The 115343-nt window shown below is 73.9% G+C and carries 100 protein-coding genes, 1 tRNA gene, 3 rRNA genes and 4 pseudogenes (2 of these 108 running past the window's edge); 70 read left to right on the top strand and 38 right to left on the bottom strand.

The features are described from left to right. From KPL60_RS08930 to KPL60_RS08905, 6 genes are all read left to right on the top strand, one after another. Positions 1–145, top strand: the 3' portion of a protein-coding gene (locus KPL60_RS08930) for an APC family permease (RefSeq protein WP_226365515.1). 1937 nt of this gene lie to the left of the window's left edge; the window shows 145 of its 2082 coding nt (coding positions 1938–2082); the start codon falls outside the window, past its left edge; its stop codon occupies positions 143–145. Positions 146–177: 32 nt separating this feature from the next. Then, positions 178–1338, top strand: a complete 1161-nt coding sequence (locus tag KPL60_RS08925) for a class I SAM-dependent RNA methyltransferase (RefSeq protein ID WP_226366057.1) — start codon at positions 178–180, stop codon at positions 1336–1338. After that, positions 1335–2045, top strand: coding sequence for a metallophosphoesterase (locus KPL60_RS08920; protein WP_226365514.1), 711 nt, complete (start codon positions 1335–1337; stop codon positions 2043–2045). Before KPL60_RS08925 ends, KPL60_RS08920 begins: the two co-directional genes overlap by 4 nt. A 73-nt stretch (positions 2046–2118) precedes the next feature. Continuing rightward, positions 2119–2195, top strand: a tRNA-Leu gene (locus KPL60_RS08915). Between the two features lie 93 nt (positions 2196–2288). Further along, positions 2289–2576 (top strand): hypothetical protein, encoded by a 288-nt coding sequence (locus KPL60_RS08910; protein WP_226365513.1) that lies wholly within the window; start codon positions 2289–2291, stop codon positions 2574–2576. Between the two features lie 192 nt (positions 2577–2768). Further along, on the top strand, positions 2769–3401 hold the full coding sequence (locus KPL60_RS08905) for an ANTAR domain-containing response regulator (protein WP_062402721.1): 633 nt from the start codon (positions 2769–2771) through the stop codon (positions 3399–3401). 72 nt (positions 3402–3473) lie between these two features. On the opposite strand, the pseudogene KPL60_RS08900 reads toward KPL60_RS08905, so the two are convergent. The 8 genes and pseudogenes from KPL60_RS08900 to KPL60_RS08865 form a co-directional block, all read right to left on the bottom strand. Next, positions 3474–3830 (bottom strand): annotated as a pseudogene (locus KPL60_RS08900) (ABC transporter ATP-binding protein); the annotation flags it as partial. A 212-nt stretch (positions 3831–4042) separates the two neighbouring features. Next, on the bottom strand, positions 4043–5197 hold the full coding sequence (locus KPL60_RS08895) for an IS701 family transposase (protein WP_374228582.1): 1155 nt from the start codon (positions 5195–5197) through the stop codon (positions 4043–4045). A 95-nt stretch (positions 5198–5292) separates the two neighbouring features. Further along, positions 5293–5604 (bottom strand): annotated as a pseudogene (locus KPL60_RS08890) (ATP-binding cassette domain-containing protein); the annotation flags it as partial. Beyond that, the gene (locus tag KPL60_RS08885; protein ID WP_226365512.1) at positions 5591–6505 is read right to left on the bottom strand and encodes an ABC transporter ATP-binding protein; all 915 of its coding nucleotides are present in this window, start codon (positions 6503–6505) and stop codon (positions 5591–5593) included. The gene KPL60_RS08885 and the pseudogene KPL60_RS08890, both read right to left, overlap by 14 nt. Beyond that, positions 6502–7656, bottom strand: coding sequence for a branched-chain amino acid ABC transporter permease (locus KPL60_RS08880; protein ID WP_226365511.1), 1155 nt, complete (start codon positions 7654–7656; stop codon positions 6502–6504). Before KPL60_RS08880 ends, KPL60_RS08885 begins: the two co-directional genes overlap by 4 nt. Beyond that, a complete protein-coding gene (locus KPL60_RS08875; RefSeq protein ID WP_178375070.1) occupies positions 7653–8663 on the bottom strand; it encodes a branched-chain amino acid ABC transporter permease in 1011 nt (336 codons plus the stop codon). Before KPL60_RS08875 ends, KPL60_RS08880 begins: the two co-directional genes overlap by 4 nt. Positions 8664–8788: 125 nt before the next feature. Further along, positions 8789–10015: a branched-chain amino acid ABC transporter substrate-binding protein gene (locus KPL60_RS08870; protein WP_374203873.1), complete on the bottom strand. Its 1227-nt coding sequence runs from the start codon at positions 10013–10015 to the stop codon at positions 8789–8791. Between the two features lie 239 nt (positions 10016–10254). Further along, positions 10255–10704 (bottom strand): PaaI family thioesterase, encoded by a 450-nt coding sequence (locus tag KPL60_RS08865; protein ID WP_226356468.1) that lies wholly within the window; start codon positions 10702–10704, stop codon positions 10255–10257. 144 nt (positions 10705–10848) lie between these two features. On the opposite strand from KPL60_RS08865, the gene KPL60_RS08860 reads away from it, so the two are divergent. Further along, positions 10849–11586: a carbonic anhydrase gene (locus tag KPL60_RS08860; protein ID WP_226356469.1), complete on the top strand. Its 738-nt coding sequence runs from the start codon at positions 10849–10851 to the stop codon at positions 11584–11586. 113 nt (positions 11587–11699) lie between these two features. Continuing rightward, a complete protein-coding gene (locus KPL60_RS08855) occupies positions 11700–12293 on the top strand; it encodes a carbonic anhydrase (protein ID WP_226356470.1) in 594 nt (197 codons plus the stop codon). A gap of 4 nt (positions 12294–12297) precedes the next feature. Here the strand turns inward: KPL60_RS08855 and KPL60_RS08850 are convergent, their stop codons facing one another. Beyond that, positions 12298–13146: a class I SAM-dependent methyltransferase gene (locus KPL60_RS08850; RefSeq protein WP_226365510.1), complete on the bottom strand. Its 849-nt coding sequence runs from the start codon at positions 13144–13146 to the stop codon at positions 12298–12300. Positions 13147–13446: 300 nt separating this feature from the next. On the opposite strand from KPL60_RS08850, the gene rpsA reads away from it, so the two are divergent. From rpsA to KPL60_RS08825, 5 genes are all read left to right on the top strand, one after another. Continuing rightward, positions 13447–14937: a 30S ribosomal protein S1 gene (rpsA, locus tag KPL60_RS08845; RefSeq protein ID WP_208826920.1), complete on the top strand. Its 1491-nt coding sequence runs from the start codon at positions 13447–13449 to the stop codon at positions 14935–14937. A 237-nt stretch (positions 14938–15174) separates the two neighbouring features. Next, positions 15175–15978 (top strand): hypothetical protein, encoded by an 804-nt coding sequence (locus KPL60_RS08840; RefSeq protein ID WP_226365509.1) that lies wholly within the window; start codon positions 15175–15177, stop codon positions 15976–15978. A 42-nt stretch (positions 15979–16020) separates the two neighbouring features. Beyond that, a complete protein-coding gene (coaE, locus tag KPL60_RS08835) occupies positions 16021–17148 on the top strand; it encodes a dephospho-CoA kinase (protein ID WP_226365508.1) in 1128 nt (375 codons plus the stop codon). Between the two features lie 223 nt (positions 17149–17371). Further along, positions 17372–18157 carry an RNA polymerase sigma factor gene (locus KPL60_RS08830; RefSeq protein ID WP_226366056.1) on the top strand — a complete coding sequence of 262 codons (786 nt, stop codon included), beginning with the start codon at positions 17372–17374 and terminating at the stop codon, positions 18155–18157. Beyond that, the gene (locus KPL60_RS08825; protein WP_226365507.1) at positions 18154–18945 is read left to right on the top strand and encodes a hypothetical protein; all 792 of its coding nucleotides are present in this window, start codon (positions 18154–18156) and stop codon (positions 18943–18945) included. The genes KPL60_RS08830 and KPL60_RS08825 overlap by 4 nt, the downstream gene beginning before the upstream one ends. Positions 18946–19060: 115 nt before the next feature. On the opposite strand, the gene KPL60_RS08820 is transcribed toward KPL60_RS08825, so the two are convergent. After that, the gene (locus tag KPL60_RS08820; protein WP_226356475.1) at positions 19061–19585 is read right to left on the bottom strand and encodes a DUF402 domain-containing protein; all 525 of its coding nucleotides are present in this window, start codon (positions 19583–19585) and stop codon (positions 19061–19063) included. Positions 19586–19666: 81 nt separating this feature from the next. On the opposite strand from KPL60_RS08820, the gene uvrB reads away from it, so the two are divergent. From uvrB to KPL60_RS08800, 4 genes are all read left to right on the top strand, one after another. Continuing rightward, complete coding sequence (gene uvrB / locus KPL60_RS08815) at positions 19667–21907, top strand: excinuclease ABC subunit UvrB (RefSeq protein WP_226365506.1); 2241 nt, start codon at positions 19667–19669, stop codon at positions 21905–21907. 130 nt (positions 21908–22037) lie between these two features. After that, on the top strand, positions 22038–23327 hold the full coding sequence (locus KPL60_RS08810; RefSeq protein WP_226365505.1) for a glycosyltransferase 87 family protein: 1290 nt from the start codon (positions 22038–22040) through the stop codon (positions 23325–23327). Between the two features lie 169 nt (positions 23328–23496). Then, positions 23497–24702, top strand: coding sequence for a GAF domain-containing protein (locus KPL60_RS08805; protein ID WP_255655657.1), 1206 nt, complete (start codon positions 23497–23499; stop codon positions 24700–24702). Between the two features lie 136 nt (positions 24703–24838). Next, positions 24839–25606, top strand: coding sequence for an acetoin reductase (locus tag KPL60_RS08800; protein WP_062402766.1), 768 nt, complete (start codon positions 24839–24841; stop codon positions 25604–25606). Between the two features lie 45 nt (positions 25607–25651). On the opposite strand, the gene KPL60_RS08795 is transcribed toward KPL60_RS08800, so the two are convergent. Further along, complete coding sequence (locus KPL60_RS08795; protein WP_226365503.1) at positions 25652–26548, bottom strand: ABC transporter permease; 897 nt, start codon at positions 26546–26548, stop codon at positions 25652–25654. Continuing rightward, positions 26545–29517 (bottom strand): ATP-binding cassette domain-containing protein, encoded by a 2973-nt coding sequence (locus KPL60_RS08790; protein WP_226365502.1) that lies wholly within the window; start codon positions 29515–29517, stop codon positions 26545–26547. The genes KPL60_RS08795 and KPL60_RS08790 overlap by 4 nt, the downstream gene beginning before the upstream one ends. Before the next feature lie 414 nt (positions 29518–29931). On the opposite strand from KPL60_RS08790, the gene KPL60_RS08785 reads away from it, so the two are divergent. From KPL60_RS08785 to KPL60_RS08770, 4 genes are all read left to right on the top strand, one after another. Next, on the top strand, positions 29932–31626 hold the full coding sequence (locus tag KPL60_RS08785; protein WP_226365501.1) for a metallophosphoesterase: 1695 nt from the start codon (positions 29932–29934) through the stop codon (positions 31624–31626). Between the two features lie 260 nt (positions 31627–31886). Further along, positions 31887–32981: a TerC family protein gene (locus KPL60_RS08780; RefSeq protein WP_226365500.1), complete on the top strand. Its 1095-nt coding sequence runs from the start codon at positions 31887–31889 to the stop codon at positions 32979–32981. Between the two features lie 179 nt (positions 32982–33160). Then, positions 33161–34258 carry a sodium:calcium antiporter gene (locus KPL60_RS08775; RefSeq protein ID WP_226365499.1) on the top strand — a complete coding sequence of 366 codons (1098 nt, stop codon included), beginning with the start codon at positions 33161–33163 and terminating at the stop codon, positions 34256–34258. Between the two features lie 19 nt (positions 34259–34277). Continuing rightward, on the top strand, positions 34278–34517 hold the full coding sequence (locus KPL60_RS08770) for a hypothetical protein (RefSeq protein ID WP_226365498.1): 240 nt from the start codon (positions 34278–34280) through the stop codon (positions 34515–34517). Positions 34518–34523: 6 nt separating this feature from the next. Here KPL60_RS08770 and KPL60_RS08765 read toward each other — a convergent pair whose 3' ends face one another. Together KPL60_RS08765 and KPL60_RS08760 are read right to left on the bottom strand one after the other, a co-directional pair. Then, on the bottom strand, positions 34524–35027 hold the full coding sequence (locus tag KPL60_RS08765) for a metallophosphoesterase (RefSeq protein WP_226356720.1): 504 nt from the start codon (positions 35025–35027) through the stop codon (positions 34524–34526). Then, positions 35024–35401 (bottom strand): FKBP-type peptidyl-prolyl cis-trans isomerase, encoded by a 378-nt coding sequence (locus tag KPL60_RS08760; protein ID WP_226356486.1) that lies wholly within the window; start codon positions 35399–35401, stop codon positions 35024–35026. Before KPL60_RS08760 ends, KPL60_RS08765 begins: the two co-directional genes overlap by 4 nt. Before the next feature lie 119 nt (positions 35402–35520). Here KPL60_RS08760 and KPL60_RS08755 point away from each other — a divergent pair, with 119 nt between their 5' ends. Further along, positions 35521–36177, top strand: coding sequence for an SMI1/KNR4 family protein (locus KPL60_RS08755; protein WP_226365497.1), 657 nt, complete (start codon positions 35521–35523; stop codon positions 36175–36177). Between the two features lie 28 nt (positions 36178–36205). Here KPL60_RS08755 and pqqE read toward each other — a convergent pair whose 3' ends face one another. From pqqE to KPL60_RS08695, 12 genes are all read right to left on the bottom strand, one after another. Beyond that, a complete protein-coding gene (gene pqqE / locus KPL60_RS08750) occupies positions 36206–37288 on the bottom strand; it encodes a pyrroloquinoline quinone biosynthesis protein PqqE (protein ID WP_226365496.1) in 1083 nt (360 codons plus the stop codon). Beyond that, positions 37285–37647, bottom strand: coding sequence for a pyrroloquinoline quinone biosynthesis peptide chaperone PqqD (gene pqqD / locus KPL60_RS08745; RefSeq protein ID WP_226365495.1), 363 nt, complete (start codon positions 37645–37647; stop codon positions 37285–37287). The genes pqqE and pqqD overlap by 4 nt, the downstream gene beginning before the upstream one ends. Continuing rightward, a complete protein-coding gene (pqqC, locus tag KPL60_RS08740; RefSeq protein ID WP_226356490.1) occupies positions 37634–38341 on the bottom strand; it encodes a pyrroloquinoline-quinone synthase PqqC in 708 nt (235 codons plus the stop codon). The genes pqqD and pqqC overlap by 14 nt, the downstream gene beginning before the upstream one ends. A gap of 1 nt (position 38342) precedes the next feature. Further along, on the bottom strand, positions 38343–39236 hold the full coding sequence (gene pqqB, locus KPL60_RS08735; RefSeq protein WP_226365494.1) for a pyrroloquinoline quinone biosynthesis protein PqqB: 894 nt from the start codon (positions 39234–39236) through the stop codon (positions 38343–38345). Positions 39237–39303: 67 nt separating this feature from the next. Continuing rightward, complete coding sequence (gene pqqA, locus KPL60_RS08730; RefSeq protein ID WP_060712366.1) at positions 39304–39396, bottom strand: pyrroloquinoline quinone precursor peptide PqqA; 93 nt, start codon at positions 39394–39396, stop codon at positions 39304–39306. Positions 39397–39445: 49 nt separating this feature from the next. Next, positions 39446–41134, bottom strand: coding sequence for a PQQ-dependent dehydrogenase, methanol/ethanol family (locus KPL60_RS08725; RefSeq protein ID WP_226365493.1), 1689 nt, complete (start codon positions 41132–41134; stop codon positions 39446–39448). A gap of 13 nt (positions 41135–41147) precedes the next feature. After that, positions 41148–41612 carry an MSMEG_3727 family PQQ-associated protein gene (locus tag KPL60_RS08720; protein WP_226356493.1) on the bottom strand — a complete coding sequence of 155 codons (465 nt, stop codon included), beginning with the start codon at positions 41610–41612 and terminating at the stop codon, positions 41148–41150. A 552-nt stretch (positions 41613–42164) separates the two neighbouring features. Further along, the gene (locus KPL60_RS08715) at positions 42165–42926 is read right to left on the bottom strand and encodes a ribonucleotide reductase (RefSeq protein WP_226365492.1); all 762 of its coding nucleotides are present in this window, start codon (positions 42924–42926) and stop codon (positions 42165–42167) included. Positions 42927–42945: 19 nt separating this feature from the next. Continuing rightward, positions 42946–43152: a rubredoxin gene (gene rd / locus KPL60_RS08710; protein ID WP_337829806.1), complete on the bottom strand. Its 207-nt coding sequence runs from the start codon at positions 43150–43152 to the stop codon at positions 42946–42948. Between the two features lie 258 nt (positions 43153–43410). Continuing rightward, positions 43411–45507: a prolyl oligopeptidase family serine peptidase gene (locus KPL60_RS08705; RefSeq protein ID WP_226365491.1), complete on the bottom strand. Its 2097-nt coding sequence runs from the start codon at positions 45505–45507 to the stop codon at positions 43411–43413. A gap of 24 nt (positions 45508–45531) precedes the next feature. Then, positions 45532–46023: a ribonuclease HI gene (gene rnhA / locus KPL60_RS08700; RefSeq protein WP_226356496.1), complete on the bottom strand. Its 492-nt coding sequence runs from the start codon at positions 46021–46023 to the stop codon at positions 45532–45534. A gap of 23 nt (positions 46024–46046) precedes the next feature. Further along, the gene (locus KPL60_RS08695) at positions 46047–47135 is read right to left on the bottom strand and encodes a hypothetical protein (RefSeq protein WP_226365490.1); all 1089 of its coding nucleotides are present in this window, start codon (positions 47133–47135) and stop codon (positions 46047–46049) included. A gap of 490 nt (positions 47136–47625) precedes the next feature. Between KPL60_RS08695 and KPL60_RS08690 the strand changes: the two are divergent. Both KPL60_RS08690 and KPL60_RS08685 read left to right on the top strand, forming a co-directional pair. Next, positions 47626–48999: pseudogene (locus KPL60_RS08690) on the top strand (MFS transporter). 17 nt (positions 49000–49016) lie between these two features. Then, the gene (locus tag KPL60_RS08685; protein ID WP_226356499.1) at positions 49017–49316 is read left to right on the top strand and encodes a hypothetical protein; all 300 of its coding nucleotides are present in this window, start codon (positions 49017–49019) and stop codon (positions 49314–49316) included. On the opposite strand, the gene KPL60_RS08680 is transcribed toward KPL60_RS08685, so the two are convergent. After that, positions 49291–49734, bottom strand: coding sequence for a DUF2000 domain-containing protein (locus tag KPL60_RS08680; RefSeq protein ID WP_226356500.1), 444 nt, complete (start codon positions 49732–49734; stop codon positions 49291–49293). The two genes, KPL60_RS08685 and KPL60_RS08680, sit on opposite strands and share 26 nt — an antisense overlap. A 49-nt stretch (positions 49735–49783) precedes the next feature. Here KPL60_RS08680 and KPL60_RS08675 point away from each other — a divergent pair, with 49 nt between their 5' ends. Continuing rightward, positions 49784–50626, top strand: coding sequence for an AraC family transcriptional regulator (locus KPL60_RS08675; protein WP_226356501.1), 843 nt, complete (start codon positions 49784–49786; stop codon positions 50624–50626). Positions 50627–50629: 3 nt separating this feature from the next. Here the strand turns inward: KPL60_RS08675 and KPL60_RS08670 are convergent, their stop codons facing one another. Continuing rightward, positions 50630–51304 carry an MBL fold metallo-hydrolase gene (locus KPL60_RS08670; RefSeq protein WP_226365489.1) on the bottom strand — a complete coding sequence of 225 codons (675 nt, stop codon included), beginning with the start codon at positions 51302–51304 and terminating at the stop codon, positions 50630–50632. A 369-nt stretch (positions 51305–51673) separates the two neighbouring features. Between KPL60_RS08670 and uvrA the strand changes: the two genes are divergently transcribed. From uvrA to pheT, 7 genes are all read left to right on the top strand, one after another. Further along, positions 51674–54682, top strand: coding sequence for an excinuclease ABC subunit UvrA (gene uvrA, locus KPL60_RS08665; RefSeq protein ID WP_226366055.1), 3009 nt, complete (start codon positions 51674–51676; stop codon positions 54680–54682). A 229-nt stretch (positions 54683–54911) separates the two neighbouring features. Then, entirely contained in the window at positions 54912–55550 is a 639-nt protein-coding gene (infC, locus tag KPL60_RS08660; protein WP_062402817.1) for a translation initiation factor IF-3, read from the top strand. Between the two features lie 98 nt (positions 55551–55648). Beyond that, entirely contained in the window at positions 55649–55843 is a 195-nt protein-coding gene (rpmI, locus tag KPL60_RS08655; RefSeq protein ID WP_020623393.1) for a 50S ribosomal protein L35, read from the top strand. A gap of 77 nt (positions 55844–55920) precedes the next feature. Beyond that, complete coding sequence (rplT, locus tag KPL60_RS08650) at positions 55921–56304, top strand: 50S ribosomal protein L20 (protein ID WP_020623392.1); 384 nt, start codon at positions 55921–55923, stop codon at positions 56302–56304. Between the two features lie 16 nt (positions 56305–56320). Then, the gene (locus tag KPL60_RS08645; RefSeq protein ID WP_179762788.1) at positions 56321–57187 is read left to right on the top strand and encodes an RNA methyltransferase; all 867 of its coding nucleotides are present in this window, start codon (positions 56321–56323) and stop codon (positions 57185–57187) included. A 37-nt stretch (positions 57188–57224) separates the two neighbouring features. Continuing rightward, complete coding sequence (pheS, locus tag KPL60_RS08640; RefSeq protein ID WP_226356502.1) at positions 57225–58280, top strand: phenylalanine--tRNA ligase subunit alpha; 1056 nt, start codon at positions 57225–57227, stop codon at positions 58278–58280. 38 nt (positions 58281–58318) lie between these two features. Further along, positions 58319–60826 carry a phenylalanine--tRNA ligase subunit beta gene (gene pheT, locus KPL60_RS08635; RefSeq protein ID WP_226365487.1) on the top strand — a complete coding sequence of 836 codons (2508 nt, stop codon included), beginning with the start codon at positions 58319–58321 and terminating at the stop codon, positions 60824–60826. 39 nt (positions 60827–60865) lie between these two features. Here the strand turns inward: pheT and KPL60_RS08630 are convergent, their stop codons facing one another. Continuing rightward, positions 60866–61702, bottom strand: coding sequence for a hypothetical protein (locus KPL60_RS08630; RefSeq protein WP_226365486.1), 837 nt, complete (start codon positions 61700–61702; stop codon positions 60866–60868). A 167-nt stretch (positions 61703–61869) separates the two neighbouring features. On the opposite strand from KPL60_RS08630, the gene argC reads away from it, so the two are divergent. The 13 genes from argC (at position 61870) to rrf (ending at position 77982) form a co-directional block, all read left to right on the top strand. Continuing rightward, positions 61870–62904: an N-acetyl-gamma-glutamyl-phosphate reductase gene (gene argC / locus KPL60_RS08625; protein ID WP_226356723.1), complete on the top strand. Its 1035-nt coding sequence runs from the start codon at positions 61870–61872 to the stop codon at positions 62902–62904. After that, positions 62901–64073: a bifunctional glutamate N-acetyltransferase/amino-acid acetyltransferase ArgJ gene (gene argJ / locus KPL60_RS08620; RefSeq protein WP_226365485.1), complete on the top strand. Its 1173-nt coding sequence runs from the start codon at positions 62901–62903 to the stop codon at positions 64071–64073. Before argC ends, argJ begins: the two co-directional genes overlap by 4 nt. A 34-nt stretch (positions 64074–64107) precedes the next feature. Further along, complete coding sequence (argB, locus tag KPL60_RS08615; RefSeq protein WP_224387912.1) at positions 64108–65028, top strand: acetylglutamate kinase; 921 nt, start codon at positions 64108–64110, stop codon at positions 65026–65028. Continuing rightward, positions 65025–66218, top strand: coding sequence for an acetylornithine transaminase (locus KPL60_RS08610; RefSeq protein ID WP_226365484.1), 1194 nt, complete (start codon positions 65025–65027; stop codon positions 66216–66218). Before argB ends, KPL60_RS08610 begins: the two co-directional genes overlap by 4 nt. Then, positions 66218–67141: an ornithine carbamoyltransferase gene (gene argF, locus KPL60_RS08605; RefSeq protein WP_226365483.1), complete on the top strand. Its 924-nt coding sequence runs from the start codon at positions 66218–66220 to the stop codon at positions 67139–67141. Before KPL60_RS08610 ends, argF begins: the two co-directional genes overlap by 1 nt. Then, positions 67134–67691: an arginine repressor gene (locus KPL60_RS08600; RefSeq protein WP_226365482.1), complete on the top strand. Its 558-nt coding sequence runs from the start codon at positions 67134–67136 to the stop codon at positions 67689–67691. Before argF ends, KPL60_RS08600 begins: the two co-directional genes overlap by 8 nt. Then, on the top strand, positions 67688–69133 hold the full coding sequence (gene argH / locus KPL60_RS08595) for an argininosuccinate lyase (RefSeq protein WP_226365481.1): 1446 nt from the start codon (positions 67688–67690) through the stop codon (positions 69131–69133). Before KPL60_RS08600 ends, argH begins: the two co-directional genes overlap by 4 nt. Next, positions 69130–70353, top strand: a complete 1224-nt coding sequence (locus KPL60_RS08590) for an aminotransferase class I/II-fold pyridoxal phosphate-dependent enzyme (RefSeq protein WP_226365480.1) — start codon at positions 69130–69132, stop codon at positions 70351–70353. The genes argH and KPL60_RS08590 overlap by 4 nt, the downstream gene beginning before the upstream one ends. Before the next feature lie 2 nt (positions 70354–70355). Next, positions 70356–71021, top strand: a complete 666-nt coding sequence (locus KPL60_RS08585) for a DNA-3-methyladenine glycosylase (protein WP_374203849.1) — start codon at positions 70356–70358, stop codon at positions 71019–71021. Between the two features lie 46 nt (positions 71022–71067). Beyond that, positions 71068–72342 (top strand): tyrosine--tRNA ligase, encoded by a 1275-nt coding sequence (tyrS, locus tag KPL60_RS08580; protein WP_226356511.1) that lies wholly within the window; start codon positions 71068–71070, stop codon positions 72340–72342. A gap of 433 nt (positions 72343–72775) precedes the next feature. Next, positions 72776–74295: ribosomal RNA gene (locus KPL60_RS08575) — 16S ribosomal RNA — on the top strand. 328 nt (positions 74296–74623) lie between these two features. Further along, positions 74624–77724: ribosomal RNA gene (locus KPL60_RS08570) — 23S ribosomal RNA — on the top strand. A gap of 141 nt (positions 77725–77865) precedes the next feature. After that, positions 77866–77982, top strand: a 5S ribosomal RNA gene (gene rrf / locus KPL60_RS08565). The 16S, 23S and 5S rRNA genes sit together here, the layout of an rRNA operon. Before the next feature lies 1 nt (position 77983). Here the strand turns inward: rrf and KPL60_RS08560 are convergent. Next, the gene (locus KPL60_RS08560) at positions 77984–79492 is read right to left on the bottom strand and encodes a hypothetical protein (protein WP_226365479.1); all 1509 of its coding nucleotides are present in this window, start codon (positions 79490–79492) and stop codon (positions 77984–77986) included. A 93-nt stretch (positions 79493–79585) separates the two neighbouring features. Between KPL60_RS08560 and KPL60_RS08555 the strand changes: the two genes are divergently transcribed. The 10 genes from KPL60_RS08555 (at position 79586) to KPL60_RS08510 (ending at position 91235) form a co-directional block, all read left to right on the top strand. Continuing rightward, positions 79586–81247 carry a hypothetical protein gene (locus KPL60_RS08555; protein ID WP_226365478.1) on the top strand — a complete coding sequence of 554 codons (1662 nt, stop codon included), beginning with the start codon at positions 79586–79588 and terminating at the stop codon, positions 81245–81247. Then, positions 81244–82251 carry an HAD-IIA family hydrolase gene (locus KPL60_RS08550; protein WP_226356513.1) on the top strand — a complete coding sequence of 336 codons (1008 nt, stop codon included), beginning with the start codon at positions 81244–81246 and terminating at the stop codon, positions 82249–82251. The genes KPL60_RS08555 and KPL60_RS08550 overlap by 4 nt, the downstream gene beginning before the upstream one ends. A gap of 70 nt (positions 82252–82321) precedes the next feature. Then, a complete protein-coding gene (locus KPL60_RS08545) occupies positions 82322–82528 on the top strand; it encodes a hypothetical protein (protein WP_062402852.1) in 207 nt (68 codons plus the stop codon). A gap of 2 nt (positions 82529–82530) precedes the next feature. Further along, positions 82531–83364: a TlyA family RNA methyltransferase gene (locus tag KPL60_RS08540; RefSeq protein ID WP_226365477.1), complete on the top strand. Its 834-nt coding sequence runs from the start codon at positions 82531–82533 to the stop codon at positions 83362–83364. Next, the gene (locus tag KPL60_RS08535; RefSeq protein ID WP_226356515.1) at positions 83361–84287 is read left to right on the top strand and encodes an NAD kinase; all 927 of its coding nucleotides are present in this window, start codon (positions 83361–83363) and stop codon (positions 84285–84287) included. Before KPL60_RS08540 ends, KPL60_RS08535 begins: the two co-directional genes overlap by 4 nt. A 90-nt stretch (positions 84288–84377) precedes the next feature. Continuing rightward, positions 84378–86351, top strand: a complete 1974-nt coding sequence (gene recN / locus KPL60_RS08530; protein WP_226365476.1) for a DNA repair protein RecN — start codon at positions 84378–84380, stop codon at positions 86349–86351. 173 nt (positions 86352–86524) lie between these two features. Continuing rightward, positions 86525–87712, top strand: a complete 1188-nt coding sequence (steA, locus tag KPL60_RS08525; protein WP_226356517.1) for a putative cytokinetic ring protein SteA — start codon at positions 86525–86527, stop codon at positions 87710–87712. Next, a complete protein-coding gene (locus KPL60_RS08520) occupies positions 87709–88632 on the top strand; it encodes a copper transporter (RefSeq protein ID WP_226365475.1) in 924 nt (307 codons plus the stop codon). The genes steA and KPL60_RS08520 overlap by 4 nt, the downstream gene beginning before the upstream one ends. Before the next feature lie 22 nt (positions 88633–88654). Beyond that, the gene (locus KPL60_RS08515; protein ID WP_226356519.1) at positions 88655–90433 is read left to right on the top strand and encodes a CTP synthase; all 1779 of its coding nucleotides are present in this window, start codon (positions 88655–88657) and stop codon (positions 90431–90433) included. A 169-nt stretch (positions 90434–90602) separates the two neighbouring features. Continuing rightward, positions 90603–91235, top strand: coding sequence for an NUDIX domain-containing protein (locus tag KPL60_RS08510; RefSeq protein WP_073575225.1), 633 nt, complete (start codon positions 90603–90605; stop codon positions 91233–91235). A gap of 130 nt (positions 91236–91365) precedes the next feature. Here the strand turns inward: KPL60_RS08510 and KPL60_RS08505 are convergent, their stop codons facing one another. From KPL60_RS08505 to KPL60_RS08470, 8 genes are all read right to left on the bottom strand, one after another. After that, positions 91366–92385: a DUF1707 domain-containing protein gene (locus tag KPL60_RS08505; protein ID WP_226365474.1), complete on the bottom strand. Its 1020-nt coding sequence runs from the start codon at positions 92383–92385 to the stop codon at positions 91366–91368. Positions 92386–92404: 19 nt separating this feature from the next. Continuing rightward, positions 92405–93652, bottom strand: a complete 1248-nt coding sequence (locus tag KPL60_RS08500; protein ID WP_226365473.1) for a CdaR family transcriptional regulator — start codon at positions 93650–93652, stop codon at positions 92405–92407. Next, complete coding sequence (locus KPL60_RS08495; protein WP_226365472.1) at positions 93547–93852, bottom strand: hypothetical protein; 306 nt, start codon at positions 93850–93852, stop codon at positions 93547–93549. The genes KPL60_RS08500 and KPL60_RS08495 overlap by 106 nt, the downstream gene beginning before the upstream one ends. Then, on the bottom strand, positions 93849–94961 hold the full coding sequence (locus tag KPL60_RS08490) for a DUF917 domain-containing protein (protein ID WP_226365471.1): 1113 nt from the start codon (positions 94959–94961) through the stop codon (positions 93849–93851). The genes KPL60_RS08495 and KPL60_RS08490 overlap by 4 nt, the downstream gene beginning before the upstream one ends. Before the next feature lie 18 nt (positions 94962–94979). Continuing rightward, a complete protein-coding gene (locus KPL60_RS08485) occupies positions 94980–96113 on the bottom strand; it encodes a DUF917 domain-containing protein (RefSeq protein WP_226365470.1) in 1134 nt (377 codons plus the stop codon). Beyond that, positions 96110–97177 (bottom strand): DUF917 domain-containing protein, encoded by a 1068-nt coding sequence (locus KPL60_RS08480; protein WP_226356725.1) that lies wholly within the window; start codon positions 97175–97177, stop codon positions 96110–96112. Before KPL60_RS08480 ends, KPL60_RS08485 begins: the two co-directional genes overlap by 4 nt. A 5-nt stretch (positions 97178–97182) precedes the next feature. After that, the gene (locus tag KPL60_RS08475; protein WP_226365469.1) at positions 97183–98775 is read right to left on the bottom strand and encodes a hydantoinase/oxoprolinase family protein; all 1593 of its coding nucleotides are present in this window, start codon (positions 98773–98775) and stop codon (positions 97183–97185) included. Positions 98776–98843: 68 nt separating this feature from the next. Further along, positions 98844–100181, bottom strand: a complete 1338-nt coding sequence (locus KPL60_RS08470) for a cytosine permease (protein ID WP_226365468.1) — start codon at positions 100179–100181, stop codon at positions 98844–98846. A 141-nt stretch (positions 100182–100322) separates the two neighbouring features. On the opposite strand from KPL60_RS08470, the gene KPL60_RS08465 reads away from it, so the two are divergent. The 15 genes and pseudogenes from KPL60_RS08465 to KPL60_RS08395 form a co-directional block, all read left to right on the top strand. Then, complete coding sequence (locus tag KPL60_RS08465; protein ID WP_226365467.1) at positions 100323–101315, top strand: LLM class F420-dependent oxidoreductase; 993 nt, start codon at positions 100323–100325, stop codon at positions 101313–101315. A 3-nt stretch (positions 101316–101318) separates the two neighbouring features. After that, a complete protein-coding gene (locus tag KPL60_RS08460) occupies positions 101319–102242 on the top strand; it encodes a site-specific tyrosine recombinase XerD (protein ID WP_226365466.1) in 924 nt (307 codons plus the stop codon). A gap of 130 nt (positions 102243–102372) precedes the next feature. Then, positions 102373–103242: a type IV toxin-antitoxin system AbiEi family antitoxin domain-containing protein gene (locus KPL60_RS08455; protein WP_226365465.1), complete on the top strand. Its 870-nt coding sequence runs from the start codon at positions 102373–102375 to the stop codon at positions 103240–103242. Positions 103243–103369: 127 nt separating this feature from the next. Further along, positions 103370–104041 carry a DUF4097 family beta strand repeat-containing protein gene (locus KPL60_RS08450; RefSeq protein WP_226365464.1) on the top strand — a complete coding sequence of 224 codons (672 nt, stop codon included), beginning with the start codon at positions 103370–103372 and terminating at the stop codon, positions 104039–104041. A 190-nt stretch (positions 104042–104231) separates the two neighbouring features. After that, positions 104232–105125, top strand: coding sequence for a ParA family protein (locus KPL60_RS08445; RefSeq protein ID WP_178375001.1), 894 nt, complete (start codon positions 104232–104234; stop codon positions 105123–105125). 2 nt (positions 105126–105127) lie between these two features. Continuing rightward, positions 105128–105991 (top strand): annotated as a pseudogene (locus tag KPL60_RS08440) (ScpA family protein); the annotation flags it as partial. A gap of 349 nt (positions 105992–106340) precedes the next feature. Next, positions 106341–107918, top strand: coding sequence for an SMC-Scp complex subunit ScpB (gene scpB, locus KPL60_RS35075; protein ID WP_374228614.1), 1578 nt, complete (start codon positions 106341–106343; stop codon positions 107916–107918). A 5-nt stretch (positions 107919–107923) separates the two neighbouring features. Continuing rightward, positions 107924–108685: a pseudouridine synthase gene (locus tag KPL60_RS08430; protein ID WP_226356530.1), complete on the top strand. Its 762-nt coding sequence runs from the start codon at positions 107924–107926 to the stop codon at positions 108683–108685. Continuing rightward, entirely contained in the window at positions 108685–109047 is a 363-nt protein-coding gene (gene aroH, locus KPL60_RS08425) for a chorismate mutase (RefSeq protein WP_020622138.1), read from the top strand. Before KPL60_RS08430 ends, aroH begins: the two co-directional genes overlap by 1 nt. A gap of 102 nt (positions 109048–109149) precedes the next feature. Continuing rightward, the gene (gene cmk / locus KPL60_RS08420) at positions 109150–109824 is read left to right on the top strand and encodes a (d)CMP kinase (RefSeq protein WP_226366053.1); all 675 of its coding nucleotides are present in this window, start codon (positions 109150–109152) and stop codon (positions 109822–109824) included. After that, positions 109821–110504: a 1-acyl-sn-glycerol-3-phosphate acyltransferase gene (locus KPL60_RS08415; protein WP_226356532.1), complete on the top strand. Its 684-nt coding sequence runs from the start codon at positions 109821–109823 to the stop codon at positions 110502–110504. Before cmk ends, KPL60_RS08415 begins: the two co-directional genes overlap by 4 nt. Before the next feature lie 50 nt (positions 110505–110554). After that, on the top strand, positions 110555–111967 hold the full coding sequence (der, locus tag KPL60_RS08410) for a ribosome biogenesis GTPase Der (protein ID WP_226356727.1): 1413 nt from the start codon (positions 110555–110557) through the stop codon (positions 111965–111967). After that, on the top strand, positions 111967–112941 hold the full coding sequence (locus tag KPL60_RS08405) for a zinc-binding dehydrogenase (protein ID WP_226365463.1): 975 nt from the start codon (positions 111967–111969) through the stop codon (positions 112939–112941). The genes der and KPL60_RS08405 overlap by 1 nt, the downstream gene beginning before the upstream one ends. A gap of 59 nt (positions 112942–113000) precedes the next feature. Further along, positions 113001–113234, top strand: a complete 234-nt coding sequence (locus tag KPL60_RS08400) for a hypothetical protein (RefSeq protein ID WP_226356534.1) — start codon at positions 113001–113003, stop codon at positions 113232–113234. A gap of 26 nt (positions 113235–113260) precedes the next feature. Further along, positions 113261–115343, top strand: partial view of a LuxR family transcriptional regulator gene (locus KPL60_RS08395; protein WP_226365462.1) — the 5' portion only. 827 nt of this gene lie beyond the right edge of the window; the window shows 2083 of its 2910 coding nt (coding positions 1–2083); its start codon is at positions 113261–113263; its stop codon lies beyond the right edge, outside the window.

Genomic DNA, 115343 nt, shown 5'->3' with positions numbered 1-115343 from the left:
GTCGCCGCTGCAGGCGCCGGGGGCGTCCCGCCGCGGCTACCCGGGCATGGAGCAGCTGCCCGGCGAACGCCGCGACGGCGCGGGCGTCGGGACGGGTGGCGGCACCCCGTCCGCACCCCGGGTGACGAAGAAGGAGAACCGGTGAACGCCGACACGGCGACCGACTGGACCGACCGCATGCTGGAGCTGCGGGTCGGCCCCGTCGCGCACGGCGGCCACTGCGTGGCCCGCGACGGGGACGGTGGCCGGGTCGTGTTCGTCCGGCACGCACTGCCCGGTGAGCTGGTCCGCGCGGTGGTCACCGACGACCCGGGCGGGGCGTTCTGCCGCGCCGACGCCGTCGCCGTGCTGGAGGCGTCCCCGGACCGGGTCGAGCCCGCCTGCCCGTGGGCCGGGCCCGGTGGCTGCGGCGGCTGTGACTTCCAACACACCGACCACGCCACCCAGCGCGCCCTGAAGACGACCGTCCTGCGCGAGCAGCTGGAGCGGCTCGGCGCCGGCGCCGCGGTCGTCGCCACCGCCGACCTCGCCGCCGTCGAGGTCGAGGAGCTCCCCGGTGGTCCGTTCGGCTGGCGCACCCGGGTGCGGCTGGCCGTCGACGACGACGGCGTCCCCGGCCTGCGCGCCCACCGCAGCCACGACGTGTGCGAGATCGGCGACTGCCCGCTCGTCCCGGCCGGCGCGCTGCCGCCGGTGCTGGAGCGCCGCTTCCGGCCCGACTCCGAGCTCGACGTCACCGTCGTCGGCGACGGCGCCGCCCGGGTCGGCTCCGGCGCGACCGTGCACGCCGCGGACCGCACCTGGGAGCTGTCGGCCGGCACGTTCTGGCAGGTCCACCCGGCGCTGCCGGACACCCTCGCGTCCGTCGTGCGCGACTGGGCCGACGCCCCGACCGGTGGTGTCGCCTGGGACCTCTACGGCGGCGTCGGGCTGCTCGGCTCGGTCCTCGCCGACCAGGTGGGGGAGTCGGGGACGGTGCTGGTCGTCGAGTCCGCCGCGTCCGCGGTCGCCGACGGCGCCTCCGCGCTCGCCGACCTGCCGCAGGTCCAGTTCGTCCGCGGCCGCGCCGAGCGCGAGATCAGCCGGCTCGGCCCCGACCCCGACGTCGTGGTCACCGACCCGCCGCGGGCCGGGCTCGGGAAGGCCGCGGTGCGTGACCTCGCCGCCCGCGCCCCGCAGCGGATCGTGCACATCGCCTGCGACCCGGCCGCGCTGGCCCGCGACCTGTCCCTGTTCGCCGCCGCCGGGTACCGCACCGCCGCGCTGCGGGCGTTCGACGCGTTCCCGATGACCCACCACATGGAGGCGGCCGCCCTGCTGGAGCGGATCCCGGGGTGACCACCGTCGTCCAGCTCTCGGACCTGCACCTCGGCCGCCCGGACACCGACGGCCGGGCCGCCCGCGCCGTCGCGGGGGTCCGGGCGCTGGACCCGGCGCCGGACGTCGTGCTCGTCACCGGCGACCTCGCCGACGACGGCGCCCCCGAGGCCTACGCCTCCGCCGCACGGCTGCTCGACGGCCTCGGCGCGCTGCACGTGCCCGGCAACCACGACGACCGCGCCGCGATGGCCGACGCCGTCGGCCCGGTGGGCGACCGGCTGCACCGCACCGGCGGGACCACCGTCGCGCTGCTCGACACCCTGGTCCCCGGGGCACCGCACGGTGCGCTGTCCGACGCCGCGGTCGCCCTGCTCGCCGAGGCCGTCCGGGACCCCGCGCCGCTGCTGGTCGCCCTGCACCACCCGCCGGTCGCGGTCGGGCACCCGGTCCTCGACGGGATACGGCTGCTCGAGGCCGGTGTGTTCGAGGCCCTGCTCGCCGCGCGCAGCGACCCGACGCTGGTGGTGTGCGGGCACGTCCACACCCCGCTGGCGACGACGGTCGCCGGGCACCCGCTCGTCGTCGCGCCGTCGGTGGCGCCCGCCCTGCGCTGGCCGGACGTGCCCGGGAGCGGGGGGAGCGACCCCGTCCCGGCACCGGGCGGGGTGCTGCACGTGCTCGGGGACGGGCCGCCGCGCAGCCGGTTCCTGAGCTGGCCGGTGTGAGGCGGGTCGGCTGCCGGGAGCGGCCCGGAACCCGCTAGGATCGGTTCACAACAGAATGCACTGAATTGCTTTCGCCCTCGTATTCCAACTGGCAGAGAAAGCGGTCTCAAACACCGTACAGTGTGGGTTCGAATCCCACCGGGGGCACCATTCTCCGGTCCGACCGACGTGTCGGCCCACGGCTCCGGGCGCCGCGTCCCGGGGTGCATCCACCTCCTGGCCTGCAGGTCTCCTCCGGGGACCGTGGTCGGGCACGCGCACCGGATCCGGCTCGGGCACTGGCAGCGCGACATCGTCGACGCCCACCCCGACCGCTTCCCGCGCGGCCTGTTCCCTTCCGACGGCCGTCACACCACGAACCGTGTCCGGTCCCGCCGGTCCGACGGTTCCGTGCGCGGGTACGCCGATCCGCGCCGGTTCCTCGGCGCCACCCCCGATGACATCGTGCGGCTCGCCGAGGCGGCCCCGGACCGGACGGGGATCGCGCACCGGCGGGCGCCGCGCGACCTCGCCGTCGGTCGCGCGAGGTGACGCCGTCGCCGCGCTGGACGCCGCGATCGGCCTGACGGCGTGAGCGCCGCCGCCCCTGTCCGATCGGACGGGTAATGCGGTCGACGGAGCGTGTTTCCGCACACGAAAGGCCGAAGTGGTTCGGCTGTGCACCCGTACCGCCGGTAGCCTGGGCGCTCCGGACACCCCACTGACCGATGAAGGAGTTCTCCGGTGACCGACAACGTTCCCGCAGAGACGCCGGCCGAGGACGGCCCGCAGCCCGGGTGGCGGGTGCTGGTCGTCGAGGACGAGGCGCTGATCCGCATGGACCTGGCCGAGATGCTCTCCGAGGAGGGCTACCGCATCGCCGGTGAGGCCGGCGACGGCGAGGCCGCCATCACCCAGGCCCGCGAGCTGAAGCCCGACCTGGTGATCATGGACGTCAAGATGCCCAAGAAGGACGGCATCGAGGCGGCGTCGACCATCGTCGAGGAGAAGATCGCGCCGGTCGTCATGCTGACCGCGTTCAGCCAGCGCGAGCTGATCGAGCGCGCCCGCGACGCCGGCGCCATGGCCTACCTGGTCAAGCCGTTCGCCCGGCACGAGCTGGTCCCGGCCATCGAGCTCGCCGTCTCCCGGTTCGCCGAGAAGAAGGCGCTCGAGGACGAGGTCGCCTCGCTCAACGAGCGGTTCGAGACCCGCAAGGTCGTCGACCGGGCCAAGGGCCTGCTCATGACCGCGCAGAAGATGTCCGAGCCGGAGGCGTTCCGCTGGATCCAGCGGACCGCGATGGACCGCCGCACCACGATGAAGGCGGTGGCCGAGGCCGTCGTCGAGGGGCTCGCCCCGGCGAAGTCGTCCTGACCGACGACCACCCGCGACCACGACGAGGGGCCCCGCCGGTACCGGCGGGGCCCCTCGTCGTCACGGCAGCGGTCAGGCGACGCCGAGGTAGGCGTCCTTGATCGCGGGGTCGGCCAGCAGGTCGGCCCCGGTGCCCGACCGGACGATCCGCCCGGACTCCAGCACGTAGGCCCGGTGGGCGCGGGACAGCGCCTGCTGGGCGTTCTGCTCGACCAGCAGCACGGTCACGCCCTGCCGGTTGATCTCGGAGACGATCCGGAAGATCTGCGCGATGAACTGCGGGGCCAGGCCCATCGAGGGCTCGTCGAGCAGCAGCAGCCGCGGCTTGGCCATCAGCGCCCGGCCGATCGCGAGCATCTGCTGCTCGCCACCGGACAGGGTCCCGCCGACCTGGGAGCGGCGCTCGGCGAGCCGCGGGAAGAGCTCGAAGATCCGGTCGAGCTCGGCGGGCAACTCCTTGCGGTCCCTGCGCGTGTAGTACTACAGTCGCGTTTATGGGTTGTGGCTGCGGTGTTGGTAGTGGTGCTGTTGGGCGGTGTGTTGGTGTCTTCGTCGCCAGCGTGAGCGGCGCAGCACGTGGCCGGGGTCGGCGATCGTGTCCAGTGCGAGGGTGGCGATGAGGTGGCGGATCTCGGGCAGGCTCAGCGCGATGAGCTCGCCGCTGTCGGCGTGGAGAGCCCCCTTTTTGACCGTGTCACGGTGAGGAAGGCGTGCGCGAGCATGGAGAGAGTGATGTGCCGGTACCAGCCGGTGTATTGCCGGACTTGGTAATGATCGAGGCCGGTCTGGCCTTTCGCGGTCTGGAAGGTCTCCTCGATCGCCCACCGCGCGCCGGCGACCCGGGCCAGCTCGCTGAGCGCGACTCGCTTGGGCGTGTGGCAGAGGTAGTACGCCAGCTCTGAGGGGGCAGTCAGGCTGCGGCGGGCCAGCAGCCAGTACTCGGCGTCGGGATCGCGTTCCCCGTTGATCCGCGCCCGCGCCCACGCGTAGCGACGGTCGCCCTTCGATCCGGCGCCGGCTGACCTGCTGCGCCACGCGGTGGCCGGCAGTCCTGCGATGAGCGCGTCGGCCCGGTACTCGCTCCCGATGATCGACGAGGTGGTCTTGGCGATCACGCGCTGGTTGGAGGGGATCGCGAGCACGTAGCTCATCTGACGGTCTTCGAGGCTCTTGCGGAGCCGGTAGTGCTGTCCGTAGACGGCATCGCCGGTCACCCACGACGCCGGAACCCCGCCGTCGATCGCGCGGGCGATCATCTCGACCGCCAGCTCGGGCTTGGTGCGGAACTCACGATCAGCAGGGATCCCCGCACGGTCACATCGGGGGCGATCCTCGGTCCACGCCTTCGGCAGATACAGCTCCCCGTCCAGGAACGTCCGCCCATGCGGCGTCGCATAGGTCAGGAACACACCGACCTGCGCGTTCTCAATCCGACCCGCCGTGCCGGTGTATTGCCGCGCGACACCCGCCGACCGGTCTCCCTTCTTCAGGAACCCGGTCTCGTCGACGACGAGGATCCCAGCCCGGTCGCCCAGGTGCGCAACGACATACGTGCGCAGATCGTCCCGCACTGCATCGGGATCCCAGTCCGTCGTCGACAGCAGCCGCTGCATCGGATCCGGCACCGGCTGACCGGCCTGCTCGGAGATCGTCCACGAGTTCTTCCGCTCCCGCTCCGAGAGCAGCCCCCGCACATACGCGACCGCGTTCGCCCGCGGCTCCGAACGCGCGAACCGCGACCCAATCAACCGCGCGATCTCGTCCAGACCCGCCGCCCACTCCCGCACATCCGCCACACCAATATCGTCACCCACCGCCAAGGGTTAACACAGTCACGAACACCAGAACCGGAAACACACCGATCACCCTCAACATAAACGCGACTGTAGTAGTAGGCGCCCATGTCCAGGTTCTCCAGGACCGTCATGCCCGGGAAGATCCCGCGGCCCTCGGGTGCCTGGCTGATCCCGCGGACCACCCGCAGGTCGGCGCGCAGGGTGCTGATGTCGTCGCCGTCGAAGGTGATCGAGCCCGACGAGAGCGGGCGCAGCCCGGACACGACGCGCATGGTGGTGGTCTTCCCGGCGCCGTTCGCGCCGATCAGGGTCACCACCTCGCCCTCGTTCACGGTCAGCGAGATCTCGTGCAGGGCCTGGATGCGCCCGTAGTGCGCACCCACCCCGGTCATCTCAAGCAGAGCCATCGTCGGGAACCCCCAGGTAGGCGGCGATCACGGCCGGGTTCTCCCGGATCTCGGCGGGCAGCCCCTCGGCGATCTTGCGGCCGAACTCGAGCACCACGATGCGGTCGGTCACGCCCATGACCAGCCGCATGTCGTGCTCGATGAGCAGGACGGTGTACCCGTCGTCGCGGATGGTGCGGATGAGCCCCATCAGGTCGTCCTTCTCCGCCGGGTTGAAGCCGGCGGCCGGCTCGTCCAGACAGAGCAGCTTCGGCTCGGTGGCGAGCGCGCGGGCGATCTCCAGGCGTCGCTGGTAGCCGTAGGGCAGGTTGCGGGCCTTCTCCGCGGCGCGGTCGGCGATGCCGACGAACTCCAGCAGGGCCATCGCCTTCTCGATCGCCTCCCGCTCCTCGCGCAGGTGGCGCGGGGAGCGGACGAGCGCGCCCAGCACGCTGGTCCGGTGCCGGGCGTCGGTGCCGACGACGACGTTCTCCAGCGCCGTCATCTCGCCGAAGAGACGGATGTTCTGGAAGGTGCGGGCGATGCCGAGGCGGGTGATCTGGAACCGCTGGCGACGCCCGAGCGGGGCGCCCTCCAGCAGCACCCGGCCCGAGGTGGGCCGGTAGACCCCGGTGAGCGCGTTGAAGCAGGTGGTCTTGCCCGCGTCGTTCGGGCCGATCAGCCCGAGGATCTCGCCGCGCCGGATGTCGAAGGAGACGCCGTCGAGGGCGACGAGGCCGCCGAAGCGCATCCCCACGTCCTCCATCGACAGCAGCGTGTCCCCGACGTCGACGGCGATGTCCCGGTCCGGGGCGACGACCTCGGCGACCGCCGCCTCGTGCTCGGCCCGCTCCTCGGGCGTCATCCGGGCGACCTCGGCGACGATGCCGCCCTCGACCGGTTCCTGGTCGGGGGCGCTCACCGGACGGGCCCCGAGCTCGCGGTGCCCGCGGTCATGGGGTCGTCGGCGGCGACCTGGTCGGGCCGTCCGACGAGGCGCCGGTAGGCCTCGCGGCCGTAGGTGAGCAGCCGCTGCCGGGCACCGAGCAGGCCCTGCGGCCGGAACGCCATGAGCACGATGAGCGCCACTCCGAAGATCAGGTACTTGTAGCCCGCCAGCTCGACGAACCGGTTCGGGATGTAGGACACGATGAACGCGCCGACCACGGCGCCGACCTTGTTGCCGGACCCGCCGAGCACCACCGCGGCGAGGAACAGCACCGAGGTGGGGACGTCGAACTTCTGGTTGTTCACGAAGCCGACCTGGCCCGCGAACAGCGCCCCGGACAGACCGCCGATGGCCGCGCCGATGACGAAGGCCCACAGCTTGAACTGCACGGTGGGGACGCCCATGATCTGCGCGGCGTCCTCGTCCTCGCGGATCGCGATCCACGCGCGGCCGACCCGGCTGCGCTCCAGGTTCCCGACCAGCACCAGGATCACGATGGTGATCGTGACGACCAGCCAGTACCAGCTGGTGCCGTTGGAGTTCGAGAACAGCGGCTGGCCCGCGGAGTCGGTCCCCGGCGGGCGCCCGACGCCCTGGAAGCCGACCTGGCCCTTGAGCGGGCCGACGATCGTCGCCAGCAGCCGGATGATCTCCCCGAACCCGAGGGTGACGATCGCGAGGTAGTCCCCGCGCAGCCGGAGCGTCGGTCCGCCGAGCAGCAGGCCCGCGAGCATCGTGACGATCATGGCCAGCGGCAGCGTCCACAGGTACGGGATGTGCCAGACAACCGAGTCGGGGCTGGTGAACAGCGCGGCGACGTAGGCGCCGACGGCGAAGAAGCCGACGTAGCCCAGGTCGAGCAGGCCCGCCTGGCCGACGACGACGTTCAGCCCGATCGCCAGCAGCGCGAAGCGGGCGGCGTCGAACAGCGCGATGGGGAAGTTGGTGCCCGGCTCGGTGGTGATCAGCGGCGGGTTGAGCACCGGCAGGGCGTAGATCAGCGCGACGACCGGGAGCAGCCACAGCCACTGCTGCCAGCGGGGCAGGTCGTTCCAGCGGTCGCGCAGCCCGCGCAGGCCGGACGTGCGTGCCGGGGCGGCCGCGGGAGTGGTCGAGGTCGTCATACCCGGGCCCTCCCCAGCGACTCGCCGAGGATGCCGGTCGGCCGGATCATGAGGATCCCGACCAGGACGACGAACGCGACGACGTCGGTCCACTGCGCGTTGCCGAGCAGGGTCTGGCCGTAGTTGCCGATCACCCCGAGCAGCAGCCCGCCGAGCAGCGCGCCGCGGATGTTGCCGATCCCGCCGAGCACCGCGGCGGCGAAGGCCTTGATGCCGAGGATGAAGCCGCCGTTGTACTGGACGCCCGCGGGCACCTTCATGACGTAGAACAGCGCGGCCGCGCCGGCCAGGATGCCGCCGATGAGGAAGGTCAGGACGATGACGCGCTCGCGGTTGACCCCCATCAGCGTCGCGGTGTCCGGGTCCTGGGCGACGGCGCGCAGGCCGCGTCCGAGCCGGGTCCGGTTCACGAACTGGTCCACGATGATCATCAGCGCGATCGCGGCGACGAAGATGGTGATCTGCTGGCTGTCCACCGGTGCGCCGAAGATCGTGAAGACGACCTCGGGCCGGAACATGATCAGTGCGGGCTCCGGGTTGGGCCCGCGCCAGGCGAAGATCAGGTACTGCAGCGCGAAGGACGCGCCGATGGCGGTGATGAGGAACGCGAGCCGGGGCGCGTTCCGCCGTCGTAGCGGCCGGTAGGCGATGCGTTCGAGCAGCACCGCCACGATCCCGGCGGCGACCATCGCGACCAGCATCGCGAGTATCAGGTCCGCGACCAGGGCGACCGGTGAGAGGTCGGGGGAGGACGGGCCGAAGCCGAGCGCGGCGAGGGTGAAGAACAGGGCGTAGGCCCCGACGATGAACACCTCGGAGTGCGCGAAGTTGATCAGTTGCAGGACGCCGTAGACCATCGTGTAGCCCATGGCGATGAGCGCGTAGATCGCGCCGTAGGCCAGACCGTCGACGGTGTTGGCCCAGAACTGGTCGGCGAGGGCGCCGACGTCGAAGCTGATCCAGTCCGGGCCCTGGGCGAGCACCGGTCCGATGGAGGTCAGGAGCACGGGGGTTCCTCACGTGCGTGGGCGTGCCCGCCCGCCCCGGTCGTCGCGGTGGCGACGACGGCGGGGCGGGCGGGCACGGTCGGAACTGCGTGTCCGGCCGAGGCCCGCGGCCGGTCGGGGCCGGCTCAGTTGCCGATCTCTCCCACGTAGACGATCTTGCCGTTCTCCACCTTGTAGCCGTAGACGGCCGTGGTGGCGAGCTCGCCGGTGGAGTCCCACTTGAACTGCTTGGACAGGCCGGCGCCGTCGTAGTTCTTGACGTAGTTCTTCACCGCGGCACGGTCGGTCGCCCCGGAGTCGATCGCCTTGAGCAGGATCGTGGCCGAGTCGTAGCCCTCCAGCGAGTAGGTGCCGGGCGCGGCGCCGTTGCTGACGGTCTTGTAGGCGTCGGCGAACTCCGGGATCAGCTCACCCGGGGTGCAGGGGCAGGTGAAGAACGCGTTGTTGGACGCGTCGCCCGCGAGCTGGATGAACTGGTCGTCCTTGACGCCGTCCGGGCCGAGGAACACGCCGGTGAAGCCGCGGTTGGACAGCTGCTGGTCCAGCGGGGCGCCCTCGGCGTAGTAGCCGGAGTAGAACACCGCCTGCGGCTGCGCCGAGACGATCTTCGAGACGACGGCCGCGAAGTCCTTCTGGCCGGTGGTGACCTTGTCCTGGCAGCTGGCGTCGATGCCGGTGGCCTGCAGGGCCTGGTTGGTCGCCGCGGCCAGGCCGACGCCGTAGTCGGAGTCGTCCTGGATGACGCAGACCTTCTTGGCGCCCAGCTTGCCGGCCATGAACTTCGCCGCGGCCGGTCCCTGCACGTTGTCGTTGGCCAGCGCCCGGAAGAACGTGGTCCAGCCGTTCTTGGTCAGCGCCGGGTTGGTCGCCGACGGCGTGAGGTGGACCAGGCCGGCCTGCTCGAAGATGCCGCCGGTCGCCTTGGACTCACCGGAGAACGGCAGGCCGATGACGCCGACGATCGGCTGCTCGCTCGCGACCTGGGTGACGATGCCCGGCGCCTTGTCCGGGGTGCCCTCGGTGTCGAACCGCTTGAGCTGCACCTGGCAGTTCGGGTTCGCCTTGTTGTGCTGGTCGATCGCCAGCTGCACGCCGTTGACGATGTTGACGCCCAGCTGCGCGTTGCTGCCGGTCAGCGCACCGGCGTAGGCGAGGGTGGTGGTCGCGGCGCACTGCGCCTGGCCGTTGCCCGCCGGGTTCGCGGCGTTCGCCGGAACCGGGAGCGTGCTCACGGCGGGAATGTCCGGGCGGTTGCCCTGCTGCTCGCCACCACCGCCCTGCTGGCCGCCACCCTGCCCGGCGGCGCAGCCCGACAGCGTGAGTGCGAGTGCGACGCCGCCTGCGACGGCGATGGTGCGCCCTCGCCTGCCGGCTCCCTTGAGTCGTGATCCGAACACGTCGACCCTCCTGCTCGACCGCTCCCCCCGAAAAGAGCCGGTCTCCGTACGCCTGCGCCCGTCGGGCGAGGTCGGTCGGAAAGCTAGCCCTCGGGTTGCGTGCCGGAAAAGCGGTTCCGTCACGCTCTTAACCGAAGCGTGACAATGGAAGGCGGAGCTCAGAAGGAATTGATTCGACCGCGCGGCCGGAATCGTTACCGCGGCCGGGGTGTCGCCCCGTCGACGGGCGGACGCGTGTCGCGGTGCAGGCAGGTCAGCTTCGCGGTGCAGACGCGGCGGCCGTCGTCGTCGACGAGGACGATCTCGGTGGTCGAGGTGGACCGCCCGACGTGGATCGGCCGCGCGGTCCCGGTGACCCAGCCCGACGTGGCCGAACGGTGGTGGGTGCAGGCCAGCTCCAGCCCGACCGGGAACCGCTCGGGGAGCGCGTGCATCGCGGACAGGGTCGACCCGAGGGTCTCGGCGAGGACGCCGCTGGCGCCGCCGTGCAGCAGCCCGTAGGGCTGGCGGTTGCCCGCGACCGGCATCCGGCCGACGACCTCGTCGAGGTCGGCCTTGAGGATCTCGATGCCCATCCGGTCGGTGAGCTGCTCGTCGGCGTGCTCGGAGCTCAGCTCCGGCAGCTGGTCGGGGGTGATCGGCACCCGACGACCCTACGACGCGCCGTGGCCCGGGACGACGTCGTGCCACGTGGTCCACATCGCTCTTGCCCGCCCGTTCGACCGGATCTAACGTTTCGTACCGGAATGGTGAGCGTTGGCAACGAACGGGCGATCCGAGGTGGCCGGGTGGGGACGACGGGGCGGCGCGCGGTGCTGCGGGGCGCGGTCGGTGCCGGGGTGGCGCTGTTCGGCGCCGGGGCCTGTACGCGGGGGACGACGGAGGCCGCCACTGCTGCCACCACGGCCGCCACGGCGGCCCCGCGGGCGGATCCGGGCCCGCCGGACGCGGCGGGGGCACTGGTCCGGCTGCGCGAGGGCAACCGGCGCTGGCAGGAGGTCCACCCCGCCCACCCGCACGAGGGCGCCGAGGTCCGGACCTCGCTGGTGGGCGGGCAGCACCCGTTCGCGACCGTGCTGAGCTGCGTCGACTCCCGGGTCCCGCCCGAGCTGGTGTTCGACCAGGGGCTGGGCGACCTGCTGACCGTGCGCACGGCGGGCGAGGTGCTCGACGACGCCGTCCGCGGCAGCATCGAGTTCGGCCGCGGCGAGCTGGGGGTGCCGCTCGTCGTCGTGCTGGGGCACTCCTCGTGCGGTGCGGTGGCGGCCGCCGTCGACGCGGTGGACAGCGGCGAGCGGGCGCCGGGGCACCTGGCGCAGCTGGTGGCGGCGCTGCGGCCGTCGCTGACCGCCACCGGGACCCGGGCCGAGCGGATCGCCGCCGGGGTCGACACGCACGTGCGGCGCACGGTCGCCGCCCTGCGCCGCGACCCCGACCTGGCCGCGGCGGGCCCGGGCGCCCCGGCCGTCGCCGGTGCCCGCTACGACCTGGCCACCGGCCGGGTGGAGTGGCTCGAGACGCTCTGAGCCGCCGGCCGTGCGGGTCTCGTCACACGGGAGGGGTGCGGCGGCGTGCATGCTTGCCCGCGCGGACCCGTTCGCCGATCTTGGTCGGTGAGAAGCCGACCGAGGGAGACCCTATGGCGAACGACAGCAGGCCGACCGCGGCCCAGGCGTGGCAGATGATGGTGGAGGGCAACGGCCGCTGGCAGCGCGACGAGCGCGAGGACCCGCGCCGGTCCGCCGAGGAGCGCGCCGCCGCCGTGGCGGGGCAGACCCCGGCCGCGATGATCCTGTCCTGCTCGGACTCCCGGGTGCCCGCCGAGCTCGTGTTCGACCTGGGCCTGGGGGACCTGTTCGTCGTCCGGACCGCGGGCCAGGTCGTCGACGACGCCGTGCTGGGCACGCTGGCCTTCGGCGCCGGGGCGCTGGGCATCCCGCTGCTGGTGGTGCTCGGCCACTCCCAGTGCGGCGCGGTGAAGGCGGCCGTGTCGGTCGCCGCCGGGCAGCCCGCGCCGGCGCCGGCGACGCTGGGCGCGCTGGTCGGCGACATCGTCCCGGTGTGCGAGGGGGAGGGCGAGGGCGCCGTGGCCGGCGCGGTCGACGCCAACGTCCGCCGGGTCGTCGCGCAGCTGACGTCCGACCCGTCGCTGTCGGGGGCGGTCTGCAACAACCACCTCACGATCATCGGTGCCCGCTACGACCTGGAGACCGGCGCGGTCCTCGAGGTCTGACGGCTCAGCCCGGCCGGTGGGTCACGAGGATCGCGGTGCCGGGGAACAGCGCGCCGCGCAGCGGCGACCACTGCCCCCACACCCGCTCGTGGCCCTCCGGCCACTCCGGCTCGACCAGGTCGTCGAGCACCAGGCCGGCGGCGACGACGTCGCGCACCCGGTCGCCGAGCGTGCGGTGGTGCTCGACGTAGGTGGCCCGGCCGTCGCCGTCGACCTCCAGGTACGGGGTCCGGTCGAAGTAGGACTGGACGACGGTGAGCCCCTGCTCGCCGGGGTCGTCGGGGAAGACCCAGCGCATCGGGTGGTTCACCGCGAACACCCAGCGCCCGCCGGGCCGCAGCACCCGGTGCACCTCGCGCATGACCCGACCCGGGTCGGCGACGAAGGGGATCGCCCCGAACGCCGAGCAGGCGTGGTCGAACGTGGCGTCGGCGAACGGCAGGTGCTCGGCGCCGGCCTGCACGAGCGGCACCGGCAGCCCGAGCGCGTCGTTCAGCCGGGCCGCGTGGCGCAGCATCCCGCCGGAGACGTCGAGCGCGACCGGGTGCGCCCCGCGGCGGGCCAGCCACCGGCTGCACGGGGCGGAGCCGGCACCCACCTCCAGCACCCGCTTCCCGGCCAGGTCCGCGGGCGGGCCGAGCAGGCCCGCCTCGTCCTCGTGCAGGTTCTCCGGGCACCAGACGAACGCCTCGTCGCCGATGTCGGAGCCGTGCTCGGCCAGGTAGTCGTCGGCGTCGGCGTCCCACCAGCGGCGCCCGGCCGCCTCGGACTCGGCGCTGCCGACGCGGCGCCGGGCGACACCCGTGGTGCCCACGGCGTCCTCGGCGGAGAAGTACTGGTCGCGGCTGCTCATGACCACCCGATCGTCGCAAGCGCATGCGCTCCCGCGGATGGCGGACCCGCATTGCCGGGGGGTTTGCGGGCCGCGTAGCATTCTTCCCGCACCGTGGTCAACGTGTCGGCCGACCGCGCGGCGCCACTCCAGCGCCGGTCTCGCGGATGTCCGTGCACCGATGTTCCCGACCACGGGAATCGACGCCAGAGGGTGACTGTTACAACGTCACAGCTACACGTACCAGAACCGGGGCGCGCTGCTGCAGCAGAGCCGACCGGGCCGACCATGCCAGAGAAATCCATCGGAGCACCTCACTACATGTCCACCGACACCACCGCCGCCCCGACCACGCCGCAGGTCGCTATCAACGATATCGGGTCGGAGGAGGACTTCCTCGCCGCCATCGACCAGACGATCAAGTACTTCAACGATGGCGACATCGTCGAGGGCACCATCGTCAAGGTCGACCGTGACGAGGTCCTGCTCGACATCGGCTACAAGACCGAGGGCGTCATCCCCTCGCGCGAGCTGTCGATCAAGCACGACGTCGACCCCGCCGAGGTCGTCGAGGTCGGCGAGTTCGTCGAGGCCCTCGTCCTCCAGAAGGAGGACAAGGAGGGTCGGCTGATCCTGTCCAAGAAGCGCGCGCAGTACGAGCGCGCCTGGGGCACGATCGAGGCGCTCAAGGAGGCCGACGAGCCGGTCGAGGGCACCGTCATCGAGGTCGTCAAGGGCGGCCTGATCCTGGACATCGGGCTCCGCGGCTTCCTCCCGGCCTCGCTGGTCGAGATGCGCCGCGTGCGCGACCTGCAGCCGTACGTCGGCCGCAAGATCGAGGCCAAGATCATCGAGCTGGACAAGAACCGCAACAACGTGGTCCTGTCCCGCCGCGCCTGGCTCGAGCAGACCCAGTCCGAGGTCCGCAGCGAGTTCCTCAACCAGCTGCAGCGCGGTCAGGTCCGCAAGGGCGTCGTCTCCTCGGTGGTCAACTTCGGTGCGTTCGTCGACCTGGGCGGGGTCGACGGCCTGGTGCACGTCTCCGAGCTGTCCTGGAAGCACATCGACCACCCGAGCGAGGTCGTCGAGGTCGGCCAGGAGGTCACCGTCGAGGTCCTCGACGTCGACCTGGACCGCGAGCGCGTCTCCCTGTCGCTGAAGGCGACCCAGGAGGACCCGTGGCGCCTGTACGCCCGGACCCACGCGATCGGCCAGATCGTGCCGGGCAAGGTCACCAAGCTCGTCCCGTTCGGCGCGTTCGTCCGCGTCGAGGAGGGCATCGAGGGCCTGGTCCACATCTCCGAGCTGGCCGAGCGCCACGTCGAGATCCCGGAGCAGGTCGTCCAGGTCGGCGACGACGCGATGGTCAAGGTCATCGACATCGACCTCGACCGCCGTCGCATCTCGCTGTCGCTGAAGCAGGCCAACGAGGGCATGACGGTCGACACCGAGTTCGACCCGACCCGCTACGGCATGGCCGCCGAGTACGACGACCAGGGGAACTACATCTACCCCGAGGGCTTCGACGTCGACTCCGGCGACTGGAAGGAAGGCTTCGACGAGGCCCGCGCGGCCTGGGAGAAGCAGTACGCCGAGGCGCAGGCCCGCTACGACCAGCACATGGCGCAGATCCGCAAGGCCGCCGAGGCCGAGGCGGAGGGCGGCGACGACATCGCGCCGGCGAACTACTCCTCCGGCGGTGACGACGACCGTTCGACCGGCGGTGGCGGTGGCCAGGCCGAGTCGGGTGGCTCGCTCGCCAGCGACGAGCAGCTCGCCGCACTGCGCGAGAAGCTCTCCGGCGGGGCCTGACAGCCCCCGGCCGGTCCCAGGCGGACCGGCGACAGCACTACACCGGGCCCCGGTGACCGTCACGGTCACCGGGGCCCGGCCCGTTTCCGGGGGCCCTACGGGGCCCGGCCGACGCCCGTTCACGTCGCTCGGCGTGTCTGAGCGGACACGCCAGGTGCAGATCACGGTTCGGCTGCGGTTGGTCACGGCGCGCGCACCGGTCCGGAGTCGATCTTCGGGTCGGCCTAGATTGGGTGCATGGCTGGCCGTACCGTCCGCCGGACGCGTTCCGGCGAGTCCCTGTCCCACGACCGCACGTTCCTGCGCCGCGGGCGGTCCGCACTCGCGGGCGTCCTGCTCACCGCGGTCCTCGCCGGATGCGGCACGGCGTCCGGGGACACCGGGATCGCGGTCCCGACGTTCCCGGCCGAGCAGTCCGGCGCCGCCCAGGCCGGGCGGGGACCGATCCCGATCGCGCTGCCCACCGACTGCGTGCAGCTGATGGACCCCGAGCAGGCCGGAGCGCTGTTCGGGCAGGTCCTGGGGTCGGTGTCGGTCCAGTCGGTCCGCGGCGTCCCCGAGGCGTCGGTCAACCGCACCGAGCGCACCGCCTGCACCTACCGCGCGGGCGGCCAGGCCCAGGCCTTCGGCGGGGCGCGCAACTCCGGCCCGGTGCTGTTCCAGCTCAACATCGGCCGCTACGGCGACACCGCGTCCGCGACCCGGCAGTGGCAGCTCAACACCAACGCCGAGCGCGGCTCGGCCACCGCCTCGCGCGACATCACCGTGGGCTCGGTCCCCGGCGTCCTCGTCGAGCGGCCGGACGAGACCACCCTGGCCCTGGTCTACGGCGTCGACACGCTGACGTTCATCCTGCCGGTGGCCGCCCCCGGGCAGACCCGGTCCGCGGCCGAGACCCTGCCCGACCTGGCCCAGCGCATCATCCCGGCGCTGACGCCGACGCAGCCGCCGTCCGCGCGGCCGACGCCCGCCGCACCGCCGGCGGCGCCCGCCCCGCAGGCCGGCACCGGGGCCGCGGGCAACGCACGCGGCACCACCTGAGCGCGGCCGGGGCGACCCGGCACGGCCCGCTACGGTGATCACGTGCTGCGGACAGGGCTGACCGGCGGGATCGGTGCGGGCAAGTCGACGGTCGCGACGCGACTGGTCGAACGCGGGGCGGTGCTGGTCGACTCCGACGTGATCGCCCGCGAGGTCGTCGAACCGGGCACCGCGGGGCTGGCGGCGATCGTCGAGGCCTTCGGCCGGGACGTCCTCGACGCCGACGGCCGGCTCGACCGGCCCGCCCTCGCCGCCGTGGTCTTCTCCGACGCCGGGGCACGGCGCACGCTCGACGGCATCGTGCACCCGCTGGTGCGGGCCCGGTCCGACGAGCTCATCGCCGCCGCCCCGGCGGACGCGATCGTCGTGCAGGACATCCCGCTGCTCGTCGAGGGCGGCATGGCCCCGGCGTTCCCGCTGGTCGTCGTGGTCGGGGTGGACGCCGAGGAGCGGGTCCGGCGGCTGGTGTCCGCGCGCGGGATGAGCGAGCAGGACGCCCAGGCCCGGATCGCCGCCCAGGCCACCGACGAGCAGCGCCGCGCCGTCGCCGACGTCTGGCTGGACAACTCGGGGGACCCGGACGACACCCGTCGCCGGGTGGACGCGCTGTGGGACGGGCGGCTCGCCGGGTTCGAGGAGAACCTGCGCACGGGCCGCCCGGCCGCGGACGGGCCGCCCCGGCTCGTCGAACACGACCCGGACTGGGCGGCGCAGGCCCACCGGCTCGCCGAGCGCGTCGCGGTCGCCGCGGGCGGTCCCGGCCGCGGGGTGGACCACGTCGGGTCGACGGCCGTCCCGGGGCTCCCGGCCCGCGACGTGCTCGACCTGCAGCTCGCGGTGGAGTCGCCCGCCGACGCCGGCACGGTCACCGATGCCCTGGTCGCGGCCGGGTTCCCGGTCGACGCCGCCGCCCCGGAGGAGACCACGGGCACGGTGCGGGTGCACCGCTCGGCCGACCCGGGGCGGGCCGCGGTGGTGGCCGTGCGGGTGCACGGCTCGCCCGCCTGGCGGCACGCGGTCGAGCTGCGGGACCGGCTGCGCGCCGACGCGACCGCCCGTGCCGGCTACGCCGCGCACAAGCGTGCAGCGGCGGAACGGCACGCCGACGACCCGGACCCGCGTCACTACCGTGCGTACGCGGCCGAGTGGCGATCCGACCCGAACGGCTGAGCATGTCGGGACGCAGATCACGCGGAACGTGACGATCGGGTCGCGCCGGACCCGTTTCTGTAACGCCGCACGCTCGTTGGTCGATCAGGCGGGGCAGAGGGTGCTCCTGCCCGGATCGGCCGCGGTACCTGCGGGTACCCGTCGATCGGGCCGGTCACCGGGGTGATCGGCACCGGACCGGAGGGTCCGGTGACGGCGACGAGAGGACACGGGGTTGAGCACAGTGGCCCAGCGTTTCGGGGCGGACGGCGAGTTCGCCGAGCCCGAGCGCGCGCCCGCGTTCCCCCACACGGACGAGTACGGCGGTGCGCCGGAGCCGGCCGGGCCGGGCGCGATCGACCACGACGCGTGGACCGGCGCCGAGTACGAGGCCCCGCCGATCAGCGGCGCCGTCGTCCAGCAGCACCGCACGCTCCCGCACGGTGAGCTCCGTGCGGACTTCGGCGCACACCTCGAGACGCACTACCCGCGCCTGGTCGCGCAGCTCTACGCGATCACGCTCAACCCGCACGACGCGCACGACGCGGTGCAGGACGCCTACTCGCGTGCCTGGCGGCGCTGGGCCGCGCTGCGCGCCGAGCCCGCGGGCCCGGACCACGAGGACGCGGCCGTCGGCTGGGTCCGGCGGGTCGCGATCCGCACGTCGATGCGGGGGCGGATCCTGCGCCGCCGTCGCAGGCCGTCGCCGGAGGAGACCGACCCGCGCACCGGGGCGCTCCTGGAGGCACTTGGGCGGCTCGCACCCGTCGACCGCCGGGCCGTGGTGCTGCACCACATGGCCGGCCTGTCGACCGGCGCCGTCGCCGAACTCGAGCGGGTCACCGAGCACGAGGTGCGGCGCCGGCTCGTCCGCGGTCGCGAGGTCGTGACCGAGGGCATGGCCGAGGTGCTCGAGGAGATCATCGGACCGGCGGGTGGCGCGGTCGGGGGACCGCCGCCGGGTCACGGGGCGCCGCAGTACGACCTGCGTGGCGGGTACCCACCCGCCACCGAGGGGGGACGGGAATGAACGGGTTCGCCGACATCGACCGGGAGTTCCACCGGCTCGACGACGTCCTGGCCGCGGCGGTGCCGCTGCCGGCCGTCGACGACGTGATCTCCCGCGCCGCCGGTGCGCGCCGGGCCACCTCGGCCGCGGCCGCGGCGGTGCTCACCGTCGGGTCGCTGGGCGGGATCACCGCCGTCGCGACCGCGGCCGCGCCCGACGGGAGCTTCGTCGGGCCGCCCTTCGCCATCGCCGCGCCGCAGGAGAGCGGCCCCACCCCCGAGCCGGTCGAGGCCGGTGACGCGGGCGGTGCGGCCACCGGTGACGGCAGCCTCCCGCCGGCGTTCGACCCGACCGTCGCGGCGACCCACGGTGGCGCGCTGCCCGGTGATGGCGGCTCGCACGCCGCGCCCGCGCCCGGTCCGGCCCCCGCGCCCGGCACCCCCGGCGCGCCCGTGCTCCCGCCGCCGCCCACCGGTGGCGGTCAGCCGACCCCGCCGCCGCACACGACGCAGCCGCAGCCGACCGACGAGGGCTCGCCCGAGCCGACGACGCCTCCGCCGCCGACCACGACGAAGCCGCCGGTGACGACCACGCCTCCGCCGGTCACGACGACTCCGCCGACCTCGACGCCCAAGCCGACCGACGAGGGCACCCCGGAGCCGACGACGACCTCCCCGGTCCCGACGACGACGAACTCGGCCGCGCCGACCACCACCTCGCCCGACCCGACGACCACCACCGGGACCACGACGCCGGAGACCTCGACCAGCGCCGTCGGCCTCGGCCCGGCGCAGTCCTCCGCGCTCTGACCCACCCGGGCCGGCCCCGCAACGGCCGGCCGGTGCCCCGACCCACCCGCCACGGCCGGTCGGTGCCCCGGACGCGCCGCGCGGACCGGCCGCCGTCGCGGGTCGGTGGCGCCGGTCAGTCCGGAGCGTCCTCCGGCCGGTCCCGCGGCCCCAGGTCGATCCCCAGGGACGCCAGCCAGGCCACGTGGTCGTGGTCGTGGCGGACCAGCCCGTCGAGCACGGCGTGCGACCGCTCCAGGGCGTACTCGGCCAGGTCGGTCCCGACCAGCCCCTGTGCCACGGCGGCGACGAACTCGTCGACGTCGATGACGTCGGTCCCGCGGCCGCGGCGGACCACGAGGTCCAGGTAGAGGTCGGTCATGTGCAGCCGCCTGCCCTCGCGGGTGATCGCGGCGACGTCGACGTACACGTCCTGGTCGCGTTCGTGCCCCGGCCGCCACCGCCAGTCCGACAGGCACACGCCCAGCTCCGGGAGCACCCAGGTCTCGATCCACCAGGCGTTCGGCCGGGCGACGACGGGCCGGGACAGGTACAGCCCCCAGGTCTCCTCGCGCAGCGTGGCGATCTCGCGGTGGGTCCCCTTGGTGTCGACCTGGACGCCCCGCTCGGGGTCGAAGGTCTGCGTCTTGGGCGGGTGCACGGTCGCCCATCCTGCCGGTCCGGCCGTCCCGGCGGGGGCGCACGGCGGGAAAGTGTCGGGGGTCGCTCGTACCCTGGTGTCATGGCATTCGCGACCGAGGTCCCGGGCAGCGCGGCGGACTCCCGTGCCCGGGAGGACGCTGCACACCCGGACGCGGGCACCACCCCGACGGACACCCCGCGCGCGCACTCCGAGCACCGCCCGGTGGGTGCGGTCGAGCGCAGCACGGCCCCGTTCCGCGTGGTCAGCGAGCACGTCCCGGCCGGTGACCAGCCGACCGCGATCGCCGAGCTGGACCGGCGGCTGCGTGCCGGCGAGGAGGACGTCGTCCTGCTGGGCGCCACCGGTACCGGCAAGTCGGCCACCACCGCGTGGCTGATCGAGCAGCAGCAGCGTCCGACGCTGGTGATGGCACCGAACAAGACCCTGGCCGCGCAGCTGGCGAACGAGCTGCGGGAGATGCTCCCGAACAACGCGGTCGAGTACTTCGTCTCGTACTACGACTACTACCAGCCCGAGGCCTACATCGCGCAGACCGACACCTACATCGAGAAGGACAGCTCGATCAACGACGACGTCGAGCGGCTGCGGCACTCGGCGACGATGAACCTGCTGTCCCGGCGCGACGTCGTCGTGGTCGCCTCGGTGTCGTGCATCTACGGCCTCGGTACCCCGCAGTCCTACCTCGACCGGTCCGTCTCGCTGCGGGTCGGCGAGGAGGTCGAACGGGACCGGCTGCTGCGGCTGCTGGTCGACGTGCAGTACACCCGCAACGACATGTCCTTCACCCGCGGCACGTTCCGGGTCCGCGGTGACACCGTCGAGATCATCCCCGCCTACCAGGAGCTGGCGCTGCGGATCGAGTTCTTCGGCGACGAGATCGAGGCGCTCTACTACCTCAACCCGCTGACGGGGGAGGAGGTCGAGCAGGTCGACGAGATCAAGGTCTTCCCGGCGACGCACTACGTCGCGGGCCCGGAGGCGATGGAGCGCGCCGTGCGCGCCATCGAGGCCGAGCTGGAGGAGCGCCTCGCGCAGCTGGAGAACCAGGGCAAGCTGCTGGAGGCCCAGCGGCTGCGGATGCGGACCCAGTACGACATCGAGATGATCCGCCAGGTCGGGTTCTGCTCGGGCATCGAGAACTACTCGCGCCACATCGACGGCCGCGGCGCCGGCACGGCACCGGCCACCCTGATCGACTACTTCCCGGACGACTTCCTGCTGGTCATCGACGAGTCGCACGTGACCGTGCCGCAGATCGGCGGCATGTACGAGGGCGACATGTCCCGCAAGCGCAACCTCGTCGAGTACGGCTTCCGCCTCCCCTCCGCGGTCGACAACCGGCCGCTGACCTGGGAGGAGTTCGCGGACCGGATCGGCCAGACCGTCTACCTGTCCGCGACCCCGGGTCCCTACGAGCTCAACCGCACCGGCGGCGAGTTCGTCGAGCAGGTCATCCGCCCCACCGGCCTGGTCGACCCCGAGGTCGTCGTGAAGCCGACCAAGGGCCAGATCGACGACCTGGTCGCCGAGATCCGGGAGCGGACCGACAAGGACGAGCGGGTCCTGGTCACCACGCTGACCAAGAAGATGGCCGAGGACCTCACCGACTACCTGCTCGAGCTCGGGATCAAGGTCCGGTACCTGCACTCCGAGGTCGACACCCTGCGCCGGGTGGAGCTGCTGCGCCAGCTGCGGTCCGGCAAGTACGACGTGCTGGTCGGCATCAACCTGCTCCGTGAGGGCCTCGACCTGCCCGAGGTGTCGCTGGTGGCGATCCTCGACGCGGACAAGGAGGGCTTCCTCCGGTCCGGCACCTCGCTGATCCAGACCATCGGCCGCGCGGCGCGCAACGTCTCCGGCCAGGTGCACATGTACGCCGACCGGATCACCGACTCGATGCAGTACGCGATCGACGAGACCGACCGCCGCCGCGCCAAGCAGGTCGCCTACAACACCGAGCGCGGCATCGACCCGCAGCCGCTGCGCAAGCGGATCGCCGACATCCTCGACCAGGTCTACCGCGAGGCCGAGGACACCGAGGCCGTCCCGGTCGGCGGGTCGGGCCGCAACGCCTCGCGCGGCAAGCGGGCCGCGGGGGAGAAGGGGCGCGCCCCCGCCCCGGCCGGCAGCTCCGGGGTGGCGGCGAAGGACACGGCGGGCATGCCGCGTGCCGAGCTGGCCGACCTCATCCAGCAGATGAACGACCAGATGCTCACCGCCGCACGGGACCTCCAGTTCGAGCTGGCGGCCCGGCTCCGCGACGAGATCGCCGACCTCAAGAAGGAGCTGCGGGGGATGGACGCGGCCGGGGTGTCGTAGGCGGGTCCCGCGGCGGGGCGCGGGGTCGCGCCCCGCTACCGTGGTCCACCGTCGTCCCCAAGCGGCCGCCGGGCTCCGCCCGTCGCGCGGCCCGTACCCGTCCGGCCCGGCCGCACACGGAGGAGCCCGCGTGACCGTCACCCGCACCCCGCACGACCCCGACGTGCCCGCCGCTCGCGGCGGGGCCGCCGCGGTCCTCGTCGGACGGCTGCGGACGGCGGCGCTCAGCCCCTGGACGCTCGTGGTCACCGTGCCGCTGCTGGCCGCGGCGCTGTACTGGTCCTGGGTCCGGCTGCGCGACTACGCGCTCGACCTCGACGTCTACCGGATCGGCGTGCAGGTCTGGCTGGACGGCGGGGACATGTACGGGCGGCTCCCGCTGCCCCTGCACGGGCCCGAGCTGCCCTTCATCTACCCGACCTTCGCCGCCATCACGATGGTGCCGCTGACCGTGGTGCCCTACGCCGTCGCGTTCACCGCCCAGTTCGTCGCGTCGGTGCTGTCGCTGGCGGTCTGCATCGCGCTGACCATCCGGGTCGCGTGGCCCGCGGGCGGGCTGCGGGCCCCGTTCGTGCTGGGCGTGCCGGTGCTGGCCGCGGTGCTGCTCATGGAGCCGGTCGCGCAGACCTTCGCCTTCGGCCAGATCAACCTCGTGCTGATGCTGCTCGTGCTGGTCGACCTGCTCGCCCCGCGGACCTGGTGGCCGCGCGGGCTGCTGCTCGGCCTGGCCGCGGCGATCAAGCTGACCCCGGGCGGGTTCGTCCTGTACTTCCTGGTGCGGCGGGACTGGAAGGCGGCGGGCGTCGCCGTCGCCACCGGCATCCTCGCGACCGGTCTCGGGTTCGTGGTCGACCTCGACTCCTCGGTGCGGTACTGGTTCGTCGGGGGACCGGCGGCCGGGGTGAGCGGCTCGACGTTCTTCTCGAACGAGACCGTGCAGGCCGTGCTCGCCCGCCAGGAGGTCCCCGACCCCTGGTTCCACATCCTGTGGCTGGGCATCGTCGCCGTCCTGCTGGCGCTGGCCGTGCCGGTCATCCGCCGCTCCGAGCCGGTGATCGCGATGTCGGCGACGGCCGCCGTCGTGCTGATGGCGACCCCGACCGCCTGGTCGCACCACTGGGTGTGGGTCGTGCCCGCGCTGATCGGGATCGGTGCGCACGCCCTGCGGTACCGCAGCGCCGGGTGGGCCGCGGTCGGCGCGGTGATCGCCGCGATCTTCTACATCGCGCCGTTCCGCTGGATGCCCAACGTGTGGGGCGTCGAGATGAAGTGGAGCCTCTGGGAGCAGTTCCTCGGGGCCAGCTACGTCATCCCCGCCGCGCTGACCCTCGGACTGGGCTGCTGGTACGTCACCCGGGGCCCGGGCCGTCCCGGCGGTCCGCGGGCCCCGCACCCCGAACGGCACCGCGTCGGCTCCTGACCCTCCGGCGGGGCCCGCCCGGGCACGACCGCCCGCGACTATGGCGCGCGTCACGGACACCCGCCTACTGTGGGAGCCGGAGGTGCCGGTGGAGCCAGTCGACGACGACCGGAGCCGGGCAGGCGTGTGCGCCGTCCGCCCGGGGACCGACCTCGGTCGGCACGCCCGGATGCTGTCCCGGCTGCACGACGCGGTGCTGTCCGGCGACGCCCGCCCCGACGACACGGCGCGCGGACGCCGGCTGGTCACCCGCTCCTGGGACCGGGTCCGGGCCCAGGGCGTGGACCCCGACGCCGGTGAGCCGCCCGGCCCGCTGGACGCCGCCGTCGTCGAGCAGCGCCGCGCGACGTCACCGCTGGTCCCGGTGCTGCCCGCGCTGCGGGCCGCGCTGACCTCGGTCGCCGAGGACGCCCGGCACGTGATGGTCGTCTGCGACGCCGACGGGGTCCTGCTGTGGCGGGAGGGCTCGACCGCCGTCCGCCGCCGCGCCGACGCGCTCGGGTTCACCGAGGGCGCGGAGTGGTCCGAGCAGTCGGTCGGCACCAACGCGATCGGGACCGCGCTCGCCGAGGGCGGACCGGTGCAGATCTTCTCCGCCGAGCACTTCGTGCGCAGCCACCACGGCTGGACCTGCACCGCGGCCCCCGTGCACGACCCGCGCAGCGGTGAGCTGCTCGGCGTCGTCGACCTGTCCGGGCCCGCCGAGACCATCCACCCGACGACCGTCGCGCTCGTCGACACCGCGGTGCGGCTCGCCGAGGCCGGGCTGTGGCAGCGCCACGAGGCCCGCCTCGACGCGCTGCGCACCATCGGCGCCCCGATGCTCGCCGGCGACACCGGGCCGGGCCTGGTCGTCGACGACCACGGCTGGGTCGCCGCCGCGTCCGGGCTGCCCGGCGTCGAACGGGTCGCCGCACCGGTGCCGGAGCGCCTGATCGCCGTGCACGGGCTGGGGCCGTGCCTGCCCGAGCCGGTGCCCGGCGGCTGGCTGCTGCGCCCGGCGTCCGGCGGGAGCAGGCGGATGCGGCTGCGCCTGGACCTGGACGGCCGTCCGCCGCAGGCCGTCATCGAGGGCACGACCCGCTGGGTGCACCCGTTGTCGACCCGGCACGCCGAGGTCCTGGTGCTGCTCGCCCGGGCCGGGGCGAGCGGGCTGGACGCGGCCACGCTGTCCCAGGGGCTCTACGGCGACCGGGCGCACCTGGTCACCGTCCGCGCCGAGATGTCGCGGCTGCGCCGGAACCTGGGCGGGATCCTGCTGGCCCGCCCCTACCGGATCGCCCCCGAGGTCGAGCTGGACCTGACGGGGCTGGCGGGCAGCCGGGTCGTGCGCGAGTCGACCGCGCCGGGCGTGGCCGCCCTGCGCCGCGACTGAGCGCCCCCGCCGCTGCAACCCGCCTGCAACGCTGTCCGTGACCCGCGTCACCGGCTGGACTGGGGTCCGCGGGAACGTCCCGCCGCGGCAGGGACGCCGCCCCCGGCGGCCCGCGCGAGCGAACTGGGAGGCCGACATGGGTGTCGCCGTGGTCACCGGAGCCGGACGCGGGATCGGGCGGGGCATCGCCCTGCGCCTGTCACGCGACGGGCACGCCGTCGCCGTCAACGACCGGGACGCCCACGGCGCCACCGCCGTCGCCGAGGAGATCCGCGCGGCCGGCGGGACCGCGGTGGCCTACCCGGCCGACGTCACCGACCCCGACGCGGTCACCGCGATGGTCGGCCAGGTCGCCGAGGAGCTCGGCGGTCTGGACGTGATGGTCGCGAACGCCGGTATCGCGCAGGTCAAGCCGCTGCTCGAGGTGACCCCCGACGACCTGCGCACCATCTTCGACGTCAACGTGTTCGGCGTCGTCTACTGCCTGCAGGCCGCCGCCCGCGTGATGATCGACCGGGGGACCGGCGGCAAGATCGTCAGTGCCGCGTCGATCGCCGGGCACCAGGGCTTCGACCTCCTCGGGCACTACTCGGCGACCAAGTTCGCCGTCCGCGCCCTCACCCAGGCCGCGGCCAAGGAGCTGGCGCCGCACCGGATCACCGTGAACGCGTACTGCCCGGGGATCGTCGGCACCGACATGTGGGACCTGATCGACGAGCAGATGGGCGCCCGCAGCGGCGCGGGGAAGGGCGAGACGCTGAAGCAGTACGCGGCCGGGATCCCGCTGGGCCGGGTGCAGACCGCCGACGACGTCGCCGCCTTCGTCTCCTACCTCGCCGGCCCGGACTCCGACTACATGACCGGCCAGGCCGTCATGATCGACGGCGGGGTGGTCATGGTCTGAGGGCCCACCGGGGTGCCGGGCCGCGCGGGTGGCCCGGCACCGCGGTCAGCTGGTGATGTCCTTGGTGCGGAACCGCCACGCCGCGAGCCCCAGGAACGCGGTGGCGTAGCAGACCGCGGAGAACGTCCCGTAGGTCATGTCCGACCAGTCGACGTCGGTCGCCAGCAGCGCCGACCAGGCGTCGCCGTAGTGGGTCGGGAGGAAGTCCCGGATGATCCCCAGGTCCTCGATCTGGTCGATGATCTGGGAGACGATCGAGGCCATCACCGCGCCGCCGACCGCGCCCAGCGGGGCGTCGGTGCTCACCGACAGCAGCAGCGCCAGCCCGGCCACCCAGCTCAGCTGCACGGTCACGTACAGCGCGCCGAGCATCACCCGCCCGGCCGCGCTCCAGAACGGCAGCGACTCCCCGATCGGCGAGACCAGGTCCCCGGTGCCGTAGGCGATCGCCCCCACCACCAGCGACGCGACCGGGAGCAGCAGCAGCGCCGCCACCGACAGCACCCCCGCGACGACGGCCTTCTGCCGCAGCAGCCGCGCCCGCGGCACCGGGACGGCCAGCAGGTAGCGCAGCGACGACCACGACGCCTCCGAGGCCACCGTGTCCCCGAAGAACAGCGCGACCAGCACCACCAGCAGGAAGCTCGCCGAGGCGAACAGCGTGAACACCGCGAAGTTCGCGGCGCTGCCCGACGCCAGGTCGACCAGGCTCGGGCCACGGGCGCCGGGCTCGTCGTCGCCGAGGGAGAACGCCGCCCACAGGATGATCGGCATCGCCACCACCAGCGCGAAGGCGACCTGGGTGCGACGGCGCTGGAGCTGGCGGACCAGCTCGGTGCGCAGCGGCATGGTCCGTCCCGGGACGGCGGGCGGCGCGGCCCGGCCGGTCACGAGGTCGCCGACGTGCCCGCGGCGGGTCGAGAGCTGACGGTCGTCACTCACGAGGTACCTCCGACGTCGCGCCCCTCGGGGCCCACCAGTTCCAGGAACGCGTCCTCCAGCCGCCCGCGCGGCCCGGCCGCGCTGACCGCGACCCCGCCGGACACCAGCGCGGCGACGGCGTCGGCGCGGGCGGTGCCGTCGAGATGGGCGTGCACGACGCCCGGCTGGTCCCCGGTGACGACGTCGGTGACGCCGTCGAGGGCGGCCAGCACGGCCCGGGCCCGGCCGGTGTCGTCCACGGTGAACGACGAGCCGCCTCCGGCCGCCATCAGCTCGGCGACCGTCCCCGCGGCGACGACCGTGCCGCGGTGCATGACCACGACCTCCGAGCAGGTCTGCTCCACCTCCGACAGCAGGTGGCTGGACACGAGCACGGTCCGGCCGCCCGCGGCGTAGCGGCGCAGCAGCTCGCGCATCGCGTGGATCTGGGGCGGGTCGAGCCCGTTGGTGGGCTCGTCGAGGATGAGCAGCTCGGGCAGGCCCAGCATCGCCTGCGCGATGGCTAGGCGCTGCCGCATGCCCTGGGAGTAGGTGCCGACGCGGCGGTGCACCGAGTCGCCGAGCCCGGCGATCTCCAGCGTCTCCTCCATCCGCGCCTGCTCCGGCGGGCGCCCGGTGGCCTCCCAGTAGAGCCGCAGGTTCTCCGCGCCCGACAGGTGTGGCAGGAACCCGGGTCCCTCGACGAACGCGCCGATCCGGGACAGCACCGCCGCGCCCGGACGGATGGGACGGCCGAACGCCGTCATCGTCCCGGCGGTGGGCGCGATCAGGCCCATGAGCATGCGCAGGACGGTCGTCTTGCCGGCGCCGTTCGGGCCGAGCAGGCCGAGCACCGCGCCGCGCGGCACGGTGAACGACACGTCCGACACCGCGGCGAACCCGTTGCGGTAGGTCTTCGCCAGCCCGCCGACGACCAGCGGCGGAGCGTCGCCGGGCACGTCGTCGTCGGAGGGCTCGGTCCGGCGCGACCGCAGCCGCGCCACCAGCCACACCAGGAGTGCCGCGGCCAGCACCGCGGCGATCCCGAGCACCGGCCACAACGGGACGGTCCCCGCCGACTCGGTGCGGCCGGGCACCTGGGGCACCGACAGCGCGGTGTCCCCGGCGAGCCCGACCCGCCACACGGCCGGGTCGGCGCCGGAGTCGTAGCCCTGGTCGGTCGTCGACAGCTGCACCAGCAGGCGGCTGCCCGCCTGCACCGGCGCGACGACGCCGGGCAGCGTCACCGTCGCCTCGGCGGGGGAGCCGTCGGCGGGGACAGCGATCCGCAGCGGCGCGACGGCGTTGCCCAGCAGCGTGCTGCGCCCGTCGGGGGTGAGCGTGGTGAGCGACGCGAACAGCACCGCGGTGTCCGGGGCGGGCTGTCCGGCGACCCGCGCGACGCGCACCGTCACCCGCGGCGCCCCGGAGGGCTGCATCGCGTCGGCGACGGGTGCGGTGAGGAACCGGGCGGACTGGCCCGGCGTCGTCAGGCCGGACAGGCCGCCGAGCGAGCCCAGCGACCCGAGCGCCGAGCCGAGGCCGGGCAGCGACGTGAGCGCCGACGGGTTCCCGCCCGGCGGGTGGACGACGGTCTGCTCGCCGCCGTCCAGGGGCAGCGCGGTCGTCGGGGCGGGTCCGGAGCCCGCGGTCAGGCCGGGGTAGGCCCCGGCGAGGACGGTCCGGCCGGTGGGGGTGTCGCCGCGGGTGCGGACGGTGCTGCGGACCTGGTAGGCGAAGGGGGCCTCGGCGAGACCACCGGTGGTGCCCTGCGCCGCGGGCAGGCCCCGCAGGTGCTGGTCGAACCAGTCGGCGATGCGGGCGCGGACCTCGGAGTCGGGACCGCCGCCGTCGTGGCCGCCCGCGAACCACAGCACCGACACCGGGGTGCCGTTCGCGGCGATCTGGCGGGCGTTCGCGTCGGCCTGGTCGAGACCGAACAGGGTGTCCTGCTCGCCCTGGACCAGCAGCGTCGGTGCGGTGATCCGGTCGGTGACGGTCGCGGGGGAGGAGCGGCGGAGCAGCTCGGCCAGCTCCGGGGAGACGCGGCCGGTGCGGGCGGCCTCGCCGTAGGCGGCGCAGACGTCGCGGGCGAAGCGTCCGCAGATCGGGTCCGACGCCGGCCGCGACGCGTCCTGCGTCCGGCCGGTGGCCGCGCCGGGCGCGGTGGCGCCTCCCGGACCGGCCGCGGTGCCCGGTCCCGCGGTGCCGCCGGCGCCGTCCGGCCCGGACGCGCCCGCGGTGCCGGTTCCGGTTCCGGTGCCGGTGCCGTCGGAGGAGGAGGAGGAGGAGGACGAGCCGCCCGAGGACGAGCCGAACCCGCCCCCGCCGCCGGAACCGGAGCTGCCGAGGCCCCCGGAGGAGCCGGCGGCGGCCCCCGCCGGGGAGTCCCCGCCCGCGGGCACCCGGCCACCGGAGCCGAAGAACACCCCGGCCCAGCCGCTCTTGAACACCCCGTCGCCGGCGCCCGCACCGGCCGCGGGCGTGCCCGGCGGCGTCGCACCGGCCGGGACGGCGTTGTTCGGGAACAGCGCCTGGCCCAGGTCGTTCCAGGTGATCACCGGCGCGATCGCGTCGATCCGCCGGTCGTACCCGGCCAGCAGCAGGGCGAGGCCACCGCCGTAGGACCCGCCGGTCACCCCGACGCGGGGGTCGCCGTCGGCATCGCGCTGCACGTCGGCGCGTGCGGCGAGGCGGTCCACCAGCCGTGACGCGTCGGCGACCTCGCGGTCGGGGTCGTCCAGCCCGATCGAGCCGCCGGAGGCGTCGAAACCGCGCGCGGTCCAGGTCTGCACCACGTAGCCGCGGGCGGCGAGCTCGCGGGCGTCGGAGTCGACCGAGGCCTTGCTGCCGCCGAAGCCGTGCGCCACCAGCACCGCGGGCGCGGGGGAGGCCGCGGTCGCCGAGGCGGGGACGTAGAGCGAGGTGTCCAGGTCGATCGTGCCCGGCTGCCCGGGGCCGGCCGGGACGGCGACCTTCTCCTCGGTCACGGCGACCGCGCCGCCGTCGTCGGCCGCCGCCGTCGTCGGCCGCCGCCGCGGCGGGCGCCGGCGCGGCGACCGGGACGCCGGGTGCGGCCGACGCGGCCGGGGCGAACGCCAGCACCAGGGCGGCGACCGTCGCCGCCACGATCGGGGTACGGACCCACCGGGTCCGGGGGAGCACGTGCACGTCATCGAAACTACGCAGATCGCCGCGACCGCGTCGCCGGGCGGCGGGTGCGTCCCGCCACGCCCGCGGCCCGGCACCGTTCCGGCGCGGGAACCGGCACCGGCCCCGGGAACCGGGCACCCGGGATGAATGCCGCACCAACGGCGCGCGACGCCCGGGTGACGCCGGGCGTTCACCCGACGTTCCGCTGTGCAACGCCGACCGGAAGCCGCGGCCCGGCACCGTCACCGGGTGTGAGCGTGAACCCCACCGGAGAGACCCCCGGCGTCGGTGTCCCGCGGGCACTCGCCGTCGACATGACGATCGCCGACCAGCAGGACTGGCTCGCCGCGTTCCTGCGACGCCACCCCGTCAGCCGGCGCACCGCGCTGCGCGGCGGCGCCGGCGTCCTGGCGACGCTCGCGGCGTCCGGGTCGCCCTGGGCGCGCGGGGTGGCCGCGGCCGCCGCACCCGCGCCGGTCACCGTCGTCGGACGGCACCTGGCCTACGGGCCCGACCCGGCCCGCTCGATGTCGTTCTCCGGGGAGCTGACCGCGGCCCCGCCGCCCGGCCGGATGGTCGTCGACGTCGGCACCGACTCCGGGTTCGGGCTCACCCTCCCGGTGCAGGTCCGCCCGCTGGAGAGCCTGGTCCCGCAGGCCGACGGCGGCATCCGCGGCACCCGCCAGTGGTTCGCCCACGCCCGCGCCGACGGCCTCGCCCCCGGCAGCCGCTACGTCTACCGGTTCCGCATCGAGGGCCCCGGCGGCACCACGACGACCACCGCCACCAGCACCTTCCGCACGGCCGCGCCCCGCGGCACCCGGCACCGGTTCACCTTCACCGCCTTCGCCGACCAGGGCGTCAGCACCGGCGGGGAGCCGAACCACTACAAGCCCGACGACACCCACCGCAGCCCGGCGCCCGCGGAGGCGCTGACCGCGCTCGTCGCCGCGGAGGCGCCCGCGTTCCACCTGCTCGCCGGCGACATCTGCTACGCCGACCCCTCCGGCGCCGGCAGGCCCGTCCGCAACGGCGCCCCACAGGACGACGAGGCCCACGACAGCTTCGACCCCACCGTCTGGAGCACCTACTTCGCCGCGATCGAACGCTCGGCCGCGTCGACCCCGTGGATGTTCGCCACCGGCAACCACGACATGGAGGCGCTCTACGACCTGAACCGGGCCGACGGCCCCGCGCACGGCTACGCCGGTCACGCCGCCCGGCTCGCGCTGCCCGGGACCGGCCCCCGCGGCTGCCCCTCGGTGTACGCGTTCACCCACGGCACCGTCGGGGTCGTCAGCGTGGACGCCAACGACCTCTCCACCGAGATCCCGACCAACGCCGGCTACTCCGGCGGGACCCAGCTGACCTGGCTGGAGCGGACCCTGGCCGGCTGGCGCGCCGACCCGGACATCGAGTGGATCGTGCTGTTCTTCCACCACTGCGCCTTCGCCACCTCGGGCTCGCACGCCTCCGACGCCGGGGTGCGACGGGCGCTGGCGCCGCTGTGCGACCGCTACCGGGTCGACCTGTGCGTGCAGGGCCACAACCACCAGTACGAGCGCACCGACCCCATCCGCGACGGCCGCCCCACCCGCCCGGCGCCGGACCGCTCCACCGTCCACCCGGAGACCGACGGCACCACCTACGTCTGCGTCGGCTCCGGCGGACGGCCCCGCTACCGCTGGCAGCCCGGCGAGACCGACAGCTTCCGCGGCCACGAGACCGGGCAGGCGCCGGTCACGAGCTTCCTGGCCGGTCCCGACGACCAGAAGCAGGCCGAGACCGTCACCTGGTCGCGGACCCGCTACCTCGGCTACGCCTACCTGCGCTGCTCGGTGGTCCCCGGTTCCGGCGGCACCGACTCCCGTCTCGTCGTGCATGCGATCACCGACCTCGGCGAGGAGATCGACATGGTCCGGCTCAGCCGTCGCGCGCACCGCTGAACCGGACACAACGGACGACTTCCGGCCCCGACCGGGTGCCCTGGGTCACCCCGACTCGCCATGCAACGGACCAGGGAGGACACTTCACCTACCGCAGGGGAGTATCCCTACCGCGGTGGTGTCGTCAGCACGGTGTCGTCGCGAGCGTGGTTCGCGAGCGGACCCGGCACCACCGGCCACGCTCGGCAGCCGCAGGAACGGGCTGCCGTGGCGGGAGAGACCTCGGGCTGTCTCTTGCTGCCCTGGTCTGGAGGAACTCCGTGAACGTACCCCTGTGGGTCTGGTTGGTCACCATCGTCGGATTCGTGCTGGTGATCGGCGCGGACCTGTGGCTCAACGACCACAAGCCGCACGCCGTGACCCTGGGCGAGGTCACCCGCTGGGTCGTCTTCTACGTGGCGCTGGCCGTCGCGTTCGGCTGCGGGGTCTGGTTCTTCTCCGGGGGCACCTACGCCGGCGAGTTCTTCGCCGGCTACCTGACCGAGTACTCGTTGTCGGTCGACAACCTGTTCGTCTTCCTCATCATCATGTCCGCGTTCAAGGTGCCGGTCCTCCACCAGCACCGGGTGCTGCTGGTCGGCATCGTGATCGCGCTGATCATGCGGAGCATCTTCATCGCCGCGGGCGCGGCGGTCATCGACCGCTTCAGCTGGGTGTTCTTCCTCTTCGCCGCGTTCCTCATCTACACCGCCGTCTCGCTGGTCAAGCAGGCCGCCGGCGGCGACGACGAGGAGTGGAAGGAGGGCCGGGTCCTGCAGTGGATCCGCAAGGCCTTCCCGGTCACCGACGACTACCACGGCGCCAAGACCACCGTGAAGATCGACGGCAAGCGCTGGCTGACCCCGATGCTGATCGTGATGATCGCCATCGGCGTCACCGACATCATGTTCGCCCTGGACTCGATCCCGGCGATCTTCGGCCTCACCCAGGAGCCCTACCTCGTCTTCACCGCGAACGCGTTCGCGCTGATGGGGCTGCGCCAGCTCTACTTCCTGCTCGGCGGGCTGCTCAACAAGCTGGTCTTCCTCTCCTACGGCCTCGCGGTACTGCTCGCCTTCATCGGCGTCAAGCTCGCCCTGCACGCCCTGCACGAGAACGAGCTGCCCTTCATCAACGGCGGGCAGCCGGTCCCGGTCCCCGAGGTCGGGATCGGACTCTCGCTCGGCGTCATCGTCGGCGTCCTCGCGCTCACCACGATCGTCAGCCTCATCGCGGTCCGGATGAAGCCGGAGCTGGCCGAGCAGGGCAGCGGGATCACCGCGCCGCCGCTGGCCCGCACCAAGGAGGAGGCCGCGCAGATCGAGGCCCAGGACGAGCAGGCCGACCACCGGGTGAGCGCGCCCCCGCGCGACTGAGCCCCGGCTCCTCGGATCCGCATCGGACACCGGGGCGGGGCCGTGTCGGCCCCGCCCCGCCCGGCGCGCCGCGCCTGTGACCAGGTGAAACGTCCGGACCGGTGATTGTCAAGTGTTGCTTCGTCACGTGGTCCAGTTCACTATCGGGTGATCCTGGCGTCGTAGCGAGGGGCTGACGCATGATCCCGGTGATCGAGTTCGTCCTGGGCGTCGCCGTGCTGGTCTACAGCGCGGAGAAGCTCATCGGCTACCTGGTCGGGGTGGCGAGTCGCTGGGCGATCTCGCTGTTCCTGATCGCCGTCGTCTTCACCGGGATCGAGTTCGACGACCTCGCGTTCGGGGTCGTGCTGAACATGGAGGACCTCAGCGACGTCGCGCTCGGCACCGTCATCGGCACCACGATCGCGCTGACCGGCATCGTGCTCGCGCTCGCCGCGATCATCGCGCCGACCCGGGTCGAGGTCCCGCGCGACTACCTCGCGCTCTACGTCGCCGCCCCGGTCGTGATGTTCATGCTCGCGCTCGGCGGGCTGCTCACCGCCGGGACCGGCGTCGTGCTGATCCTGCTGTTCGTCGCCTTCGTCGGCTGGATCGCCTACCGCGAGTACTCCGCCCGGCGGCCCGTCTGGCGCAACGCCGAGGTCTACGAGCAGCTGGAGAAGGCCGGGGTCGCCGCGGGCGGGAGCACGACGGCGACGGTCGCGCCGAGCGGCCCGCCCCGGACCGACGCGGCGGCCGGCAGCCCCGGGTTCCGGCTGCCCGAGGACCTGCGCGTCGACGACGGCTTCCTCAAGGCCCGCGCCCAGCCGCCCGGGCGGACCATCCTGTTCGCCGTCATCGCGCTGATCGGGCTGGTCGTCGGCGCGCTCATCGCCGGGCAGGGCACCGAGGGCATCCTCGAGACCTGGGCGATCAGCGGGACGGTCTTCGGGGTCACCATCGCGACGCTCGCGTTGTCCCTCGAGGACATCCTGATCACCGTCGAGCCGGCCCGGCGCGGCGCGCCCGAGATCGCCGTCGCGAACGTGCTCGGCAGCGTCGTGTTCTCGGTGACCGGCAAGCTCGGCGTGATCCTGCTGGTCGGCGGGGCGATCGTGGTCGACCCGACGGCCCTGGTCTGGCACCTGCCGGTGCTGCTCGGGCTCACCGTGCTCTCCGCGGTGTTCCTGGGCACCGGGCGGATCCGCCGCTGGCACGGCGTGGTGCTGCTCGCGCTCTACGTCGCCTACTTCGTCATCAGCCTGACCGTCTTCGGCGGCGTCCCCGTCGACGACTGAGCACCCGCAGGGAGACCCGATGCTCACGAAGGACCGGATGGCCGCGGCGCTCGTCGTCGTGGCCGCGCTGGTCGGCCTGGTGCTCGTGTTCGGCACGGGCGAGGGCGCCCGCGACGACAACGACGCCCCGGCGGGCGGCCCGCCGTCGGCCACCCGGGTGGACGACGACGACCGGCAGGCCCCGGCCGCCCCGGCCCCGCAGGACCAGGCGCCGGGCCAGCAGCAACAGCAGCCCGACGACGATGACGACGACGGCTGACCGGCGTCAGAGGTGGTGCAGCACGACGTCGTCGATCCGGCCGTCGTGCAGGGTCAGCGTCATCCAGGTGTGGGTCGGCATCCGGCGCCGGTCGGTCGGCGACCCCGGGTTGAGCAGACGCAGCCCGTCCGCCGCGGAGTCCCACGGGATGTGCGAGTGCCCGAACACCAGCAGGTCGGTGCCGGGGTGCGCGGCGAGCGCCCGGCGTTCGCGGCCCTGCTTCGGGCCGGTCTCGTGGGTCACCGCGACCCGGACCCCGTCGAGGGTCGCCCGGGCCGTCTCCGGCAGCCGGGCGCGCAGCTCGTCGCCGTCGTTGTTGCCCCAGCAGGCGAGCAGCCGGGCCGCGCGGCCCTCGACCCGGTCGAGCAGCTCGACCGAGCACCAGTCACCGGCGTGCACGACGACGTCGGCGGCGTCGACGGCCTCCCACACCGGCCCGGGGAGCCCACCGGAGTGGGCGGCCCCGCGGCTCGGGTGGTGGGTGTCGGAGATCAGCAGGAGCGCGGTCAGCGCACGCCCACCAGGTCGCAGACGAAGATCAGGGTCTCGTTCGGGGCGATGACGCCGCCCGCGCCGCGGGCGCCGTAGCCCAGGTGCGGCGGGATCACGAGCCGGCGGCGGCCGCCGACCTTCATCCCGGCGACGCCGTTGTCCCAGCCGGAGATGACCTGGCCGGCGCCGAGGCCGAACTGCAGCGGCTGGCCGCGGTCGTAGGAGTTGTCGAACTCGCGGCCGGTGGACTGCGAGACCCCGACGTAGTGCACGGCGACGGTGTCACCGGGCTTGGCCTCCGGGCCGTCGCCGACGGTCAGGTCCTCGGTCACGAGGTCGGTGGGCAGCGGGCCGTCGACGATCTCGACGGCGGGCTTCTGCGGTGCGGACACGGACGTGCTCCTCACGGACGGGGACGGCCCGCGGGGGCGGGCCGGGGGTGCGCGACGACCCTGCCAGAACCCACCGGCGGGTGCGTCCCGGGCCCGCCCGTCGTGGCAGGCTGCACACCGTGACCGGTGACCGTGACCTCTCCGGCGGCGCTCCCGACGACGGCGTCGCGACCGACTGGCCCCGCTGGCTCGACGTGCTGGAACGGGCCGGGATCCCGGCCTCGTCCAACCTCCGCGCGCCCGCGGAGCCCGGCGCGGTGGCCGACGCCGAGGCGGTGTTCGGCCGGGAGTTCCCGGCCGCGCTGCGGGCGCTCTACGCGCTCGCCGACGGCCAGCTGGCCGACCACCCGCGCGCCCCCGGCCCGCACCCGGAGGTCGCGACGAGCCTGTTCCCCGCGACCTACCGCTTCGTGCCCCTGGCCGAGGCGACGCGGGAGTACCGCGGCTGGCTCGACGTCGTCGCCGACATGGGGCACGACCACGTGACCGTGCGCGCCGGTGACCCGGTGCTGGCCCACTACTGGGACGCGGGCTGGTGGCCGCTGGCCGTCGACGGCGGCGGGAACGCCCTGGTCGTCGACACCGTCCCGGAGCCCGGTGGCGCCGTCGGGCAGATCGTCGTCGCCGGTCCGGACGAGGACGAGCGCCGCGTGGTCGGGACCGGCGTGGGGGACTACCTGCGCCGGCTGATCGCCGCCGGACCGGAGGTCGACGACGCGGTCGTCGACCCCTCGGACCGGCCCTACCGCTTCTGGGACGCCACGCACCTGCGCTGACCCGGCGCGGCCCGCTGCCGCTCCGGCCTCAGCGGTGCGGCCGGGGCGCCAGCTCCAGGTCCACCCGCGCCGGCCGGTTCGCCTCGGACACCACGTCCTCGACGAGCCCGTGCTCGGGCGACAGGTGGCACACCGGGTCGGTGGCCGCGGCGTCGCCGGTGAGCTGGAACGCCTGGCAGCGGCACCCGCCCAGGTCGACCTCGCGACGGTCGCAGGTCCGGCACGGCTCCTGCATCCAGTCCTCGCCGCGGTAGGCGGTGAACAGCGGCGCCGAGGTCCAGATCTCGTCCAGGCCGGTGTCGCGGACCGAGGCCCGCGGCAGCGGCAGGGTCTGGGCGGCGGGGCAGGGCAGCGCGTCGCCGTTCGGGGCGACGGTGAGCTGGCGCTGCGCCCAGCCCCCCATGCACGGCTTGGGGTAGCGGGAGTAGTAGTCGGGCAGCACGTGCACGACCTCCATCGACCCGGCGAGGCGCGCCCGGGCGGCGGTGACGACCTCCTCGGCCCGGTCGAGCTGCTCGCGGGTCGGGAGCAGCGACGACCGGTTGCGCCAGGCCCAGCCGTAGTACTGGGTGTTGGCGAGCTCCACCCGGTCGGCGCCGAGGCGCTCCACGAGGTCGACGATCGCGCCGATCCGCTCGATGTTCTGCCGGTGCAGCACCACGTTGACCGTCAGCGGCCAGCCCAGCTCCCGGACGAGCCGGCACGCCTCCAGCTTCTTGTCGAACGAGCGGATCCCGGCGATCCGGTCGGAGGTGGCGGGCTCGTCGGCCTGCACGCTGACCTGCACGTGGTCCAGCCCGGCCGCGCGCAGCGCCTCGGCCCGCGGCCGGGACAGCCCGATCGCGCTGGTCACGAGGTTGGTGTACATGCCCAGGTCGCAGGCGGTGCGGACCAGCTCGGGCAGGTCCCGGCGCAGCAGCGGCTCCCCGCCGGACAGGTGGCACTGGAGCACGCCCATGGCGGCGGCCTCGCCGAACACGCGCTCCCAGTCGGCGGTGGACAGCTCGTCGTCGTAGCGGGCCAGCTCGATCGGGTTCGAGCAGTAGGCGCATGCCAGCGGGCAGCGGTAGGTGAGCTCGGCGAGCAGCCCGAACGGGCGCGGGGCGCTCATCCGAGCGCCACCAGGTTCCGGGCGACGAGCCGGGCCAGGTAGTCGCGCACCTGGTCGCCGACGACCAGCGCGTCGGCCTCGTCGAAGTCCGCGACCAGCGCGGCGACGATGTCGTCGACGGTGCGCTCGCCGTCGCACAGGCGCAGCACCGCGTGCCCGGTCCGGTTCAGCACGACGACGGTCTCCGGCCCGAGCAGCACCCAGCCGCCGGTCGGGCGGTCCGGTCGCATCCGCACGTGCCGGCCCAGCCGGGGCCGGGAGTCCCCGGTGACCGCGGGTGTGCGGGCGGCCCGCTCACCGCGTCGCGGCGCCGGGACCCGCGCGGCGCCGGCGGCGGTCGACCCGTCACGCGTAGGCATGGTCGATCGCATCCATGATCGCCCAGAGCACGTCGCACTTGAACGACAGCGCGGCCTCGGCGGCGTCCTGCTCGGCGGGGGTGCGGCAGTGCGCGACGACGACCTCCAGTGCGTGCTCGGAGTCCCGCGGGGCCTGGAACAGCCGGTTGCGGAAGTACTGGAGCCCGTCCGGGTCGATCCAGGTGTAGTACTTCTCGAACGCCGCCAGCCGCTCGGCCATCAGGTCCGGGGCGAACAGCTCGGTCAGCGACGACGCGACCGCCTCGACCCACGGCCTCGTGCGGGCGAAGCCGACGTAGGCGTCGACGGCGAACCGCACCCCGGGCTGGACGTGCCGGTGGTCGGTGATCTCCGACCGGCTCAGCCCGCACGCCTCGCCGAGCCGCAGCCACGCCTCGATGCCCCCCTGTCCGGAGTTTCCGCTGCCCGGTTCCTGCCCGTCGTGGACCCCGTCATGATCAAGGATCCGGCGGATCCACCGCCGGCGGACCCCGACGTCGGGGCAGTTCGACAGGATGGCCGCGTCCTTGACCGGGATGGCCTCCTGGTAGGCGAACCGGTTCGCGACCCAGCCGCGGATCTGGTCCGGGGTGAGGGTGCCGTCGTTCATGCGGACGTGGAACGGGTGCGCCGAGTGGTACTGCGCGGCGTGCGCCCGCAGCCGTCGCACCAGCGCGGTGTCCGGAGCGGTCATGTCAGACCTCCAGTTCCAGTCCGTCGAACCCGACGACGACCCCGGCGGCCTCGACCGCGGCGCGTTCGGCGGAGTCCTCCAGCAGGACGGGGTTGGTGTTGTTGACGTGCACGTAGACGATCCGGGGCACACCGAGGGCGGTGAGCACCTCCAGGCTGCCACCGCGGCCGCCGACGTGCAGGTGTCCCATGTCGTGCGCGGTCTTGCGGGCCAGCCCGAGCCGCACCAGCTCGTCGTCGTGCCAGGTCGTGCCGTCGACGAGCAGCAGGTCGGCGCCGTCGATCTCGTCCTGCACGGCGGGGGTCAGCTCCTGCACGCCGGGCAGGTACACCGCGTACCGGCCGGACGCGGTGTCGGTGAACCGGTACCCGACGACGCGGCCGGGCAGGCCCTCGGCGGTGCCGAACCGGTCGTGCTTGCCGGTGGGCGCGTCGAACGCGCGGTAGGTGAGCCCGCCGAGGTCGTGGGCGGTGCCGGGGACGACCTCGGTCCAGGTCACCGGGCAGAACCGCTCCAGGGTGGGCAGCAGCCCGGACCCCTCGCGCAGGGTCCGCTCGGTCGCCGCGGTCGCGTGCAGCGACACCCCGCGGCCCTCGCGCAGCAGCACCAGCCCCAGGGTGTGGTCGATCTCGGCGTCGGTGAGCAGCACACCCTGCAGCGGGGTCGTCCGGTCGCCGGTCGGGTGCAGCGCGGGTGCGTCGGCGAGCTGGGTGCGGACGTCGGGGGAGGCGTTGACCAGCCACCACCGCCGCCCGTCGGGGGAGACGGCGATCGAGGACTGGGTGCGCGGTGTCGCCGGCCGCGACCCGTCGCGCACCGCCCGGCAGCCCGGACAGCCGCAGTTCCACTGCGGGAAGCCGCCGCCCGCCGCCGATCCGAGGACCCGGATCCTCATGGCACCCCCTCGTTGCACGGCGACGGCCGGGGGCGCGCTGCTCGCGCGCCCCCGGCCGTCGGTCACCTCACGCCTCGGTCCGGGCGATGTACATCGTCACCTCGGGCGCGCAGCCGATCTCCTCGAACTCCGGCGCCTCCCACTCGGTGGTCGACTCCATGCGATCACCTCCCTTCTCACAGCGTTCGGGTCCCCGGGGTCGGCCGGATCTACTGCTCGGGCAACGCGAAGCAGAACAACGCGTCGCCCGCGGCCGCACCGAGCAGGCCCGGCAGGAACCCCTCGACCCAGCCGCCCCACCCGGTCGGCACGGCGATGAACTGCCTGCCGTCGACCTCGAAGGTGGTCGGGCTGGAGTGGTGCCCGCTGCCGCACTGGAACGACCAGAGCTTCTCCCCGGTCGAGGCGTCGAGCGCGACGAACTCACCGGTCGGGGTGCCCTGGAAGACCAGGCCGCCCGCGGTGGTCAGCGTCGAGGCGCACATCGGGTACTCGTTGTTCCAGCGCCACTTCTCCTCGCCGGTGAGCGGGTCGATCGCGGCGACGAACCCGTAGAAGTCCTCGATGTCGACGGCGACGCCGGCGCCCCAGTAGGGGATGGACTCCTTGAACTCACGGCGACGCCGGGTGGCGGTCGCCCCGACCTCCTGGACGGGCACGTACATCAACCCGGTCTGCGGGTTGTAGGACATGTGCGTCCATTCCTTGCCACCCGCCGGGCCCGGCCAGAAGTGCACCGGGACGCCCTCCTCGTCGGGGTAGATCTTCGGCGTCACCTTGCCCTCGGGCGTGATCTCGCCCCAGGTGATCCGGTCGACGAACGGGAACACCCGCACGAGCTCGCCGTTGGTCCGGTCGAGCACGAAGAAGTAGCCGTTCTTGTCCGCGTGGGCGAGCAGCTTGCGCCCGTCCGGCGCGTCGAACAGGACGTTCTCCATCGTGGAGTCGTAGTCCCACAGGTCGTGCGGGGTGAACTGGTAGTGCCACTTGATCTCGCCGGTGTTGACGTCCACCGCGATCGTCGAGTCGGTGTAGAGGTTGTCGCCGGGGCGGATGTCGCCGTCGAAGTCCGGCGCCGGGTTGCCGGTGCCCTGGAACAGCAGCTCCAGCTCCGGGTCGTAGGTGGGCGTCACCCAGCAGTTCGCGCCGCCGCGCTGCCAGGCCTCGCCGTCGTCGGGCCAGGTCTCCGAGCCGGGCTCGCCCGGCTTCGGGACGGTGTAGCAGCGCCAGCGCCGCTCACCGGTCTCCGCGTCGAACGCGTCGAGGTGGCCGCGGACGCCGAACTCCCCGCCGGCGCTGCCGACGATCACCAGGTCCTTGACGATCAGCGGCGCGACGGAGCCGCTCTCCCCGGCGCGGACGTCACCGTTGACGGTGTCCCACACCATCTTCCCGGTCGTCGCGTCGAGCGCGACGATGTGCGCGTTGAGGGTGTACATGTACACCTTGCCGTGCCCGACGGCGAGGCCGCGGTTGACGTTGCCGCAGCACAGCGACACGTCGTAGGGCGAGGCGTGCTTGTACCGCCACAGTTCCTCGCCGGTCTTCGCGTCGATCGCCCAGGCGCGGCCGTCGGGACCGGAGACGTACATGACGCCCTCGATGACGATCGGTGACGCCTCGAACGAGTAGGTGGACGCACCGGACTGCATGCCGACGGCCCCGGCCTGGAAGACCCAGGCGGGGGACAACCGGCGGATCGAGTCCTTGTTGATCTGGTCGAGCTCGCTGTAGCGCTGCCCGTCGTAGGTGCCGTAGTAGGTCAGCCAGTTCTGCGGCTCGGAGCGTGCGCCGCGGATGCGGTCGTAGTCCACGGTGGACGTGGCCGGGGCCTCGCCCCGGACGTTGGTCAGCTGCACGTGCGGGATCGCTTCACCCGCGTCGACGTAGTCGGTCATCTCGGGATCCTTCCTACGGTCGCGGCTGCGGGGGACGGTCGAGCTTGGCGTGGTCGGGTACCTCGCCCCCGATGACGATCGACCCGGTGAGACCGCGGCCCTCGTCGTTGCCGCTCGCGGAGCCGTAGTAGTACGTTCCCGGCCCGTCGAGGTTGATCTTGGCGGTGCCCTTGGAGTGGTTCACCAGCCAGATGAACTTCGGGTCGCCGTTGCTGGGCAGCACCGCGCAGTGGGTGTTCTTGTCGTCGTTGATGAGCGTCAGCTCGATGTCGCCGCCGTGCGGGAGGATGAGGACCCCGGGCTCGTAGCAGATCTCGTCCTCGGGGATCCGGATCGTCGCGCGGAGTACGCCGTCGGGTCCCTCCTCGGCGTAGCCGATGGTCCCGCTGCCGAGCAGCCGGCCGAGTGCGAGCCGGTTCTGCCCGCCGAGACCTGCGGCTTCCAGCTGTTCGGCGCGTTCGTTGTCGGTGGTCGTCATTGACACTTTCCTCCCGAGCGCAATTCGTCGGTGGGTACGTGATCACCTTCACATCGCACGGTGGTAAGCGTCAACCCCGCGCGTCCATCCGATTCTGCGCCGACGATCATGAACGCGCGAGTTCGAATGCGGAATGATCTCCGACGAGCGTCACGGGCTCGGCTCGGACGATCTTCCCGCAGGTCAGGACCGGCTACGCGGTGTCGGCCTCGCGGCCCGGAATCGATTGCCCGGAAACATTGGGAACAATTCTGCGGACCGCCCCGTGGGGCGTCGGGAAAATGCTGGGAAAATGCGGGCGGGCGCCCCGGAAATCGTGGCCACCGGAGATCGGTGACGTCGGTGCGGCGACAAGCACCGTCGCGGGGGCCGGGGCGGCCGTCCCCGCCGTGACGTGCGGCGCCGCACCCGGGACGGCGCCGCGGGCTCCGGTGTGGACACCCGCGGTCCTCGCCCGCGGAACCGTCCGCGCCCATTCCGTGCAGGTCACGCGGCCGGCCCGGAGGAATGAAACACATGTTTCCCGAAAGGGCGACGACCGGCGTGGGGGTGTCACCAGAACTTGATGCCCGCCGCCTTCAGCCGACGGCGGTGCTGCTTCACCGCGAGCGCGATGGCCTCGGGGGTGATGAGCCCGCCCCAGACCTTCGACGCGGTCTCGCCCTGTTCGAGCAGCGCGTCGGCCTCCTCGCCGCCCAGCTCGGCGCTCTGCACGACCCGCGAGCCGAAGCCGATGTGCCAGCGCTCGTCGCGCAGGACCAGCTCGGTCCCGCGGTGCACGCCCGGCAGCGGGACGGACAGCCGGTCCAGGGTCTGGAGCATCGCGTGCTGCCCGGCCAGCAGCACCACACCCTCGATGACCATGTGGTAGAGCCCGACCGCCCCGGTCAGTCCGGTGTGGCCCTCGGCGAGCCCGCGGGCGGTCGCCGGCAGCCGGTGCTCGAACAGGTCGACGAGCTCGGAGCTCACCTCGCGTCGCAGCACGTCCAGCCGGTCGGCCGGGGTGTCGCCGGGGACGCCCAGCACCTGCGCGGCGACCAGGTCGAAGAACCGGGCGTGCCGCGCCTCGTCGCGGGCCTGGGCGCGGAACGCGGCCTGCATGGTGTCGTCGAGCGCCGCCGCCTGGTACGAGCCGAGCTGCCCGGCGACCGAGGCCTCGGCGATGCAGAAGCCGGCGACCAGCCCGCGCACGGTCGCCGCCTCGTCCGGCGCGAGCCGGGTCCACGCGTCGCGGTCCGGGCCCAGGTCGAGGTCGGTCTCGTCCCACTGCAGCGACTCGGCCAGCTGGACGAAATGGTCGTATCCGGCGATCATGACCATGGTCTCGGTGTCCTCACCCCGGGAACTGTTCTCCCGGCTCCAACGGGCGGAAGTCCGACTTGGCGGCGCCGCAGATCGGGCACATCCAGTCGTCGGGGATGTCCTCGAAGGGGGTGCCCGGCTCGATGCCGCCGTCCGGGTCGCCCTCCTCCGGGTCGTAGACGAAGCCGCACGGCTCGCAGATCCACAGGGACCGCGTGGCCTGGTCGGACATCGTCATGCTGCTCCCCACGGCGTCGTCGCCCACGCCCGCCGGCGGCCCGTGACCGGGTCCGGCGGAGGTGTCCCTCCGGCCCAGGGAGCCACAGTGTGAGCGGGGTCGCAAGCGGGCCCGGAGCCCCGCCACGGGCACCGATGACCTCCGTGCGTCCGGTCACGCACGGACGCGCGGCGCCCTCACCTGCGACGACGCGGTGCCCGGAGATCAGGTCCGGCCGGCGCCGGTGATCGTCGGAATCGGTGAAACACGTGTTCGCGCTCAGGCGCCGAGCGCGTCCCGGAGGAACCCCACCTGCAGGAGCAGCAGGTTCTCGGCGACGACCTCCTGCGGCGTCATGTGGGTGACGCCGGACAGCGGCAGCACCTGGTGGGCACGCCCGGCCGCGAGCAGCGCCGAGGACAGCCGCAGGGTGTGCGCGGCGACGACGTTGTCGTCGGCGAGACCGTGCACGACCATCAGCGGGCGGTGCGGCCGGTCCGCGGTCGGCGGGGTCGCGGCGTCGGCGATGATCGACGAGCGGGTGTAGGGCTCGCCGCCCGGCATCCCGAGGTAGCGCTCGGTGTAGTGGGTGTCGTAGAGCGTCCAGTCGGTGACCGGCGCGCCGGCGATGCCCGCGCGGAAGACGTCGGGCCGGCGCAGCACCGCCAGCGCGGACAGGTACCCGCCGAACGACCAGCCGCGGATCCCGACCCGCCCCAGGTCCAGGTCGGGGTAGGCCTCCGCGGCCGCGTGCAGGGCCGCGACCTGGTCCTCCAGCACCGGGCCCGCCAGGTCGCCGTGGATCGCGCGGTCGAACTCCGGGCCGCGGCCGGGGGAGCCACGACCGTCGGTGACCAGCACGGCGAAACCCTGCTCGGCGAACCAGCGGCTGGTCAGGTGCGCGTTGCGGGCCTGCAGCACCCGCTGGGAGTGCGGGCCGCCGTAGGGGTCGAGCAGCACCGGCAGCGGGGTCCCGGGCACGTGGCCGGACGGCAGGAACACCGCGGTGCGCAGCTCCCGCTCACCGAAGGAGTGCAGCACCGGGGCCGGGTCGAATCCGGGGTCGACGGCGTGCCCGGCGACCGGGTGCTCGGCCCCGGCGGCGGTGACGAGCACGGCGTGCGGCGCCGTCGCGAGGTCCTGGGACACGCGCACGGTGGTGCCCCCCGCCGCGGCGACGGCGTGCACCCCGGTCGTCGGCGTCACCGCGACCGGCTCGGACCCCGGGGTCACCGACCAGACGGCCACCGAGGTCGGCTCCGTCGAGGCGCGGAACAGGACGGTCTCGCCGTCGATGCCGACGACCCCGCGCACCTGCAGCTCCGGGCCGGTCAGGTAGGTGTCGCCGACGACGAGCCGGCGCGCCCCGCCGGAGTCCTCGGCGCGCACCAGGGCCCCGGACGCGGTGCGCGCCGGGACGCCCGGCACGTTCTCCACCCACACCGGGTCGGTCTGGGAGTGCAGCGTGGTGGTCTCCCCGGTCGCGGGGTCGACGGCCAGGGTGCGAACCTCGCGCTGGTCGCGCGGCTGGACCGACAGCAGCGGGCCGTGTGCGTCCCAGCCCGCGGTGGCGAGGTACTCGTAGGTCTCGTCGTCCCAGGTCACGGGGGTGCGGCTGCCGTCGAGCGCGACGACGACCAGCCCCACCCGGGCGTTCGGGGTGCCGGCGGCGGGGTAGCGGACCGTGGCCGGGACGCGGTCGGGGTGCGCCGGGTCGGCGATGTGCCAGCGCGCGACCGGCGACTCGTCGACCCGGGCGACGAGCAGCGCGCCGCCGTCGGGGGACCACCAGAACCCGCGGTGGCGGTCCATCTCCTCGGCCGCGGCGAAGTCGGGAAGGCCCCAGGAGACGTCGTCGCCGTCGGGGGTGAGCACGGCCGTCGTCGTGCCGGTCGTGAGGTCGTGCAGGTGCAGCGCGCCCTCGGCGACGAAGGCCACCCGGGCCCCGTTCGGGTCGATCCGCGGGTCCACCACGGCCTCGATCCCGCCGACGTCGAGCGGGCGCACATCCGGCTCCCCGGTCAGCGCGACGGTGAACGGCCGCCCGGACAGCGCGAACACGGCGCGGGTGACCGCGGCGTCGGTGGTGTACCCGACGACGCCGCCAGCCTGCTCCCGGACCCGCTCGCGCCGGGCCCGCTCCGCGGCGGGCAGGTCCTCCTCGCCGGGCAGCCCGGGCACCGACGCCGGGTCCACGAGCAGCCGCTCGGCACCGGTCGCGGCGTCGACCGACCACAGGCAGGTGACCGGGTCGGTGCCGGACCGGCTGCGCAGGAACACCGCCCGCGACCCGTCCGGGGCGACGGTGAACCCGCGGGGGACCCCGAGGGTGAAGCGGCGGGTGCGGGCGTGCAGGCGGGGGAACGAGTCGGCCACGCGGCCGACGCTATCTCCCCGGCGTCACCGCGTGCGGGACGGCCGCTTCCCGGACGCGCGTCCGCCCGCCTCCTCGCAGCCGCGGGCGGCGAGCCGGTCGGCGCGCTCGTTCTCCGGGTGCCCGGCGTGCCCCTTCACCCAGAACCAGGTGACGTCGTGGCGGCGGACGGCGGCGTCGAGCTCGCGCCACAGGTCGTCGTTCTTGACCGGCTCCCCGGCGGCGGTCCGCCAGCCGCGGGCCTGCCAGCGCGGCAGCCACTGGGTGATGCCGTTGCGCACGTAGGTGCTGTCGGTGTGCAGGTGGACGACGCTGCGCCGGGTCAGCGCGTCCAGCGCGCGGATCGGGGCGGTCAGCTCCATCCGGTTGTTCGTCGTGCGCTCCGGCTCGCCGCCGTGCAGCTCGCGCTCGTGGCTGCCGTACCGCAGCACCGCACCCCACCCGCCCGGTCCCGGGTTCGGGACGCAGGCACCGTCGGTGAAGATCTCGACGACAACGGACGGGTCGGCGGTGCTCACGGCCGGTGACGCTAGCGGGCGGCTCAGTAGAGCCGGAACGCCGCCCGGGCCGCGGTGAACCCGGCGCCGGTACGGGCGTCGCGGCACTCGACGCCGGTCCGGGAGCTCACGCAGGTGACGTCGCCCTCGGTGAGGTGGGTGCCGTAGTCGAGCACCGCCGCACCGGAGCCGACGGGCGCGCCGCCGCACTCGGTGCGGGCACCCGCCGGCCCGCCGGTGACCAGCGCCGCGTCCGGGCAGTCACCCGCCGACCAGGTGCGGGCGGTGACGTCGCAGCGGACGGCGCCGTCCCCGGCGCCGCCGGTGATGCGGCAGGAGATGTTGCCGGTCGGGGAGGTGAACGACGCGGGTGACCCGAACGCGGCCGGGTCGGCCGCGGTGGTGCCCGCGACCAGGTCCGCCGGGGCCGCCACCGGTGCGGCCCCGGTGCCGGACCCCTGCGGTGTACCGGGGTCGCCGGTGCTCTCGGACCCCACGTAGGCGGCCACGACCACCCCCGCGGCCAGCACGAGCGTCGCGGCCACGGCGATCGCCGCGGCCCGGTGCGGGACGGCGCCACGCAGCCCGCCGTCGGGGAGCCGGGCCGCGGACAGCCGGTCGCGCAGGGCGTCCCAGCGGCCGGCGGGGGTCCCGGACGCGGCGTGGCCGGGCGGGTACACGACCGGCACGGGCGCGGCGGCGCGCGGGCCGCCCTGGACCGGAACGCCCGGCACCGGGCCGCCCCGCAGCGGACCGCCCTGCACCGGACCGCGCTGGACCGGGCCGCCCTGCACCGGTGCCGCCCAGGGCGCGGTGGGGGCGTGGCCGGGCATCGCGCCCGGGTGCGCGGTCCATGGTGCGTGCGGGCCCGCGGGCGGCGCGGTCCGGGGGCGCGCGGTGGGCCACCCGCCCGGTGCCACCCGGGAGGCGGCACCCCCTGCCTGCGGTGCCGCCCCTGGCACCGCGGCCGGGCCGGCCGGGTCGGGGGCCCGGTCGTGGCCCGGTCGGTCGTCGTCCGCCGGGGACGGTGCGGCTCCGCCGGACCGGTCGCTCCCGGCCCCGCCGGGGCCGGTCCGCTGTGCGGGGACCCCGCCCATCGGCCGCTCCTCGGCGGGCACGGCGGGCCAGGGCATCGGCGGGGTCCGCGGGCCCGGCCGGTTCCGGACGTCCACCGGTCCGGTCAGCTCGGTGGGCTCCGGTGCGGGCTCCGGCGGGGTCGGCGGTCCCGTCCCCGGCGCGCGGGGCGGGGACCGGGCCGGGCGTGCCGGGCGCGGGTGCGGCGGTGCCGGGGGCCGGGTCGCCGTCGGTGGGCGCGGCGCCCGTCAGCAGCGTCGTCGGATGCCCGTTGCGGCGGCCCTCCGGGCGCGCGGGGGTGCGGTCGTCGGCGTGGGGAGCGCTCATCGGTCCGGGACGCTAAGCGGGCCGACGGCCCCCGAACAGCGGCCGTTCGGAGCAGTAACGGCGGCCGGTCGCCTCGTAACGGTGACCGTCCGTGCACGACGACCGTCCGTCGCGCCCCTCCCGGCGGTCCTGCCGGACGCCGCCCGTCCCGTACCGGTCACCGCACGACATCGTTGCGATATGCAATGGTGAGCAACGCCAACGACGGCGAGGGAGGCGGCGATGACCGAGGCACGGCCCACGACGGCCACGAGCGGACCCGCGGCGGTGCTGGAGTCGCTGCCGCTGTCGGGATGGCACCGGCGACTCGTCGTCCTCGTGGGGATCGGGTCGTTCTTCGACCTGTACGAGGTGTTCCTCGGCGGCGTGCTCGCCCCGATCCTGGCCCGCCAGTGGGCGCTCGGCTCGATCGGCAAGGCGGCGGTGGTGTCGTCGGGCTTCCTCGGGATGTTCGTCGGCGCGGTCCTGCTGTCGATCGCCGCCGACCGGTTCGGCAGGCGCACCGTGTTCCTGCTGAACCTGCTGACCTACTCGCTGTTCTCGGTGGCGGCGGCGTTCTCCCCGAACCTGGAGACGTTCCTCGTCCTGCGCTTCCTCGCCGGCCTCGGGCTGGGCGCCGAGCTGGTGCTCGTCGACACCTACCTGGCGGAGTTCCTGCCCCGGCGGGTGCGCGGCCGCTGGACGGCGTGGGCGTACACCGTCGGCTTCCTCGGGGTGCCGGTGGCCGCGCTGCTCGGCGGCCGGCTCGTCGCGGCGCAGTCGATCGCGGGCGTCGACGGCTGGCGCTGACTCCTCGTCGCCGGGAGCCTGGGCGCGTTCTTCGTGCTGGTGCTGCGCCGCGTGCTGCCCGAGTCCCCGCGCTGGCTGGTCACCCACGGGCGGCGCGAGGAGGCCGCCGCCGTCGCGGCGGACGTGGCCCGGCGGGCCGGCGCCCCGGTCGACGGGGAGGTGTCGACGGCCGACTCCGGGGAGCCGCGTGCCGGCTCGACCCTCGCGGTGCTGCGGACCGCGTTCAGCGGGGTCTACCGCACCCGCACGGTGATGCTCCTGATCTTCCAGGTGCTCCAGACCGTCGCCTACTACGGTTTCGGCACGCTCGCGCCGCTGGTCCTGGTGGCCAAGGGCTTCGACATCACCGAGTCGCTCGGCTACGCCGCGCTCAGCTTCGCCGGGTACCCGCTGGGCTCGCTCGCCTCGGTCCCGCTGGTCGAACGGTTCGAGCGGAAGTGGCTGATCATCGCCTCGGCGCTCGCGATCGGCGTGCTCGGCATCGTGTTCGCGGCCGGGTCGACACCGCTGGTGATCGTCGGCTCCGGGTTCCTGCTGACCGCGGTGAGCAACGTGTTCTCCAACGCGTTCCACATCTACCAGGCCGAGATCTTCCCGACGACGATCCGCTCCACCGCCGGCGGGATCGCCTACTCGCTGTCCCGGGCGACGTCGGCGTTCCTCCCGTTCATCGCCGTCCCGCTGCTGGCCACGGCCGGACCGGTCGCGGTGTTCGGCGGCGCGGCGGGGCTCATCGTGCTGCTGTGCCTCGACGTCGGCCTGCTCGGCCCGCGCTCCACCGGACTCGCGCTGGAGGAGCTGGGCTGAGGGGGCATCCTGACCGCGTGAGCCAGGCCCTCTACGAGATCACCGTCAACGCACTGCTCGACCGCGACCGCCCGCTCACCCGGGCCGACTGGGACGCCGCCGTCGCCCGGGTCGGCGGGCACCGCCTGCCGCAGCTGCTCGCCGAACTCACCGACGCCGGGCTGGTCGGCGCGGACCTGCTGCCCGGCGCCGTCGCCGAGGCGTGGGCGTCCGCGGACCGCCCGCTGGACCGGCTCCCGGCGGCGCGCTGGCGGGAGCTGTTCGACGACGCCGGGCTGGCCCCGCCGGCCGTCACGGATGGGTCGTCGTCCCCTTGAGGATCTTGTCGACGGCGTTGCGCGGCCCGTGCAGCGCCACCCCGACCAGGTCGAGCTCCTCGGCCCGGGCCGCGGCGACCACCGCACGGTTGTCGTGGTCGTTGCCGGTGGAGAACATCGCCGCGGTGAACACCGCCACCGGCAGCCCGCGGCCGACCGCCCGGGCCCGGCAGGCCGCGAGCGTCGTCGCGTCCCCGGCGCGCACGAGCACCGGCAGGCCGAGCGTCGGCAGGTAGGCGGTGCCGTCGGCGTCGGCGTAGGGCTCGCCGATCAGCTCGGGGACACCGGCCGCGACCCCGGCGGCGAGGAACGCGGTCACGTTCGCGACCTGCCAGCCGAGCAGGTCGTCACGCAGCACGACGGCGATCTTGGTGGCGGGGCGTGCGGGGGAGGAGGGGAGCGGGGCGGAGATGGTCACGTCGTCGATCCTCGACGGCCGGGCCCCCGCACTCTTGTACGTTCCTCACATGAACGGGGCCGGGCCGCGGGCGCCGGGCGAGGCCGTCACCGCCTGGCGGCCGCAGCGCGTGCCGGGCATCGCCGAGGTGCTGCACGCCCGCTTCGTCCGGCACCGGTACCCGCTGCACGCGCACTCCACGTGGACCGTCCTGATCGTCGACGACGGCGCCGTCCGCTACGACCTGGACCGCCGTCCGCACGGGACCGAGGAGGCCCCGGTGACGCTGTTGCCGCCCGGGGTCGCGCACGACGGACGCGCGGCGGGCGGCTCCGGCTTCCGCAAGCGGGTCCTCTACCTCGACCCCGCCGCGCTCGACCCGGGGGCGTCCGGGACGGGCGGTCTGGTCGGCCCCGCGGTCGACCGGCCGGGCGTGGCCGACCCCGTCCTGCGCCGCAGGCTCGACGAGCTGCACCGCGCGCTGGTGGTGCCGGGGGAGGAGTTGCACGCCGAGAGCAGGCTCGCGCTCGTCGCCGAACGCCTCGCCCTTCACCTGGACCCGGCCGCCGGGCCCGGCCCGGCACCGGCGGACGACCTGGCCGGCCGGCTGCGGGACCTGCTCGACGCCCGGCTGGTCGACGGGGTGACCCTCGCCGAGGCCGGGCGGCTGCTGCACGCCCACCCCGGCCACCTGGTCCGCACCTTCTCGCGGCGCTTCGGGCTGCCGCCGCACCGCTACCTCGACGCCCGCCGCGTCGAACGGGCGCGGTCGCTGTTGCTGGACGGGACCCCGCCGGCCGCGACGGCCGCGGCGGTGGGGTTCCACGACCAGGCGCACCTGCACCGCCGGTTCGTGCGGCTGGTCGGGGTCACGCCGGGCCGCTACGCCCGCAGCGGCCCGGCGGTGCGCTGAGGGTCACCAGCCCCGCGAGCGCCACTCCGGGATGCTCGGCCGCTCCGCCCCGAGCGTCGAGTCGTCCCCGTGGCCCGGGTAGAACCAGGTGTCGTCGTCGAGCCGGTCGAACACCCGCTCCTCGAGGTCGCCGATGAGCTGTGCGTTGTCCTCCGCCGACCAGGTCTTCCCCGGCCCGCCCGGGAACAGGCTGTCCCCGGTGAACAGGTGCGGCCGGTCCTCCCCGCGGTAGAGCAGCGCCAGCGAGCCCGGCGTGTGCCCGCGCAGGTGGATGACCTCCAGCTCGATCTCGCCGAAGGCGATCGTGTCGCCGTGCTCGACGAACTCGTCCATCGGGGCCGGCAGCTCCGGGGCGTCCTGCGGGTGGGCGATCAGCCGCGGCTCGAACATGCCCGCGATCGCGCCGAGGGCCTGCCAGTGGTCGGCGTGGCGGTGGGTGGTGACCAGGTGGCGCAGGTCCGGGCGCTCGTCGGCGGCGCCGACGAGGTCGGCGATGCGGGTCGGCTCGGCCGCCGCGTCGATCAGCAGCGCCTCGTTGCTCTGCTTGCACACGAGCAGGTACGCGTTGTTGTCCATCTCGCCGACCGAGACCTTGCTGATGCTCAGCCGCTCGAGGTCGCGGCGGATGGCCGCGCCGCCCGGGTCGGTGTGACCGGTGTAGTTCTCCAGGACGTCCACGAGCGGGAGGGTAGCGGCCCGCACCGACATCCCGCGGTGGGGAGAACCCGCCGGTCGCACCCACGGGGCCGCTGACGGATCGAACGGACGTGCGAGTACCGTGCGCTGCGGACCGACCGGCGCGTCCCGGTGTACATCCACCGCGCCGGACCGTCTGCGGGGCCCGCTCGACGGGCTCGCTGTCGGTGGGTCGACCTAGCATCGACGGCGGACGTGGGGACGAACCTCACCGGCCACAGGTGCCCGGTCGCGGAATGTCCCCCAGCCCTGCGGGCGCTACGACGGGGTATCACCCGGACGGCACCGCCACCCCAGGAGGCGCGAAACGTGAGCGACCACAGCACCGACCGCCGCGACGCCGGCACCGCCCTGTCCCCGGGCGCGTCGCCGGTCCCGGAAGGGCCGAAGCTGGTCGTGCGTGGCGCGCGCGAACACAACCTGCAGGGCATCGACATCGACCTGCCCCGCGACAGCATGATCGTCTTCACCGGGCTGTCCGGCTCCGGCAAGTCCAGCCTCGCGTTCGACACGATCTTCGCCGAGGGCCAGCGGCGCTACGTCGAGTCCCTCTCGGCGTACGCGCGACAGTTCCTCGGGCAGATGGACAAGCCCGACGTCGACTTCATCGAGGGCCTGTCCCCGGCGGTCTCGATCGACCAGAAGTCGACCAACCGCAACCCGCGGTCGACGGTCGGCACGATCACCGAGATCCACGACTACCTGCGGCTGCTCTACGCCCGCGCCGGCATCCCGCACTGCCCGACCTGCGGCGAGCGGATCGAGAAGCAGACCCCGCAGCAGATCGTCGACCAGGTCCTGGAGATGGAGCAGGGCAGCCGCTTCCAGGTGCTCGCGCCGGTCGTGCGCACCCGCAAGGGCGAGTTCGTCGACCTGTTCGGGAACCTGCAGGCCCAGGGCTACTCCCGTGTCCTCGTCGACGGCACGGTCCACCAGCTCTCGGACCCCCCGAAGCTGAAGAAGCAGGAGAAGCACGACATCTCCGTCGTCGTCGACCGGCTCTCGGTGAAGGCGACCGCCAAGCAGCGCCTCACCGACTCGGTGGAGACCGCGCTGCGGCTGGCCGACGGCCTGGTCGTGCTGGACTTCGTGGACCTGCCCGACGACGACGCGCAGCGCGAGCGCCGCTTCTCCGAGAGGATGGCCTGCCCGAACGGGCACACCCTCGCCGTCGACGACCTCGAGCCCCGCACGTTCTCCTTCAACTCGCCCTACGGCGCCTGCCCGGCCTGCTCCGGCATCGGCATCAAGAAGGAGGTCGACCCGGAGCTGGTCGTCCCCGACCCGGACCTGTCCCTCGGCGACGGCGCGATCGCGCCCTGGTCGTCCGGGCACAACGCGGAGTACTTCGGCCGGCTGCTGTCCGGTCTGGCCACCGCGGTCGGGTTCCGGATGGACACCCCCTGGCGCAAGCTGCCCGCCGCCGCCCAGAAGGCGGTCCTCCACGGCAGCGACGACCAGGTCCACGTGCGCTACCGCAACCGCTACGGCCGCGAGCGCTCGTACTACGCGAACTTCGAGGGCGTCATGCCGTTCCTCGAGCGCCGCCTGGAGCAGACCGAGTCCGAGTCGCAGCGGGAGCGCTACGAGGGCTACATGCGCGACATCCCCTGCCCCGCCTGCAACGGCGCCCGGCTGCGCCCCGAGGTGCTGTCGGTGACCCTGCCGCACCGCGACCTGGGGGAGCGGTCGATCGCGCAGGTGTCGAACATGTCGGTCGCCGAGTGCTCGCAGTTCCTGAACGGCATGGTCCTCGACGACCGGCAGGCCATGATCGCCGGCGCGGTGCTCAAGGAGGTGCAGGCCCGGCTGGGCTTCCTGCTCGACGTCGGGCTGGAGTACCTGTCGCTGGACCGCGCCGCGGGCACGCTGTCCGGCGGCGAGGCGCAGCGCATCCGGCTGGCCACCCAGATCGGCTCCGGCCTGGTCGGGGTCCTCTACGTCCTCGACGAGCCGTCGATCGGGCTGCACCAGCGCGACAACCGGCGCCTGATCGACACGCTGACCCGGCTCAAGGAGCTGGGCAACACGCTGATCGTCGTCGAGCACGACGAGGACACCATCCGCGCCTCGGACTGGGCGGTCGACATCGGCCCCGGCGCCGGTGAGCACGGCGGCCGCGTCGTGCACTCCGGCACCATCGCCGACCTGGAGTCGCACGACACCTCGCTGACCGGCGCCTACCTGTCCGGGCGCAAGTCGATCCCGCTGCCCGAGCGCCGCGAGCTCGACCACGACCGCAGGCTGACCATCGTCGGCGCCCGCGAGCACAACCTGCGCGGCATCGACGTCGACGTGCCGCTCGGCGGCCTGGTGTCGATCACGGGGGTGTCCGGGTCCGGCAAGTCGACGCTGATCAACGACATCCTCGCCACGGTGCTGGCGAACCGGCTCAACGGCGCCCGCCAGGTGCCGGGCCGGCACACCCGGATCAACGGCATCGACGAGCTCGACAAGCTGGTGCGCGTCGACCAGTCGCCGATCGGGCGGACCCCGCGGTCCAACCCGGCGACCTACACCGGCGTGTGGGACAAGGTCCGCAAGCTGTTCGCGGCGACGACCGAGGCGAAGGTCCGCGGCTACGCCGAGGGCCGCTTCTCGTTCAACGTCAAGGGCGGCCGTTGCGAGGCGTGCACCGGCGACGGCACGATCAAGATCGAGATGAACTTCCTGCCGGACGTCTACGTGCCGTGCGAGGTCTGCAAGGGGGCCCGGTACAACCGGGAGACCCTCGAGGTCCACTACAAGGGCAAGACCGTCGCCGACGTCCTCGACATGCCGATCGAGGAGGCCGCCGAGTTCTTCGAGCCGATCACCTCGATCGCCCGCTACCTGCGGACCCTGGTCGACGTCGGCCTCGGCTACGTCCGGCTCGGGCAGCCCGCGCCGACGCTGTCCGGCGGTGAGGCCCAGCGGGTCAAGCTCGCCAGCGAGCTGCAGAAGCGCAGCAACGGCCGCACCGTCTACATCCTCGACGAGCCGACCACCGGTCTGCACTTCGAGGACATCCGCAAGCTCCTCGCCGTCATCCAGGGGCTGGCGGACAAGGGCAACACCGTGATCGTGATCGAGCACAACCTCGACGTCATCAAGACCTCGGACTGGGTCATCGACATGGGCCCGGAGGGCGGCTCGGGCGGCGGGACCGTGGTGGCCCAGGGGACGCCGGAGCAGATCGCGGCACACCCCGACAGCCACACCGGCCGGTTCCTGCGCGACCTGGTCACCCCTGACGACACCCCGGTCAAGCCGGTCCGGCGGCGGACCTCGTCGTCGAACGGCAACGGCAACGGCACCACGGGCGCGGGGCGGCCGACGACCGCACGGCGCAGCCGGGCCACGGCCACCAGCGCGGGCTGAGCCCCGCCCCGGGCCGGGTCCGCGCAGGTCCCGGCCCGGCCCCCGCGTTCCCGGCACACCGGCGGCCTGTTACCCTCGGGAATGCGACCACCCGGGATCGCGTTGACACGTGTGTTCCGGGCGTCAAGTGGAGCCCCGCTCCCACCCGCGCCGTGATCGTGACGGTGTCCGGGTCCATGGTCCGGCTTCGCGGCAGCATTCTGTCGCGGGCCGATCAACGGGTCTTCGCTTGTCGTCGCCGGCAGCAGGTAGCAGCGACACAGCGAGTCACACAGGAGACCCCATCAGCACAGAGCCCCGCATCAACGACCGCATCCGCGTGCCCGAGGTCCGCCTCGTGGGCCCGAACGGCGAGCAGGTCGGGATCGTGCGTATCGAGGACGCCCTCAAGCTGGCCCAGGACGCCGACCTCGACCTCGTCGAGGTCGCCGGCCAGGCCCGCCCGCCGGTCTGCAAGCTCATGGACTACGGAAAGTTCAAGTACGAGAGCGCGCAGAAGGCCCGGGAGTCCCGGCGCAACCAGCAGCTCACCGTGATCAAGGAGCAGAAGCTCCGGCCGAAGATCGACAAGCACGACTACGAGACGAAGCGCGGTCACGTCATCCGCTTCCTCGAAGGCGGCAACAAGGTCAAGGTCACGATCATGTTCCGTGGTCGCGAGCAGTCGCGTCCCGAGCTGGGCTACCGCCTGCTCCAGCGCCTGGCCGAGGACATCGGTGACATGGCCGTCGTCGAGGCCGCTCCGAAACAGGACGGCCGCAACATGACGATGGTGCTGGCACCGACCAAGAAGCCGGCGTCGCGCAAGACGACGGCCGCAGCCAGCTCCGACGCCCCGGCCGACGCCCCCGCCGAAGCCGAGGCGTGAGCCCGCTCCCGTGCCCGGCCGCAGCCGGGCACGGGAGGGACACGCAGTACCCGCACCGACCCCCGGAACCTCGGGGGCCGACATCGAACGGATACGTCATGCCGAAGAACAAGACGCACAAGGGGACCGCGAAGCGCGTCCGCATCACCGGTGGCGGCAAGCTCATGCGCCAGCAGGCCGGGCTGCGGCACCGTCTCGAGGTCAAGTCGCGCAAGGAGAAGCGCGACCTGTCGGGCACCGTCGAGCTCGCCAAGGCCGATGTGAAGCGCGTCAAGAAGCTGCTCGGTCACTGACCTTCCGCCCCTTTCACGAACCCCGGCACGCCGTACCCCCATCGCGGTAGTGCCGGAGAAGCCCCAGGAGATACCCCATGGCACGCGTGAAGCGCTCCGTGAACGCCCAGAAGAAGCGCCGCACCACGCTGGAGTCGGCCGCCGGCTACCGCGGGCAGCGCTCGCGGCTGTACCGCAAGGCCAAGGAGCAGATGCTCCACTCGATGAACTACGCCTACCGGGACCGTCGCGCGCGCAAGGGCGACTTCCGGCAGCTGTGGATCACTCGCATCAACGCCGCGGCCCGCGCCAACGACATGACCTACAACCGGTTCATCCAGGGCCTCAAGGCCGCCGGTGTCGAGGTCGACCGCAAGAACCTCGCCGAGATCGCCGTGAGCGACCCGGCCGCCTTCGCCGCGCTCGTCGCGGTCGCGAAGGAGAACCTGCCGGTCGGCACCGAGCAGGGCTCCGCGGCCTGAGGTGACCCGAGGCGACATCGAGTCGCGCGGCGCCGGCGAGCGCTCCGCGGACTCCACGCCCGGTACCGAACGCACTCCCCGCGTCGCAGCGGCACGCAAGCTGCTGCGACGCGCGGGGCGCGATCGGGCCGGGCGTTTCCTCGTGGAGGGGGCCCAGGCCGTCCGCGAGGCCCTCGCCGCCGTGACGGTGCACGAGCTGTTCGTCACCGCCGTCGCCGCCGAGCGCCACCCCGAGCTGGTCGAGGCCGCGGAGCGTTCCGGCGCCCGGGTGTCCCCGGTGACGGACAAGGCCGCCGCGGGTCTGTCCGAGACGGTCACTCCGCAGGGGATCGTCGCCGTCTGCGACCTGCTCGACGTCCCGGTGGCCACCGCGCTGGCCGGGGTCCCCGGCTTCGTCACGGTCTGCGACGGCATCTCCGACCCCGGCAACGTCGGCACCGTGATCCGGGTCGCCGACGCGGCGGGCTGCGACGCGGTCCTCCTGGCCGGGGACACCGTCGACCCGCACAACGGCAAGGCCGTCCGGGCCTCCACCGGCAGCGTGTTCCACCTGCCGCTGGCCCGCGACCGGGACGCGCCCGCCGTCGTCGAGATGTGTCGGGCGGCCGGGCTGACCACGCTCGTCGCGGACGGGCACGGCGAGGTCGACCTCCATGACCCCGCCGTCACCCCGACCCTCGCCGGGCCCGTCGCCTGGATCCTCGGCAGCGAGGCGCACGGCCCGTCGGCCGCGGTGCACGCCGCCGCGGACCACCGGGTCCGCGTCCCGATCCACGGCCGGGCCGAGTCGCTGAACCTCGCCACCGCCGCGGCGATCTGCCTGTACGCGACGGTCGGGGCCCGCGCCGGCGTCGCCCCGCAGCTGTCCCCGGCGCGCGACTGAAACCGGCTCGCGGCCGCCCTCTACGATCGTGGGCACCATGAGTGAGAACGACACGGCGAGCCCCCTCGACCCGGATGCACTGAAGGCCGCGGTGGAGGCCGCCCGCACGGCGTTCGACGAGGCGGGCGACCTCGACGCGCTGGCCGCGGCGAAGCCCGCGCACCTCGGCGACCGCGCCCCGATCCCGATGGCCCGCCGGTCGCTGGGGCAGCTGCCCGGCCCCGAGCGCGCCGACGCCGGCAAGCGGGTCAACGCCGCCCGCGTGGAGGCCCAGGCCGCCTTCGACGCGCGCCGCGAGGTCCTGCTCGTCGAGCGCGACGCCCGGGTGCTGGCCGAGGAGGCCGTCGACGTCACGCTGCCCTGGGACCGTCGCCCGCGCGGCGCGCGCCACCCCATCACGCAGCTGTCCGAGCGGATCGCCGACATCTTCGTCGGGATGGGCTGGGAGGTCGCCGAGGGTCCCGAGGTCGAGGCGTCGTGGCTGAACTTCGACGCGCTCAACTTCGGCAAGGACCACCCGGCCCGCACCATGCAGGACACCTTCTACCTGGGTGACCCCGAGCGCGGGCAGGACTCGGGCACGGTGCTGCGCACGCACACCTCGCCGGTGCAGGTCCGGTCGCTGCTGGAGCGCGAGCTGCCGGTCTACGTGGCCTGCCCCGGCCGGACCTTCCGCACCGACGAGCTCGACGCCACCCACACCCCGGTGTTCCACCAGGTCGAGGGCCTCGCCGTCGACCGCGGGCTGACCATGGCCCACCTCAAGGGGACGCTCGACGCGTTCGCCCGCGCGGTGTTCGGCCCGGAGGCCGGTACCCGGATGCGGCCGTCGTACTTCCCGTTCACCGAGCCCTCGGCCGAGGTGGACCTGTGGTTCCCGCAGAAGAAGGGCGGCCCCGGCTGGGTCGAGTGGGGCGGCTGCGGCATGGTCAACCCCAACGTCCTGCGCGCCTGCGGCGTCGACACCGACGTCTACTCCGGTTTCGCGTTCGGCATGGGCATCGAGCGGACCCTGATGTTCCGCAACGGCATCCCGGACATGCGGGACATGGTCGAGGGCGACGTGCGCTTCTCGACCGCGTTCGGCGTCTGACCCGGCCCACCCCGCTTCCACACGAGGAGTTCTGAGCAGTGCGAGTGTCCGCGTCCTGGCTCGCCCGGCACATCGACCCGGCGGCGCTGCCCGCCGGTCCCGAGGCGATCGGCGACGCCTTCGTCCGCGTCGGGCTGGAGGTCGAGGAGATCCACCCGGCCCCCGCGGTCACCGGGCCGGTCACGGTCGCCCGGGTCGAGGAGATCGAGGAGCTCACCGAGTTCAAGAAGCCGATCCGGTACTGCCGGGTGGGCTTCGAGGGGCAGCGCCACCGCTACGTGGTGTGCGGCGCCCGGAACTTCGCGGTCGGCGACCTCGTCGTCGTCACCGAGCCGGGTGCGGTGCTGCCCGGTGACTTCGCGATCGCCCAGCGCACGACCTACGGCAAGGTCTCCGACGGCATGATCGCCTCGGCGAAGGAGCTCGGCCTCGGCGCCGAGAGCGGCGGCATCCTCGTGCTGCCGCCCGGCACCGCCGAGCCCGGCGACGACGCCCTCGACGTCCTCGGCCTGTCCGAGCCCGTCGTCGAGCTCGCCGTCACCCCGGACCGGGGTTACTGCTTCGCCGTCCGCGGTCTCGCCCGCGAGCTCGCGACCTCGCTCGACGCCGACTACACCGACCCGGTCACCCGGGTCGCCGTCCCGGACACCACCGGCGACGCGTGGCCGGTGCGGCTCGCCGACGCCGACGCCTGCCCCCGGTTCGTCGCCCGCCGGGTGGACGGCGTCGACCCGGCCGCTCCCAGCCCCTGGTGGATGCAGCGCGCGCTGCTCTCGGCCGGGATGCGGCCGATCTCGCTGATCGTCGACGTCACCAACTTCGTGATGCTCGACCTCGGCCAGCCGCTGCACGCCTACGACGCGACCCGCCTGACCGGTGCCATCGAGGTCCGCCGCGCGACGACGGGGGAGAAGCTGCAGACCCTCGACGGCCACACCCGTGCGCTGGACACCGACGACCTGCTCATCACCGACGACTCCGGCCCGATCGGGCTCGCCGGTGTCATGGGCGGCGCGTCCACCGAGATCCCCGCGCCGGAGGACCTCGCGGACGGAGCCCGGGTCGACGTGCTGCTGGAGGCCGCGCACTTCTCCCCGCCGGTGATCGCGCGCGCCGCGCGCCGGCACAAGCTGCCCAGCGAGGCGTCCAAGCGGTTCGAGCGGGTCGTGGACCCGGCGCTGCCGCCGGTCGCGGCCGAGCGCGCCGCGCAGCTGCTCGTCGAGCTCGGCGGCGGGACCCTCGCCGACGGCCGCACCGACGAGGGCGGGGTCCCCGCCGTCGCGAGCGTGCGGATGCCGCTGTCGATGCCCGACCGCGTCGCCGGCGTCGACTACCCGCGCGGGGCCACCGTGCGCCGCCTGACCCAGGTCGGCTGCGCCGTCGCGCTGGACACCGGTGCCGGTGGCGAGGGGGTCGTCGTCGCGACCCCGCCGACCTGGCGCCCGGACCTCACCATGGCGGCCGACCTGGTGGAGGAGGTGCTGCGCCTGGAGGGCTACGATGCCATCCCCTCGGTGCTGCCCACCGCCCCGGCCGGACGCGGCCTGTCCGCCGCCCAGCAGCGCCGCCGTGCGGTGTCCCGCGCGCTGGCCGAGGCCGGCCACGTCGAGGTGCTGCCGTTCCCGTTCGTCTCCGACACCGTCTGGGACGACCTGGGCCTGCCCGCCGACGACGAGCGCCGCCGCACCGTCGCCGTCACCAACCCGCTCGACGCCGAGCGGTCCCGGCTCACGACGACCCTGCTCCCCGGCCTGCTGGACATGCTGGTGCGCAACCGTTCCCGTGGCGCCGAGGACCTCGCGCTGTACGCGATCGCGCAGGTCGTGCAGCCGGGGGAGACCACCCCCGCGATGCCCGACCCGGCCGTCACCGGCCGCCCGTCCGACGCCGAGTACGCCGCCCTGCGCGCCGCGCTGCCCGACCAGCCCGTGCACGTCGGGGTCGTCCTCGCCGGGAACCGCGAGCCGCGCGGCTGGTGGGGCAAGGGTCGTCCCGCGGCCTGGGAGGACGCGGTCGAGGCGGCCCGGCTGACCGGTGCCGCCGCAGGGGTGGAGCTGCGGGCGCGCCGCGCCGAGCGGGCGCCGTGGCACCCGGGCCGGTGCGCGGAGCTCGTCGTCGCGGGCACCGACACCGTCGTCGGGTACGCCGGGGAGCTGCACCCCAAGGTCGTCGAGGCGCTGGGGCTGCCGGCCCGCACCGCCGCGGCCGAGATCGACCTCGACGCGGTCCCGCTGCGGGAGAACCTGCCCGTGCCGCGGGTGTCGGCGTTCCCGCCGGTCGCGGTGGACGTCGCGCTGGTCGCCGACGAGGCGGTCCCGGCCGCGGACCTCGCCGACGCGCTCACCGCGGGTGCGGGGGAGCTGCTGGAGTCGGTGCGTCTGTTCGACGTCTACACCGGCGACCAGGTCGGACAGGGCCGCCGCTCGCTGGCGTTCTCGCTGCGGCTGCGCGCCGCGGACCGCACGCTGACCAGCGAGGAGGCGAACGCCGCGCGGGACGCGGCGGTCGCCGAGGCCACGGCCCGGCACGGAGCCGCGCTGCGCTGACCCCCGGCCAGTGGCGGGCCCGCGCCGGGCCCGGCCTGCTCAGCGCGGGGCCGCCGCGACGGCGGCCACCGCGGCGGCCCGCCACTGGTCGCGGGACGGCGTCCGTCCCGCGACCGCCACCGTCACGAGGTACCGGGCGGTGGCCAGCTGCAGGGTCGGCCCGGCGACGGTGTCGAGCACCGCCGCGGAGGTCCCCGCCGGGAGGCCGGTCACCGTGCTGCCGTGCCGTGCGCCGGCGACGTAGCCGGCGGGCGTGCCCCGGTTCGTCGTGTACACGTTCACCGACACCGTCACGCCGTCGGCGAGCGCGAAACAGGCCCGGGTGCGGGTGCCGTCGGTGCGGGTGACCACGGCGTTCGTCGCGGGCGCGACCGGCGGGCCGCCCAGCAGCCCGGTCAGCGCGGCGTGGTCGAGCAGGCACTCGTCGGCCACGACGTCCGAGGTCAGCGGGGCCGGGGCGGCCGGTGCGGTGGGCCGGGCCGTGGCGCGCGCCGTTCCCGGGGCGGGCCGGGCCCGCCCGTCCGGGACGCGGGACGCACCGTCCCCGACCGGCACCGGCGGCACCGTGCGCGCCGCACCGGCCCCGCCGTCGGGGGGACCGGACGGGACCGGCGTTCCGGACGAGGGCGGCACCGGGACGGGCGGGACCGTCGTGGTCGGGCGGCCGTCGGTGGTCGGGGCGGCGAGCGGCCCGCTCGACAGCGGCCCGGGCACCGTGAACGACGTCGGCGGCCGTCGCGTGGGCTCCACCGGTGCCGCCCCGGACGACGGCAGCGCGGGCCCCTGGCCGGTCGGCCACGGCGTCCCCGACACGGTCGACGCGCACCCGCCGAGCAGCCCCGCGAGCACCGCCGCGACCGCCGCCGTGACGGCCACCGACCGTCCCCGTGCGGGCGCGCCCGCGCCCGGCCCCACCCCGCGTGTCACCCGTCGCCGCACCCGCGGGAAACTAGGCGTCGCACGCAGCCGCCGGGCCCGGTTCCGCACCGCCCGGTCGCGATCGTGAATCCCGATTGCATGGCTTTCCGGGGACGTGCATACTCATCCACGTGGTACGCATCGCAGTGGCGGGAGCCAGTGGCTACGCCGGGGGAGAGCTCCTCCGGCTGCTGCTCGCACATCCCGAGGTGGAGATCGGCGCCCTCACGGCCGGCGGGAACGCGGGGACGCGTCTGGGCGAGCACCAGCCGCACCTGACCCCGCTCGCGGACCGCGTCCTGGGCGAGAGCACGGCGGAGAACCTCGCCGGACACGACGCGGTGTTCCTCGCACTGCCGCACGGCAAGTCCGCCGAGCTGGCGGCGCAGCTGGGGCCGGACACGCTCGTCGTGGACTGCGGGGCGGACCACCGCCTCACCGACCCGGCCGCCTGGGACCGCTGGTACGGCGGCGAGCACGCCGGGCACTGGCCCTACGGGCTGCCCGAGCTGCCCGGCGCCCGGGCCGCGCTGACCGGCACCCGTCGCGTCGCGGTGCCGGGCTGCTATCCGACCGGCACCAGCCTCGCGCTGGTCCCGGCCCTGGTCGCCGGCCTTGTCGCCCCCGAGGTCGTGATCACCGCGGTCACCGGCACCTCCGGCGCGGGCAAGTCGCTCAAGCCGCACCTGCTGGGCGCGGAGGTCATGGGGTCGCTGTCGGCGTACGGCGTCGGCGGCGTGCACCGGCACACCCCGGAGATCGCGCAGAACCTGTCCACCGCGCTCGGCTCGCCCGTGTCGGTGAGCTTCACCCCGGTGCTCGCGCCGCTGCCGCGCGGCATCCTCGCCTCCTGCTCGGCCCCGCTGATCGACCCGGCGACCGACGCCGAGGCGGTCCGGGCGGTCTACGAGAAGGCCTACGCCGACGAGCCGTTCGTGCGGCTGCTGCCCGAGGGCCAGTGGCCCACCACGGCGCAGACCCTCGGCTCCAACATGGTCGCGCTGCAGGTCACCGTCGACGTCGACGCCGCCCGGCTGGTCGTCGTCTCCGCGATCGACAACCTCACCAAGGGCACCGCGGGCGGCGCCGTCCAGTGCATGAACCTGGCCATCGGTCTGCCCGAGACCACCGGCCTGCCGACGACGGGAGTGGCGCCGTGAGCGTGACCGCAGCCCAGGGCTTCCGGGCCGCCGGGATCGCCGCCGGGATCAAGAAGTCCGGCAAGGCCGACCTGGCGCTCGTCGTCAACGACGGCCCGCGCACCGAGGCCGCCGGGGTCTTCACCCGCAACAAGGTCAAGGCCGCCCCCGTCCTGTGGTCCCAGCAGGTGCTGACCACCGGCTCGCTGCGCGCGGTCGTCCTCAGCTCCGGCGGGGCGAACGCCTGCACCGGCGCCGAGGGCTTCCAGGTCGCGCACGCCACCGCGGAGCAGGTCGCCGAGGTGGTCGGCTGCGGCGCGATCGACGTCGCCGTGTGCTCCACCGGCCTGATCGGTGAGCAGCTCCCGCGGGAGACCGTGCTCGCCGGGGTCCGGTCGGCCGCCGCGGAGCTGGCGTCCGGGCCCGAGGCCGGGTCCGCCGTCGCCGCCGCGATCATGACGACCGACACCGTCCCGAAGGAGTCCGCGGTCACCGACCCGGCGGGCTGGACCGTCGGGGGCACCACCAAGGGCGCCGGGATGATCGCCCCGTCGATGGCGACCATGCTCAGCGTGCTCACCACCGACGCCGTCCTCGACCGGGCGACGCTCGACGCCGCGCTGCGCGAGGCGGTCCGCTACAGCTTCGACCGGCTCGACGTCGACGGCTCGATGTCCACCAACGACACCGTGCTGGTGCTGGCCTCCGGCGCGTCCGGCGTCGAGGCCGACCCGGCGGTGTTCACCGCCGCGCTCACCCGCGTGTGCCGCGACCTCGCCGAGCAGATGCAGGCCGACGCCGAGGGCGTCACCAAGCGGATCACCGTGCGGGTCACCGGTGCCGCCTCCGAGGACGATGCGGTCACCGTCGCCCGCACGATCGCCCGCGACTCCCTGGTCAAGACCGCGATGTTCGGGTCCGACCCCAACTGGGGCCGGGTCGCCGCCTCCGCCGGGTACGCCGACGCCGAGATCGACCCCGAGCGCCTCGACGTCACGATCAACGGCGTGCTGCTGTGCAAGGGCGCCGTCGTCGCCGGGGACCGGGCCGACTGCGACCTGTCCGGGAAGGACGTGCTGATCGAGGTCGAGCTGGGCCTGTCCGGCGGGGCCGAGGGGCACACCGCCGAGATCCGGACCACCGACCTGTCGCACGCCTACGTGGAGGAGAACAGTGCCTACTCCTCCTGAGCCGGTCGCCCCGGACGCGCTGCCGCAGCCGCAGATCGCGCCGTCCCCGGAGACCCCGGCCCGGCTGAAGCGGGCGGGGGAGAAGGCCGGCGTGCTCGCCGAGGCGCTGCCCTGGCTGCAGCGCTTCCACGGCCGGATCGTCGTCGTCAAGTACGGCGGCAACGCCATGATCGACGAGGAGCTGAAGCAGGCCTTCGCCCGGGACATGGTGTTCCTGCGGCTCGCGGGCATTCACCCGGTCGTCGTGCACGGCGGCGGGCCGCAGATCTCGGCGATGCTGAAGCGGCTCGGCATGCCCGGCGAGTTCCGCGGAGGCCTGCGCGTCACCACCCCGGAGACGATGGAGATCGTCCGGATGGTGCTGTTCGGCCAGGTCGGGCGCGAGCTCGTCGGGCTGATCAACGCCCACGGGCCGCTCGCCGTCGGTCTGTCCGGGGAGGACGCGGGCCTGTTCACGGCCGAGAAGCGCACCGCGCTGGTCGGCGGCGAGCCCGTCGACATCGGCCTGGTCGGTGACGTCACGAAGGTCAACCCGGACGCGGTGCTGGACATCATCGCCGCGGGCCGCATCCCGGTCGTCGCCGGGATCGCGCCGGACGCCGACGGCCAGGTCCACAACATCAACGCCGACAGCGCCGCCGCGGCGCTCGCCGGCGCGCTGGACGCCGCGAAGCTCGTGGTGCTCACCGACGTCGAGGGGCTCTACGCGAACTACCCCGACCCGGAGTCGATCATCACCTCGCTGACCGCGGACCAGCTCGAGCCGATGCTGCCCCGCCTGGAGAGCGGCATGGCCCCGAAGATGGAGGCCTGTCTGCGCGCCGTGCGGTCGGGCGTCGGACAGGCCCACGTGATCGACGGGCGGGTGCCGCACTCGGTCCTGCTCGAGGTGTTCACGCACGAGGGCGTCGGCACCATGGTGCTGCCGGACGCCACAGCTGGGGGAACGACATGACCACGCACGCGCAGCGGTGGCAGGCCGCACTGATGAACAACTACGGCACCCCGCCGCTGACCCTGGTCCGCGGCGAGGGCGCCCAGGTGTGGGACGCGCAGGGGCGCCGCTTTCTCGACCTCTACTCCGGGATCGCGGTCAACGCGCTCGGCCACGCGCACCCGGCCGTCGTCGAGGCGGTGTCCGAGCAGGTCCGCACCCTGGGCCACACCTCGAACTTCTTCATCACCGAGCCCGCGCTGCAGCTCGCCGAGCGGCTGCAGGCCCTGCTCGGCCGCGAGGACGCCCGCACCCTGCTCTGCAACTCCGGCACCGAGGCCAACGAGGCCGCCTTCAAGATCGCCCGCCGGACCGGGCGGCCGGAGATCATCGCCTGCGAGGGCGCGTTCCACGGCCGCACGATGGGCGCGCTCGCGCTGACCGGGCAGCCCGCCAAGCGGGCCCCGTTCGAGCCGATGCCCGCCGGGGTCACCCACATCCCGTTCGGTGACGTCGCCGCACTCGACGCCGCCGTCACCGAGCGGACCGCCGCGGTGTTCCTGGAGCCGATCCTCGGCGAGGCCGGCGTGATCGTGCCGCCCGAGGGGTACCTGGCCGAGGCCCGGCGGATCACCGCCGAGCGCGGCGCACTGCTCGTCCTCGACGAGGTGCAGACCGGGATCGGCCGCACCGGGTACTGGTTCGCCCACCAGGCGCACGACATCGTCCCCGACGTCGTCACCCTGGCCAAGGGCCTCGGCGGCGGACTCCCGATCGGGGCCTGCATCGGGTTCGGCGACGCCGCAGCCCTGCTCGAGCCCGGCCAGCACGGCACCACCTTCGGCGGCAACCCGGTGTCGTGCGCCGCGGCGCTCGCCGTCCTCGACACGGTCGCGGCCGAGGGGCTGCTCGGCCACGTCGACCGGCTCGGCAAGGAGATCCGCAGCCGGATCGAGGGTCTCGGCCACCCCCTGGTCGGCGACGTCTCCGGCGCCGGCCTGCACATCGGCATCGGTCTGACCGCGCCGGTCGCCGCGCAGGCCGCCGCGGCCGCCCGCGACGCCGGGATCCTGGTCAACAACGCCACCCCGGACCGGCTCCGGCTGGCCCCGGCCCTGACCCTGACCGACGGCGAGGCGGAGGAGTTCCTGACGGCCTTCCCGGCGGTCCTCGACGCCGCCGCGGCCCAGCACGAGGGGCAGGGGAACTGATGGTCCGCCACCTGCTCCGCGACGACGACCTGTCCCCGGCCGAGCAGGCCGAGGTCCTCGACCTCGCCGACCGGCTCAAGACCGACCCGTTCGCCGAGCGCCCGCTGGCCGGGCCGCGCGCGGTGGGGGTCGTGTTCGACAAGTCCTCCACCCGCACCCGGGTGTCCTTCGAGGCCGGGATCACCCAGCTCGGCGGCACCGCGATCATCCTCGACGGCACCACCAGCCAGCTCGGGCGCGGCGAGACCATCTCCGACACCGCCCGGGTGCTGTCGCGCTACGTCGACGCGGTCGTGTGGCGCACCAGCGGCCAGGAGCGGATCGAGGAGATGGCGGCCGCGGCGACCGTTCCGGTGGTCAACGCGCTGACCGACATGTTCCACCCGTGCCAGATCCTGGCGGACCTGCAGACCGTGCGGGAGCGGTTCGGCCGCCTCGCCGGGCTCACCCTGACCTACCTGGGCGACGGCGCGAACAACATCGCGCACTCGCTGCTGCTCGGCGGGGCCACCGCCGGGCTGCACGTGCGGATCGCCGCGCCCGCCGGGTTCACCCCCGACGACGACGTGCTGCGCGACGCGAAGGTCCGCGCCGAGCAGACCGGGGGCTCGGTCGCGCTCGTCGCGGACCCGCTCGCCGCCGTCGAGGGCGCCCAGGTCGTCGTCACCGACACCTGGACCTCGATGGGCCAGGAGGAGGACGGGCTGGACCGGGTCGCGCCGTTCCGGCCGTACCAGGTCAACGCCGCCCTGCTGGAGCGCGCCGCACCCGACGCGATCGTGCTGCACTGCCTGCCGGCCCACCGGGGCGACGAGATCACCGACGAGGTCCTCGACGGCGCCGCCAGCGCCGTCTGGGACGAGGCCGAGAACCGGTTGCACGCGCAGAAGGCGCTGCTCACGTGGCTCCTGCGGCATGGGTGAGGGGGACCGCGACCGCAGGAACCCGGTGAGCCGGGCCAGCCGGCAGGCGGCCGTCATCGACGTGGTCTGGAACTACGAGCTGAGCAGCCAGGTGGAGATCATCGGGCTGCTCCACGAGCGGCACGGCATCGAGACGACCCAGGCCACGCTCTCGCGTGACCTGGACGAGCTGGGCGCGGTGAAGCTCCGCGGCGCGGACGGCGGGCAGCCCGTCTACCGCATCCCCGAGGACGGCAGCCCCGTGCGCGGGGTCGAGGGCGGCACCGGGCGGCTCGCCCGGTTGCTGGGGGAGCTGCTCGTGTCCGCCGACGCGGGTGGGAACCTGGCGGTCCTGCGGACCCCGCCGGGCGCGGCGCACTACCTCGCGAGCGCACTCGACCGGGCCGCACTGCACGACGTCGTCGGCACCATCGCCGGCGACGACACGGTCATCGTCGTCGCCCGCGAGCCCCTCACCGGGGCGGAGCTGGCCGAACGGCTGCAGGACCTGCCCCGGAGGGCCCACGCGGCCGCCGGGACGCACGACGAACGAGAAGGAGACCCGACATGACCGACGCGGACCCCCGAGAGGGCGCGGCCGCCGGTGGCGGAGCGCTGTGGGGTGGCCGGTTCGCGTCCGGTCCGGCCGACGCGCTCGCGGCGCTGTCGAAGTCCACCCACTTCGACTGGGCACTGGCCCCCTACGACATCCGCGGCTCGAAGGCGCACGCCCGGGTCCTGCACCGCGCCGGTCTGCTGACCGACGAGGAGCTGTCGGGGATGCACAAGGCACTCGACGAGCTCGCCGCCGACGTCGCCTCCGGGGCGTTCGGCCCCGACCCGGGCGACGAGGACGTGCACACCGCACTGGAGCGCGGCCTCATCGAGCGGGCCGGCGCCGACCTGGGCGGCAAGCTGCGGGCCGGTCGCTCGCGCAACGACCAGGTCGCCACCCAGTTCCGGATGTGGCTGCGCGACGCCACGCGACGGGTCGGCTCCGGCGTGCTCGACGTCGTCGACGCCCTCGTCGCCCAGGCGCAGGCCCACCCCGGCGCGCCGATGCCCGGCCGCACCCACCTGCAGCACGCCCAGCCGGTGCTGCTCGGCCACCAGCTGGCCGCGCACGCCCAGGCCCTGCTGCGCGACGTCGACCGGCTCGCCGACTGGGACCGGCGCAGCGCCTGGTCGCCCTACGGCTCCGGCGCGCTCGCCGGGTCCTCGCTCGGGCTCGACCCGGAGGCCGTCGCCGCCGAGCTCGGCTTCACCGGGTCCTCGGCCAACTCGATCGACGGGACCGCCTCGCGGGACTTCGCCGCCGAGGCCGCGTTCGTCCTCGCGATGATCGGGGTCGACCTGTCGCGGCTGTCGGAGGAGATCATCCTCTGGGCGACGGCCGAGTTCGGCTACGTCACCCTCGACGACGCGTTCTCCACCGGCAGCTCGATCATGCCGCAGAAGAAGAACCCCGACGTCGCCGAGCTGGCCCGCGGCAAGTCCGGCCGGCTCGTCGGCAACCTCGCCGGGCTCATGACCACCCTCAAGGGGCTCCCGCTGGCCTACAACCGGGACCTGCAGGAGGACAAGGAGCCGCTGTTCGACTCGGTCGCGCAGCTGGAGCTCCTGCTCCCCGCGGTCGCCGGGATGGTGGCCACCCTGACCTTCCACACCGGGCGGCTCGCCGAGCTGGCCCCGGCCGGGTTCACCCTCGCCACCGACGTCGCCGAGTGGCTCGTCCGGCAGGGCGTCTCGTTCCGGGTGGCGCACGAGGCCGCGGGCGGCTGCGTCCGTGCCGCCGAGGCCCGCGGCGTCGGGCTGGAGGACCTGACCGACGCCGAGCTGGCCGCCGTGCACCCGGCACTCGACCCGAGTGTCCGCGACGTACTGACCGTGGAAGGCTCCATCGCGTCGCGGAACGCGCGCGGTGGGACGGCCGGCGACCGGGTCGCCGAGCAGCTCACCGACCTGCGTACCGCGGTCGCAGCAGCGCGAGAGTTCACCGGAGGAACCGCATGACCGACCCTGCCGCAGCCTACGAGGAGCTCAAGGCCGCCGGCCTGAAGCTCGACCTGACGCGGGGCAAGCCGTCCGCGCAGCAGCTGGACCTGTCCCACGAGCTGCTCGGCCTGCCGGGCGCGGGACAGTTCCGCGCGGCCGACGGCACCGACACCCGCAACTACGGCGGCGGCCAGGGGCTGCCCGAGCTGCGGGAGATCTTCGCGCCGTCGCTGCAGGTCCCGGTCGGGCAGCTGGTGGCGTCGAACAACTCCAGCCTGGAGCTGATGCACGACACGCTCGTGCACGCGCTGCTGACCGCGCTGCCCGGCGCCCCGACCCGCTGGGTCGACGCCGGTCGGGTCGCGTTCATCGCGCCGGTCCCCGGCTACGACCGCCACTACGGCGTGTGCGAGCGGCTCGGGATCGACCTGGTCACCGTCCCGATGACGGCGGACGGCCCCGACATGGACGAGGTCGAGCGGCTCGTCGCGGACGACCCGTCGATCAAGGGCATCTGGTGCGTGCCGAAGTACTCCAACCCCGACGGCGTCGTCTACTCCGACGAGACCGTGCGGCGGCTGGCCGCGATGCCGACCGCCGCCCCGGACTTCCGGATCATGTGGGACAACGCCTACGCGGTGCACCACCTCACGACCGACGAGATCGAGATCGCCGACGTGCTGGCGCTCGCGGCCGAGGCGGGCAACCCGGACCGGCCGTTCGTCTTCGGGTCGACCTCGAAGATCACCCTCGCCGGTTCGGGCGTCGCGTTCTTCGGCGCCTCGCAGGCCAACGTCGACTGGTGGCTGAAGCTGGCGTCGAAGAAGACGATCGGCCCGGACAAGGTCAACCACCTGCGCCACGCCCTGTTCCTGAAGGACGCCGCCGGGCTGCGCGCGCACATGGCCGCGCACCGCGAGCTCATCGCGCCGAAGTTCGCCGCGGTCGACCGGCTGCTGACCGACGCCTTCGCCGACGTCGACGGCGTGTCCTGGACCGAGCCCAAGGGCGGCTACTTCGTCAGCCTGACCGTCCCGGACGGTCTCGCCTCGGAGATCGTGCGGCTCGCCAAGGAGGCCGGCATCGTGCTGACCCCGGCCGGTGCGACGCACCCCTACGGCAAGGACCCGCAGGACGCGACCATCCGTCTCGCCCCGACCCTGCCCCCGCTCGACGAGATCGAGCGGGCCATGGCCGGTGTCGTGACCTGCGTGCAGCTGGCGCTCGCGCGCCGCTGACGGTGGACGACCACACGGCGGGGCCCGGCCGGGACGACCGGCCGGGCCCCGCCGGTCTGCTGGACCGGTCCGCCCTGGCCGTCGACGTCCTGCCCGCCGCACGACGCCTGCTCGGCTGCGTCCTCGAGGCCGACACCCCCGACGGCACGGTCGCGGTGCGCCTGGTCGAGGTGGAGGCCTACCGGGGCCGTGACGACCCCGCGTCGCACTGCTACCGCGGCCGGACCCCGCGCAACGCGGTGATGTTCGGCCCGCCCGGGCACCTGTACGTCTACTTCGTCTACGGCATGCACTTCTGCGCGAACGTCTCGTGCCTGTCCGACGGCGAGCCGGGGGCGGTGCTGCTGCGCGCCGGGGAGCTGCTCACCGACCCGGGGGTGGCCCGGGAACGCCGGCCCACCGCCCGCCGCGACGCGGACCTGGCCCGCGGACCCGCGCGCCTCGCCGCGCTCCTCGGGCTGCGCCGTGAGGACGACGGGACCGACGTCACCGACCCGGCCTCCCGGGTACGGCTGCGCGCCGGTGACCCGGTCGCCCCCGAGCTCGTCCGGACCGGGCCCCGGGTGGGCGTCGCCGCGGCGGCCGAGCTGCCGTGGCGCCACTGGGTCGACGGCTCACCGGCGGTCAGCCCGTACCGGGCCGGGACTCGCCGTCGTCGCAGCGCCTGAGGCACCCGCGTGCACGGGCCGCGGCGGCCCGACCAAGATGGGCACCGTGGGTACCGACATCCTCGACGACCTGGAGTGGCGCGGCCTGATCGCGCAGAGCACCGACCGCGACGCGCTCGCGAAGGAGCTCGCCGCCGACGACCCGGTGTCGATCTATGCGGGCTTCGACCCGACCGCGTCGAGCCTGCACGCCGGGCACCTGATCCCGATGCTGACCCTGCGCCGCTTCCAGGAGGCCGGGCACCGTCCGGTCATCCTCGCCGGTGGGGCGACCGGGATGATCGGGGACCCGCGCGACGTGGGGGAGCGGACGCTCAACGACGCCTCGACCGTCGCCGACTGGACGGGGCTCATCCGGGGCCAGCTGGAGCGGTTCGTGTCCTTCGACGACGGGCCGACCGGCGCCGTCGCCGTCAACAACCTGGACTGGACCGGGCAGCAGACGGTCCTGGAGTTCCTCCGCGACCTCGGCAAGCACTTCCCGGTCAGCACGATGATCTCGCGGGACACGGTGAAGCGCCGCCTCGCCGGCGACGGGATGTCCTACACCGAGTTCAGCTACCTGCTGCTCCAGGCCCAGGACTACCTGCACCTGTACCGCGAGCTCGGGGTGCGGCTCCAGATCGGCGGGTCCGACCAGTGGGGCAACATCGTCGGCGGTGTCGACCTCGTCCGCCGGGTGACCGGTGACCACGTCCACGCGCTGACCCTGCAGCTGGTCACCGACTCCGAGGGCCGGAAGTTCGGCAAGTCCACCGGGGGCGGCAACGTCTGGCTCGACCCGGACCGCACCTCGCCGTACGCCTGGTACCAGTACTTCGTGAACGTCGCCGACGCCGACGCGATCACCTACCTCAAGCTCTTCACCTTCCTCGACCGCGCCGAGATCGAGGCGCTGGAGACCGAGCTCGCCGAGAAGCCGCATCTGCGTGGCGCGCAACGACGTCTCGCCGCCGAGCTGACGACGCTGGTGCACGGCGAGGAGCAGACGAGGCAGGTGACGACGGCGAGCCAGGCCCTGTTCGGCCGCGCGGAGCTCACCGACCTGGACGCGGCCACCCTCGGCGCCGCGCTCGCCGAGGTGCCGACGGCCGACGCCGGCCCGGCCGACACGATCGTCGACCTGCTCGTCGCCACCGGCCTGACCGACAGCAAGGGGGCCGCGCGCCGCGCCGTGAAGGAGGGCGGCGCGTACGTCAACAACGTGAAGGTCGTCGACGAGGAGTGGGTCCCGGGTGCCGGGGACGTCCTCGACGGCGGCTGGCTGGTGGTGCGGCGGGGGAAGCGCAACCTGGCCGGTGTGCGGGTCGGATCGGCGTGATCGGCCGCTGACCTGCGGGAACGCCGAAAAGGTACCCCCCTGTGAATCGCCTCCGGGCCGTCCTGTAACTTTCTCGTTGTCGCCAGGACGGGACGGACGAGAGCGAGACCGGCCGAGAGGCCAGGGACGCTGATCCGGCCCGGAGGCGACGGCCCACGAACTCCACCTCGGTGGAGATCCGGCCGCCCGGAGTAAGGCTTGACGCTGCTCTCCGGTACACGTAGCATAAGAGAGTTGCCTCCTAGCGGGGCCGACTCTGACGCCCCGGGGCGACGGCCATCAGGCCCGGTCCTCGAGTGCGGGTGTCTTTTGAGAACTCAACAGTGTGTCGAGCTATTTATTCGGTTTGGCGTTTTGTGCCAAATTGTTTGTTTGGTTGCAGCATTCGATCCCGTCGGGTGTTGTGGCCAGTTGTTTGTTGTAAGTCAGGGTTTTGTTGGAGAGTTTGATCCTGGCTCAGGACGAACGCTGGCGGCGTGCTTAACACATGCAAGTCGAGCGGTAAGGCCCTTTCGGGGGTACACGAGCGGCGAACGGGTGAGTAACACGTGGGTGACCTGCCCTCCACTCTGGGATAAGCCTGGGAAACTGGGTCTAATACCGGATAGGACCACTGATCGCATGGTTGGTGGTGGAAAGTTTTTTCGGTGGGGGATGGGCCCGCGGCCTATCAGCTTGTTGGTGGGGTGATGGCCTACCAAGGCGGTGACGGGTAGCCGGCCTGAGAGGGCGACCGGCCACACTGGGACTGAGACACGGCCCAGACTCCTACGGGAGGCAGCAGTGGGGAATATTGCGCAATGGGCGGAAGCCTGACGCAGCGACGCCGCGTGGGGGATGACGGCCTTCGGGTTGTAAACCTCTTTCGCCAGGGACGAAGAGCAATTGACGGTACCTGGAGAAGAAGCACCGGCCAACTACGTGCCAGCAGCCGCGGTAACACGTAGGGTGCGAGCGTTGTCCGGAATTATTGGGCGTAAAGAGCTCGTAGGCGGTGTGTCGCGTCGGCCGTGAAAACTTGGGGCTTAACTCTGAGCGTGCGGTCGATACGGGCATCACTTGAGTTCGGCAGGGGAGACTGGAATTCCTGGTGTAGCGGTGAAATGCGCAGATATCAGGAGGAACACCGGTGGCGAAGGCGGGTCTCTGGGCCGATACTGACGCTGAGGAGCGAAAGCGTGGGGAGCGAACAGGATTAGATACCCTGGTAGTCCACGCCGTAAACGTTGGGCGCTAGGTGTGGGGACCATTCCACGGTTTCTGTGCCGCAGCTAACGCATTAAGCGCCCCGCCTGGGGAGTACGGCCGCAAGGCTAAAACTCAAAGGAATTGACGGGGGCCCGCACAAGCGGCGGAGCATGTGGATTAATTCGATGCAACGCGAAGAACCTTACCTGGGTTTGACATGCACCAGACATCCCTAGAGATAGGGCTTCCCTTGTGGTTGGTGTGCAGGTGGTGCATGGCTGTCGTCAGCTCGTGTCGTGAGATGTTGGGTTAAGTCCCGCAACGAGCGCAACCCTTGTTCCATGTTGCCAGCACGTAATGGTGGGGACTCATGGGAGACTGCCGGGGTCAACTCGGAGGAAGGTGGGGATGACGTCAAGTCATCATGCCCCTTATGTCCAGGGCTTCACACATGCTACAATGGCTCATACAGAGGGCTGCGAGACCGTGAGGTGGAGCGAATCCCTTAAAGTGAGTCTCAGTTCGGATCGGGGTCTGCAACTCGACCCCGTGAAGTTGGAGTCGCTAGTAATCGCAGATCAGCAACGCTGCGGTGAATACGTTCCCGGGCCTTGTACACACCGCCCGTCACGTCACGAAAGTTGGTAACACCCGAAGCCGGCGGCCCAACCCTTGTGGAGGGAGCTGTCGAAGGTGGGACTGGCGATTGGGACGAAGTCGTAACAAGGTAGCCGTACCGGAAGGTGCGGCTGGATCACCTCCTTTCTAAGGAGTCCCATCATGTGATGGGGCACCACACGCTCGTAAGTGAGTTGTGCTCATTTTGGGTGTCTGTGGTTCCTTCATTGAATCGCATCAGCGGCCCCGTTCGTGGGTTGGGTGCGTTGGGTGGAACGCAGCACGTCGGACCGTGTTGGCTTGGCACACTGTTGGGTCCTGAGAAGACATCTGCGGTTCTTCGGAACGGTGGTTCTTCTTTGGCCGCTCTGGTCGGGGGCTTCCTAACGCCTGCTTGTGTGTGGGTGGTGGTTGTTTCTTGGTCGGGTGTGGTTGTGGGTTGAGTGTTGCATAGTGGATGCGAGCATCTTGTTGTGGTCAAGTTGTTAAGAGCACATGGTGGATGCCTGGGCATCAGGAGCCGATGAAGGACGTGGGAGGCCGCGATAGGCCTCGGGGAGCTGTCAACCGAGCTGTGATCCGAGGGTGTCCGAATGGGGAAACCCAGCGCCCGTCATGGGGCGTTACCCGTACCTGAATTCATAGGGTGCGTGGAGGGAACGTGGGGAAGTGAAACATCTCAGTACCCACAGGAAGAGAAAACAATAGTGATTCCGTGAGTAGTGGCGAGCGAAAGCGGAAGAGGCTAAACCGTGTCCGTGTCAAGCCGGCAGGCGTTGCGGGTGCGGGGTTGTGAGACGTGTCGTTCATCTTCTGCCGAGGATGGGACAACTTGGATCTGTGTTAGCGGAACGACTCTGGGATGGTCGGCCGTAGTGGGTGATAGCCCCGTACGCGAAAACACTGGGTTCTGTTGTGGGCGTGTTCTCGAGTAGCAGCGAGCCCGTGAAATTCGCTGTGAATCTGGCGGGACCACCCGTCAAGCCTAAATACTACCTGATGACCGATAGCGGACAAGTACCGTGAGGGAAAGGTGAAAAGTACCCCGGGAGGGGAGTGAAATAGTACCTGAAACCGTGTGCTTACAAGCCGTCAGAGCCTGCAGTGCTTTCGTGGTACAGGGTGATGGCGTGCCTTTTGAAGAATGAGCCTGCGAGTTATGCTTCGTGGCGAGGTTAACCTGTGTGGGGTAGCCGTAGCGAAAGCGAGTCCGAATAGGGCGCTGTAGTCGCGGGGTGTAGACCCGAAGCGGAGTGATCTACCCATGGCCAGGGTGAAGCGTCGGTAAGACGTCGTGGAGGCCCGAACCCACCAGGGTTGAAAACCTGGGGGATGAGCTGTGGGTAGGGGTGAAAGGCCAATCAAACTTCGTGATAGCTGGTTCTCCCCGAAATGCATTTAGGTGCAGCGTCGTGTGTTTCTCACCGGAGGTAGAGCACTGGATGGCCTAGGGGGCCGACAAGCTTACCGAAGTCAGCCAAACTCCGAATGCCGGTGAGTGAGAGCGCGGCAGTGAGACTGCGGGGGATAAGCTTCGTGGTCGAGAGGGAAACAGCCCAGATCACCGGCTAAGGCCCCTAAGCGTGCGCTAAGTGGGAAAGGATGTGGGATCGCCCGGACAACCAGGAGGTTGGCTTAGAAGCAGCCACCCTTGAAAGAGTGCGTAATAGCTCACTGGTCAAGTGGTCCTGCGCCGACAATGTAGCGGGGCTCAAGCGCACCGCCGAAGCCGTGGCAATGACATCTTTAGGTGTTGTTGGGTAGGGGAGCGTCCTGCATCTGGTGAAGCCCGGGAGTGATTTACGGGTGGAGGGTGTGGGAGTGAGAATGCAGGCATGAGTAGCGAATGCAGAGTGAGAATCTCTGCCGCCGGATGACCAAGGGTTCCTGGGCCAGGTTGTTCCGCCCAGGGTGAGCCGGGACCTAAGGCGAGGCCGTCAGGCGTAGTCGATGGACAACGGGTTGATATTCCCGTGCTCGTGATAGTGCGTCCATGCTGAATCTGGTGATGCTAACCATCCGAACCCACCTCGGCTCCTTCGGGAGTTGTGTTTGTGGGGGAGCGTGGGATCCGATCTGGTAGTAGGCAAGTGATGGGGTGACGCAGGAGGGTAGCTCCGCCACGCGGTGGTTGTCGTGGTGTAAGCCTGTAGCCCGAGTCCTAGGTAAATCCGGGGCTCATATAAGGGTGAGAGGTGATGCGTAGCCGATTGAGGCGAAGAGGGTGATCCCATGCTGTCGAGAAAAGCCTCTAGCGAGTGCTGTTGCGGCCCGTACCCCAAACCGACACAGGTGGTCAGGTAGAGAATACCGAGGCGATCGAGCGAACTGTGGTTAAGGAATTCGGCAAAATACCTCCGTAACTTCGGGAGAAGGAGGGCCGGTTGTCTTGAGGCTCCTTGCGGGCTAGGGACGGCCGGTCGCAGAGACCAGGCCCAAGCGACTGTTTACTAAAAACACAGGTCCGTGCGAAGTCGCAAGACGATGTATACGGACTGACGCCTGCCCGGTGCTGGAACGTTAAGAGGACCTGTTAGCTCCTTCGGGGCGAAGCGGAGAATTTAAGCGCCAGTAAACGGCGGTGGTAACTATAACCATCCTAAGGTAGCGAAATTCCTTGTCGGGTAAGTTCCGACCTGCACGAATGGCGTAACGACTTGGGCGCTGTCTCGACCACAGACTCGGCGAAATTGCACTACGAGTAAAGATGCTCGTTACGCGCGGCAGGACGGAAAGACCCCGGGACCTTTACTATAGCTTGGTATTGGTGCTCGGTTCGGCTTGTGTAGGATAGGTGGGAGACTGTGAAATCGCCACGCCAGTGGTGGTGGAGTCGTTGTTGAAATACCACTCTGGTCGAATTGGGTGTCTCAACCTCGGGCCATGATCTGGTTCAGGGACAGTGCCTGGTGGGTAGTTTAACTGGGGCGGTTGCCTCCCAAAGAGTAACGGAGGCGCCCAAAGGTTCCCTCAGCCTGGTTGGCAATCAGGTGTTGAGTGTAAGTGCACAAGGGAGCTTGACTGTGAGACTGACGGGTCGAGCAGGGACGAAAGTCGGGACTAGTGATCCGGCACCACCTTGTGGAAGGGGTGTCGCTCAACGGATAAAAGGTACCCCGGGGATAACAGGCTGATCTTGCCCAAGAGTCCATATCGACGGCATGGTTTGGCACCTCGATGTCGGCTCGTCGCATCCTGGGGCTGGAGTAGGTCCCAAGGGTTGGGCTGTTCGCCCATTAAAGCGGTACGCGAGCTGGGTTTAGAACGTCGTGAGACAGTTCGGTCCCTATCCGCCGCGCGCGTTGGAGACTTGAGGAAGGCTGTCCCTAGTACGAGAGGACCGGGACGGACGAACCTCTGGTGTGCCAGTTGTCCCGCCAGGGGCACGGCTGGTTGGCTATGTTCGGGAGGGATAACCGCTGAAGGCATCTAAGCGGGAAGCCTGTTCCAAGATGAGGTCTCCCACCACCTTCGAGTGGGTAAGGCTCCCAGTAGATGACTGGGTTGATAGGCCGGAGATGGAAGCCCTGTGAGGGGTGGAGTTGACCGGTACTAATAGGCCGAGGGCTTGCCACAACGAGTTGTTCGCATCCACTGTGTGACCCTGAGTCCACAACCATCCACGTTTCCCCGGTGATCCGGGGGAGTGTGGGGTGGTGTGTGTGCTCGACCCCTGCCCCTAGGTTTTTGGGGGTGGGGTGATAGTTGGATAGTGTTGTCGGTGGTCATTGTGGTAGGGAAACGCCCGGTCCCATTCCGAACCCGGTAGCTAAGCCTTCCAGCGCCGATGGTACTGCACTCGCCAGGGTGTGGGAGAGTAGGTCGCCGCCGACATTCAACCTCTGAAAGGGGAGTCCGCAACGGTGTAGAAGCCGCTGTGGACTCCCCTTTTTCGTATGTCTGCAGCCGTGTCCGCCTCGCTGCGCGGACCGGTTCGCCCAGTGCGGTCGCCGACCGCGGAAGTGACGGTGTTCGTTTGTACCCTGACCACGTGACGGACGGGGAACGTCCCGGCAACGGCCGGGCAGGCGAGGAGCGCGGCTCGCGCAGCGGGTCGGGATGGTCGCGCGGCGATGACCAGCGGGGACGGCGCCGCGACGGCGACGACCGCACGCGTCGTGACGACCGGGGCAACCGCAGCGGCGGCGACCGTGCGCGCGACGACCGGGGACGTCCGGGCGAGCGCCGCACCGAGGGCCGCACCTGGTCCGACCGGGGCGGACGCGACACCGGCCGGCGCGACAGCGGCTTCCGCGGCGACGACCGCTCCGACCGCGGGCCGCGTCGCGACGACGACCGTCGCTCCGCCCGTGACGACGACCGCCGTTCCGGCGGCACCGGCCGGCGTGACTCGTTCCGGGGTGGACGCGACGACCGCGGTGGCCGGCCCTCCACGGGCCGTGACGACCGCCGTCCCTACCGTGACCGCGACGACCGTGGCCCCCGTCCGCAGCGCGACGACGACCGCGGCGGACGCTCGTTCCGGGACCGCGACGACCGCGCCGGTCGTCCCTCCTCCGGCCGTGACGACCGAGGTGGCCGATCGTTCTCCGGTCGCGACGACCGTGGCGGTCGTTCCTTCCCCGGTCGCGACGACCGCGGGGGACGTCCGTCCGGGGACCGCGACGACCGTGGCGGCCGTTCCTTCGGCGGCCGTGACGACCGACGGCCCGCCCGTGACCGTGACGACCGTGGCGGCCGTCCGTTCCGCGGCGGTGACGACCGCGGCGGTCGCCCCTCCGGCGACCGTGACGACCGTGACGACCGCGGTGCCCGCTCCTTCCGCGACCGCGACGACCGTGGCGGCCGTTCCTTCGGCGGCCGTGACGACCGTGCCCCTCGTCCGCAGCGCGACGACGACCGCGGTGGCCGTTCGTTCCGCGACCGTGACGACCGCGGTGGCCGCCCGTCCGGTGACCGCGGTGCCCGCTCCTTCCGGGACCGTGACGACCGTGGCGCCCGTCCGCCGCGCGACGACGACCGCGGCGGCCGTTCGTTCCGTGATCGCGACGACCGGGCCGGCCGCCCGTCCCGGGACCGTGACGACCGCGGCGGCCGTTCCTCGGGCAGCCGCGACGACCGTGGTGCCCGTCCCTACCGCGATCGCGACGACCGTGCGCCGCGCGGTCGGGACGACCGCGGTGACGACCGGCGCGGCTCGTTCCGGGACCGTGACGACCGTGGGCCCCGTCCCCAGCGCGACGACGATCGTGGTGCCCGTCCCCACCGGGACCGTGACGACCGCGCGCCCCGCGGTCGCGACGACCGCGGCGACGACCGGCGCAGCCCGTCCCGGGACCGTGACGACCGCCCGTACCGTGCCCGGGAGGAGCGCCCGTCGCACGACCGCCCGTCCGAGCGGTCCGCGGCCGTCGAGCCCGAGGACGTCGCGCAGTCGGACGCTGTGCGGGCCGAGCCGGCCGGTGACGCGCCTGCCGTGACGCCGTCGACGACCGACACGCCGGAGTCGGCCGCCGCGACCGGCGGCACCGCCTCCGACACCCGGGTTCCGGAGACCTCGCCCGCGGAGGCGGCCGGCGCGCCGGTCACCCGCGACGAGCGCACCGACGACGCGGGCAGCACGGACAGCACCGCGCCCGACGCCCCCCGGACCGACAGCGGGGACCGGACCGGCACCCCCGTGACCGACTCCCGTGGGGCCGGTACCGAGGCCGACGCCGTCGACCACGCCGGGACCGCCCCGGGCACGACCGGGTCCGACGGCGACACCGCCGACGGTCCGCGCACGGACCGTGCCGAGCGTCCCGTCGGGCGCGACGAGCGTCGCCCGCTCCGTGACCGTGACGACCGTGGCCCGCGCCGGGAGCGCGACGACCGTGGCCCGCGCGGCGGCGGCCGGGACGACCGGGGCCCGCGCTCCGGCCGTGACGACCGCAGGCGCGACGACCGGGGCCGGAACGACCGTGGGCGCGACGACCGTGGGCGCGACGACCGCCGTGACCCCGACGCCCGTCCGCGACGGGCGATCCCGGAGTCGGCCGAGCGGACCTTCGTCGCCGAGCCGGACCTGCCGGACTCGGTGACGGCCGCCGAGCTCGACCCGAGCGTGCGCCGGGACCTGCGCGGCCTCCAGAAGGAGACCGCCGAGGTCGTGGCGCGGCACCTCGTCGCCGCGGGGCTCCTCGTCGACGAGGACGCCGTGCAGGCGCTCGAGCACGTGCGCTACGCGCGGCGCCGGGCGTCCCGGATCGCCGTCGTCCGGGAGGCCGCCGGCATCGTCGCCTACCACGCGGGGGAGTGGAACGAGGCCCTCGGCGAGTTCCGCGCCGCCCGCCGGATGGGCGGCGGACCGGGGCACGTGCACGTCATGGCCGACATCGAGCGCGCCCTCGGCCGTCCCGAGCGTGCACTCGACCTGGCCCGCAGCCCGGAGGCCCGCGACCTCGGCCACGAGGAGCGGATCGAGCTGCTCATCGTCGCCGCGGGAGCCCGGCGCGACCTGGGTGAGGCCGACGCCGCCGTCGTCGGGCTCCAGGTCCCCGAGCTCGACGCGGTCCGCCGCGACCCGTGGAGCGCGCGGCTGTTCTACGCCTACGCCGACAACCTGCTCGCCGCCGGCCGGGAGTCGGAGGCCGTGCAGTGGTTCGTGCACGCCCACGACGCCGACCAGCACCGGGAGACCGACGCCGCCGCGCGGATCGCCGAGCTGACCGGTGACGAGCTCGAGGGCGCCGACGACGAGCTCTCCGTCGGCTGGGAGGACGAGCCCCCGGCCGCCGACGACCACGCCGAGGCGTCGTACACCGACGCCCCGGCACCGTCCGCTCGGATCGACGCCGACGCCGACGCCGACGCCGACGCCGACGCCGACGCCGACGCCGACGCCGACGACGCAGCCGACGTCGACCACGCAACCGACGCCGCAACCGACGCTGCTGTCGACGCCGCCGGCGACCCCGGCGCCGACGACGCGTCCGGGACCGAGGCCCCGGGCGTCGACGGGACCGACGAGGGCGGGACGGGCGACGTCCGCGGCGACACCGACGGGGACGCCGTGGCCGAGGAGCCGGACGCCTCCGGGGCGGCTCCCTCCGCGGACCACCGGCAGGGCCCGGACACCGGGGCCGGCGACCGGTGACCGACGACCTGCTCTCCCGCCACGACGTCCTCCTGGCCGACCTCGACGGCACCCTGTACCGGGGCCCCGAGGTCGTCCCGGGGGCCGTCGAGGCGGTGCGTGGGGCGGCGGACCGCGGCGTGCCCACGGTGTACGTCACCAACAACGCCTCGCGCAGCCCCGCCGACGTCGCGGCGCACCTCGCCGAGCTCGGCTTCCCGGCGCGCGTCGAGGACGTCCGCACCAGCTCGCAGGCCGCGGCCGCGATGCTCGCCGAGCAGCTCCCGCCGGGCGCGCGGGTGCTGGTCGTCGGCACGTCGGCGCTGGCCGACGAGGTCCGGGCCCGCGGGCTCGCCGTCGTCGGTGACGCCGAGGGCGCGGACGCCGTCGTCCAGGGGCACTCGCCCGACACCGGGTGGCGGATCCTGGCCGAGGCGGTCGTCGCCGTCCGGGCCGGAGCGCTGTGGGTCGCCTCCAACGTCGACCCCACCCTGCCGACCGAACGCGGGCCGCTGCCCGGCAACGGCTCGATGGTCCAGGTCGTGCGCACGGCGACCGGCGCACGGCCGCAGGTGGCGGGCAAGCCCGCCGACCGGCTGCTCCGCGAGGGGTGCGGCGACGCGCAGGCCCCGCTCGTCATCGGGGACCGGCTCGACACCGACATCGAGGGTGCCAACGCCATGGGTGCCCCGTCGCTGATGGTCCTGACCGGGGTCAGCGGCGCGGCGGAGCTGCTCGCCGCCGCCCCGGAGCTGCGGCCCACCCACATCGGCGCCGACCTCGCCGCGCTCACCCGCCCACCGGACGAGCTGGCCCCCGGGCCGCGGCCCGGCTGGGACGTCCGCGCCGACGGCGGCACGCTCGTGCTGTCCGGCGACGGCGACGGCCCCGAACCCACGGTGGACGCGCTGCGTGCCCTGTGTGCGGTGGCCTGGGAGCAGGGCGTCCAGGACGTCCGTGCCGACGGTGCGGCCGCGGCCGCGGCGCTGGCGGACCTCGGCCTGGCGGAGCGGCCAGGGCGGTGACGCCGCGTCGCGGCCGCAGTCGGGACCGTCGGCTACCGTGGCGTCAGAACCCCGTCCCCGGAGATCATCCATGAGCGTTCCCGCACCCGGACCCCGTCCGGGCGACCCGCGGCCCGAGCAGGACCGCCCGGTCGCGGCCCTGCGTGCCGAGGTCGACGCGGCCGTCGCGGCGCTCGACGCGCTGGACGACCGTCCGGTCTCCGAGCACCCGGCCGCGTTCGAGCGAGTGCACGCCGCGCTCGGCCGCGCGCTGAGCGCCGGCTCGGAACGGGAGTGACGATGGGTCCCACCCGTGCCCGGCTGGACGCCGAGCTCGTCCGCCGCAAGCTCGCCCGCTCCCGCGGCCAGGCCGCCGAGCTGATCGCCGCGGGCCGGGTCGTCGTCAACGGCATGCCGGCGGCGAAGCCCGCCACCGTGGTGGACCGGGACGCACCCGTCCTCGTCCGCCCGGACGACGACGGCGAACCCGACTGGGCCTCCCGCGGCGCCAAGAAGCTGCTCGGCGCCCTCGACGCGTTCACCGGCGTCGACCCCGCCGGGCTGCGCTGCCTCGACGCGGGCGCCTCCACCGGCGGCTTCACCGACGTGCTGCTCACCCGCGGGGCGGCCGAGGTCGTCGCCGTCGACGTCGGGTACGGCCAGCTGGTGTGGCGGCTGCAGTCCGACGAGCGCGTCCACGTGCACGACCGCACCAACGTCCGGGCCCTCGAACCGGAGCAGATCGGCGGGACGGTCGACCTGACCGTCGCCGACCTGTCGTTCATCTCGCTGCGCACCGTGCTGCCGGCCCTCGCCGCCTGCACCGCGCCCGGAGGCGACCTGCTGCCCATGGTGAAACCACAGTTCGAGGTCGGGAAGGACCGGCTCGGCTCCGGCGGGGTCGTGCGGGACCCGGGCCTGCGCACCGAGGCGCTGCACGGGGTCGCGACCGCCGCCGCCGCGGCCGGGCTGCACGTCCTCGGCGCGACCGCGAGCCCGCTGCCCGGCCCGTCGGGCAACGTCGAGTACTTCCTGCACCTGCGCCGGCCCGCCGACGGCCCGGCCGGCGTCGCCCCCGAGCAGCCCGAGCTCGCGCCGATGCTGGCCACCGCGGTCGCGGACGGCCCCGCATGAGGGACATCCTGCTGGTCCTGCACACCGGGCGGCCCACCAACCGCAAGACCGCGCTGCACGTGATGGGCGAGCTCGGGCGCCTCGGCCTGCGCACCCGGGTGCTCGCCGACGAGTGGGCCGAGCTCGCCGCGGACCCCGACGTCCCTGTCGGCTACGAGCCCGTCCCGGTCCCCGGTAGCCCCGAGTGCGCCCGCGGCGCCGAGGCGGTCCTGGTCCTCGGCGGTGACGGCACCCTGCTGCGCGCCGCCGACCTCGCCCGCCACGCCGGCGTACCGCTGCTGGGCGTCAACCTCGGCCACGTCGGCTTCCTCGCCGAGGCCGAGGAGGACACCCTGCCCGAGGCGCTGCAGAAGCTCGCCGACGGCGACTACGAGGTCGAGGAACGCACCACCCTCGAGGCCGTCGTCACCGCCGCCGGACAGGTGCTCGGCCGGGCCTGGGCGCTGAACGAGGCCGTCGTCGAGAAGACCACCCGCGGCCGCATCCTCGAGGTCGTCCTCGAGGTCGACGGCCGCCCGGTGTCCTCCTTCGGCTGCGACGGGGTGCTCTGCTCCACCCCGACCGGCTCCACCGCCTACGCCTTCTCCGCGGGCGGGCCGCTCATCTGGCCGCAGGTGCAGGCGTTGCTGGTGGTCCCCAGCAACGCACACGCCCTGTTCGCCCGGCCGATGGTGATCGCGCCGGAGAGCACCGTCGCGATCGAGGTGTCCGCCGACGGCCCGTCCGCCGTGCTGGACTGCGACGGCCGTCGCACCGTCGCGGTGCCGCCCGGGGCCCGGGTGGAGCTGCGGCGCGCGTCGGAGCCCGTGCGGATGGTGCGCCTGGCCGCGCAGCCCTTCGCCGACCGGCTCGTCCGCAAGTTCGACCTGCCCGTCCGGGGCTGGCGCGGGGCCCGGACCCAGCCCCCGGGTTCGAACACCTGATCGACCGTTCGGCGCACGGGAACATCCGTTCGGTGCCGTTCGCGTGTCGGGGCTCGAACGCTGTCGGTGTTCGAACGTATGGTCCCACGCATGTTGTCCGAGATGCGGATCCAGGGCCTCGGCGTGATCGACGACGCGACCCTGGAGCTCGACCCGGGCCTGACCGTGCTGACCGGCGAGACCGGCGCCGGGAAGACCATGGTCGTGACCGGGCTGAACCTCCTCGGCGGTGGCCGCGCGGAGTCCTCGCGGGTGTCGGCCGGGGCGAAGCGCGCCGTCGTCGAGGGCCGGTTCGCGGCCTCGCCGGGGGCGCTGGAGCTGGCCGAGGAGGTGGGCGCCGAGGCCGACGACGACGGGTCGCTGATCGCGGCCCGCACCGTGTCGGCCGACGGGCGCTCCCGGGCCCACCTGGGCGGGCGGTCGGTGCCCAACGGGGTGCTGGGCAGGCTCGCCGAGACCCAGCTCGCCGTGCACGGCCAGAACGACCAGCTGCGGCTGCTGCGCGGCTCCGACCAGCGGGCCCTGCTCGACCGTTTCGCCGGGGACCCCGTCGCGGTCCCGCTGGCCGCCTACCGGGCGGTGCGCACCGAGTGGCTGCAGGTGGTCACCGAGCTCGCCGAGCGGCGGGACAACGCCCGCCGGCTCGCCCAGGAGGCGGACCTGCTGCGCCACGGTCTGGCCGAGATCGAGGCCGCCGACCCGCAGCCCGGTGAGGACCGCGAGCTCGTCGAACAGGCCCGCCGGATGGCCGAGGCCGACGACCTGCGGGCCGCCGCCGAGAGCGCACACCTCGCACTGTCCGGCTCGGACGACGGCGAGGCCCCCGGCGCCGTCGGGCTCGCCGGGCAGGCCAAGGGGCTCGCCGAGGGCAGTGGTGACCCCGCGCTGGAGGAGCTCGGCCCGCGCCTGACCGAGGCCATCGCGGTGCTCGCCGACGCCGCGGCCGAGCTGTCCGGCTACCTCGACCGGCTCGACGCCGACCCCGAGCTGCTGTCGCGCGTCCTGACCCGCCAGGCCGAGCTCAAGGCACTCACCCGCAAGTACGCCGCGGACACCGACGGCGTGCTGGCCTGGGCCGCCACCGCCCGCGACCGGCTGTCCGGGCTCGACACCTCCGACGAGGCGCTCGCCGAGCTGTCGGCCCGCCGTGACGCGCTCGCCGGTGAGCTGGCCGGTCACGCCGCCGCGATCACCGCGGCGCGCACCGCCGCCGCGTCCCGGCTGGCCGAGGCGACCACGGCGGAGCTCGCCGGGCTCGCCATGAAGGACGCGACGTTGCAGGTCGGCGTGCAGCCGCGGCCCGCCGCCGACACCGGGCCGGTGCTCGAGGTCGGCGGGCGGCGCTGCCAGGCCGGGTCGAGCGGCGTCGACGAGGTCGAGATCCGGCTCGTCCCGCACGCCGGGGCGGTGGCCCAGCCGCTGCACAAGGGCGCCTCCGGCGGCGAGCTGTCCCGGGTCATGCTGGCCCTGGAGGTCGCGCTCGCCGGTGCCGACCCGGTGCCGACCATGGTGTTCGACGAGGTCGACGCCGGCGTCGGCGGCCGGGCCGCGGTGGAGATCGGCCGCCGGCTCGCGCAGCTGGCGGCCCGCCACCAGGTCATCGTCGTCACGCACCTCCCGCAGGTCGCGGCGTACGCCGACCGGCACCTCGTTGTGCAGAAGGCGTCCGGGTCGGGAGTCACCCGCTCCAGCGTGCGGCGGCTCACCGAGGAGGAGCGCACCGGGGAGCTGGCACGGATGCTGGCCGGGATGGACGACACCGACACCGGCCGCGCGCACGCCGAGGAGCTGCTCAGCGCCGCGACCGCGCACCGGGAGGCCGACCGCGCGGCGACCCGGCCCGCGGACCTGGCCGAGGCCCGGTCGCGTCGCGCGCAGTCCCGGCGCGGCCGGACCGCGCAGGACACGGAGACCGGCGTCGCGACCGCGGCGGCGGAGGGGGCGGTCCCCGGGCCGCGCGGCACCGACTCCCGCGGCACCGAGTCCCACAGCGCCGACCCGGACGGCGCCGCGGACCGTCCCGCCGCCGCGTCGCGGCGCCGCCGGGTCGCCCGGGCCGGCTGAGCGGGCCCGGCCGACGGCCGCCCGGGCGGCGTGCCGTCGCTGTGGGTGAGCGGCGCGGTGCTCCGGGCACCGCCACCCGGGGCGCGACGGGGGATCGTCCGGGCCGGTGACGTCCCGGTCTCGCGCGGCGTGCCTGCGTGGTCACGGACGCCCCACCTGTCACAGTGCGCCACATGAAGCTGTCCGGCCTGCTGCACCGTTCCCGACCGGAGCTGCCGGGCCTGACCGGCCCGGCCCGCGCCGACCGCCGTATCGAGTCGGTGCTCCGGCGCCTGCGCCCCGGCGACATCGCCGTGATCGACCAGGTCGACCTGGACCGGGCGACCGCGGACGCGCTCGTCGCCGCCCGGGTCGCCGCCGTCGTCAACGCCGCCCCGTCGATCTCCGGCCGGTTCCCGAACCTCGGCCCGCAGGTGCTCGTCGAGGCGGGCATCCCGCTCGTCGACGACTGCGGTCCCGACACCCTGCGCGCGGTCAAGGACGGCATCCGGGTGCGGCTGCACGACGGCGTCCTCTACACCGGCGAGCAGCCGCTGTGCGAGGGCCGCGAGCAGACCGAGGACACCGTCGCCGACGCCCTGGACGAGGCCAAGCAGGGCCTGACCCACCAGCTCGAGGCGTTCGCCGCGAACACCATCGAGTTCATGCGCCGCGAGCGCTCGCTGCTCCTCGACGGGCACGGCGTCCCCGAGGTCGACGTCGCCCTCGACGGGCGGCCGGTGCTCGTCGTCGCCGCCGGGTTCGAGCACCTCGCCGTGCTGAAGCGGCTCAAGGCCTACATCAAGGAGTACCGGCCGGTGCTCGTCGGCGTCGGGGCGGGAGCGGACGCGCTGCTCAACGCGCGCCACCGCCCGGACCTCATCGTCGCCGACCCGTCCGAGGTGTCGAACCAGGCGCTGACCAGCGGCGCCGACGTCGTCGTCCCGGCCTTCCCCGACGGGCACGCCCCGGGGCTGCACCGGGTGCAGGACCTGGGTGCCAGCGCCGTCACGTTCCCGTCGATGGCCAACCCCGAGGACCTCGCCCTGCTGCTCGCCCACCACTGCGGCGCCTCGATGATCGTCACGGTCGGGCTGTCGGCGTCGATGGGGGAGTTCCTCGACCGCGGGCGGTCCGGCAGCAACGCCTCGACGTTCCTGACCCGGCTGCAGGCCGGGGGCAGCGTCGTCGACGGCGCGATGATCGCCCAGATGTACCGGAGCCGGACCTCGTTCGCGCCGCTGCTGCTGCTCATCGCGGCCGCGGTGGTCGCGGTCGTCGTCGCCGTGCTCGTGTCCGGCGGCGGCCCCGCGGTGCTGGAGTGGATGCGTGGCGTGCTGGAGAGCGTGCGGGCCCTGGTCGCCGGATGGTTCCCGGCGTGATCTCGCGGCGCCACCACCGCATCGCCCTGGTCGCGGTGTTCGTGCTGGCCCTCGCGGCCGGGTTCGTCCTCGCCGTCGTCGGTCTGCCGCAGCGCATCGCCGACGTCGCGGCCTCGGGGACGGACACGGGCGAGACCGCCCGGCTGAGCGTCGAACGCGACACCCTGGCCGCGCAGCTGCACGCCAGTGACGAGTTCGCGGGCCGCGTCGGGCCGGACCTGGTGCGCGGGAAGCTCACCGGGGTGCCCGTGACCGTCGTCGCGCTCGGTGCCGACCCGGCCGACACGCGCGCGGTCGCCGAGCTCGTCGTCGCCGCGGGGGGCAGCGTCGCGGGGGAGGTCGTGCTCACCCCGGCCGTCACCGACCCGGCCCGCGCCGACCAGCTGCGCGACCTGTCCGCGCGGCTGCTGCCGTCGGGGGCGCAGCTCCCCACGGCCACCGACGCCGGTGCGCTCGCCGGGGGGCTGCTCGGCTCCGCGCTGCTGGCCCCGCCCGACGGCCCCGCACCCGACCCGGACGGGGCCGGCGCGGTGCTCGCCGGGCTCGCCGGTGGCGGCTTCGCCGAGGCCCCGCAGGGCAGGCCCGCGGCCGGACGGGTGGCCGTCGTCGTCACCGGGGCCGCGTACTCCGGTGTGGACGCCGGCGCCTCGGCGTCCACCGCCGCGGCACTGGCCGCCGAGCTGGACCGTCGTGGTGCGGGGGCCGTGCTGGCCGGGCGGGACGCCGCGGACGGTTCGGCCGTCGCCGCCGCCCGCGCGGCCGGGGCCGGTCCGGTGGGCCGGCTCGCCACCGTCGACGGCGTCGGCACCGGTGCCGGGCGGGTCGCGACCGTGCTCGCGCTCGCCGAACGACAGGCAGGAGGCACCGGCCGCTACGGTTCCGGGGCCGGAACGGTGGGGCCGGTTCCCGCCGCCCCTTGACCGATCGGTAGGCTGAAACTCCGTGCAGACTCGCGCCACCCGTCATCTCTTCGTCACCGGTGGGGTCGCGTCCTCGCTGGGTAAGGGCCTGACCGCCTCCAGTCTCGGTCAGTTGCTCACCGCGCGCGGGCTTCGCGTCACCATGCAGAAGCTCGACCCCTACTTGAACGTCGACCCCGGGACGATGAACCCGTTCCAGCACGGCGAGGTCTTCGTCACCGAGGACGGTGCCGAGACCGACCTCGACGTCGGCCACTACGAGCGGTTCCTGGACCGCGACCTCGCCGGGCGGGCCAACGTCACCACCGGCCAGGTCTACTCCGAGGTCATCGCCAAGGAGCGCCGCGGCGAGTACCTCGGTGACACCGTCCAGGTCATCCCGCACATCACCAACGAGATCAAGGACCGCGTCCTCGCGATGGCCGAACCCGACGCCGAGGGCCTGGCCCCCGACGTCGTCATCACCGAGGTCGGCGGCACCATCGGCGACATCGAGTCGCTGCCGTTCGTCGAGGCCGCCCGCCAGGTCCGCCACGAGGTCGGCCGGGACAACTGCTTCTTCCTGCACGTGTCGCTGGTGCCGTACCTGGCGCCGTCGGGCGAGCTGAAGACCAAGCCGACCCAGCACTCCGTCGCGGCGCTGCGCAACATCGGCATCCAGCCCGACGCGGTGGTCCTGCGTGCCGACCGGGAGATCCCCGAGGGCATGAAGCGCAAGATCTCGCTGATGTGCGACATCGAGCTCGACGGCGTCGCCGCGTGCCCGGACGCCCCGTCGATCTACGACATCCCGAAGGTGCTGCACGGCGAGGGCCTCGACGCCTACGTCGTGCGCCGGCTCGGGCTGCCGTTCCGCGACGTCGACTGGACCGTGTGGGGTGACCTGCTCGACCGCGTCCACCACCCGCGGGAGACCGCGACGATCGCGCTGGTCGGCAAGTACGTCGACCTGCCCGACGCCTACCTCTCGGTCACCGAGGCGCTGCGGGCCGGCGGCTTCGCCCACCACGCCAAGGTCGCGATCCGCTGGGTGCCCTCGGACTCCTGCGAGACCCCGGCCGGTGCGGCCGAGGCGCTCGACGGCGTCGACGGAGTGCTCATCCCCGGCGGCTTCGGCATCCGCGGCATCGAGGGCAAGCTCGGCGCGATCACCCACGCCCGCACCCGGCGCATCCCCACCCTGGGGCTGTGCCTGGGCCTGCAGTGCATGGTCATCGAGACCGCGCGCACCGTCGCCGGCCTGGAGGACGCCAGCTCGACCGAGTTCGACCCGGAGACCGCGCACCCGGTGATCTCGACGATGGCGACCCAGCGCGACGTCGTCGCGGGCGAGCGGGACATGGGCGGCACCATGCGCCTGGGTGCCTACCCGGCGGTGCTGCAGCCCGGCTCGGTCGCGGCGAAGGCCTACGGGTCGCGCGAGATCTCCGAGCGGCACCGGCACCGCTTCGAGGTCAACAACGCCTACCGCCAGCAGCTCACCGAGGCGGGCCTGGTGTTCGGGACCTCCCCGGACGGGACGCTGGTCGAGTTCGTGGAGCTGCCGTCGTCGCAGCACCCGTTCTTCGTCGGGACCCAGGCGCACCCCGAGCTCAAGAGCCGCCCGACCCGGCCGCACCCGCTGTTCGCGGCGTTCGTGAAGGCGGCGCTGCGCTACCGGGCCGAGGACCGGCTGCCGGTGCACCTGCCCGGCCGGGACAACACCGACGCCGACGACGCCGAGACGGTCGAGGGCGACGACGTCGCCGTCGCTGCGGGCGGCAACGGCGTGGCCCGGGCCGAGAGCACCTCCGCCCGCTGACCCCGACCGGACCGGGCCGCCGACGGTGGCCCGGTCCGGCACGGCGGCCCGGGGCCCTGCCGCCGGGCGCGGCACGCGGCCCGCACGGCCCGCGCGCCCCGCACGGGCCTGGCCCGGCGACTACTGTCCGACGGGTGATCGAACTGCGCACCCGCCGGGCGGTGACCCGGTGACCCGCCCCGGTGAGCACGACTTCCCGGTCCGCTCGGCCACCGACATCTACTCCGGCCGCGTCATGGCGCTGCGGTCGGACCGCGTCGTCATGCCCGGCGGCCGGGTCGCGACCCGCGAGATCCTGGAGCACCCGGGGGCGGTCGCCGTCGTCGCGGTGGACGAGGCCGGGCGGGTCCGGATGCTGCACCAGTACCGCCACGCCGTCCGGCGACGGCTGTGGGAGCTCCCCGCCGGCCTGCTCGACGTGGCGGGGGAGGACCCCGCGGTCACCGCCGACCGGGAGCTGACCGAGGAGGCCGGGCTGTCCGCGTCGGACTGGTCGGTGCTGCTCGACGTCGTGCCCTCACCCGGGTTCTCCGACGAGTCGGTCCGCATCTTCCTGGCGCGCGAGCTCGTCGAGAAGCCCCGCCCCGACCTGGGCGACGACGAGGAGGCCGACCTGGAGCTGCGCTGGATCCCGATCGCCGAGGCCGTCGGGATGGTGTTCTCCGGCGAGATCGTCAACGCGGTGTCCTGCGCCGGGCTGCTCGCGGCCCGCGCGGTGCTGGCCGGGGAGTTCGACCCGCGCCCGGTCGACGCCGAGTGGGCCGACCGCCCGTTCCGCTTCGCCCGCCGCGCCGACGAGTGATCCTCCGCCGCGGCGACGGGTGACCGCGGGCGGCGGCGACGGGTGACCGCGCCGGGTCGCCGGGAGACGGTCCGCCGGGCCGACGGGTGTCCGCCCGGCCGCGCCGACGGGCGACCGCGCCGGGCGGTGGTCAGGGCCGCAGCGGGCGTCCCTCCGGGTCCCGGGGCGACCCGGCGAGCACCACGATCCCGTCGACGAACGACCAGATCGCACCGATCCCGAATGTCAGGAACGTGACCAGCAGCTGCGCGACGGCCAGACCGGTGTGTCCCGAGTAGAACCGGCCGATGCCGAACGGCAGGAACAGCTGCAGCAGCCCCGCGACGATCTTCTGCTTGTCCGAGTACGGCAGCCCCGAGTAGGGCTCGCGGCCGTACGGCGCGGACGGGTCGTAGCCGTAGGGCCCGTAGGACGGGGGCCCGGGGTGCGGCGGGTAGGCCGCGCCCGGGTGCTGCTGCCCGGACGCCCAGCTCGGCGCCCCGGCGGCCCACGCCGGCCCGCCGGGGAACCCGCCGCCGGGGGCCATGCCCGCGGGGCCGACGTCCGGGTACGGCCCGGACGGGTACGTCCCGCCGGGGTACCCCGCGCCCGGGTAGCCGGGCGTCCCGGGGGCCGGCCACGGCGGGCGGGGCCCCGCGGTCGTCGGCGACGGGTCCGGGTAGGGGCCCGCCGCGGGGTGACCCGACGGATCCGGGTACGGGGTGGCCCGGGTCGGGCCGGGGACCGCGAAGCGCGCGGTGCGCTCGGCGTCACCGTCGTGCCCGTCGTCGTGGGCGCCCGGGGAGCCGGTGCCGGTGGACGTCCCGGTGCGCGCGGTCGCGCCGGTGGTGGCCGGACCTGGGGCGGCGGCATCCGCCGCGGTCGGACCGGTGGCGGTGGGACCGGTGGTCGCGGGATCCGCACCGGCGGGACCACCGCTCGGGTCGTCGCCGGCGGCGGACGGGTCCGTCGGCACCCCGGTGAGCGACGCCGGGTGCGGCTCGGGCAGGTCGGTGAACAGGGCCGCCAGCTCCGACCGCGTCGTCGCCGCCCGGGCCCGGCGCACCCGCGCGTCGAACGCGTCGACGTCCAGCGCCCCGCCCGTGTAGTGGCGGGACAGCGCCCGCACCGTCTCCTCCTGCTCGGCGTAGCCGATCGGGTCCGCGCTCATACCCCGACCGTAGCCGCGTTCAGCTGTGGAACAGCACGCTGCGACACGCGAGATGCAGGGCGAGGCGCTCGTCCGGGTCGGCGAGGTCGACGCCGAGCACGTGGCGTACCCGTTCGATCCGGGTCGCGACGGTGTTGCGGTGCACCCCGAGCACCGCCGCGGTCTCGGTCAGCGACGACTCGGCGTCCAGGTAGGCGGTCAGCGTCGTCAGCAGGTCCCCGGGCCTGCCCTGCAACGGTTCCAGCATCGACCGGGCGGCGGGCAGGAACGTGTCGGTACGGGTCCAGGCCAGCAGCAGCGCCCCCAGGCCGAGCCGGTCGACGTGGACGAACCGGCCGCTGGTGGTGCGTTCGGCCGCCAGCCGGGCCGCGTCCCCGGCCTCGCCGAGGGTGCGGGCCAGCCCGCCCGCACCGCGGTGCACCCGGCCCACCCCGGTCGAGGTCGGCAGGGACTCGCGCAGCAGCCACTGGGTGCGCCGCGCGGCCGTCGCGTGCTGCTGCAGCTCACCGGCGGTGGGCTCGTGGTCGAACGTCGTCCAGGCGCTCCACCCCGGCCCCTGCTCGACGACGACCGCCCGCAGCCGCGCCGTCTCCACCGCCCGCAGCACCTGCTCCCGGGCGGCGACGACGTCCACCGAGGACGGCACGTCGATCCGCAGGCCAGCGTGCCAGCCGTCCAGCGACCAGCCCGCGTCGAGCGCGCGCCGCCGCAGCCCGGCGGGGAGCGGGTCCCCGGCCTGCAGGATCTCGGCGAGCAGCGCCGTGCGCAGCCGCGCGTCGCGCTCCACGGTGAGCCGCTGCTCGGCGAGGCGCTGCCGCACCGAGTTCGCGGCGACCGCCAGCGCCGCCCGCAGCGCGGCGGTCTCGGCGGGCACACCCTCCGGCTCCGCGACGGCCAGGCGGCCGTCCGGCGGGCCCGGCCCGAACGCCACCTCCAGCAGTGCCGCCCCGGGAACGGGCGGCGGGGTCGCCGAGCCCGTCGCGTCCGCACCCGCGACGACCGAGCCGCCCGGGTCGAGCAGCCACACCGGGCGTCGCCAGGTCCGGGCGAGGTCCGCGACGAGGTCGTCGACGCCGCCGTGCGGGACCCCGCACACGGTCGCCGTCCGCCCGACGAGTGCCGCGACCACCTGGTCGGGTTCCTGCAGCAGCCGGGTCGCGGTCAGCGCGGCGGCCAGCGCGTCCGGGGCGCCGAGCACCGGCAGCCCGATCCGCCCGGCGAGCAGCCGGCTCGCCGGGTGCAGCGGATCGTCCCCGGCGAGCAGCACCGCGGCGGCCCCGGCCGCGACGGCGCGGACACCGCGACCGTCAGCAGCGCCGCCCGTGCGTCGCCCGGGTCGGCGTGCAGGTCGGCGACGGTCACGACCCGCTCGATGCCCGCCCCGTCCGGTGCGGGCCCGCCCAGGGTGGTCACCGCGGCCCAGTCGGGGTGGGCGAGCAGCCCGGACAGCCGCAGCCCGCCGGTCACCGTCGTGCCTCCGGTCCGGGGTGGGCCGCCGCGGGGCTGGACGGCGCGGGGACGGACGGCGCCGCGTGTGGAGCCGTCGCAGCCGGTCCCAGGCCGAACGCCTGCGGGCCGACGTGGACGGCGGCGTCGGGCCGGGCCGCCCACCACGGCGGGGCGGGCAGCACCAGGACCAGCACGTCGTCGCCGGAGCGGACGGCGTCGGCGGCGATCGGCGCGGCCGAGCGACGGTCCAGCAGCACGATCACCTCCGGCGACGCGGCCACCGGCTCCCCGTCGGCGAGCACCAGCAGGTACTCGTTCTCCGCCTCGATCCGCAGGACCCCGGTGCCGGGCGCGTCGACGGTGACCGCGGCCCGCCCGAACCGGCCGACGGGGGAGCGGCGCACGTCCACCACCCGGCCGCCGCCGACCGGGTGCCCGCCGAGCGCGTCGGCGACCCGGGCCGGTGCCGGGGTGTCACCGAGCCCGGCGTGCGCGCGGCCCAGCCCCAGCGCGCGGCCCAGCGTGCCCAGGCAGGCGTCGCCGAGCGCGGCCGAGGCCGGTGCGGGCGCCATCACGGCCCCGGCCCAGCCGCCCGCCTGGGCGACGAACGCGCGCACGGTCAGCTCGGTCGACACCGGGTCCCCGCCGTCGACGACGACGGTCTGCCCGGCGGGCTCGGCCAGCGCCATCGGCGTCACTGCACCCCCGGCGACGACCCGGGTCAGCTGGTCGACCCGGGGCAGCGCACGCCCCATGAGGTCGGCGTCGACCAGCGGCAGCCCCAGCTGGTGGGCCAGCGGCAGCGGCAGCACCCCGTTCAGGCCGGCCGCCTCGAACGGCATGACCGCGGCCGGCTCGACCCCGGTCCAGCGGACCAGCGCGCGCACGGCCGCGGGCAGCTCGTCGCCCGAGGGCAGCTTCTTGCCCAGCACCCGGGTGCCGCCGAGCATCCCGACCGGCAGCACCGGGGCGTCGCCGAGCTCGGCGGGGGAGTGCAGCCGGACCGGGCCCGCCGCCAGCACCGAGCGCAGCACGTGGGCGTACACCCGGGCGTCGCCACCCCCGCCGGAGCCCAGCAGCAGCACCCCGGTGACGAGGGCGTCGACGTCGCCTGCGGTCACCTCCACGGCGGGGATGCTGCCAGGTCAGACCCGGTCCGCGGCGCCCGCTCCCCGCGGGACGGCGGTCTCCAGCGGCACGAACGGTACGTCCAGCCCGAAGCAGGCCGGCCCGAACACCGCGAGGGCCTCCGGCGTGCGCATCATGTCCGGCGTCGAGATCCCGACCACGACGACGCGCTGGCCGTAGCGCAGCGCCTCGGTGGTGATCGGCTCCCCGGACTCGGCCTCCAGCACGCAGATGAGGTCCGGGACGACCGCGACGGTGGTGTCGTCGACGGTCGCGACCAGGGTCTCGTTCTGGAAGACGGTGCGGAGCTCGGAGCCGCCGTCGAACGCGGTGAACCGCGCGGTGCCGCGGGCGAACCCGTCGACGGTGCGCCGCTCGACGTCGGAGACCTTGCCGGCGAACAGCACCCGCAGGTGCCGGTACAGGGTCGGGGCGAGGGTGTCGGCGATCGCCCCGACCGGGTCGCCGAGCTGCTCGCGGGCCTCCCGGATCGCCCGGCCCAGCCGCAGCGCCAGGGTGAGGGTGTGCGGGATCGCGGTGCGGCGCACGTCCGCGCCGGACATCGGGTACTCCGCGATCAGCGCCGACCCGCCCATCCGGATGGCGGCGCCGCGCGCCAGGTGCTCCATGCGGTGGTTGTCGGTGCCGGTGTCGATGAGCACCGACTCGCCGTGGTCCCCGGCGACGACCATCGGGGACCCGGACACGCCGTACACCCCGAAGGTCTCCATCTGCAGCTCCGGGAACGCCCGGCCCATGCCGTCGCCGTCGATCACCGGAAGCCCGGTCCGGGCCGCGACGAGCAGCGGGATCATCGAGTTGATGCCGCCGCACTCCATCGGGATGGTCGCGTCGGCGGTGCGCCCGAGGTGCTGCTCCAGGCGGCGCAGGGCGAGCACCGGCTCGTCGCCGCGGGGGATCTTCTCGATCATCACCGTGGGCGCGCCCATCATCGCCGTCGCGATGACGAACAGGTCGTCGGTCAGGTCGGCGGGGTCGGCCGGGTCGAGCACGGTGACCGGTCCGTGCTCGCGCATCGCCTGCTCCACCATGAGCCGCCCGATGTAGGGGTCCCCGCCGCCGCCGGTGCCGAGCAGCGCGGCGCCGCGGGCGAGGTCGGGCAGGTCGTCCGGGGTCAGGGTCCAGCTCATACCGGCGCTCCGTCCGTCACGGTGTCGTGGACCCGCACGGGGTCGGTGTCGTAGCCGAAGTACCGCGGTCCGACGACGGCGATCGCCTCCGGGGTGTGCCAGCGCGGGTCCGCGGGGGCGGCGAGCACGCTGACCCGGTGCCCGAAGCGCAGCGCCTCGGTGGTCACCGGCTCCCCGGTCGCGGTGTCGAGCACCATGATCAGGTCCGGGGTGGTGACGACGGTCGTGCCGTCGACCTCGGCGATCAGGTGTTCGTTCTGGAACCGCAGGACGCAGCCGCCGGACAGCGTCGCCGTCCCGCGGGCGAACCCGGTGGTGGTGCGCCGCTCGACGTCGACGACCTTCCCGGTGTGCACGACGCGCCCGCCGACCTCGGCGGCGGCCGCCGCGACCGGGTCGGTGAACCCGGCCCGGGCACCGGCGATGGCGCGCCCGATCCGCACGCAGAGCCCGAGGGTGCCGCGGATCATCGTCTCCCGCGCCCGGGCGCCGGTCATCGGGTAGTTCGAGATGATCGCGGTGCAGCCCATGGTGATGGTCATGCAGCGGGCGAGGTCCTCGGCCCACTTCGCGGTGGGGCAGTGCAGGATGCCGGTGTTGCCCTGCTCGTCGGTGATCGACATCGGGGTGGCGGGGACGCCGGCGATGCCGGGCAGCACCATCTGCAGCTCGGGGAACGCGCGGCCCATGCCGTCGCCGTCGACCAGGGGCAGCCCGAGCATCGCCGCACCGGCCACCGGGATCGTGGAGTTGATGCCACCGGCCTCGACGCACGCCAGGTGGGTGGGCGTGACCCCCAGGTGCGCGGCGAGCGCGGTGACCGCGCGGCCGATCTCGTCGTAGGCGGGCAGCTTCTCCACGCTCACCGTCGGCGCCCCCATCTGTGCGACGACGAACACGGCGGCGTCGTCGGGCAGGTCGGCGGGGTCGACGAGCGGCACCGGTCCGTGCTCGCGCAGGGCCCGCTCGGCCAGCAGCCGTCCCAGGTAGGGGTCGCCGCCACCGCCGGTCCCCAGCAGCGCCGCACCGCGGGCGAGTGCGGGCAGGTCGTCGGCGGTCAGCATCGCCGTCACCGGGCCACCGTCCGCTCCAGGCGCAGGTCGCCGACCGCCTTCGCGCGGATGCGGGTCGCGTTGCCGGGCAGGTAGGGGATGGGGACCTCGTCGAAGTCGACGAGCGCGACCGAGCCGGGGTCGGCGCCGGAGGCGACCGCACGGTCCACGGCCTCCTGCTTGGCGGCGTCGACGACGGCGTCGCGGCGGCCGGGCTCGATCGCGTACACCCGGTCGACCTCGCCGCCGACCTGCGCGATCGCCGCGCCGATGGCGTTGGCGACGGCGAAGTTCTCCGGGCGGTGCACCGCGCCCAGCCCGGGGAACGCCTCGGGCAGCAGCACCGACCCACCGCCGACGGCGACCACCGGCAGCGGGTCGGCGGAGATCCGCATCCGGTCCACGACGTCGGCGACGTCGGAGGCGATCCGGTCCAGCGCCGCGGTCACCAGCTCCCGGGACAGCCCGGCGACCAGGGAGCCGTCGCCGATGTCGGCCCGGCCCGCCGCGACGGCGATGTCGGTCGCGGTCAGGGTGTCGCCGCCGAACACCAGCGCCCGCTCGGTGAGCCGGTAGCCGACCGAGTCCGGGCCGACGGTGGGCCCGCCGGACCGCTCGGGGGAGCCGGTGCGGACCAGGGAGCCGCCGCCGATGCCGACGCTGAGCACGTCGGGCATCCGGAAGTTGGTGCGCACCCCGGCCACGCTGACCTCGACGGCGGCCTCGCGCGGGAAGCCCGCGGTCAGCACGCCCACGTCGGAGGTGGTGCCGCCGACGTCGACGACCGCGCAGGTGCCCAGCCCGGACAGCACGGCGGCGCCGCGCATCGAGTTCGTCGGGCCGGAGGCGAACGTCGCCACCGGGTAGCGACGGGTGTAGCCGACGTCCATCAGGGTGCCGTCGTTCTGCGACAGGTACAGCGGCGCGGTGATGCCCTGGCCCTGCACCGCCCCGGCGAGCGCGTCGACGATGTGCGCGGCGAGCTCGCGCAGCGCGGCGTTGATGATCGTCGCGTTCTCCCGCTCCAGCAGCCCGACCCGCCCGATCTCGTGGGACAGCGAGATCGGCACGTCCGGGCCCAGCTCCTCGGCGATGATCTCCGCGGCGGCCAGCTCGCACTCGCTGGTCACCGGGGAGAACACCGAGGAGATCGCGACCGAGCGGACGCCGTGCGCGGCCATGTCCGCGGCGTGGCGGCGCAGCTCGTCCGGGTCGAGCGGGGAGATGCGGCGGCCGTCGAACTCGTGGCCGCCGTGGGCGAGGTAGCCGCGCCCGGCGATCGCGTCGACCAGCCGCTGCGGCCAGTCGACCATCGGCGGCAGCGCCGCGGTGGCGGGCAGGCCTAGGCGCAGCGCGGCGGTGGGGGCGAGCCGGCGGGCCTCGACCAGGGCGTTGACGAAGTGCGTCGTCCCGATCATCACGGCGTCGACGTCGGCGGGGGTGAACGGGTGGTCGGCCTGCAGCCCGGTGAGCGCGCCGACGATGCCGGAGGTGACGTCGTCGGTGGTCGCGGACTTGACGGCGGCCAGCACCCGGACACCGCCGGACGGGGCGTCGTCGAGCAGGACGGCGTCGGTGTTGGTGCCGCCGACGTCGATGCCGATGCGCATGGAGTGCTCCTTCGGTGGTGCCGCGCCGCCCGCCCGTGACGTGACGGGCGGGCGGCGCGGAGTGCGGGTCAGGACGTGACGGCGGGGGCCGCGGCCCGGTCCGGCTGCTCGGTGCGGCTGACGCCGATCCCGCGGAGCAGCCCGAGCCGCCCGGCGACGACGTAGAGCACGAAGGCCGCCACGATCGAGTTCACGCTGGGCAGGCCGGCGTCGACGAGACCGCCGAGCAGGGCCGACGCGGCCCAGATGACCAGCGTCGCCGGGACCCAGGTCGGTGAGGTGGCGGGCAGCGCCCCGGTGGCCCGCGCCGCCTCCAGGTCACCGCGCCAGCGCTTCACCACGAAGTACTCGGCGACCATGATCCCGGCGATCGGCGGGAACACCACGCCCAGCACCGACAGGAACCCGGTGAACAGGTCGAGGATGCCGCCCGCGGCCAGCAGCGAGCCGACCACGCCGAGCGCGAGGGTGACCATCGGGCGGCTCACGGTGCGCCCGAGCACGGTGCCCGCGAAGTTCACCACGCCCAGCCCGGACGAGTAGAGGTTCCAGTCGTTGATCTTGAGGGTGCCGAGGATGATGATCAGCGTCCCGACCCAGCCGACCGACGACGTGACGATGGTGATGATGTCGTCGGAGCGGACGGCGTGCGCCAGCAGCACACCGGACATGCCGATCACGTACTCGCCGAGGGTGAACCCGACGACGGTCTGCTTGACCACGTCGGCGGAGGTCCGGTTGAACCGGGTCATGTCCGGGGTGATGATCGCCCCGACGATGAAGCCGCCCGCGACCAGCGTCGTGCCCTCGACCAGCGAGATCGACGGCCCCGGCGGCGGGCTCGCCATGAGCGCGCCGACGTCGTGGCCGAGCAGGGCGCTGCCGATCGACCAGCCGACCAGCACCAGGAACGCCGGCACGGTGATGTAGGCGACCCACTGCATCGAGCCGAAGCCCCACAGCACGATCATGGTGACGACCAGGCCGAACACCAGCGACCACGCCCAGACCGGCAGCCCGCCGATCAGCGTGACCAGGCCCTCGGCCGAGACCCCGGACTGCACGCCGAACCAGCCGACGAGGCTCACCCCGATCGCGACGCCGATCAGCGCGCTGCCGCCGTGGCCGAAGCCGGTCCAGCGGGCCAGCAGCGAGGTGTTCAGCCCCTCCTTGCAGCCGATGATGCCGACGCCGATCGAGACCAGCTCCAGGATCACCGCGCCGAGGGTGAAGGCGAGGAAGGCGTCCCAGAACCCCATCCCGAACCCGAGTGTCGAGCCGAGCAGGAACTGGCTCAGGGCCGACACCTGCCCGAACCGCTGTACCGCCACGCTCCACCACGAGTACCGGGCGTGCTCCGGAACCCTGGTCAGGGCGTAGTCGTCCGTACCGACCCCACCGCTCATCTCGGTCTCCTCTCGGCTGGTTGCGAGAACGGTAGGTGCAGGTCAGAGCCCGGTCACGGGGCGATGTGCCCGGTCCGGGGCCGGCCACTGTGCAGACCGCCCTTACGGGCCGGCCCGCGACGGCCGTCCTAGGCTCGGCGCATGCGTTTCGGACTCTTCGTGCCCCAGGGCTGGCGTCTCGACCTCGTCGGCATCGACCCCGCCGCCCAGTGGGACGTGATGCGCGGCCTCGCCGAGCACGCCGACCGCGGCGACGTCTGGGAGTCGGTCTGGGTCTACGACCACTTCCACACCGTCCCCGCGCCCACCGACGAGGCCTGCCACGAGGCGTGGAGCCTGATGGCCGCCTTCGCCGCGACGACCGAGCGGGTGCGGCTCGGCCAGATGTGCACCTGCATGGCCTACCGCAACCCCGTGTACCTGGCGAAGGTCGCCGCCACCACCGACGTCATCTCCAAGGGCCGCGTCGAGATGGGCATCGGCGGCGGCTGGTACGAGCACGAGTGGCGTGCCTACGGCTACGGCTTCCCCCGGCCCGGCGAGCGGCTCGGCATGCTCGACGAGGGCGTGCAGATCTTCGCCCAGGCATGGCGGGAGGGCCGTGCCACCCTGCACGGGAAGCACTACACCGTCGACGACGCCATCGTCGCGCCCCGCCCGCTCCAGGACGGCGGCATCCCGCTGTGGATCGCGGGCGGCGGCGAGAAGGTCACCCTGAAGATCGCCGCGAAGTACGCGCAGTACACCAACTTCGACGGCACCTTCGACGGCTTCCGGCACAAGTCGGCGCTGCTCGCCGACCACTGCCGCGACGTCGGCACCGACTACGACGCCATCGTCCGCTCGGCCAACTACAACGTCGCGATCGGGCACACCGAGGCCGAGGTGGAGGAGCGCCTGGCCTCGCTCGTCGCCCGGCTGGAGCCGATCGTCGGCGCGGAGAAGGCCCAGGGCGCGCTGGGTGCGTTCCGCGGGATGCCCGGCGTCGGGACCCCGGAGCAGATCGTGGAGAAGCTGTCCGCGCTGCAGGCCGTCGGCATGAGCTACGGCATCTTCTACTTCCCCGAGGCCGCCTACGACCGGTCGGGCATCGAGCTGTTCGAGCGCGAGGTCGTCCCGGCCCTGCGGGACTGACCGGTGCCGACCGTGCGCCGGGTGGCCGAGGACTACCTCGACCACCTGGCCGTCGAGCGGGGGCGGGCGCAGGACACCCTGCGCTCCTACCGGCTCGACCTCGGGCGCTACCTCGACCACCTCGACCACCTGGGACGCGCGGAGCTGACCCAGGTGACCGAGGCCGACGTCGCCGCGTTCGTCACGGCGCTGCGCACGGGGGAGCGCCCGCTGGCCGCGTCCTCGGCGGCGCGGGCGCTGGCCGCGGTGCGCGGGCTGCACCGGTTCGCGCTGCACGAGGGGCTGACCCCGACCGACGTCGCGGCCGGGGTGGCGCCGCCCGCGCTGGGCTCGCGGCTGCCGTCCGCGCTGACGGTCGACCAGGTCGACCAGCTCCTCGCCGGCTGCGTGTCCGACGGCCCGGTCGGGCTGCGCGACCGGGCCCTGCTGGAGCTGCTGTACTCCACCGGCGCCCGGATCTCCGAGGTCGTCGGCGCCGACCTCGACGACCTGGACCCGGACGCGCGGACGATCCTGCTGCACGGCAAGGGGAACAAGCAGCGGATCGTGCCGGTCGGGCGCCCCGCGCTGGCGGCCGTCGACGCCTACCGGGTCCGGGCCCGGCCCGACCTCGCCGGACGCGGCACGGGCAGCCCGGCGCTGCTGCTCAACGCCCGCGGCAACCGGCTGTCCCGGCAGAGCGCCTGGCATGTCCTGCGCGCCGCCGCCGAGGCGTCCGGGCTGCCCGGCGACGTCGTCGCCGCGGTCTCCCCGCACACCCTGCGGCACTGCTTCGCCACCCACCTGCTCTCCGGCGGCGCCGACGTCCGGGTGGTGCAGGAGCTGCTCGGGCACGCGAGCGTCGCGACCACGCAGATCTACACCCACGTCACCGTCGACACGCTGCGCGAGGTCTACGCCACCGCGCACCCCCGCGCCCGGGGGTGATCACGGATCGGGCACCGTCCCGGTCGCCCACCGTCGCGTCCGGTGCCCGATCCGTGATCACGCGTTCGCGTTCGCGACGGAGGGGTCCGGTTCCGGTGTGGGGGGTGGCGCCGGTGGACAGGGTGGCCGGATGGAGCTGCGGGACCTGCTGCGTGCACAGGCCGGTGTGGTGACGACGACGCAGGCCGTGGCCTGCGGGGTCTCGGCCCGGTCGGTGTACCGCCGGGTCGCGGCGGGCCACTGGTGGACCCCGCTGCCCGGGGTCCACCACGACCGGACGCACCCGTACGGGCCCGAGGCCCGGCTGCGCGCGGTGTCGCTGTGGGCGGGTCCGGACGCGGTGCTGCACGGGCCGGCCGCGGCCTGGTGGCACGGGATCCTCGACGCCGCCCCGGTGGTCGCCGGGGTGACGGTGCCGCGGCGGACCCGTCGCGCCGTGCGACCCGGGGTGCGGGTGCGCCGCCGGGACCTGCACCCGGCCGACCGGGGTGTGCGCCGCGGTGTCGGGGTGACGGCGCGGCCACTCACAGTGCTGGAGACCGCCGTCGCGCTGCCGGACGGCGCCGCGCTGCTCGACCGGGCGCTGCAGCGCGGAATGATGTTCGGTGCGCTGCACGCGGCTTGGTGCCGGATGAACGGGGCCACCGGCGCGGCTCGGGCGAGGGAGCTGCTCGTCGCCGCTGGGGACCGGGCCGGGTCCGGTGCCGAACGGCGGCTGATGCGCGTGCTGCGGGAGGCCGGTCTGACCGGGTGGGTACGGGCCCACCGGGTCGGCCCCTACGAGCTCGACCTCGCCTTCCCGGCCGAACGGGTCGGCGTCGAGTTCGACGGGTGGGCGTGGCACAGCGACGTCGCGCGGTTCCGCAACGACCGGCGCAAGGGCAACGTCCTGGCCGGCCACGGCTGGACGATCCTGCGGGTGACCTGGCACGACCTCGACACCGCACCCGGGCGGGTCGTCGCCGAGATCCGCCGCGCACTCCGGCTCGCCACCGGGTGATCACGGATCCGGCACCGTCCGCGTCGGTGAGCGACCGGATCGGTGCCCGATCCGTGATCACGGGGGCGGCGACCGGCGTGGGACGGCGAACGACTACGTTCCGGGGCCCATGCGGTACGGAGCGTGGGTGACGGCGGTCGTAGCGGGACTCCTCCTGGCCGGATGCGGTGGTGTCGCCGCCGGGCAGGAGCAGCAGCAGGCGGTGAACGAGCCCGTCGACGGGGCGATCACCCGGGTCGAGGTCGACTCCGACGCCGGGGCGCTGCGCCTCGTCGCGGGGGAGAAGGCGTCGGTCGAGCAGGACCTGCGGTGGACCGGCGACGCCCGCCCGCAGGTCGAGCAGAAGGTCGACGGCGGCGTCCTGCGGGTCACCGTCCGCTGCCCGGACCAGGGCAGCGACCGCTGCCAGGCCGGTCTCGTGGTGACCGCGCCCGCCGCGTCGTCGGCGCTGGTCGACCTGCGTGCGGGCGGCATCGAGGTCCAGGGACTGACCGGGGCACTGGACCTGACGTCGTCGGCGGGCGAGGTCAGCGTCACCGGTGCCGGACCGGGCGACGTGCGGGCGAGGTCCAGCGCCGGCGCGGTCGAGCTGACCTTCGCCGCGGCGGCCGCGGACGTGACCGCGGAGTCCAGCGCCGGCGGTGTCGAGATCCGGGTTCCGGTGGGTCCGGCCTACGAGGTGACCGCCGAGACCTCCGCCGGGTCGACCGAGGTCGGCGTCCCCGACCAGCCCGGTGCCGACCACCGGATCACCGCGAAGAGCAGCGCGGGCGGGGTCTCGGTCCTGCCCGCCCGCTGAGGCGCGACACGCCGGGGCGCACCGTCGGCCGGACGGCGTCCGCCCGCAGGTAGGGTGACCGGGAAATCCATACCGCGACGTGGCCCGACGGGGACGTCGCCGCACGTGGGGACATCTCCTGCAGTGCGGTCTCAGGCCCTGACCGGGACCCGGGACCCGGCACGGTACCCGCGACGAGACCGGAGACCGCATGAACCCGACGCGGCCGGAGGCCCAGGGCAGGCCCGACGACCCGAGCGACGAGCCGGCGCCGGATCACGGGCGAGGCACCCAGACCACCAGCGCGCGCGCTCCCGAGCCCGCACCGCTGTCGGTGCACGGCCCGGCCCGCGTGATCGCGGTGGCGAACCAGAAGGGCGGCGTCGGGAAGACGACGTCGACGATCAACCTCGGGGCCGCGCTCGCCGAGTACGGCCGCAGGGTCCTGCTCGTCGACTTCGACCCGCAGGGCGCGCTGTCGGTGGGGCTCGGCGTGCAGCCCCACCAGCTGGAGTCCACCGTCTACAACCTGCTGATGGAACGCGGCGTCGAGGCCGACGAGGTGCTCCAGGACACCGGCGTCGAGAACCTCGACCTGCTGCCGTCGAACATCGACCTGTCGGCGGCCGAGGTCCAGCTCGTCACCGAGGTCGGCCGGGAGCAGGCACTCGGCCGCGCCCTCAAGCGGTTCCTGCCCGACTACGACATCGTCCTCATCGACTGCCAGCCGTCGCTGGGCCTGCTGACGATCAACGCGCTCGCCTGCGCCGACGAGGTCCTCATCCCGCTGGCCTGCGAGTTCTTCTCGCTGCGCGGCGTGGCGCTGCTGATGGACACCATCGACAAGGTCACCGAGCGGCTCAACCCGGACCTGCGCCTGCTCGGCGTGCTCCCGACGATGTTCGACACCCGCACGCTGCACACCCGTGAGGTCCACGACCGCGTGGTGGAGGCGTTCGGGGACAAGGTGTTCGACGCCGTCATCAACCGGACGATCAAGTTCCCGGAGACCACGGTCGCCGGGGAGCCGATCACGACGTGGGCGCCCACGTCGTACGCCGCGGAGGCCTACCGGATGCTCGCCCGCGAGGTCATCGCCCGGTGACGCTGCTCGCCGACGGTGCACCCGAAGGTCTGGGCGACGGTCTCGACGACAACGACGTCGCCGCGCCGCGGACCCGGCGCTTCACCGTCCGGCTGTACAACTTCGAGGGCCCGTTCGACCTGCTGCTGCAGCTGATCGGCAAGCACGAGCTCGACCTCACCGAGATGGCCCTGCACAAGGTCACCGACGACTTCATCGCCCATCTCACCGACCTCGGCGACGATGCCGACCTCGACGAGATCACCGAGTTCCTGGTCGTCGCGGCGACCCTGCTGGACCTGAAGGCCGCGCGGCTCGTGCCCGGCGCCGAGGTCGACGACGAGGACGACCTCGCCCTGCTCGAGGCCCGTGACCTGCTGTTCGCCCGGCTGCTGCAGTACCGCGCCTACAAGGAGGCCGCGGCGCTGTTCGTCGAGCTGGAGAACGGTGCGATGCGCCGCTTCCCGCGCTCGGTCGCGATCGAGGACCGCTACGCCGACCTGCTGCCCGAGGTGCTGCTCGGCGTCGACGCGCAGGCCTTCGCCGAGCTCGCCGCTGCGGTGTTCCGGCCCCGCCCGCCCGACGAGGTCGGCGTCGACCACCTGCACGCGGTGCACGTGTCGGTGCCCGAGCACGCGGCGATCCTGCGGGAGCGCCTCGCGCTCGCCGGGACGGCCACCTTCGCCGACCTGACCGCCGACTGCGTCGCGACGCTGGAGGTCATCGCCCGGTTCATGGCGCTGCTGGAGCTGTACCGGGAGCGCTCGGTGGCCCTGGAGCAGCCGGAGGCGTTCGCCGACCTGACGGTCACCTGGACCGCGGACCGCGAGGACGACCCGGTCGCCTACGCCGCCGCGCTGGAGGACGAGGCCGCCGCCGCCGAGGAGGCGGTCCGGGCGCGCAACCGGCGCCGCCGGAAGAGGAACCGCGTCGACGAGTCGGTCGCGTCCGGCCCCGGCTCCGCCCCTGACCCCGCCGCCGACTCCGATCCCGACTCCGATTCCGGAGCGGCCCAGGAGGCTCGGGACGCGGACCTGGACGACCCGGATACCGACCTGGACGATCCGGATACGGACCTGGACGACCCGGACGCGGACCTCGACGACCTCGGCGGTCCGGACTCCGACCTCGACCGCCCGGACGACCCGGACCTGGATCCGGTCGGCCCGGACGCGGACCTTGACGGTCTGCACGTGCTCCATCCCGACCCCGACGACGAGAGGACCGGAACCACCGGTGACTGAGCCGGACGACCGGCCGGGCTCCGACGACCCGGAGGACCCGTCCGAGCTGCTGCGCCTGATCGGCCGCACGGTGCCGCGCAGCCCGCACGCCACCGCGTCGCCGCAGGTCGCGCCGGGCGCGGAGGACCGAGCCGCCCCGGAGCCGCAGGGCCCGCCCGCGGCGGCCGACGAGGACGCGACCACCGCCGACGCCGAGCTCGCCCGGACCGCGGAGCCCGCCGACGACATGGACCCGTCGGCCGACAGCGATGGCGCCGCGGCGGATGGCGTCGTTGCCGATGGCGTCGTTGCCGATCGCGCGGCTGCCGACGGCGTCGCTGTTGATCGAGCCGGGGCGCATCACACCGATACCGGCGCCGAGCCCTCTGCGGGTGCCGAGCCCGCCGCCGACGCCGGTCCCGCAGCCGACGCCGAGCCTGGGGCGGCCGACCCGGCCCGCACGGAGTCGGCGGCCACCGGGGCGACCGAGCCGCACACCTCGGAGCAGCCCGAGCCCGCCACCGCCACACCGGTGGCGCCCCGCCCGGGCCATCGAGACGCACGTTCCGGCCCTGCGGAGGGCGGAAACGTGCATCTCGATGGGATCGGAGACCCCGCCGTCGGCGATGCCGCGACCGCCGACACGTCGGCGGACCATCGAGCGCTGCGAAACGGTGCTCGCGACGACGCATTCGCAACGCTCGCCGCCCAGGACGACCGGTCCGAGCGCCCCGGCGGGCGCGGCTCCGGCCACCTCGACCCGGCGACCGAGCCTCCGGGGCCGGGGACCGGTGACACGGCGGCAGCCGGGAGGACCGGAACGACCGGCGCCGCGGTCGGGCCGGAGAACGTGGCCGAGGCGGAGAACGCAGCCGAGCCGGAGGGCCCGGCCGGCCTGAAGGCCCGCGGAGTCGAGGACCCCCGAGCCGAGGACCCCCGAGTCGAGGACCCCCGAGCCGAGGACCCCCCAGCGGAGGAACCTGGAACAGAGGAACCCGGAACCCAGGACGAGCCGGAACCCGAGGAGCCCGAGTTCCACGAGCTCGCCGACGACACCGAGCTCGAGCACGCCCTGGAGGCGCTGCTGCTCGTCGTCGACGCCCCCGTCGACGAGCCGTCCCTGGCCACGGCGCTGCACCAGACGCCGTCGCGGATCCGGCAGACGCTGCACCGGATGTCGCTGGCCTACACCGCCGACCGGCGCGGCATCGACCTGCGCCGCGCGGGGGAGGGCTGGCGGTTCTACACCCGCGACCGCTACGCCCCCTACGTCGAGAAGATGCTGATGGACGGCCAGCGCGCCCGGCTGACCCGGGCCGCGCTGGAGACCCTCGCCGTCGTCGCCTACCGCCAGCCGGTCACCCGTGCACGGGTCTCCGCGGTCCGCGGCGTCAACTGCGACGGCGTGCTCCGCACCCTGCTCACCCGGGGACTGGTGGAGGAGGCCGGCACCGAGGAACACACAGGGGGGACACTGTTCCGGACGACCGAGCTGTTCCTCGAACGGCTCGGGATCTCCTCCGTGGCCGAGCTGCCCCCGCTGGCACCGCTGCTGCCCGACATCGACGCGATCGACGACCTGGAAAGCTAGGCACCATGAGCAACACACACGACCCCGACGGCGTCCGGCTCCAGAAGGTGCTGGCCCGCGCGGGCGTCGCCTCCCGGCGCGCGGCCGAGGACCTCATCGCGCAGGGACGCGTGCAGGTCGACGGCGAGACCGTCCGCGAGCAGGGCCGCCGGATCGACCCGGACACCGCGGTCGTCCACGTCGACGGCGCCCGGGTCACCCTGCGCGACGACCAGGTCTACCTGGCGCTGAACAAGCCGTTCGGGCTGCACTCCACGATGTCCGACGACCTGGGCCGGCCCTGCGTCGGGGACCTGCTCGCCGACCGCGTCGAGATCATGAACACCGCGCAGCGGCTGTTCCACGTCGGCCGGCTCGACGCCGAGACCGAGGGGCTGCTGCTGCTCACCAACGACGGCGAGCTCGGCCACCGGCTGATGCACCCGTCCTACGAGGTGCCCAAGACCTACCTCGCCGAGATCGAGGGCAAGATCGCCCGCGACCTCGGGCGACGGCTGCGCGACGGCATCGAGCTGGAGGACGGCCTCGCCCGCGTCGACTCGTTCAAGCTCGTCGACGCCCTCCCCGGCCGGGCCACGGTGGAACTGGTCCTGCACGAGGGCCGCAAGCACATCGTGCGCCGGATGCTCGCCGAGGTCGGCCACCCGGTGCAGCGCCTGGTCCGGACCCACGTCGGGACCGTGGCCCTGGGCAACCAGCGTCCCGGCAAGCTGCGTCCCCTCGACCGCGTCGAGGTGGGCTCCCTCTACAAGGCGGTGGGGCTCTGATGGCCGTACGGGCCCTGCGGGGCGCGACCCAGGTCGACGCCGACGATCGCCAGCAGATCCTCGACCGCTCCGCCGAGCTGGTCACCGCGGTGCTGGAGCGCAACGAGCTGGTGTCCGACGACATCATCTCGATCTGGTTCACCGCCACCCCGGACCTCACCGCCGAGTTCCCGGCGTACGCGGCACGGCTGCTCGGGCTGACCGACGTACCGCTGATGTGCGCCACCGAGATGTCGGTGCCCGGCGCGCTGCCGCGGGTGCTGCGGCTGCTCGCCCACGTCGACACCCCGAAGCCGCGCTCGGCGATGCGGCACGTCTACCTGCACGGGGCGCGGGCGCTGCGCACCGATCTGCCCCAGTAGGACACCCCGCCCCGTCGTGGCGGGGGCCGACCGGCGACAATGCCGGACGCAGCAACTCGAACACGGTGGGGGAACAAGGTGGCCTTGCGGGGCGTCGTCGCGATGGACGGTCCGTCCGGGACGGGCAAGTCGACCGTCTCCCGACGGCTGGCGCAGGCCTGCTCGGCGGCCTATCTGGACACCGGTGCCATGTACCGCGCCGCGACGCTGGCCGCGCTGCGCGCCGGCCTGGGCGAGGGGGCGGCGGAGGACGAGATCGCCCGCGCCGCCGTCGGGGCCCGCCTGGAGTCGGGCACCGACCCGGCCGCCCCGACGATCACCCTGGACGGCGAGGACGTCTCCGGCCCGATCCGCGGCCCCGAGGTGACCGGGTTCGTCTCGGCCGTCTCCGCGGTGCCGCAGGTCCGGGCCGAGATGGTCGCCCGCCAGCACGCCCTGATCCGCGCGGCCGTCGAGAGCGGCGGCGGGATGGTCGTCGAGGGGCGCGACATCGGTACCGTGGTGGTGCCGGACGCGCCGCTCAAGGTCTACTTGACGGCGTCGCCGGAGGTCCGCGCGGCGCGGCGCGGGCGGCAGGACGAGAAGGCGGGCCGCAAGGCCGACCTGCACGTCACCCTCGCCGACGTCGAACGCCGGGACCGGCTCGACTCGTCGCGGCGGGTCTCCCCGCTCTACGCGGCGGCGGACGCGCTGGTGCTCGACACCGACCACCTGTCGGCGGACGCGGTGCTGGCGAAGCTGCGCGAGCTCGTCGCCGCGCGGGGGCTGGACGGGTGAGCCGGGCGCGTGCGCTGCCGGAGCACGCTCTCGGGTGGCTGCACGACCTCGGCCGCTGGATCGGCACCTGGCTGTGGGTCCCGTTCTTCCGGGTGCGGATCCGGCACCGGGAGCGGATCCCGGCGACCGGTCCGGTGGTGCTCGTCGCGAACCACAGCGCGTTCGTCGACGGACCTCTGCTGTTCGGCATGTTCGGGCGCCGCGTGGTGTTCCTGGTGAAGGCGGAGATGTTCTCCGGGATCGTGGGGACGCTGCTGCGGTGGTTGGGGCAGGTGCCGGTGCGGCGTGACGTCGTCGACCGGCGGCCGCTGACGACCCTGCTGGAGGTCCTGCGCGACGGCGGCATGGTCGCCGTCTTCCCGGAGGGCACCCGCGGCACCGGCGAGATCACCGCGGCCCGGCAGGGCGCGGCCTGGCTGGCCCGCTCGGCATCGGCGCCGCTGCTCCCGGTGGCGGTGCGCGGCACGCACCGCCCGGCGGGTGCGGCCCGCCGCCTCCGCCCCCGGGTGGACGTGCTGGTCGGCGACCCGCTGCCGGCGCCGACGGCGCCGGGACGGGACGGCCTGGCCGCCGCGACCACCGAGGTCACGGAGGCCCTGCGGACACTGGTCCGCGAACTGGACAACGAACACAGGCAAGTGACACGGCCCGACGCGGCCGGGGACGTGAGAGAGCAGTGAGCGAGTACAACAGCGGCGTCGAGATCGGTGACGCGGCCGACCGGGCCGAGATGGACCGGCTCGGGCTGGACCCGACCGAGTTCGTCGCCGTCGACGAGGACGGTGTCGTCACCGCCGGGATCGACCCCGACGAGATCCTGGCGACCCCGACCCTGGCCGTCGTCGGCCGCCCGAACGTCGGCAAGTCCACCCTGGTCAACCGGATGCTGGGCCGCCGCGAGGCGGTCGTGCAGGACGTGCCGGGGGTGACCCGCGACCGCGTCGTCTACGACGCGCTGTGGAACGGCCGCCGGTTCAAGCTGATGGACACCGGTGGCTGGGAGCCCGACGCCGCCGGCCTGCAGGGCTTCGTCGCCCGCCAGGCCGAGACCGCGATGCGCATCGCCGACGCGGTGCTGCTCGTCGTCGACGCCTCGGTCGGCGCCACCGCGACCGACCAGGCCGTCGCGCGGGTCCTGCGCCGCGCCGACGTGCCGGTGATGCTGTGCGCCACCAAGGTCGACGACGACCGGCTCACCTCCGACACCGCCGACCTGTGGCGGCTCGGGCTCGGCGAGCCGCACCCGGTGTCCGGCCTGCACGGCCGCGGCTCCGGTGACCTGCTCGACGCGATCCTGGAGATCCTCCCCGAGACCCCGCGCGACGACTTCGGCGCCTCCGGGGGCGGCCCGCGCCGCGTCGCGCTCGTCGGCAAGCCGAACGTCGGCAAGTCCAGCCTGCTGAACAAGCTGGCGGGCGAGGAGCGGTCGGTCGTCCACGACGTCGCGGGCACCACCGTCGACCCGGTCGACTCCCTGGTCGAGCTCGACGGCCAGGTGTTCCGCTTCGTCGACACCGCCGGCCTGCGCAAGCGGGTCAAGATGGCCTCGGGCATGGAGTACTACGCCTCGCTGCGGACCAGCTCCGCGATCGAGTCCGCCGAGGTCGCACTGGTGCTGATCGACGCCTCCGAGCCGATCGCCGAGCAGGACCAGCGGGTCCTGACGATGGTGGTGGAGTCCGGGCGCGCCCTGGTCATCCTGTTCAACAAGTGGGACAAGGTCGACGAGGAGCGCCGCCACCAACTCACCCGTGAGCTGGAGCGCGACCTGATCAGCGTGCGCTGGGCGGAGCGGGTCAACGTCTCCGCGCTGACCGGGCGGTCGACCCAGCGGATCGCGCCCGCGCTGAACCGCGCGCTGGAGTCCTGGGACACCCGGGTGCCGACCGGGCGGCTCAACCAGTGGCTCAACGACCTCGTCGCCGCGACCCCGCCGCCGGTCCGCGGCGGCAAGCAGCCGAAGATCATGTTCGCGACGCAGGCGCAGACCCGCCCGCCGACGTTCGTGCTGTTCACCAGCGGCTTCCTCGAGGCGGGCTACCGGCGCTTCGTCGAGCGCCGGCTGCGCGAGGAGTTCGGGTTCGGCGGCACGCCGATCCGCGTCTCGGTCCGGGTCCGCGAGAAGCGCTCCCGGAAGAAGTGATGCGGGCCCTGCGCGGCCGTCCCGGTGCCCGGACCTGGGAGGTCGACGAGATCGACACCCCGGTCCCGGGCCCGGGGGAGCTGCTCGTGCGGGTCCGGGCGGCCGGGGTGAACCGGGCCGACCTGCTCGCGCTGGGTGGCGGCTATCCCGTCCCGCACGCCGACGACGACGGTTCCTTCACCGCGGGCATGGAGCTCGCCGGTGAGGTCGTCGCCGCCGGTCCGGGCGTCACCGGCGCCCCGGGCCGCGGGCCGGGGGACCGGGTGTTCGCGTCCGCGCCCGCCGCGTTCGCCGAGTACGCCGTCGTCGACGCCCGCCGCGCACTGCCCGTCCCGTCCGGGCTGACCTGGACCGACGCCGCCGCGCTGCCGGTCGCGCTGGAGACCGCGCACGACGCGCTGGTCACCCAGGCCGGGTTCGGCGCCGACGGCGGCGCCGTCCTCGTGCTCGGGGGCAGCACCGGGGTCGGCCAGGTCGCGATCCGGCTCGCCGCCGCGCTGGGCGCCTCGCCGGTCCTCGCGACGACGACCTCGCCCGCCAAGCGCGCCGCGCTCATCGACGCCGGGGCGGTCCCGCTCGTCGGGGTCGACGCGCTGGGCGACCTCGACAGGCCCGTCGACGTCGTGCTGGACCTCGTCGGCGGCGACCACCTGGCCGCCGCCCTGCCCGCCGTGCGGATCGGCGGGACCGTCGTGCAGATCGGCCGGCTCGCCGGGCCGACGGCGACACTGGACCTGAACACCCTGTCCTTCCGCAGGCTCCGCCTGATCGGCACCACCTTCAGCGTCCGCACCGCCGACGAGCGGGCCGCCGTCGCCGCCGCGCTGACGCCGGTCCTCGGCCTGGTCGGCGACGGCCGGGTGCGCGCCACCGTCGACCGGGTCGTGTCCCTGGACGACGCCCCCGGCGCCGTCGCGCACCTGCGCTCCGGCGGGGCCGTCGGCAAGGTCGTGATCGAGGTCGCCGGATCGTGACGCCGCGCCTGTAACCACCGGCGCCGCCCCGACGAGTGCCCGGGCGTGACGGTGTCGAGGTGACGGTGTTCGAGCGGCTCTGGGTGTGGCGTGTGCGCGCCGCCTGCGAGATGGCGCTGGCCCTGTGCGGCGGCGACGAGCTCGTCGACGACGCCCGCACCGAGGCCTCCTGGTACGCCGACCTACTGCACCCGTGGGACGGCCGGGGCTGCGAACCCGACGCCCGCATCCACGCCTGGCTGTCGATCCTGCTCGCCCGGCGCACCGTCGCCGCGGGACCCCTGGAACGGTGACGACACCGTCACTATCGTGGCCGGGCGTGAGGGAGACACCGGCCGAGGTGTTCCACGGCCGAGTCGCGGAGCTGGACCTGCTCGCCGACGCGCTGCGTGACGCCGTCGCCGGCGGGGCCTCGGCCGTGCTCCTCGGCGGCGACGCGGGGGTCGGCAAGACCCGGCTGGTGTCGGAGTTCGGCCGCACCGCGACGAGCGCCGGCGCGGTCGTGCTGTCCGGCCGCGCGCTGGACATCGCCGACGCCCCGCCGTTCTGGCCGGTCGTGTCCGCGCTGCGCGAGCAGTCCCGCACCCGCGGCGCGCTGGGCCGGGAGTGCGCGGCCGCGCTGTCCCGGCTGGACCGCGCCGACGGGCCGGCCGGGCGGGTCGAGATGCTGGGCGAGCTGGCCGCCGTCGTCGAGCGGGCGGCCCGCCGGGCACCGGTGGTGCTCGTCGTCGACGACCTGCACCGCGCCGACCGCTCCACCCGCGACCTGTTCGCCTACCTGCTGGCGGCGCTGTCGTCGTCGCCGGTGCTGCTGGTCGGCACCTACCGCGACGACCCGGCCGGTGGGGTCCCGATCGACCTGCTCGGGCTCACCGGGGAGCTGCGCCGCCACCGCGGCGTGCGCTTCGCCCGGGTCGAGCCGCTGCCCCGGCACGAGCTGGCCGAGCTGGTCGCGCAGTGGGCACCGGAGCGCCACGACGTCGAGGACCTGGTGTGGCGGCACTCCGGCGGGAACGTGTTCCTGGCCCGCGAGACCGTCCGTGCCGTGCTCGACGGCGACCCGCGCGGCGTGCCGCAGACCGTCCGCGAGCTGGTGCGCGCGGGCGCCGCCGGGCTGTCGACGGGGGCGGTGGAGGTCGTGCGGGCCGTGGCGGCCGGGGTCGGGGAGGTCGAGCACACGCTGCTGGCCGCCGTCGTCGACGTCGACGGGCCGGAGCTGGCCGCGGCCGTGCGGGAGGCGGCCGACGCCGGGTTCGTCGTCGTCGCCGGTGCCGACGGCTACACGCTGCGGCACGGCCTGATGACCGAGGTCGTCTCCGCGGACCTGCTCCCCGCCGAGCGGGTCGAGCTGCACGGCCGCTACGCCACCGCGCTGCACGGCGGCCACCGTGTCCCCGGGTCGGCGGCCCGCCTCGCGCACCACTGGCAGCTCGCCGGGCGCCCGGACGAGGCGCTGGAGGCGACCCTCGACGCCGCGCAGGAGGCCGAACGGCTGCGCGGCTACGCCGAGGCGCACCGGCACTGGCTGCGCGCGGCGACGCTGCCGGTCCCCGACGCCGTCCGCGACCGCAGCCGCTACCTGGAGCAGGCCGCGTCCGCGGCGGCCCTGGCGGGCGACCACGGCTCGGCCGTGGCGCTGCTCGCCGAACGGCTCGGCGAGCCCGACGCGCCCCCCGGCACGGAGCAGGCGGTGCTGCGTTCCCGGCTCGGGCGCTACCTCGGCGCGGCGGGCCAGCTGGCCGAGGCCGAGGAGGCCTACCGGCGCGCCGTCGCCACCCTGCCCGCCGGCGACGACCCGGCCGACACCGCCGTCGCCGCCCGCGCCGAGGTCCTCGCCGGGTACGCGGCCGCGCTGCTCGACCGGGCCGACTACGCCGGTGCCCGCGCCGTCGCCGAGGACGCGCTGGTCGCGGCGCGCCGGGTGGGGGAGCCGCGGGCACTGGCGTCGGTGCTGGCGACGCTCGGGTTCGGTGCCGCGCACTCCCGCGACGGCGCCGCCGGGCTCGACGCGCTGACCGAGGCCGTCGCCGTCGCCGAGGCCGACGGCGACCCGGAGACGCTGGGGGAGTGCCTGGCCCGGCGCGCGGAGCTGCTGACCGGCCCGCTCAACGCCCTCGACGACGGCGTCGCCGCGGCCCGGGCGGGCGCCGAGCGGATGGCCGGGCTGGGGCTGGGCCGGACCGCGTCGGTGTCGCTGCGGGTGGTGGCGGCGAACGGGATGTTCCGCGCCGGTGCCTGGGACGAGGCCGAGCGGGAGGTGGCGACGGCGTGGTCGGCCGCCCCGTCCGGGGCGCAGATGCTGGAGCTGCGCCTGGCCCGCGCCCGGCTGCGGATGGGCCGCGGCGACCTCGACGGGTCCGACGTCGACCTCACCGCGGCCGAGCTCGTCGCCGGGTCGACGG

Origin of the sequence: Pseudonocardia sp. ICBG162, assembly GCF_020496225.1 — a bacterium.
Classification (GTDB): domain Bacteria; phylum Actinomycetota; class Actinomycetes; order Mycobacteriales; family Pseudonocardiaceae; genus Pseudonocardia; species Pseudonocardia alni.
This window is presented reverse-complemented; position numbering and strand designations above follow the sequence as displayed.

Excerpts from the sequence above, each read along its gene's own strand:
- KPL60_RS08610 (WP_226365484.1), top strand. The coding sequence starts at position 65,025 with ATGACCACGCACGCGCAGCGGTGGCAGGCCGCACTGATGAACAACTAC.
- KPL60_RS08695 (WP_226365490.1), bottom strand. The coding sequence starts at position 47,135 with ATGCCCTGGCCCGCCGTGCCCGCCGAGGAGCGGCCGATGGGCGGGGTC.
- rd (WP_337829806.1), bottom strand. The coding sequence starts at position 43,152 with ATGACGATGTCCGACCAGGCCACGCGGTCCCTGTGGATCTGCGAGCCG.
- KPL60_RS08455 (WP_226365465.1), top strand. The coding sequence starts at position 102,373 with ATGGAGCTGCGGGACCTGCTGCGTGCACAGGCCGGTGTGGTGACGACG.
- pqqB (WP_226365494.1), bottom strand. The coding sequence starts at position 39,236 with ATGAGGATCCGGGTCCTCGGATCGGCGGCGGGCGGCGGCTTCCCGCAG.
- uvrB (WP_226365506.1), top strand. The coding sequence starts at position 19,667 with ATGGCATTCGCGACCGAGGTCCCGGGCAGCGCGGCGGACTCCCGTGCC.
- cmk (WP_226366053.1), top strand. The coding sequence starts at position 109,150 with ATGGACGGTCCGTCCGGGACGGGCAAGTCGACCGTCTCCCGACGGCTG.
- KPL60_RS08725 (WP_226365493.1), bottom strand. The coding sequence starts at position 41,134 with ATGACCGACTACGTCGACGCGGGTGAAGCGATCCCGCACGTGCAGCTG.
- KPL60_RS08800 (WP_062402766.1), top strand. The coding sequence starts at position 24,839 with ATGGGTGTCGCCGTGGTCACCGGAGCCGGACGCGGGATCGGGCGGGGC.
- KPL60_RS08545 (WP_062402852.1), top strand. The coding sequence starts at position 82,322 with ATGAGCGTTCCCGCACCCGGACCCCGTCCGGGCGACCCGCGGCCCGAG.
- KPL60_RS08855 (WP_226356470.1), top strand. The coding sequence starts at position 11,700 with ATGGCGAACGACAGCAGGCCGACCGCGGCCCAGGCGTGGCAGATGATG.
- pheS (WP_226356502.1), top strand. The coding sequence starts at position 57,225 with ATGAGTGAGAACGACACGGCGAGCCCCCTCGACCCGGATGCACTGAAG.
- rpmI (WP_020623393.1), top strand. The coding sequence starts at position 55,649 with ATGCCGAAGAACAAGACGCACAAGGGGACCGCGAAGCGCGTCCGCATC.
- KPL60_RS08850 (WP_226365510.1), bottom strand. The coding sequence starts at position 13,146 with ATGAGCAGCCGCGACCAGTACTTCTCCGCCGAGGACGCCGTGGGCACC.
- pqqD (WP_226365495.1), bottom strand. The coding sequence starts at position 37,647 with ATGCCTACGCGTGACGGGTCGACCGCCGCCGGCGCCGCGCGGGTCCCG.
- argF (WP_226365483.1), top strand. The coding sequence starts at position 66,218 with ATGGTCCGCCACCTGCTCCGCGACGACGACCTGTCCCCGGCCGAGCAG.
- KPL60_RS08925 (WP_226366057.1), top strand. The coding sequence starts at position 178 with ATGCTGGAGCTGCGGGTCGGCCCCGTCGCGCACGGCGGCCACTGCGTG.
- pqqE (WP_226365496.1), bottom strand. The coding sequence starts at position 37,288 with ATGAGCGCCCCGCGCCCGTTCGGGCTGCTCGCCGAGCTCACCTACCGC.
- KPL60_RS08775 (WP_226365499.1), top strand. The coding sequence starts at position 33,161 with ATGATCCCGGTGATCGAGTTCGTCCTGGGCGTCGCCGTGCTGGTCTAC.
- der (WP_226356727.1), top strand. The coding sequence starts at position 110,555 with ATGGACCGGCTCGGGCTGGACCCGACCGAGTTCGTCGCCGTCGACGAG.
- argH (WP_226365481.1), top strand. The coding sequence starts at position 67,688 with ATGACCGACGCGGACCCCCGAGAGGGCGCGGCCGCCGGTGGCGGAGCG.
- KPL60_RS08590 (WP_226365480.1), top strand. The coding sequence starts at position 69,130 with ATGACCGACCCTGCCGCAGCCTACGAGGAGCTCAAGGCCGCCGGCCTG.
- KPL60_RS08405 (WP_226365463.1), top strand. The coding sequence starts at position 111,967 with ATGCGGGCCCTGCGCGGCCGTCCCGGTGCCCGGACCTGGGAGGTCGAC.
- KPL60_RS08465 (WP_226365467.1), top strand. The coding sequence starts at position 100,323 with ATGCGTTTCGGACTCTTCGTGCCCCAGGGCTGGCGTCTCGACCTCGTC.
- KPL60_RS08480 (WP_226356725.1), bottom strand. The coding sequence starts at position 97,177 with ATGCTGACCGCCGACGACCTGCCCGCACTCGCCCGCGGTGCGGCGCTG.
- KPL60_RS08805 (WP_255655657.1), top strand. The coding sequence starts at position 23,497 with ATGCTGTCCCGGCTGCACGACGCGGTGCTGTCCGGCGACGCCCGCCCC.
- rplT (WP_020623392.1), top strand. The coding sequence starts at position 55,921 with ATGGCACGCGTGAAGCGCTCCGTGAACGCCCAGAAGAAGCGCCGCACC.
- KPL60_RS08600 (WP_226365482.1), top strand. The coding sequence starts at position 67,134 with ATGGGTGAGGGGGACCGCGACCGCAGGAACCCGGTGAGCCGGGCCAGC.
- KPL60_RS08675 (WP_226356501.1), top strand. The coding sequence starts at position 49,784 with ATGAACGGGGCCGGGCCGCGGGCGCCGGGCGAGGCCGTCACCGCCTGG.
- recN (WP_226365476.1), top strand. The coding sequence starts at position 84,378 with ATGTTGTCCGAGATGCGGATCCAGGGCCTCGGCGTGATCGACGACGCG.
- KPL60_RS08720 (WP_226356493.1), bottom strand. The coding sequence starts at position 41,612 with ATGACGACCACCGACAACGAACGCGCCGAACAGCTGGAAGCCGCAGGT.
- KPL60_RS08470 (WP_226365468.1), bottom strand. The coding sequence starts at position 100,181 with ATGAGCGGTGGGGTCGGTACGGACGACTACGCCCTGACCAGGGTTCCG.
- rpsA (WP_208826920.1), top strand. The coding sequence starts at position 13,447 with ATGTCCACCGACACCACCGCCGCCCCGACCACGCCGCAGGTCGCTATC.
- KPL60_RS08770 (WP_226365498.1), top strand. The coding sequence starts at position 34,278 with ATGCTCACGAAGGACCGGATGGCCGCGGCGCTCGTCGTCGTGGCCGCG.
- KPL60_RS08715 (WP_226365492.1), bottom strand. The coding sequence starts at position 42,926 with ATGATCGCCGGATACGACCATTTCGTCCAGCTGGCCGAGTCGCTGCAG.
- KPL60_RS08445 (WP_178375001.1), top strand. The coding sequence starts at position 104,232 with ATGAACCCGACGCGGCCGGAGGCCCAGGGCAGGCCCGACGACCCGAGC.
- KPL60_RS08485 (WP_226365470.1), bottom strand. The coding sequence starts at position 96,113 with ATGAGCTGGACCCTGACCCCGGACGACCTGCCCGACCTCGCCCGCGGC.
- pqqA (WP_060712366.1), bottom strand. The coding sequence starts at position 39,396 with ATGGAGTCGACCACCGAGTGGGAGGCGCCGGAGTTCGAGGAGATCGGC.
- KPL60_RS08535 (WP_226356515.1), top strand. The coding sequence starts at position 83,361 with ATGAGGGACATCCTGCTGGTCCTGCACACCGGGCGGCCCACCAACCGC.
- KPL60_RS08430 (WP_226356530.1), top strand. The coding sequence starts at position 107,924 with ATGAGCAACACACACGACCCCGACGGCGTCCGGCTCCAGAAGGTGCTG.
- KPL60_RS08880 (WP_226365511.1), bottom strand. The coding sequence starts at position 7,656 with ATGACGACCTCGACCACTCCCGCGGCCGCCCCGGCACGCACGTCCGGC.
- KPL60_RS08825 (WP_226365507.1), top strand. The coding sequence starts at position 18,154 with ATGAACGGGTTCGCCGACATCGACCGGGAGTTCCACCGGCTCGACGAC.
- steA (WP_226356517.1), top strand. The coding sequence starts at position 86,525 with ATGAAGCTGTCCGGCCTGCTGCACCGTTCCCGACCGGAGCTGCCGGGC.
- KPL60_RS08840 (WP_226365509.1), top strand. The coding sequence starts at position 15,175 with ATGGCTGGCCGTACCGTCCGCCGGACGCGTTCCGGCGAGTCCCTGTCC.
- aroH (WP_020622138.1), top strand. The coding sequence starts at position 108,685 with ATGGCCGTACGGGCCCTGCGGGGCGCGACCCAGGTCGACGCCGACGAT.
- pqqC (WP_226356490.1), bottom strand. The coding sequence starts at position 38,341 with ATGACCGCTCCGGACACCGCGCTGGTGCGACGGCTGCGGGCGCACGCC.
- KPL60_RS08540 (WP_226365477.1), top strand. The coding sequence starts at position 82,531 with ATGGGTCCCACCCGTGCCCGGCTGGACGCCGAGCTCGTCCGCCGCAAG.
- KPL60_RS08505 (WP_226365474.1), bottom strand. The coding sequence starts at position 92,385 with ATGAGCGCGGACCCGATCGGCTACGCCGAGCAGGAGGAGACGGTGCGG.
- KPL60_RS08475 (WP_226365469.1), bottom strand. The coding sequence starts at position 98,775 with ATGCGCATCGGCATCGACGTCGGCGGCACCAACACCGACGCCGTCCTG.